The sequence below is a fragment of the Bacillus sp. XB1 genome (assembly GCF_053557995.1).
The window spans coordinates 2,356,266-2,460,118 of the sequence record NZ_JBNRIL010000001.1 but is presented as its reverse complement, the minus strand read 5'-3'; the positions used below and the strand labels follow the sequence as shown (position 1 = coordinate 2,460,118).

At 35.6% G+C, this 103,853-nt stretch carries 103 protein-coding genes, 1 tRNA gene, 3 pseudogenes and 3 other annotated features (1 of these 110 only partly in view); of the genes and pseudogenes, 69 read left to right on the top strand and 38 right to left on the bottom strand.

The window, feature by feature from the left end:
* Positions 1 to 229: 229 nt before the first annotated feature.
* Entirely contained in the window at positions 230 to 1,219 is a 990-nt protein-coding gene (gene trpS / locus ACK1U5_RS12605) for a tryptophan--tRNA ligase (protein WP_000110985.1), read from the bottom strand.
* 76 nt (positions 1,220 to 1,295) lie between these two features.
* Positions 1,296 to 1,512, bottom strand: a binding site (T-box leader).
* Positions 1,513 to 1,617: 105 nt separating this feature from the next.
* Entirely contained in the window at positions 1,618 to 1,998 is a 381-nt protein-coding gene (locus ACK1U5_RS12600; protein WP_001044997.1) for a DUF3899 domain-containing protein, read from the bottom strand.
* Between the two features lie 319 nt (positions 1,999 to 2,317).
* Here ACK1U5_RS12600 and ACK1U5_RS12595 point away from each other — a divergent pair, with 319 nt between their 5' ends.
* The 5 genes from ACK1U5_RS12595 to ACK1U5_RS12575 all read left to right on the top strand — a co-directional run bounded on the left by ACK1U5_RS12595 (position 2,318) and on the right by ACK1U5_RS12575 (position 8,034).
* The gene (locus ACK1U5_RS12595) at positions 2,318 to 3,973 is read left to right on the top strand and encodes a peptide ABC transporter substrate-binding protein (protein WP_000727219.1); all 1,656 of its coding nucleotides are present in this window, start codon (positions 2,318 to 2,320) and stop codon (positions 3,971 to 3,973) included.
* Between the two features lie 128 nt (positions 3,974 to 4,101).
* Complete coding sequence (gene opp3b, locus ACK1U5_RS12590; RefSeq protein ID WP_000534172.1) at positions 4,102 to 5,031, top strand: oligopeptide ABC transporter permease; 930 nt, start codon at positions 4,102 to 4,104, stop codon at positions 5,029 to 5,031.
* Entirely contained in the window at positions 5,028 to 6,044 is a 1,017-nt protein-coding gene (gene opp3C / locus ACK1U5_RS12585; RefSeq protein WP_000974106.1) for an oligopeptide ABC transporter permease, read from the top strand. Before opp3b ends, opp3C begins: the two co-directional genes overlap by 4 nt.
* 18 nt (positions 6,045 to 6,062) lie before the next feature.
* The gene (locus ACK1U5_RS12580) at positions 6,063 to 7,106 is read left to right on the top strand and encodes an ABC transporter ATP-binding protein (RefSeq protein WP_000854346.1); all 1,044 of its coding nucleotides are present in this window, start codon (positions 6,063 to 6,065) and stop codon (positions 7,104 to 7,106) included.
* Positions 7,099 to 8,034: an ABC transporter ATP-binding protein gene (locus tag ACK1U5_RS12575; RefSeq protein ID WP_000166348.1), complete on the top strand. Its 936-nt coding sequence runs from the start codon at positions 7,099 to 7,101 to the stop codon at positions 8,032 to 8,034. The genes ACK1U5_RS12580 and ACK1U5_RS12575 overlap by 8 nt, the downstream gene beginning before the upstream one ends.
* A 143-nt stretch (positions 8,035 to 8,177) precedes the next feature.
* Here the strand turns inward: ACK1U5_RS12575 and ACK1U5_RS12570 are convergent, their stop codons facing one another.
* Positions 8,178 to 9,623, bottom strand: coding sequence for an MATE family efflux transporter (locus ACK1U5_RS12570; RefSeq protein WP_009327244.1), 1,446 nt, complete (start codon positions 9,621 to 9,623; stop codon positions 8,178 to 8,180).
* A 352-nt stretch (positions 9,624 to 9,975) separates the two neighbouring features.
* On the opposite strand from ACK1U5_RS12570, the gene ACK1U5_RS12565 reads away from it, so the two are divergent.
* Complete coding sequence (locus ACK1U5_RS12565) at positions 9,976 to 11,622, top strand: peptide ABC transporter substrate-binding protein (protein ID WP_000727250.1); 1,647 nt, start codon at positions 9,976 to 9,978, stop codon at positions 11,620 to 11,622.
* A 29-nt stretch (positions 11,623 to 11,651) separates the two neighbouring features.
* On the opposite strand, the gene ACK1U5_RS12560 is transcribed toward ACK1U5_RS12565, so the two are convergent.
* Positions 11,652 to 11,855: a hypothetical protein gene (locus tag ACK1U5_RS12560; RefSeq protein WP_000559971.1), complete on the bottom strand. Its 204-nt coding sequence runs from the start codon at positions 11,853 to 11,855 to the stop codon at positions 11,652 to 11,654.
* Between the two features lie 593 nt (positions 11,856 to 12,448).
* On the opposite strand from ACK1U5_RS12560, the gene spx reads away from it, so the two are divergent.
* The gene (gene spx / locus ACK1U5_RS12555; RefSeq protein ID WP_000258267.1) at positions 12,449 to 12,844 is read left to right on the top strand and encodes a transcriptional regulator Spx; all 396 of its coding nucleotides are present in this window, start codon (positions 12,449 to 12,451) and stop codon (positions 12,842 to 12,844) included.
* Positions 12,845 to 12,893: 49 nt separating this feature from the next.
* On the opposite strand, the gene ACK1U5_RS12550 is transcribed toward spx, so the two are convergent.
* Positions 12,894 to 13,568 (bottom strand): TerC family protein, encoded by a 675-nt coding sequence (locus ACK1U5_RS12550; RefSeq protein ID WP_000362615.1) that lies wholly within the window; start codon positions 13,566 to 13,568, stop codon positions 12,894 to 12,896.
* A 345-nt stretch (positions 13,569 to 13,913) separates the two neighbouring features.
* Between ACK1U5_RS12550 and mecA the strand changes: the two genes are divergently transcribed.
* The 4 genes from mecA (at position 13,914) to pepF (ending at position 19,417) form a co-directional block, all read left to right on the top strand.
* Positions 13,914 to 14,597: an adaptor protein MecA gene (mecA, locus tag ACK1U5_RS12545; protein WP_000350708.1), complete on the top strand. Its 684-nt coding sequence runs from the start codon at positions 13,914 to 13,916 to the stop codon at positions 14,595 to 14,597.
* Positions 14,598 to 14,669: 72 nt separating this feature from the next.
* A complete protein-coding gene (locus ACK1U5_RS12540) occupies positions 14,670 to 16,214 on the top strand; it encodes a cardiolipin synthase (RefSeq protein ID WP_000799188.1) in 1,545 nt (514 codons plus the stop codon).
* 80 nt (positions 16,215 to 16,294) lie between these two features.
* Positions 16,295 to 17,539, top strand: a complete 1,245-nt coding sequence (locus ACK1U5_RS12535) for a competence protein CoiA (RefSeq protein WP_000628327.1) — start codon at positions 16,295 to 16,297, stop codon at positions 17,537 to 17,539.
* Positions 17,540 to 17,590: 51 nt separating this feature from the next.
* On the top strand, positions 17,591 to 19,417 hold the full coding sequence (gene pepF, locus ACK1U5_RS12530) for an oligoendopeptidase F (protein WP_000003348.1): 1,827 nt from the start codon (positions 17,591 to 17,593) through the stop codon (positions 19,415 to 19,417).
* A 131-nt stretch (positions 19,418 to 19,548) separates the two neighbouring features.
* On the opposite strand, the gene ACK1U5_RS12525 is transcribed toward pepF, so the two are convergent.
* The 4 genes from ACK1U5_RS12525 to ACK1U5_RS12510 all read right to left on the bottom strand — a co-directional run bounded on the left by ACK1U5_RS12525 (position 19,549) and on the right by ACK1U5_RS12510 (position 21,990).
* Positions 19,549 to 19,722, bottom strand: coding sequence for a hypothetical protein (locus ACK1U5_RS12525; protein WP_000750355.1), 174 nt, complete (start codon positions 19,720 to 19,722; stop codon positions 19,549 to 19,551).
* Positions 19,723 to 19,951: 229 nt separating this feature from the next.
* Complete coding sequence (locus ACK1U5_RS12520; RefSeq protein ID WP_000360656.1) at positions 19,952 to 20,845, bottom strand: ClpXP adapter SpxH family protein; 894 nt, start codon at positions 20,843 to 20,845, stop codon at positions 19,952 to 19,954.
* Positions 20,845 to 21,243, bottom strand: a complete 399-nt coding sequence (locus tag ACK1U5_RS12515; RefSeq protein WP_000043386.1) for a globin domain-containing protein — start codon at positions 21,241 to 21,243, stop codon at positions 20,845 to 20,847. Before ACK1U5_RS12515 ends, ACK1U5_RS12520 begins: the two co-directional genes overlap by 1 nt.
* Positions 21,244 to 21,411: 168 nt before the next feature.
* Positions 21,412 to 21,990 (bottom strand): CYTH domain-containing protein, encoded by a 579-nt coding sequence (locus ACK1U5_RS12510; RefSeq protein ID WP_000191123.1) that lies wholly within the window; start codon positions 21,988 to 21,990, stop codon positions 21,412 to 21,414.
* A gap of 144 nt (positions 21,991 to 22,134) precedes the next feature.
* Here ACK1U5_RS12510 and ACK1U5_RS12505 point away from each other — a divergent pair, with 144 nt between their 5' ends.
* From ACK1U5_RS12505 to ACK1U5_RS12490, 4 genes are read left to right on the top strand one after another with little or no spacing between them, the layout of a single operon-like run.
* Positions 22,135 to 22,506, top strand: coding sequence for a UPF0738 family protein (locus tag ACK1U5_RS12505; protein ID WP_001180004.1), 372 nt, complete (start codon positions 22,135 to 22,137; stop codon positions 22,504 to 22,506).
* Positions 22,507 to 22,536: 30 nt separating this feature from the next.
* Entirely contained in the window at positions 22,537 to 23,175 is a 639-nt protein-coding gene (locus ACK1U5_RS12500; RefSeq protein ID WP_001081490.1) for a GTP pyrophosphokinase, read from the top strand.
* Between the two features lie 18 nt (positions 23,176 to 23,193).
* Positions 23,194 to 23,991 (top strand): NAD kinase, encoded by a 798-nt coding sequence (locus ACK1U5_RS12495; RefSeq protein WP_000673182.1) that lies wholly within the window; start codon positions 23,194 to 23,196, stop codon positions 23,989 to 23,991.
* A gap of 14 nt (positions 23,992 to 24,005) precedes the next feature.
* Positions 24,006 to 24,899, top strand: coding sequence for an RluA family pseudouridine synthase (locus ACK1U5_RS12490; RefSeq protein WP_001079138.1), 894 nt, complete (start codon positions 24,006 to 24,008; stop codon positions 24,897 to 24,899).
* 48 nt (positions 24,900 to 24,947) lie between these two features.
* Here the strand turns inward: ACK1U5_RS12490 and ACK1U5_RS12485 are convergent, their stop codons facing one another.
* The 7 genes from ACK1U5_RS12485 to ACK1U5_RS12455 form a co-directional block, all read right to left on the bottom strand.
* Positions 24,948 to 26,336, bottom strand: coding sequence for a peptidase G2 autoproteolytic cleavage domain-containing protein (locus ACK1U5_RS12485; protein ID WP_000730515.1), 1,389 nt, complete (start codon positions 26,334 to 26,336; stop codon positions 24,948 to 24,950).
* Between the two features lie 123 nt (positions 26,337 to 26,459).
* Positions 26,460 to 27,200 (bottom strand): bis(5'-nucleosyl)-tetraphosphatase PrpE, encoded by a 741-nt coding sequence (prpE, locus tag ACK1U5_RS12480; protein WP_069604909.1) that lies wholly within the window; start codon positions 27,198 to 27,200, stop codon positions 26,460 to 26,462.
* A gap of 76 nt (positions 27,201 to 27,276) precedes the next feature.
* Positions 27,277 to 28,437 (bottom strand): FtsW/RodA/SpoVE family cell cycle protein, encoded by a 1,161-nt coding sequence (locus ACK1U5_RS12475; protein ID WP_000654704.1) that lies wholly within the window; start codon positions 28,435 to 28,437, stop codon positions 27,277 to 27,279.
* 238 nt (positions 28,438 to 28,675) lie between these two features.
* On the bottom strand, positions 28,676 to 29,602 hold the full coding sequence (locus tag ACK1U5_RS12470) for a glycosyltransferase family 2 protein (protein WP_069604911.1): 927 nt from the start codon (positions 29,600 to 29,602) through the stop codon (positions 28,676 to 28,678).
* A gap of 13 nt (positions 29,603 to 29,615) precedes the next feature.
* Positions 29,616 to 30,368 carry a class I SAM-dependent methyltransferase gene (locus ACK1U5_RS12465; protein ID WP_069604910.1) on the bottom strand — a complete coding sequence of 251 codons (753 nt, stop codon included), beginning with the start codon at positions 30,366 to 30,368 and terminating at the stop codon, positions 29,616 to 29,618.
* A 183-nt stretch (positions 30,369 to 30,551) separates the two neighbouring features.
* Complete coding sequence (locus tag ACK1U5_RS12460; RefSeq protein WP_000444386.1) at positions 30,552 to 31,397, bottom strand: TylF/MycF family methyltransferase; 846 nt, start codon at positions 31,395 to 31,397, stop codon at positions 30,552 to 30,554.
* A 122-nt stretch (positions 31,398 to 31,519) separates the two neighbouring features.
* Positions 31,520 to 32,335, bottom strand: coding sequence for a BclA C-terminal domain-containing protein (locus tag ACK1U5_RS12455; RefSeq protein WP_242259169.1), 816 nt, complete (start codon positions 32,333 to 32,335; stop codon positions 31,520 to 31,522).
* A gap of 165 nt (positions 32,336 to 32,500) precedes the next feature.
* Between ACK1U5_RS12455 and ACK1U5_RS12450 the strand changes: the two genes are divergently transcribed.
* The 10 genes from ACK1U5_RS12450 (at position 32,501) to ACK1U5_RS12405 (ending at position 40,600) form a co-directional block, all read left to right on the top strand.
* On the top strand, positions 32,501 to 33,598 hold the full coding sequence (locus ACK1U5_RS12450; RefSeq protein ID WP_069604979.1) for a glycosyltransferase: 1,098 nt from the start codon (positions 32,501 to 32,503) through the stop codon (positions 33,596 to 33,598).
* Positions 33,599 to 33,809: 211 nt separating this feature from the next.
* Positions 33,810 to 34,499 (top strand): class I SAM-dependent methyltransferase, encoded by a 690-nt coding sequence (locus ACK1U5_RS12445; RefSeq protein ID WP_001078432.1) that lies wholly within the window; start codon positions 33,810 to 33,812, stop codon positions 34,497 to 34,499.
* A complete protein-coding gene (locus tag ACK1U5_RS12440) occupies positions 34,496 to 35,182 on the top strand; it encodes a glycosyltransferase family protein (RefSeq protein ID WP_001271191.1) in 687 nt (228 codons plus the stop codon). The genes ACK1U5_RS12445 and ACK1U5_RS12440 overlap by 4 nt, the downstream gene beginning before the upstream one ends.
* A gap of 14 nt (positions 35,183 to 35,196) precedes the next feature.
* Positions 35,197 to 35,877, top strand: coding sequence for a glycosyltransferase family protein (locus ACK1U5_RS12435; RefSeq protein WP_069604978.1), 681 nt, complete (start codon positions 35,197 to 35,199; stop codon positions 35,875 to 35,877).
* A 14-nt stretch (positions 35,878 to 35,891) separates the two neighbouring features.
* Positions 35,892 to 36,629 carry a sugar phosphate nucleotidyltransferase gene (locus ACK1U5_RS12430; protein ID WP_000676160.1) on the top strand — a complete coding sequence of 246 codons (738 nt, stop codon included), beginning with the start codon at positions 35,892 to 35,894 and terminating at the stop codon, positions 36,627 to 36,629.
* An 8-nt stretch (positions 36,630 to 36,637) separates the two neighbouring features.
* Positions 36,638 to 37,183 (top strand): dTDP-4-dehydrorhamnose 3,5-epimerase, encoded by a 546-nt coding sequence (gene rfbC / locus ACK1U5_RS12425; protein ID WP_000869413.1) that lies wholly within the window; start codon positions 36,638 to 36,640, stop codon positions 37,181 to 37,183.
* 15 nt (positions 37,184 to 37,198) lie between these two features.
* Positions 37,199 to 38,167: a dTDP-glucose 4,6-dehydratase gene (gene rfbB / locus ACK1U5_RS12420; protein WP_001024170.1), complete on the top strand. Its 969-nt coding sequence runs from the start codon at positions 37,199 to 37,201 to the stop codon at positions 38,165 to 38,167.
* Between the two features lie 15 nt (positions 38,168 to 38,182).
* Positions 38,183 to 39,037, top strand: a complete 855-nt coding sequence (gene rfbD / locus ACK1U5_RS12415; protein WP_000664649.1) for a dTDP-4-dehydrorhamnose reductase — start codon at positions 38,183 to 38,185, stop codon at positions 39,035 to 39,037.
* Between the two features lie 108 nt (positions 39,038 to 39,145).
* A complete protein-coding gene (gene fabI / locus ACK1U5_RS12410) occupies positions 39,146 to 39,916 on the top strand; it encodes an enoyl-ACP reductase FabI (RefSeq protein ID WP_000421886.1) in 771 nt (256 codons plus the stop codon).
* A 141-nt stretch (positions 39,917 to 40,057) separates the two neighbouring features.
* A complete protein-coding gene (locus ACK1U5_RS12405) occupies positions 40,058 to 40,600 on the top strand; it encodes a spore coat CotO family protein (RefSeq protein WP_002196304.1) in 543 nt (180 codons plus the stop codon).
* A 48-nt stretch (positions 40,601 to 40,648) separates the two neighbouring features.
* Here ACK1U5_RS12405 and exsY read toward each other — a convergent pair whose 3' ends face one another.
* Positions 40,649 to 41,113 (bottom strand): exosporium assembly protein ExsY, encoded by a 465-nt coding sequence (gene exsY, locus ACK1U5_RS12400; RefSeq protein WP_001277743.1) that lies wholly within the window; start codon positions 41,111 to 41,113, stop codon positions 40,649 to 40,651.
* A gap of 125 nt (positions 41,114 to 41,238) precedes the next feature.
* Between exsY and ACK1U5_RS12395 the strand changes: the two genes are divergently transcribed.
* Together ACK1U5_RS12395 and ACK1U5_RS12390 are read left to right on the top strand one after the other, a co-directional pair.
* Positions 41,239 to 41,598 carry a DUF1360 domain-containing protein gene (locus ACK1U5_RS12395; RefSeq protein WP_000899664.1) on the top strand — a complete coding sequence of 120 codons (360 nt, stop codon included), beginning with the start codon at positions 41,239 to 41,241 and terminating at the stop codon, positions 41,596 to 41,598.
* A gap of 101 nt (positions 41,599 to 41,699) precedes the next feature.
* The gene (locus ACK1U5_RS12390) at positions 41,700 to 41,885 is read left to right on the top strand and encodes a hypothetical protein (protein ID WP_029948404.1); all 186 of its coding nucleotides are present in this window, start codon (positions 41,700 to 41,702) and stop codon (positions 41,883 to 41,885) included.
* 75 nt (positions 41,886 to 41,960) lie between these two features.
* On the opposite strand, the gene exsF is transcribed toward ACK1U5_RS12390, so the two are convergent.
* The 6 genes from exsF to ACK1U5_RS12360 form a co-directional block, all read right to left on the bottom strand.
* Positions 41,961 to 42,464 carry an exosporium protein ExsF gene (gene exsF, locus ACK1U5_RS12385; protein ID WP_000492942.1) on the bottom strand — a complete coding sequence of 168 codons (504 nt, stop codon included), beginning with the start codon at positions 42,462 to 42,464 and terminating at the stop codon, positions 41,961 to 41,963.
* Between the two features lie 167 nt (positions 42,465 to 42,631).
* Positions 42,632 to 43,099 (bottom strand): spore coat protein CotY, encoded by a 468-nt coding sequence (gene cotY / locus ACK1U5_RS12380; RefSeq protein ID WP_001277719.1) that lies wholly within the window; start codon positions 43,097 to 43,099, stop codon positions 42,632 to 42,634.
* 142 nt (positions 43,100 to 43,241) lie between these two features.
* Positions 43,242 to 45,308, bottom strand: a complete 2,067-nt coding sequence (locus tag ACK1U5_RS12375; RefSeq protein ID WP_000191204.1) for an ATP-dependent helicase — start codon at positions 45,306 to 45,308, stop codon at positions 43,242 to 43,244.
* A 100-nt stretch (positions 45,309 to 45,408) separates the two neighbouring features.
* The gene (locus ACK1U5_RS12370) at positions 45,409 to 45,831 is read right to left on the bottom strand and encodes a GNAT family N-acetyltransferase (RefSeq protein ID WP_000543307.1); all 423 of its coding nucleotides are present in this window, start codon (positions 45,829 to 45,831) and stop codon (positions 45,409 to 45,411) included.
* 1 nt (position 45,832) lies between these two features.
* Positions 45,833 to 46,351, bottom strand: a complete 519-nt coding sequence (locus ACK1U5_RS12365; RefSeq protein WP_000765863.1) for a YjcG family protein — start codon at positions 46,349 to 46,351, stop codon at positions 45,833 to 45,835.
* Between the two features lie 93 nt (positions 46,352 to 46,444).
* Positions 46,445 to 47,176, bottom strand: a complete 732-nt coding sequence (locus ACK1U5_RS12360; protein ID WP_000084013.1) for an alpha/beta hydrolase — start codon at positions 47,174 to 47,176, stop codon at positions 46,445 to 46,447.
* Positions 47,177 to 47,379: 203 nt separating this feature from the next.
* Here ACK1U5_RS12360 and ACK1U5_RS12355 point away from each other — a divergent pair, with 203 nt between their 5' ends.
* Positions 47,380 to 48,291: a DMT family transporter gene (locus ACK1U5_RS12355; protein WP_000806935.1), complete on the top strand. Its 912-nt coding sequence runs from the start codon at positions 47,380 to 47,382 to the stop codon at positions 48,289 to 48,291.
* A 76-nt stretch (positions 48,292 to 48,367) separates the two neighbouring features.
* Positions 48,368 to 48,640 (top strand): annotated as a pseudogene (locus ACK1U5_RS12350) (Crp/Fnr family transcriptional regulator); the annotation flags it as partial.
* Between the two features lie 78 nt (positions 48,641 to 48,718).
* Here the strand turns inward: ACK1U5_RS12350 and ACK1U5_RS12345 are convergent.
* Together ACK1U5_RS12345 and putP are read right to left on the bottom strand one after the other, a co-directional pair.
* Positions 48,719 to 49,117, bottom strand: coding sequence for an Ig-like domain-containing protein (locus tag ACK1U5_RS12345; protein WP_000878734.1), 399 nt, complete (start codon positions 49,115 to 49,117; stop codon positions 48,719 to 48,721).
* A gap of 155 nt (positions 49,118 to 49,272) precedes the next feature.
* Positions 49,273 to 50,751 (bottom strand): sodium/proline symporter PutP, encoded by a 1,479-nt coding sequence (putP, locus tag ACK1U5_RS12340; RefSeq protein ID WP_000107188.1) that lies wholly within the window; start codon positions 50,749 to 50,751, stop codon positions 49,273 to 49,275.
* A 456-nt stretch (positions 50,752 to 51,207) separates the two neighbouring features.
* Positions 51,208 to 51,445, top strand: a binding site (T-box leader).
* A 42-nt stretch (positions 51,446 to 51,487) separates the two neighbouring features.
* Positions 51,488 to 51,731 (top strand) — a binding site (T-box leader).
* A gap of 52 nt (positions 51,732 to 51,783) precedes the next feature.
* Between putP and trpE the strand changes: the two genes are divergently transcribed.
* The 10 genes from trpE to ACK1U5_RS12290 all read left to right on the top strand — a co-directional run bounded on the left by trpE (position 51,784) and on the right by ACK1U5_RS12290 (position 60,973).
* Entirely contained in the window at positions 51,784 to 53,202 is a 1,419-nt protein-coding gene (trpE, locus tag ACK1U5_RS12335; protein ID WP_033685687.1) for an anthranilate synthase component I, read from the top strand.
* The gene (locus ACK1U5_RS12330) at positions 53,199 to 53,786 is read left to right on the top strand and encodes an aminodeoxychorismate/anthranilate synthase component II (RefSeq protein WP_000636317.1); all 588 of its coding nucleotides are present in this window, start codon (positions 53,199 to 53,201) and stop codon (positions 53,784 to 53,786) included. The genes trpE and ACK1U5_RS12330 overlap by 4 nt, the downstream gene beginning before the upstream one ends.
* A complete protein-coding gene (gene trpD / locus ACK1U5_RS12325; RefSeq protein WP_030024037.1) occupies positions 53,783 to 54,808 on the top strand; it encodes an anthranilate phosphoribosyltransferase in 1,026 nt (341 codons plus the stop codon). The genes ACK1U5_RS12330 and trpD overlap by 4 nt, the downstream gene beginning before the upstream one ends.
* Position 54,809: 1 nt before the next feature.
* Positions 54,810 to 55,571: an indole-3-glycerol phosphate synthase TrpC gene (trpC, locus tag ACK1U5_RS12320; RefSeq protein ID WP_069605419.1), complete on the top strand. Its 762-nt coding sequence runs from the start codon at positions 54,810 to 54,812 to the stop codon at positions 55,569 to 55,571.
* Positions 55,568 to 56,182 (top strand): phosphoribosylanthranilate isomerase, encoded by a 615-nt coding sequence (locus ACK1U5_RS12315; RefSeq protein WP_069605420.1) that lies wholly within the window; start codon positions 55,568 to 55,570, stop codon positions 56,180 to 56,182. The genes trpC and ACK1U5_RS12315 overlap by 4 nt, the downstream gene beginning before the upstream one ends.
* Positions 56,179 to 57,372 (top strand): tryptophan synthase subunit beta, encoded by a 1,194-nt coding sequence (gene trpB, locus ACK1U5_RS12310; protein ID WP_061139692.1) that lies wholly within the window; start codon positions 56,179 to 56,181, stop codon positions 57,370 to 57,372. Before ACK1U5_RS12315 ends, trpB begins: the two co-directional genes overlap by 4 nt.
* Before the next feature lie 3 nt (positions 57,373 to 57,375).
* A complete protein-coding gene (gene trpA, locus ACK1U5_RS12305) occupies positions 57,376 to 58,152 on the top strand; it encodes a tryptophan synthase subunit alpha (RefSeq protein ID WP_069605421.1) in 777 nt (258 codons plus the stop codon).
* Between the two features lie 73 nt (positions 58,153 to 58,225).
* Positions 58,226 to 58,585, top strand: coding sequence for a DUF4029 domain-containing protein (locus ACK1U5_RS12300; protein WP_030024045.1), 360 nt, complete (start codon positions 58,226 to 58,228; stop codon positions 58,583 to 58,585).
* 114 nt (positions 58,586 to 58,699) lie between these two features.
* Positions 58,700 to 60,199: an L-lactate permease gene (locus ACK1U5_RS12295; RefSeq protein ID WP_069605422.1), complete on the top strand. Its 1,500-nt coding sequence runs from the start codon at positions 58,700 to 58,702 to the stop codon at positions 60,197 to 60,199.
* A gap of 90 nt (positions 60,200 to 60,289) precedes the next feature.
* Complete coding sequence (locus tag ACK1U5_RS12290; RefSeq protein ID WP_001128614.1) at positions 60,290 to 60,973, top strand: DUF2278 family protein; 684 nt, start codon at positions 60,290 to 60,292, stop codon at positions 60,971 to 60,973.
* 14 nt (positions 60,974 to 60,987) lie between these two features.
* On the opposite strand, the gene ACK1U5_RS12285 is transcribed toward ACK1U5_RS12290, so the two are convergent.
* Positions 60,988 to 61,821, bottom strand: a complete 834-nt coding sequence (locus tag ACK1U5_RS12285) for a hypothetical protein (protein ID WP_069605424.1) — start codon at positions 61,819 to 61,821, stop codon at positions 60,988 to 60,990.
* 195 nt (positions 61,822 to 62,016) lie between these two features.
* Between ACK1U5_RS12285 and ACK1U5_RS12280 the strand changes: the two genes are divergently transcribed.
* Complete coding sequence (locus tag ACK1U5_RS12280) at positions 62,017 to 62,802, top strand: zinc ribbon domain-containing protein (protein WP_000650097.1); 786 nt, start codon at positions 62,017 to 62,019, stop codon at positions 62,800 to 62,802.
* Positions 62,803 to 62,821: 19 nt separating this feature from the next.
* Positions 62,822 to 64,057: a TcaA 3rd/4th domain-containing protein gene (locus ACK1U5_RS12275; RefSeq protein WP_069605425.1), complete on the top strand. Its 1,236-nt coding sequence runs from the start codon at positions 62,822 to 62,824 to the stop codon at positions 64,055 to 64,057.
* A 39-nt stretch (positions 64,058 to 64,096) separates the two neighbouring features.
* Here ACK1U5_RS12275 and ACK1U5_RS12270 read toward each other — a convergent pair whose 3' ends face one another.
* Positions 64,097 to 64,525: a hypothetical protein gene (locus ACK1U5_RS12270; protein ID WP_000332398.1), complete on the bottom strand. Its 429-nt coding sequence runs from the start codon at positions 64,523 to 64,525 to the stop codon at positions 64,097 to 64,099.
* A 200-nt stretch (positions 64,526 to 64,725) separates the two neighbouring features.
* Here ACK1U5_RS12270 and ACK1U5_RS12265 point away from each other — a divergent pair, with 200 nt between their 5' ends.
* Both ACK1U5_RS12265 and ACK1U5_RS12260 read left to right on the top strand, forming a co-directional pair.
* Positions 64,726 to 66,060 (top strand): FAD-dependent oxidoreductase, encoded by a 1,335-nt coding sequence (locus ACK1U5_RS12265; RefSeq protein WP_069605426.1) that lies wholly within the window; start codon positions 64,726 to 64,728, stop codon positions 66,058 to 66,060.
* A gap of 160 nt (positions 66,061 to 66,220) precedes the next feature.
* Positions 66,221 to 66,631 carry a DUF3908 family protein gene (locus tag ACK1U5_RS12260; RefSeq protein ID WP_000996781.1) on the top strand — a complete coding sequence of 137 codons (411 nt, stop codon included), beginning with the start codon at positions 66,221 to 66,223 and terminating at the stop codon, positions 66,629 to 66,631.
* Between the two features lie 30 nt (positions 66,632 to 66,661).
* Here the strand turns inward: ACK1U5_RS12260 and ACK1U5_RS12255 are convergent, their stop codons facing one another.
* The 5 genes from ACK1U5_RS12255 to odhA all read right to left on the bottom strand — a co-directional run bounded on the left by ACK1U5_RS12255 (position 66,662) and on the right by odhA (position 76,469).
* Positions 66,662 to 68,203, bottom strand: a complete 1,542-nt coding sequence (locus tag ACK1U5_RS12255; RefSeq protein WP_069605427.1) for a SagB family peptide dehydrogenase — start codon at positions 68,201 to 68,203, stop codon at positions 66,662 to 66,664.
* A 15-nt stretch (positions 68,204 to 68,218) separates the two neighbouring features.
* Positions 68,219 to 70,168 (bottom strand): TOMM precursor leader peptide-binding protein, encoded by a 1,950-nt coding sequence (locus tag ACK1U5_RS12250; RefSeq protein WP_113710736.1) that lies wholly within the window; start codon positions 70,166 to 70,168, stop codon positions 68,219 to 68,221.
* The gene (locus ACK1U5_RS12245) at positions 70,165 to 72,084 is read right to left on the bottom strand and encodes a putative thiazole-containing bacteriocin maturation protein (RefSeq protein ID WP_069605428.1); all 1,920 of its coding nucleotides are present in this window, start codon (positions 72,082 to 72,084) and stop codon (positions 70,165 to 70,167) included. The genes ACK1U5_RS12250 and ACK1U5_RS12245 overlap by 4 nt, the downstream gene beginning before the upstream one ends.
* A 124-nt stretch (positions 72,085 to 72,208) precedes the next feature.
* Positions 72,209 to 73,468: a 2-oxoglutarate dehydrogenase complex dihydrolipoyllysine-residue succinyltransferase gene (odhB, locus tag ACK1U5_RS12240; protein ID WP_000569926.1), complete on the bottom strand. Its 1,260-nt coding sequence runs from the start codon at positions 73,466 to 73,468 to the stop codon at positions 72,209 to 72,211.
* A 133-nt stretch (positions 73,469 to 73,601) separates the two neighbouring features.
* Positions 73,602 to 76,469, bottom strand: a complete 2,868-nt coding sequence (gene odhA, locus ACK1U5_RS12235) for a 2-oxoglutarate dehydrogenase E1 component (protein WP_044795471.1) — start codon at positions 76,467 to 76,469, stop codon at positions 73,602 to 73,604.
* Between the two features lie 725 nt (positions 76,470 to 77,194).
* Here odhA and ACK1U5_RS12230 point away from each other — a divergent pair.
* The 5 genes and pseudogenes from ACK1U5_RS12230 to ACK1U5_RS12210 all read left to right on the top strand — a co-directional run.
* A pseudogene (locus tag ACK1U5_RS12230) lies at positions 77,195 to 77,269 on the top strand (permease); the annotation flags it as partial.
* Positions 77,270 to 77,297: 28 nt separating this feature from the next.
* Positions 77,298 to 77,480, top strand: coding sequence for a DUF3976 domain-containing protein (locus ACK1U5_RS12225; protein ID WP_001178294.1), 183 nt, complete (start codon positions 77,298 to 77,300; stop codon positions 77,478 to 77,480).
* A 132-nt stretch (positions 77,481 to 77,612) separates the two neighbouring features.
* A complete protein-coding gene (locus ACK1U5_RS12220) occupies positions 77,613 to 77,975 on the top strand; it encodes a hypothetical protein (RefSeq protein WP_001036574.1) in 363 nt (120 codons plus the stop codon).
* 16 nt (positions 77,976 to 77,991) lie between these two features.
* Positions 77,992 to 78,245 (top strand): annotated as a pseudogene (locus ACK1U5_RS12215) (hypothetical protein).
* Positions 78,246 to 78,356: 111 nt separating this feature from the next.
* Entirely contained in the window at positions 78,357 to 78,812 is a 456-nt protein-coding gene (locus ACK1U5_RS12210; RefSeq protein ID WP_223277262.1) for a hypothetical protein, read from the top strand.
* Positions 78,813 to 79,180: 368 nt separating this feature from the next.
* Here ACK1U5_RS12210 and ACK1U5_RS12205 read toward each other — a convergent pair whose 3' ends face one another.
* Positions 79,181 to 79,501 (bottom strand): PadR family transcriptional regulator, encoded by a 321-nt coding sequence (locus ACK1U5_RS12205; RefSeq protein ID WP_030024068.1) that lies wholly within the window; start codon positions 79,499 to 79,501, stop codon positions 79,181 to 79,183.
* A 647-nt stretch (positions 79,502 to 80,148) separates the two neighbouring features.
* Here ACK1U5_RS12205 and ACK1U5_RS12200 point away from each other — a divergent pair.
* From ACK1U5_RS12200 to ACK1U5_RS12155, 10 genes are all read left to right on the top strand, one after another.
* Positions 80,149 to 80,277 carry a hypothetical protein gene (locus ACK1U5_RS12200; RefSeq protein WP_255309924.1) on the top strand — a complete coding sequence of 43 codons (129 nt, stop codon included), beginning with the start codon at positions 80,149 to 80,151 and terminating at the stop codon, positions 80,275 to 80,277.
* Between the two features lie 702 nt (positions 80,278 to 80,979).
* Complete coding sequence (locus tag ACK1U5_RS12195; RefSeq protein WP_175423935.1) at positions 80,980 to 81,117, top strand: hypothetical protein; 138 nt, start codon at positions 80,980 to 80,982, stop codon at positions 81,115 to 81,117.
* Between the two features lie 524 nt (positions 81,118 to 81,641).
* Positions 81,642 to 81,782, top strand: coding sequence for a hypothetical protein (locus tag ACK1U5_RS12190; protein ID WP_166669619.1), 141 nt, complete (start codon positions 81,642 to 81,644; stop codon positions 81,780 to 81,782).
* A gap of 666 nt (positions 81,783 to 82,448) precedes the next feature.
* Positions 82,449 to 83,681 carry a hypothetical protein gene (locus tag ACK1U5_RS12185; protein WP_069605295.1) on the top strand — a complete coding sequence of 411 codons (1,233 nt, stop codon included), beginning with the start codon at positions 82,449 to 82,451 and terminating at the stop codon, positions 83,679 to 83,681.
* On the top strand, positions 83,674 to 84,423 hold the full coding sequence (locus ACK1U5_RS12180) for a hypothetical protein (protein WP_048655959.1): 750 nt from the start codon (positions 83,674 to 83,676) through the stop codon (positions 84,421 to 84,423). The genes ACK1U5_RS12185 and ACK1U5_RS12180 overlap by 8 nt, the downstream gene beginning before the upstream one ends.
* Positions 84,413 to 85,648 (top strand): aminotransferase class III-fold pyridoxal phosphate-dependent enzyme, encoded by a 1,236-nt coding sequence (locus ACK1U5_RS12175; RefSeq protein ID WP_063224549.1) that lies wholly within the window; start codon positions 84,413 to 84,415, stop codon positions 85,646 to 85,648. Before ACK1U5_RS12180 ends, ACK1U5_RS12175 begins: the two co-directional genes overlap by 11 nt.
* Positions 85,645 to 86,574, top strand: coding sequence for a M50 family metallopeptidase (locus ACK1U5_RS12170; protein WP_069605294.1), 930 nt, complete (start codon positions 85,645 to 85,647; stop codon positions 86,572 to 86,574). The genes ACK1U5_RS12175 and ACK1U5_RS12170 overlap by 4 nt, the downstream gene beginning before the upstream one ends.
* Positions 86,571 to 87,287 carry an SDR family oxidoreductase gene (locus ACK1U5_RS12165; protein ID WP_030024085.1) on the top strand — a complete coding sequence of 239 codons (717 nt, stop codon included), beginning with the start codon at positions 86,571 to 86,573 and terminating at the stop codon, positions 87,285 to 87,287. Before ACK1U5_RS12170 ends, ACK1U5_RS12165 begins: the two co-directional genes overlap by 4 nt.
* A gap of 32 nt (positions 87,288 to 87,319) precedes the next feature.
* Positions 87,320 to 88,219: an ABC transporter ATP-binding protein gene (locus tag ACK1U5_RS12160; protein WP_000054722.1), complete on the top strand. Its 900-nt coding sequence runs from the start codon at positions 87,320 to 87,322 to the stop codon at positions 88,217 to 88,219.
* Positions 88,212 to 89,453 (top strand): ABC transporter permease, encoded by a 1,242-nt coding sequence (locus ACK1U5_RS12155; RefSeq protein ID WP_069605293.1) that lies wholly within the window; start codon positions 88,212 to 88,214, stop codon positions 89,451 to 89,453. The genes ACK1U5_RS12160 and ACK1U5_RS12155 overlap by 8 nt, the downstream gene beginning before the upstream one ends.
* Positions 89,454 to 89,766: 313 nt before the next feature.
* On the opposite strand, the gene ACK1U5_RS12150 is transcribed toward ACK1U5_RS12155, so the two are convergent.
* From ACK1U5_RS12150 to ACK1U5_RS12140, 3 genes are all read right to left on the bottom strand, one after another.
* Positions 89,767 to 89,839: transfer RNA gene (locus ACK1U5_RS12150), tRNA-Val, on the bottom strand.
* Positions 89,840 to 90,109: 270 nt separating this feature from the next.
* The gene (locus ACK1U5_RS12145; RefSeq protein WP_000846655.1) at positions 90,110 to 90,574 is read right to left on the bottom strand and encodes a hypothetical protein; all 465 of its coding nucleotides are present in this window, start codon (positions 90,572 to 90,574) and stop codon (positions 90,110 to 90,112) included.
* Between the two features lie 589 nt (positions 90,575 to 91,163).
* On the bottom strand, positions 91,164 to 91,385 hold the full coding sequence (locus ACK1U5_RS12140; RefSeq protein ID WP_000196290.1) for a hypothetical protein: 222 nt from the start codon (positions 91,383 to 91,385) through the stop codon (positions 91,164 to 91,166).
* Between the two features lie 407 nt (positions 91,386 to 91,792).
* On the opposite strand from ACK1U5_RS12140, the gene ACK1U5_RS12135 reads away from it, so the two are divergent.
* The 6 genes from ACK1U5_RS12135 (at position 91,793) to calY (ending at position 96,717) form a co-directional block, all read left to right on the top strand.
* Positions 91,793 to 92,020, top strand: a complete 228-nt coding sequence (locus ACK1U5_RS12135) for a hypothetical protein (RefSeq protein WP_000251856.1) — start codon at positions 91,793 to 91,795, stop codon at positions 92,018 to 92,020.
* Between the two features lie 151 nt (positions 92,021 to 92,171).
* Complete coding sequence (locus ACK1U5_RS12130; protein ID WP_000247029.1) at positions 92,172 to 93,458, top strand: D-alanyl-D-alanine carboxypeptidase family protein; 1,287 nt, start codon at positions 92,172 to 92,174, stop codon at positions 93,456 to 93,458.
* 190 nt (positions 93,459 to 93,648) lie between these two features.
* Positions 93,649 to 94,218 (top strand): signal peptidase I SipW, encoded by a 570-nt coding sequence (sipW, locus tag ACK1U5_RS12125; protein WP_000767792.1) that lies wholly within the window; start codon positions 93,649 to 93,651, stop codon positions 94,216 to 94,218.
* Between the two features lie 60 nt (positions 94,219 to 94,278).
* Positions 94,279 to 94,866 carry a CalY family protein gene (locus ACK1U5_RS12120; protein WP_000172854.1) on the top strand — a complete coding sequence of 196 codons (588 nt, stop codon included), beginning with the start codon at positions 94,279 to 94,281 and terminating at the stop codon, positions 94,864 to 94,866.
* A gap of 119 nt (positions 94,867 to 94,985) precedes the next feature.
* Complete coding sequence (locus ACK1U5_RS12115; RefSeq protein WP_252671766.1) at positions 94,986 to 95,735, top strand: DUF4047 domain-containing protein; 750 nt, start codon at positions 94,986 to 94,988, stop codon at positions 95,733 to 95,735.
* 388 nt (positions 95,736 to 96,123) lie between these two features.
* Positions 96,124 to 96,717 (top strand): biofilm matrix protein CalY, encoded by a 594-nt coding sequence (calY, locus tag ACK1U5_RS12110; RefSeq protein WP_000053713.1) that lies wholly within the window; start codon positions 96,124 to 96,126, stop codon positions 96,715 to 96,717.
* Positions 96,718 to 96,789: 72 nt separating this feature from the next.
* On the opposite strand, the gene ACK1U5_RS12105 is transcribed toward calY, so the two are convergent.
* Together ACK1U5_RS12105 and ACK1U5_RS12100 are read right to left on the bottom strand one after the other, a co-directional pair.
* Positions 96,790 to 97,113: a helix-turn-helix domain-containing protein gene (locus ACK1U5_RS12105; RefSeq protein ID WP_000578885.1), complete on the bottom strand. Its 324-nt coding sequence runs from the start codon at positions 97,111 to 97,113 to the stop codon at positions 96,790 to 96,792.
* 79 nt (positions 97,114 to 97,192) lie between these two features.
* Positions 97,193 to 97,327, bottom strand: a complete 135-nt coding sequence (locus ACK1U5_RS12100) for an anti-repressor SinI family protein (protein ID WP_000276219.1) — start codon at positions 97,325 to 97,327, stop codon at positions 97,193 to 97,195.
* Between the two features lie 342 nt (positions 97,328 to 97,669).
* Here ACK1U5_RS12100 and inhA1 point away from each other — a divergent pair, with 342 nt between their 5' ends.
* The 5 genes from inhA1 to potC form a co-directional block, all read left to right on the top strand.
* Complete coding sequence (inhA1, locus tag ACK1U5_RS12095) at positions 97,670 to 100,060, top strand: M6 family metalloprotease immune inhibitor InhA1 (protein ID WP_001035944.1); 2,391 nt, start codon at positions 97,670 to 97,672, stop codon at positions 100,058 to 100,060.
* 171 nt (positions 100,061 to 100,231) lie between these two features.
* Positions 100,232 to 101,599 carry an aldehyde dehydrogenase gene (locus ACK1U5_RS12090; protein ID WP_000028381.1) on the top strand — a complete coding sequence of 456 codons (1,368 nt, stop codon included), beginning with the start codon at positions 100,232 to 100,234 and terminating at the stop codon, positions 101,597 to 101,599.
* A 239-nt stretch (positions 101,600 to 101,838) separates the two neighbouring features.
* Positions 101,839 to 102,822, top strand: coding sequence for a spermidine/putrescine ABC transporter ATP-binding protein PotA (potA, locus tag ACK1U5_RS12085; RefSeq protein WP_000720318.1), 984 nt, complete (start codon positions 101,839 to 101,841; stop codon positions 102,820 to 102,822).
* The gene (potB, locus tag ACK1U5_RS12080; RefSeq protein WP_000715500.1) at positions 102,819 to 103,667 is read left to right on the top strand and encodes a spermidine/putrescine ABC transporter permease PotB; all 849 of its coding nucleotides are present in this window, start codon (positions 102,819 to 102,821) and stop codon (positions 103,665 to 103,667) included. The genes potA and potB overlap by 4 nt, the downstream gene beginning before the upstream one ends.
* A gap of 6 nt (positions 103,668 to 103,673) precedes the next feature.
* Positions 103,674 to 103,853: the 5' end (the start) of a spermidine/putrescine ABC transporter permease PotC gene (potC, locus tag ACK1U5_RS12075; protein WP_000714192.1), read on the top strand. It continues 621 nt past the right edge of the window; only the first 180 of its 801 coding nucleotides appear in the window; the start codon lies at positions 103,674 to 103,676; its stop codon lies beyond the right edge, outside the window.

Below are 103,853 nucleotides of genomic sequence, written 5' to 3'. Positions count from 1 at the left end.
AGCAAGAATGTTCGGTGGCTTCGCGCCTTCCTGTGAGGCAAAAAGCGCCTCTGCGTCAGGAGCTCCATCCCCCTCACATTCTGAACGAGCCGCTTCCACTTTATATGAAATCCAGCTCCAGCGGCAAGAATGTTCGGTGGCTTCGCGCCTTCCTGTGAGGCAAAAAGCGCCTCTGCGTCAGGAGCTCCATCCCCCTCACATTCTAAACGAGCCGCTTCCACCTTATATGTTACCTACGTTTTCTGCTTAGTCCCATTGCGTTTTCTACTTTGCGTAGTTGTTTGAATGCAACGCGGTTTGCTTTTTCTGCACCTTTGTCTAGAATTTCGTCTAGTTCTGGTGAGTTGATTAGTTCGTTATATTTGTCTTGGATTGGACGAATTGCTTCTACGACTACTTGCGCTAGGTCGCCTTTGAAGTCGCCGTATCCTTTTCCTTCGTACATTGCTTCAATTTCTTCAACTGTTTTTCCAGAGAATGAAGAGTAGATTGTTAATAAGTTAGAGATACCAGGTTTGTTTTCTTTATCAAATTTCACAATACCTTCAGAGTCAGTAACAGCACTCTTAATTTTCTTTTCAATTGTTTTTGGTTCATCAAGCATACTGATCATTGATTTTGGATTCGGATCAGATTTACTCATTTTCTTCGTAGGTTCTGTTAATGACATAACGCGAGCGCCTACTTTTGGAATACGAATTTCAGGAATTGTGAACACTTCACGGAAGCGTTTGTTGAAACGCTCTGCTAGGTCGCGTGTTAATTCCATATGTTGCTTTTGGTCATCACCAACTGGTACGATTTCAGTGTTGTAAAGTAAAATATCAGCAGCCATTAATGGTGGATACGTAAGTAATCCAGCTGGAACTGAATCTCTACCCGAAGCTTTATCTTTATATTGCGTCATACGTTCTAATTCTCCAACGTAAGCAACAGATTGCATGATCCATCCTAATTGAGCGTGTGCTGGTACTTCTGATTGTACAAATAAAGTAGCTTTTTCAGGATCGATGCCGCATGCTACATAAAGTGCAGCAAGACTGCGGATGTTTTTACGAAGTCCGACGGGATCTTGAGGTACTGTAATCGCATGTTGGTTTACAATACAGAAATAACAGTCGTGTTCATTTTGAAGCTCTGTAAACTGCTTCATTGCGCCTAAATAGTTTCCAAGTGTAATCGTTCCACTTGGCTGAATACCAGAAAAGATAACTGACATAAGTAATTCCTCCTAAAATTGAATGCGTGATGGGGGGGAGAGAAGGCAAACAAAAAAGCCCATTCATCCCAAAAACTATAGGGACGAATGGACCGCGGTACCACCCTAATTATTTCACTACTGTGAAATCTCTCTAATCCATAATAACGTTAGGATATAACGCCAAAGCCTACTACTTTCGGTTCGGTTTGGTGCTCAAAAGCCCATTCCATACTGTACAATTACTTGTTCACACCAACCACAAGCTCTCTGAAATTGCCTCAATATGTACTCTTCTTTATCATCGCATACATATAAATTTATTTATTGTTACTTGAGCTCTTTTAATATGAAAGAACTAAAGTTTTATAACAAAATGTTTTGCTGATTATTATATCATATGGGATAGTGTTTGCAAACTACATCAAAATAGTAAAGCTAATAAGGGTCGAGAACAACCCAAGGAAGATACCTGTAATACAAATTGGATATGTCCATTTGAATGAATATGTTTTATAAATACGTTCTTTCTTATCTGTAGGTTCCTCGACTTCTTCAATTAAAGAGTCAATCTTTTTGTTCGTACCAAATACTCTTTGGAATGCGTAAATGGTTACATTGAAAAAACCATTTTGAAATATGTATAAAAAACCGCCGATAAGAATAAAAAACAGTGCAATATAAAACAAAATGTTGACAAAGTTCAACAAAAATTGAGATGAAATGAGGAATGCACCAATACTAGAAGCAATCATCGCTATAAAAATTAGTATACAAGTATGAAAAAAAACTTTATTCAAAATATTCCCCTCCGTCAAAATATTACTAGAATTATTATACTATAAAAGCTATAATAAGTACTAGGATTAATTTTTTGAAAATTATACGCAATTAAAGGTCTGATTTTAAGATGATGGTAGCAATGTTAATGTATCCCTTTACGAAAAATTAAAAATATAAATATTTTATTAAAAATTTTAACAAAAAAACAAAAAACTATATTCACAATTGTTATATTATATGTATAATGAAAATTGTAGAAACTTGGAGATTATTCTTTCAATTCTACTTTTTAACAAGTGAGGGTACAGGAAGTGCAATTAGGGGAGGCAACACAACATGAAGAAAAAGATACCGTTATTACTTGCATCAACTTTAACTGCAAGTATGTTGCTTAGCGCGTGTAGCTACCAAAAAGATGACGCAAAAGCAAAAGGGAAAGAGAACGCTACGAGTAGTAGTAACGGAAAACAGATTCTTAATTTAACAGAGTTATCTGAAATTCCGTCAATGGATGCATCATTAGCATCTGATTCTTCATCTTCTACAGCATTAAATAATACGATGGAAGGTTTATATCGTATTGGCAAAGATCAAAAGAGAATGCCTGGAGTTGCAGAAGATGTCGAAAAGCTAGATGATGGGAAGAAATACATATTTAAATTAAGAAGAGATGCGAAATGGTCGAATGGGGAACCTGTAACAGCTAAAGACTTTGTGTATTCATGGAAAAGAGCAGTAAATCCAGATACAAAAGCAACGTATTCATACATTATGTTCGATATTAAAAATGCAGAGAAAATTCATAAAAAAGAATTACCTGCTGACCAATTAGGTGTAAAAGCGATTGATGATTATACATTAGAAGTAGAATTAGACAATCCCGTTCCTTACTTTATCGATTTAACAGTTTATCCAGTATTTTACCCACTAAATGAAAACTTTGTAAAAGCACAAGGTGATAAATTTGGTTTAGAGGCAAATACAACATTATATAACGGTCCATTCGTTATGAGTGATTGGAAACATGAACAAAGTTTCCAATTCAAGAAGAATCCTTCATATTGGGATAATAAAACGGTTAAAATCGAAGAAATCAACTTTAATATTGTAAAAAATACAGCAACTGATGTAAATTTATATGAGACAAACGCGATTGATCGGGCGGCTTTAACGTCTGAATTTGTTGATAAGTTTAGAAAAAGCCCAGAGTTCCAAACAAGAAAAGAGGCAGGGGTTGCTTACTTAAGATTTAATCAAAGTAATCAGTACTTAAGTAATAAAAACTTAAGAAAAGCAATTTCAATGTCCTTTGACCGTGATAACATTGCAAAAGTTATTTTAAATAACGGCGCAATTGGAGCTTACGGATTTGTTGGAAAAGATTTCGCTGAAGGTCCAAATAAAAAAGATTTCCGAGCTGAAAATGGAAAGCTAGTTGAAACAAATCCAAAAGAAGCAAAAAAGCTTTGGGAAACAGCGAAGAAAGAGCTTGGAACTGATAAAATCGAACTAGAATTCTTAAACTTTGATAATGAAGATGCTAAAAAAGTTGGGGAATTCTTAAAAGGTGAGATGGAAAAGAACTTACCAGGTTTATCAATTAAAATTAAACAGCAACCATTCGCACAAAAAAATAAATTAGAAGATTCTCAGCAATATGATATTGCGTTTGGTATTTGGGGACCAGATTTCCCAGATCCAATCTCATATTTAGATATGTTTGTTACGAATGGTTCTCAAAATAAAACAGGGTATTCTAATCAGAAATATGATGAGTTAATCCTAAAAGCTAAAACAGATACAAAAGATTTACAAGCTCGCTGGGACAACCTTCTAGAAGTAGAGAAGATGTTAATTAAAGAGGATGCAGTTATCACTCCAATCTTCCAAAAAGGTTCAGCGTATGTAGTAAAAGGTGCCGTAAAAGATATTATCCCAATTAACTATGGTGGTAAATTAACTTACAAATGGGCATCTGTTGAACAAAAATAATCTTTTTTTTCCATCGTTTACAAGGGTATATGCCTATGATGGGCATATGCTCTTATTTTAAAAAAATAAAAGTAAGAATATTTTAAACTATCTTATTGCTTTTGAGAAAAACGGGGAGGTGCTTGACTATGGGACGTTATGTATTAAAACGTTTCGTGTACATGGCTTTGACATTATTTTTAATTACTACAATGACTTTCTTTTTGATGAAATTACTTCCGGGTTCTCCGCTTAAAAACCAGGAGAAGCTATCACCGGCACAAAAAGAAATCATTCTTGAAAAATACGGATTGAATGATCCGGTACCAGTTCAATATGCACGTTACTTAGGTAACTTAGCAAAAGGTGATTTAGGGGTATCATTCCAATATGATAACCGCCCAGTAACAGACATGATTGTGGATCGTATTGGACCATCAGCCCAATTAGGTTTACAAGCGATTATATTAGGAACATTTATCGGTTTAATTTTAGGTATTGTTGCCGCACTTCGTAATAATACGTGGGTAGATTATAGTGCAACAGTTATTTCGGTACTCGGAATGTCGGTACCATCATTCGTATTCGCCGCATTACTGCAATATTTCGTAGGGGTAAAACTAGGCTGGTTCCCAGTAGCATTCTGGAAAGGACCAGAGTTTACTGTAATGCCTACAATTGCATTATCGATGGGAGTTATCGCGACAATCGCACGTTTCTCTCGTGCAGAATTAATTGAAGTTATGCAAGCCGATTACATTTTAACAGCGAAAGCGAAAGGAATTAGCCAAGGCGTTATCATTGTCAAACATGCACTTCGTAACGCGTTAATTCCAGTTGTAACAATTTTAGGACCAATGGTTGCGGCATTAATTACAGGAACACTTGTTATCGAGCAAATTTATGCTGTACCAGGACTTGGGGAACAATTCGTTAAATCGATTACTTTAAATGACTATACAGTTATTATGGGAACTACGATTTTCTATAGTGCGATCTTCATTTTAGTTATTTTCATTGTCGATATTTTATACGGAATTATTGATCCTCGTATTCGTTTAGCGGGAGGGAAAAAATGATGAAAGATGTACAAAAATTATCTCCAGATTTATTTCAACAAGCCAATCAAAATAATGTTGATAATGAAGTCATTGCCCGTCCAAGCTTAACGTTTTGGCAAGATGTAAGAAGACGTTTATTCCAACATAAAGGTGCGATGCTTGGCCTTGTATTGTTAGTTATCATTGCGCTATTAGCGATTTTTGGACCGATGGTAAGTAAACACTCGTATAAAGAGCAAGATTTAGGTCGTGCGAAATTACCACCAAAAATTCCAGTTATTGAAAATGTTCATTGGTTACCATTTGACGGTACAGATCAATATGGTGTTGACCAATATGAAAAACGTGATATTAAAGAGTACTTCTGGTTTGGTACAGATGACCTTGGCCGTGACTTATGGACAAGAACATGGGAAGGTACACGCGTATCATTATATATCGCTCTTTTAGCGGCAGCAATTGACTTAGTAATTGGGGTTGCATACGGAGGTATTTCAGCATTCTACGGCGGTAGAGTAGATAACATTATGCAACGTATTATGGAGATTATTAACGGTATTCCATACTTAATCATCGTTATTTTAATGGTAATCATTATGGGATCTGGTATTTGGTCAATTACACTTGCGATGGCGATTACAGGTTGGATAGGGATGTCGCGTATTGTTCGTGGACAAATCTTAAAATTAAAAAACCAAGAATATGTATTAGCATCTCGTACATTAGGCGCAACAAATACACAATTAATTGTGAAACATTTAATTCCAAACGTAATGGGACCTATTATCGTAATGACGATGTTTACAATTCCATCAGCGGTGTTTGGTGAAGCGTTCTTAAGTTTCATCGGTTTAGGAATTCAGCCACCATTTGCGTCACTAGGTTCTCTTGTAAATGATGGTTATAAATCTATTCAAACGTATCCGCATATGATGTTCATCCCTGCGGTTGTCATCAGTATATTAATTTTAGCGTTTAACTTAATGGCAGACGGATTACGCGACGCGTTAGATCCAAAAATGCGTAAGTAAAAGAGGGGAGAGGCAAAGATGAAAACATTGTTAGAGGTAAAAGATTTACAAGTCTCCTTTGATACACATGCAGGTGAAGTACAAGCTGTACGCGGCGTTACTTTTGATTTGAAAAAAGGAGAAACATTGGCGATTGTAGGAGAATCTGGTTCAGGGAAATCAGTTACTTCTAAAGCGTTAATGGGATTAATTCCGAATCCTCCTGGACGCATTAAAAATGGTGAAATCGTATTTGAAGGTCGTGACTTAACAAAATTAACAGAAAAAGAAATGCAGCAAGTACGCGGTAAAGATATTGCGATGATTTTCCAAGATCCAATGACATCATTAAACCCAACGATGACAATTGGAAATCAAATTATGGAAGGTCTAATTAAACACCAAGGGATGAGTAAAGCAGATGCACGTAAAGTTGCTTTAGAGTTAATTGACCTTGTAGGTATTCCAAATCCAGAAGCTCGTTTAAAACAATATCCTCACCAATTCTCAGGTGGTATGAGACAGCGTGTAGTTATTGCGATGGCGTTAGCTTGTAACCCAAAATTATTAATTGCCGATGAGCCGACAACAGCGCTAGACGTTACGATTCAGGCGCAAATTTTAGAACTTATGAAAGACATTCAGCAAAAAACAGAAGCAGCAATCATTTTCATTACGCATGACTTAGGTGTAGTAGCAAACGTTGCGGACCGAGTGGCAGTTATGTACGCTGGTAAAGTTGTTGAAATTGGAACTGTAGATGAAATTTTCTACAATCCGAAACATCCATATACTTGGGGTTTAATCGCATCTATGCCAAGTTTAGATGGTTCAGAAGAAGAGTTATATGCAATCCCTGGAACACCTCCAGATTTATTGAAGCCGCCAAAGGGAGATGCTTTTGCACCACGTAACCCACAGGCACTGAAAATTGATTTTGAAATGGACCCACCTTTATTTAAAGTAAGTGATACGCACTATGCGGCAACTTGGTTACTTCACGAGCAAGCTCCAGAAGTAAAACCGCCGGCAGTCGTTGAAAAACGCATTCTTCAAATGAAAGCAGGTGAACAACATGACTAAACAACGTGAGAAATTAATTGAAGTAAAAAATGTAAAGCAGCACTTCGACGTGAGTGGTGGTGTTGTCAAAGCGGTTAATGATATTTCATTTGATATTTACCGCGGAGAAACATTTGGTCTTGTAGGAGAATCAGGTTGTGGTAAATCGACAACTGGAAGAACGATTATTCGTTTATATGATGCAACTGCTGGTGAAGTGTTATTCGATGGTGAAAATGTACATGGTAAAAAATCACGCGCAGAGCTGAAGAAATTCAACCGTAAAATGCAAATGATTTTCCAAGATCCATATGCATCATTAAACCCTCGTATGACAGTAGGGGATATTATTGCAGAAGGTATCGATATTCACGGACTAGCGAAAAGTAAAAAAGAGCGCATGGACCGTGTTCATGAACTATTAAACACAGTTGGTTTAAATAAAGAGCACGCAAACCGTTTCCCACACGAATTCTCAGGTGGACAACGTCAGCGTATCGGTATCGCTCGAGCGCTTGCTGTAGACCCAGAATTTATCATTGCCGATGAGCCGATCTCAGCACTTGACGTATCGATTCAGGCGCAAGTTGTAAACTTACTGAAAAAGTTACAAAAAGAAAAAGGTTTAACATACTTATTCATCGCCCATGATTTATCAATGGTAAAATACATTAGTGACCGTATTGGTGTAATGTACCGTGGCCAAATCGTTGAGTTAACAACAAGTGATGAATTATATGCGAATCCAATTCATCCATATACGAAATCACTATTATCAGCGATTCCACTTCCAGATCCAGATTATGAGCGCAATCGTAAACGTATCGTATATGATCCATCACAGCATAATTATGGTAGTGAAGCACCAACAATGCGTGAAATTCGCCCAGGACATTTCGTACTATGTTCGGAAGCGGAGTACAAGAAATATAAAGAGATTTATCAATAAGAAAAAGAGCCATTCTTCTGTTATGGAAGGATGGCTCTTTTTCTACTATATAAAAGAATTGTATACATTTGTCGGTCAGTCGATATATTTAAAGAATCGCCGATATAAATCTCATGTATCATTAGTGATATCCATATGCAAAATTACTGAACTTGAACAGAAACATTCTCCTCTTGTTCTTCAGGTTTAACAAGCGCATAACGCTCCCATGCTCTACTTTTCCAGCGGAAGAACATAATAATGGCACGTGTCCATTCGTCGATGGCGATTGCTAGCCAAATACCAACGAGCCCCATATCTAAATGAAAGGCGAAAAAGTAACCTAGTGGTAAACTCATTAACACCATAGAGAATGCACCGATTAAAACAGGATATTTTGCATCACCAGCTGCACGAAGCGAATTAATGATGACGATGTTCATCGTACGTCCCGTTTCAAGTAGTACACTTAGTAAAAGAACACTTGCGCCTAACCCGATAATGTGCGGATTATCTGTAAACAGTCCCATTAATTGTGTACGGAATGTAATAACGAGAGCGACCATACATAAAGTTACACCAATTGCCCATTTTACACTTTTCCACAAGCGTTCGTATGCTTCATCTTTTTCGCCACCACCAACGAGGCGGCCAATAATAATGGCTGTTCCCATACCAATTGCAATTGCAAATAAATAAGTGAACATGGAAATGTTAGTAGCGTATTGTCTAGCAGCTAATGATTCCGTTCCTAAGTACGTTGCGTAATAAAGGAAGACGATTTGACAAGCTTGATACATCACTTGTTCAAATGCAGATGGAATGCCAATTTTTAAAATTTTCCCAATGTATTCTTTGGATAAAGTGAAGTAATATTGTAATTTCACACGATATTCCATAACGCGGTATAGTAACCAGAAGAAAACAATAAGTGCGATCAATCGACTGATAGCGGAAGAAATTGCAGCCCCTTGTACACCGAGCTCAGGGAAACCAAATTTCCCGAAAATGAGTACGTAGTTTCCAGCGATATGAATCATATTCATTCCGAGTGAAATAAACATCGCTTGCTTTGTAAAACCGTGTACACGGATAATTGCGGCTAATGAGTTAATAATAGCTTGTAGGAAGATGGCTCCTCCGACGATAGATAAGTAGTTTTGCGCATACGTTAGTACATCGCCTTGTAAGTTCATTGCGAGCATCATATGTTTCGAAAATAAAAGAAAACCAGCGCTTATAACGAGCCCAACTATTAAATTTAATGTGACGGCTAATGCTGATATTTTAGATGCTTCCATAAAGCGTTTGGAACCGAGGTATTGAGATACAACGATAGCAGCGCCGTTCCCGATGACTTCTAATACCAAAATCGCAATATGAAGATATTGATTCGCTGCACCAACCCCAGATACAGCATCGTCTGATAATGCACTTAACATGAAAGTATCAGCGATCCCCATTAACATAAAAAGAAAAACTTCTAGAAAAATAGGCCATGTTAATAAGAATAAACTTAATTTCTCAGTAGGCCCGTTTTTTGCCTGAATTGCTGCCATGTCCGTCCCCTCTTTACCGATATCTATTTTTAGCAAAATGTATCGTAACATACTTTCTTAACCTTTGCACTCATTTTAGCCTACATATTTTTATTATGAAGAGAGTGCTATTTTATGATAAAAACAAAAGGATAATTATACATAAAATATTATGAGATATAAAATTCATTTTTCTCTGATAATTTAGAAAAGTATAAAAAATATTATTTTTAACACTTTAGTATGAATAATCAGCAATATGAAACGTTTACAAAGGTATATTTTTTAACGAAAAATTTTAATGAAATAGAAATATAAATATACAAAAAATATATTTGTGTGTATAATATGAATTATTAGAACATATATATATTTCTTTTTGTTTGAAAATGAAAGGGTTAACATTTTTTTGGAGGGTGGAAGTATGAAAAAAAAGATACCAGTTTTTGTAGCATCAACAGTAGCGATGAGCATGATGTTAGGGGCATGTAGCTATCAAAAAGATGAATCGCAAGCAAACGCTAAAGGGGATAGCGGAAAAAGCGGCGCGAAGCAAGTTATTAACTTAATTGAAACACAAGAAATTCCAACGATGGATCCAGCGTTATCAGCTGATGCAGTTTCTTCAAGAGTAATGACTAATACGATGGAAGGCTTATACAGTTTAGGAAAAGATGATAAGCTAGTTCCTGGTGTAGCGAAGGAATTCAAAAAATCAGAAGATGGTAAAAAATATACATTTAAATTACGTGAAGACGCAAAATGGTCAAATGGTGAGCCTGTGACGGCAAAAGATTTCGTATATGCATGGCAAAGAGCGATTAACCCAGATACAGCTGCGAAATCAGCGTACATTATGTATGATATAAAAAATGCAGAGAAAATTAATAAAAAAGAGATGAGTCCGGATCAATTAGGGGTAAAGGCGATTGATGATTATACATTAGAAGTGGAATTAGATAATTCAATTCCATACCTTGTAGATTTAATGGTATATCCAATCTTCTATCCTGTGAATGAAAAGTTTGTGAAAGAGCAAGGTACGAAGTTTGGTTTGGAAGCGAATACAACGCTTTATAACGGGCCATTTACATTAAGTGATTGGCAACATGAACGTAGCTTTAAAATGACAAAGAGCGCGTCATATTGGGACAATAAAGAAGTGAAGATTGAAGAAGTAAACTTTAATATTGTAAAAGATACATCTACGCCAATTAACTTATATGAAACAAATGCAATTGATCGAGCGTCGTTATTAGCGGAGTTTATTGATAAATATAAAGGAAAACCAGATTTCCAAACAGTAGAAGATACATCTGTATTCTTCCTTCGTTTAAATCAAAAAGATCCAGCTTTAGCAAATAAAAATATTCGTAAAGCAATTTCACTTGCTTTTGACCGTAAGCCATTCGTGGATACATTATTAAATAACGGTTCTAAGCCAGCGACAGGATTAATTCCTGATAACTTCATTAAAGGACCAGATAAAAAAGATTTCCGTGCTGTAAACGGGGATATTGTAAAACCAAACGTGAAAGAAGCGAAGAAATATTGGGAAGCTGGTAAAAAAGAACTTGGTAAAAATGAAATCGAATTAGAATTATTAAATGAAGATGTAGAGTTATCAAAGAAAACTGGTGAATATTTAAAAGGTGAATTAGAAAAGAATTTACCAGGTTTAACAGTAAAAATTAAACAACAACCATTCGCACAAAAACTAAAATTAGAAGATGCGGGCGATTATGTCATGTCATTCTCTGGATGGAGTGCGGACTTCCCAGATCCAATTACATATCTTGATATGTTTGTAACAGATGGGTCACAAAATAAGATGAAGTACTCTAATCCAAAATACGATGAAATCATTATGAAGGCGAAAAAAGATGGAAGCGATGTAAATGCTCGTTGGAAGAACTTATTAGAAGCAGAAAAAATGTTACTTGATGATGCTGCGATCGTTCCAGTATATCAACGTGGTAGAGCATATTTACAAAGAGATTCAATTAAAAATATGTATAACCATAAATATGGCGGCGATTTAAGCTTTAAATGGGCGTCAGTAGAGAAATAAGAAAAAAAGCAGGTGATCACCTGCTTTTTTTAATACGTTCGTTTCTTATAAATGCCTTTTCCGCCAACTTGGTTCCAGCCAGATTGTACATCCAAACTTTTGTTAACAAACTTCATTTTTTCTTTTCCACCAAAGAGCTTTTCGCCGATGCTATTTGTAATGACACCAATCAATGCTGTTATTCCGATGATGAGGGCAGCAACCGTAATAAAATCAATAAAAAAAGCAATCATTTGAAAACTCCCCCTTTGCCTGTCTGTATGTTTATTGTATGAGATAAAAAATGAAAAAGAAAGAAATGTCAGAAAAATATTTAATTTACTTTAGAAATCATGTAGACAGGAGGGAGGATATTTGTTAAAATAAGAACAAATGTTCCTTTTTATTCTCATTTGTATAGTCTTACATTTCTTAATTGATTTATCAAGAAAAAGTAAGAAAACGTTCTCTTTTTCATAGGGAAGATTATAGATAAATAACTATATATTATATGAAAAATCTATGGGAAGTGAGTAGTAAAAGGGTTGAAAGTTATTGTTAAAGTACAGCTGAAATGAGCGTAATCATGTTACATAGCAGTGAAATACACGGGAGAGTTTTCTCAACTAGCAGGAAATTTACTGTATATTTCTTGCAAAATCTATTGTATAATGATTATAGAAGTTACTTATTAAAAGTAATTGTTGTTTATTATAAGTTGTTGCTTACATGAAATGTGATTTTTGTACTTTTCAATAAGACAAGTTATCACGAAAAATTGCTGAAGTTAGAAATTAAAACTGTATTTAGTACAGAATTTGTACTCTTTAAGGAGAGTGAGCTTTGTATGGTAACATTATATAGTTCTCCAAGCTGTACGTCTTGTAGAAAGGCGAAATTATGGCTAGAGGAAAATCATATTCCCTATACAGAACGTAATATTTTCTCAGATCCATTAACGATTGAGGAAATTAAAGAGATTTTACGTATGACAGAAAGCGGAACGGATGAGATTATTTCTACTCGTTCGAAAGTTTTCCAAGAATTGAATGTAAACTTAGAGTCTTTACCACTTCAAGATTTATATAAGATGATTCGTGACTATCCAGGGATTTTACGTCGTCCAATTATGATTGACGAGAAACGCCTTCAAGTTGGTTACAACGAAGACGAAATTCGTCGTTTCTTACCACGTACAGTAAGAACGTTCCAATTACGTGAAGCACAACGTCTTGTAAATTAATTATAATAATATGAAAACCTTCTACCTATTATATAGTAGAAGGTTTTTTTTAATGTTTCACATTGCGTAATCGAACTTGTTGTACAATAAAGCCGATGCATAAAATAGTGAAAATGAACAAATAAGGAATGCTTGCAGTGAAACTTGGATTGTTATGAAAAAAGGTTGCAAGTCTGTCTTCATGTGTAACCATTTTTCCTGCAGTATAGGCAAGAATCGCTGCACCGCAATAAATGAGGAATGGAAATCGCTCCATAAGTATTAAAATAAGTTTGCTGCCCCAAATAATAATCGGGATAGAAATGAGTAAGCCGATTATGACGAGTAAAAATCTCCCGTGAGCTGCACCTGCAATGGCAATAACATTATCAAACCCCATAACGAGATCCGCGAAAACAATTGTCCGCACAGCTTGAAATAAAGTTGTTTTTCCTTGAATAGAAGAAAGATCGTTGCTATTATCGGTTAATAAATTGACTGCAATTAATGTAAGTAAAACCCCGCCAATCAATTGTAGAAATGGAATGTCGAGTAAATAGACAGCTAGTATAGTAAGGACAATTCTTAGTACAATCGCTAAAAGAGTACCGATCAAAATAGCCTTATTTCGTTTCGATTCAGGTAAATTTCGGCTAGCTAGTGCGATGACGATTGCATTGTCACCACCTAATACAACATCGATACCGACAATCATTAGTACGGATGTTAAAAACTCTAAGTCCATTCGTCTGCCTCCATTTATGATGTTTTAATAAGCGAACTATATGTATGTGATGAAGAAAGTTGTTGTTAAATAATCTCTTCTAATAGAAGTTTCACTTTATTACAGTGTACGGGGGAATGTGGAAATGTATGTCCAAATTTTTTGTAAGTAAGAAATCGCTATAATAATATATTTATGTAGTTTATCGAGTAAAGATAGGCATATAACTATTTTTGTAAAATAAATCGATTTTATTTCCATTCTGGAGAATCTTATCATAAAATGAGAGTACAAGAATCTATTGATTTGTCATATGAGTGGGGAATCCCTTCATAACAATTCTAAGCAGGAAGGGAGAGTTGTATTTTGGATATTGAAAGAATTAATGATCATACGATGAAATTTTTTATTACGTACATTGATATAGAGGATAGAGGATTTAATCGTGAAGAGATTTGGTATGATCGCGAACGAAGTGAAGAGCTCTTTTGGGAGATGATGGACGAAGCTCGTGATCATGACGATTTCTTTATTGATGGGCCGTTATGGATTCAAGTGCAAGCAGTCGATAAAGGGATTGAAGTACTTGTCACGAAAGCAGAGCTTTCAAAGGACGGGCAAAAGCTGGAACTACCGATAGGGGTAGACAAAATTATAGATATTCCTCTAGATGAAGGCATCGAATCATTATTCCAGCAAGAATTAATCGAAGAGGTAGAAGAACAAACAGGAACAAACTTTAATGAAGATGGTACGTTTGGCTTTTTAATTAAGTTTAATGATTTTGAAGATGTCATTTCATTAAGTCATCGTCTTATCTTTGAAGATATAAAAGATGAGCTGTATTCATTTGAGAACCGCTATTATGTATATGTGGAATTCGATGAAGTGCTACATGATGAAGAAGAAATCGATCGTATTTTAAGTATTATTTTAGAATATGGAGAAGAATCAACTTTAACAATTCATCGTGTAAGTGAGTATGGAAAACAAATTGTGAAAGAGCATGCGCTTGAAACGATTCGCAATAATTTTCCTGCTAAAACGTAGGCCGATTTCTGTAGTATGAAATCGGCTTTTTATATGAAGAATAGGAAAGCTTTCTTAGTTAGGAGGTAAGAGATGAAAAATACGTTAAAGCTGATTTTCTTTATACTGCTATTGTTCGCATTATTTGTTTCGTTACGTATGTTTATTGATGTAGCATTTTATTCAGATGTGATTGGGATAAAAGATGTTTCGATTTTAGGTATTATTAGTATTTTATTTACAGTATCTGCGTTTTTAATTGGTTGCGTTATTTTCTTAGAGAACCGTCATCCGTCAAAAACACTTACATGGCTCATTGTGTTAGGTATTTTTCCGGTATTTGGATTCTTCGCTTATTTATTATTCGGACAGAACTTTCGGAGGAAGAGAATGTTCCAAAAGAAGGCGTTGCTCGATGAACAAGCGTTTTTACAATATAAGGGGCATGAAGATTACGAAGAACGGATTTTACGCAATCATAAGCATCAAGAGCTGTTATTTCGTTTAGCGGATCGCTTAGGCGCTTTAAATATTTCATTTCAAACTGAAACGAGAACATTAACAAATGGAGATGAAACGTTTCAGGCCATTTTAGATGGATTAAAACGAGCGAAACATCACATTCATATGGAATATTACATTGTGCGTGATGATAAGCTTGGAACGGAAATTAAAGATATTTTAATACAAAAATCAAAAGAGGGCGTAGTCGTTCGTTTTTTGTATGATGCGGTTGGAAGTTTTAAATTATCAAAATCGTATATTGAAGAATTAAACGATGCAGGAGTCGAAATGATTCCGTTCTTCCCTGTACGCTTTCCGATTTTAAACGATAAAATTAATTATCGAAATCATCGAAAAATCGTTATTATTGATGGAAATGAAGGCTTTGTAGGTGGATTAAATATTGGTGATGAATATTTAGGGAAGGATAAGTACTTCGGCTTTTGGCGAGACACACATTTATATTTGCGTGGTGAAGCTGTACAAAGTTTGCAGCTTATTTTCCTTCAAGATTGGTTTTATATGACTGGTGAGGCTGTGCTAGCCCCTGAATATTTACAAGCGAAAGCAGTTGAGGGGGAGCATTGGGGAGGCGTGCAGCTTGTTGCAGGTGGGCCTGATAATAAATGGGAAACGATTAAGCATTTATATTTTGCCATGATTGCTTCTGCTCGGAAATCCATTTGGATTGCAACGCCGTATTTTATTCCGGATGATGATATTTTATCCGCATTAAAGGTTGCTGCACTTGCTGGTATTGATGTTCGTTTATTAATGCCGAGTAAACCGGATAAGCGTACTGTCTTTTACGCATCGAGATCTTACTTCCCAGAGCTTTTAGATGCAGGTGTAAAGATATATGAATATGAAAAAGGTTTTCTTCATAGTAAAGTTGTCATCGTCGATTCTGATTTAGCTTCAATTGGGACAGCTAATATGGATATGAGAAGTTTTCATTTGAATTTTGAAGTAAATGCCTTTTTATATGATACAGATAGCATTCGAAAACTTGTTCAAGACTTTAAAGATGATTTAGAAGAATCAAGTGAAATTCATGTTGATCATTTTCATAAAAGACGTCTTCATAGACGAATTGTTGAATCAACATACCGCTTATTATCACCTTTATTATAAAAAGAGATGTCCGAAATTGGGACATCTCTTTTTTAAAAGGAATTTGTAACAAATTGTAGAATATAAGGAGCTGAAAGGGTGTGATTACGATATTTATCGCTAAAAGAGAAAACGGAGAGAAAATTCATTTACTCTATAATTGTAATGAAAAGCTTTTGCGCCGTATGCGTCAACAAGAACGATTCTTTTGTGTAGCTTGTGGAAAGGAAGTGCAAATGAAATTAGGGAAACAAAAAAGTTGGCATTTTGCTCATAAAAAAGTGGATTCATGTCTTGCCTTTTATGAAGCGGAATCAACGTATCATATGCACGGTAAAGAATTGTTATATAGATGGTTCAAGCGTCAAAACTTTCAGGTGGATATAGAGTACTACCTTCCAGAAATTAAGCAACGACCAGATGTTTTTGTAGAGAGGGCGGGCAGAAAAATTGCAATTGAATACCAATGTGCAAACCTCGCTATAGAGCAGCTGTACAAAAGAACATATTCGTATTGGCAAGCTGGTATACAGGTCATTTGGATCGTTGGTGGAAATCAATTGAAAAAGCAATCTGCATATTGGATGAAATTTTCCTCACTTATGGCTTTCTCCTTACAATCTTATCCTCAGCCACTTCTTATTTTCTTCTGTCCGAAACAAAAATCATTTATGAAATGTGCATTTGTCACTCCCTTTTCTACAAATGTCTTTTTCTCACATACTATATATTTACCAACTGATACGACTACTTTTGAAATGCTTTTTTCTCTCGTTCCTTTCGGGAAAGAAAGATTGGGTGAAGAGTGGAAGAAGAGAAAGAACTACTTCCGCAAAAATGCCCTGCCGATTTGGAATTATAATTATAAGTCATTATTACGCCTCTTATATCAATTTAAATGTACCCCAGCGAGCTTTCCTTCTGAAATTGGTGTTCCACTCCCTTCTGGATTTGCTTTTCAAACAAACCCATTTATATGGCAAGCTTTTCTCTATATGAAGTGTATAGGGGAGCTTGCAGTGGGAGAGTGTATTTCTCTTCAATACGTGTGTAGTTATGTAAAAAGGTATACGAAAAGGCGGATACTTCCGTACTTTTCAAAGCATATATGGAAAGTGGCAGTTACTGAATATATGACATTTTTATGCTATATAGGTGTTTTGCGTAAAGTGGGAACTTATACGTACCGGAAAATAAGGGATGTCATGATGTTAAAAACAGAGGAGGAGATTATGAAACATGATGAGATTTGCTTAATACATGCGCTATCTTTATTTGAGGCAAATTTTAACATGAGAGGAGGAAAAGGGGATATAATAAAGAATGATTGTGAAGGAATTACATAAGAAAAAAACGAATTGTACTTAAGTAGAGATATTTAAAGGAGGGCTTAAAGAATGTCTGAACAAAACAAAGCGAAAGCATTACCAGATCGCAACGAGATTGAAGAAGCAAGTACGTGGCGATTAGAAGATATTTTCCAAACGGATGCAGAATGGGAAAAAGAATTTCAAGCTATTAAAGAGCTATTGCCGAAGTTAACTGAATTTAAAGGGAAACTTGGTGACTCTGCGGACAATTTACTTGAGGCATTGCAATATGAAGATGAAATATCAATGCGATTAGGTAAGTTATATACATATGCTCATATGCGTTACGATCAAGATACAACAAACTCTGTATATCAAGCATTAAATGATCGCGCAACAAATTTATATTCACAAGTATCTAGTAGCACAGCGTATATTGTTCCTGAAATTTTATCGATTTCAGAAGATACACTGCAAACATTCTTGAAGGAAAATAGAGATTTAAGTGTATATGAACATGCATTAGAAGAAATTACACGTCAACGCCCGCACGTATTATCAGAAGCTGAGGAAGCTTTATTAGCGGAAGCGTCTGAAGTAATGAGTTCATCAAGCAATACATTCGGTATGTTGAATAACGCGGATTTAAAATTCCCATCTATTAAAGGGGAAGACGGAGAAGAAATAGAAATTACACATGGCCGTTACATTCAGTTTTTAGAAAGTGATGATCCTCGTGTTCGCAAAGATGCATTTAAAGCTGTATATGAAACGTACGGAAAATTTAAAAACACATTCGCAAGTACGTTAAGTGGAGCAGTAAAACGTAATAATTTCAATGCGCGTGTTCGTAAATATGATTCTGCTCGCCAAGCTGCATTGAGCAATAATAATATTCCGGAAGCAGTATACGATCAACTCGTTGAAACAGTAAATGACAACTTACATTTATTACACCGTTACATCGATATTCGTAAGCGTGCACTAGGACTTGATGAGCTTCATATGTATGATTTATATACACCACTTGTACCAGAAGTGAAAATGAATGTGAAATACGAAGAAGCGCAAGACCTTTTATTAAAATCTTTAAACGTACTTGGTGATGAATATGTTGACATTTTGAAAGAGGCATATGAAAATCGCTGGGTAGATGTGTATGAGAATAAAGGAAAACGAAGCGGGGCATATTCATCTGGTGCATATGGAACAAATCCGTATATTTTAATGAACTGGCATGATAATGTAAATAATTTATTTACACTTGCTCATGAGTTTGGTCATTCGGTGCATAGTTACTATACAAGAAAAACACAACCGCACGTATATGGTGATTATTCCATCTTCGTAGCAGAAGTGGCATCTACTTGTAATGAAGCGCTTTTAAATGATTATTTATTAAAAACGACAGAAGATAAGAAAGAGCGTCTATATTTATTAAATCATTATTTAGAAGGGTTCCGTGGTACTGTATTCCGTCAAACGATGTTTGCAGAGTTTGAACATATTATTCATAAGAAAGTACAAGAAGGACATGCTGTCACGCCAGACATGCTAACGGAAATTTACTACGATTTAAATAAGAAATATTTCGGTGACGCTTTAGTAATCGACGAAGAGATTGGTTTAGAATGGTCTCGTATTCCACACTTCTACTACAACTATTACGTATATCAATACGCAACAGGATTTAGTGCAGCGACAGCTCTGTCTAAACAGATTTTAGAAGAAGGACAACCAGCAGTAGAACGTTATATTAACGAGTTCTTAAAAGCAGGAAGCTCTGATTATCCAATTGAAGTGCTGAAAAAAGCAGGAGTAGATATGGCATCTCCTGAACCAGTAAAAGAGGCGCTACAAGTATTTGAAGAGAAATTAAATGAATTAGAAGCATTATTATTTGAAGAAAAGTAATGAAAAAAGACGAGGGATTGTATCCTCGTCTTTTTTGTTGAATAGATTTAATGTCGATATTTGTTGAAGAGAAAGGTGGATTTGTTTGTTTTTTCTAACTGAAAGGATAGCTTTACGGCTGATTTTTGAAATTAAAACCCTTTGAATCGTTTTTTATAATTGAAATAAGAGAGTGTGATAACGATGATTCCGAATAAAAGAGGTAAGGCAATAATTTTAGGAAAAGCTTGTAGTAGAGAGAGGATGTACAAGAAAAAAGAAACGATGACAGCTAGAAAGAGAAGAGCAATATAAGATTTTTTCATAAATAAACCCCCTAAATGACCTTTTTTATAGCTTATTCAAAAATGAAAACGTTTAGAATGTGACAAAAGTGTGAAATTCGACAAAAGGGGTTGTCATCTGACGTCGAATCTTGTAATATAATAAGCGTGAACGAATTCACATACAAACATATACCCCTTTGTTTGAACGTGAAAATTTCTCCCATCCCCTTTAATATTTTTATAAGCCGTAAAGAAGAAGACCTGGTGTTTACACCAGGTCTTTTTCTTTTGCTATCCATTTCCAATAACGTTCGCATTTTACTTCTATCATTTGTACTTTTCGTTTCAGTTGTAATTTTTTTAGTTCGCGTTCAATTTCTTGTTGCGGACAGTCATAAATAAATGCTACTTCTTTTGAAGATATAAATTGTGTTGCTTCTAGTAGCACTTCTAAAGGTGGTAATGGTTCTGGCTCAATTTCACATTTTACAAGTTCTTTCAATAATTGTACGTATACATCGTAGGAATAATTTCCAGCGATTTTAATACCTTCTTCATCTGAGTTCGCATGAAAAAAGACGAGGGAAGGTATTTCTGTAATATGCATTTCATTCGTGAATTTCAAGTCACATTGGAAAGCTTTTTTTGCACTAGCAGAATGTAGATCTTTTTTAAATTCTTCTACATCAATATTGCTATCTCTCGCACATGCAAGTAATAGTTCGCAATCAGGGTTTGATACATTTTCAAGGAAAATGTATTCTTGGAGTTTTCGCAAAAACTTCGAACCTGCTTTTCGGCCTTGCAACTCCGCTGCCTTAATTGCCATCGAAACTAAATATGGTGTTGACGATGCTTCTTGCATATGTACCTTTCCATCACATGAAAAACCTTGTAAACTGGTTGTCTTTTCCCACACAAATCGAATATTAGCAGGTTTATTCCATTTGTGTGAGGAAGCGTTCGTTCCATCCACTTTCCCTGTTACGATATGACGAATAGAGAAGTATTTCCCGTATTCAAGCCATAGTTTAATAATAAAAGGCTCAATTTCCCAGCAATCTTTACAAAGTGGATCAATAAATAAATATGCTTCTACAGACTTATGCTCGCATGCGGAAGGAGATGGCATATTTATATGCTTTGCTTCCTGCTTATCCATTACACTTCACCTGTTTCGTTTGGAGTATTAACCATATGCTGAGCGGTTAATGCTAAACGTTCAAAAACAAACTCTCTTATATGACCATGCACTCCAGTATCATCCATTGCTTGCTCCATACATGATAGCCAAGCCTCTGCTCGTTTTGGGGTAATCTCAAACGGGAGATGGCGTGCTCTTAACATAGGATGACCATGTTCTTCAGTGTACAAATTAGGACCACCTAAATATTGGGTTAAAAATTGCTTCTGCTTCCTAGCGGTTTCTGTTAAATCTTCCGGGAAGATGGGAGATAAGTCAGGGTGTTTACTGACATAGGAATAAAATGTATCTACTAATATTGCAATGCATTGTTCACCGCCAATTGCTTCAAATGGTGTCATCGGTTGCTTGCTCATCCTTTATAAACTCCTTTTTCCATGAAATGTATATCTATTGTAGCAATGGAATGTTCGAGAGGGCAAATAAACAGCCTTCTCAAAGATTCTTTGCTTATTCTACGGGTGTAACCTTTTTTAGTGAGATGTATCCACTAGTGAAACATATTCACTAGTGGAATTTTCACTTTAGCGTGCTTTGTTTTGTTTGGCAAGGAAAAAGCGTTTTACTTTGTTATTTGTATGGCGAACAGGTATGTTATGTTGCGTTAATAAATCAATAAATGTAGCTTTTCCTGTTTCTTCATCTTGCACTTCAAATTCAATTTCATAATCATCGTGATTGTAATAGAAACTATGATCAAAGACAAGCGTTCCGCCTTTAAATAATGTTTCTGCTCTTTCTGTTGTTAAACTACCCATATATGTTAAAGCAGAAACAGGAATTTGTAATTTGTGTAATTGATCTACTACTGCTCCTTGAATGATTGTGTTTGTTTCCATCATCATTTTTGCTTCATCTTCTGTTACGACTTGATGCGTTTCTAATAAACCGATTTCTGCAGGTTGTTTCAACGTTAACGTATAAGTTTCTCCTTTATGACGAATACGAAGTGCAGAGCCAGCTTCTTTTAACGAGAAGTCAGGTGTTTCAAAGTAGTGATTCACTTGTTTTGTAAATGCTTCAATAGAAAACGATTTACATAATGTATCGAATTCTTCTTTTGTAACGATATTTTTGAATTCAATTTCAATTTCTTGTGTCATTGTATAATCTCCTTTTGAAAAATAATTCTTTACACATTATCGCTTTTTCATAAATTTGGTTCAATGTTTTATTTGTTTGCGTCCATGTTATGATACAATAATACTGTTAAGTAAGACAGGAAGTTGAGATGGAGGAGTTAGAGCATGCAAAATAAAATCCAAGTTAAGAGCGTAGAAAAGAGAGAGAATGCTCTTATTTTTTGTGCGGAAAATAGTGAAATAGAGGTAAAGGAGTTAAGTGCACGTAATCATGTACTTGTAGACTCAGACAATTTATCATTTTTATATATCTTAGAAAACGAATCATCTTTCATTTATGTAAGTATTCCGCACACATGCTGGGAAGCAATGCATGAAGCGATGAATAACGATGTGGTTATGTTCGTTCGTGTGAATGAAATTGAAATGGAATTAGAAGGATTAAAAGAAGAAGTAGAATATTTAGTTGAAAATATTGAAGGTAATGCAAATTACGGAGAAGAACTAGTAACTGCTGTAGAAAAAGTATTTCTATAAGCAAATGGATTGATTTTGGTGGTGGTTGAAATGAATCGAAATTGGGAAGAATTTTTAGCACCTTACTACCAAGCGGTGGCAGAGCTGAAAGTGAAACTAAAAGGAATGCGTACTCAATTTACAATGTTAACAGAGCATTCTCCAATTGAGTTTGTAACAGGAAGGGTAAAGTCGGTTCCAAGTATTATTGATAAAGCGGAGAAGAGAAATGTACCGCTGAACCGGCTGAGAGAAGATATGCAAGATATCGCGGGCCTTCGAATGATGTGTCAATTTGTTGATGAGATTAAGCCTGTTGTAGAATATCTTCGCAAACGAAATGACTTTGAAATCGTGGAAGAACGTGATTATGTCACGCAGAAGAAAGATAGCGGTTATCGTTCTTATCACGTTGTCATTAGTTACCCAGTCCAAACGATTCAGGGTGAACAAAAAGTATTGGTAGAAATCCAAATACGCACGCTAGCAATGAATTTTTGGGCAACAATTGAGCATTCTTTAAATTATAAATATAGTGGACGTTTTCCTGAAGATATTAAAATACGCTTGCAACGCGCAGCAGAAGCAGCATTTTTATTAGATGAAGAAATGTCTTCTATCCGTCTTGAAATTCAAGAAGCGCAGAAAGCTTTTTCAAGAAAGCAAGAAACGAAAGATTCCGAATCATAAACTAAAGGGTGTTGTGCGATGAAATTTACAATTATGTCAAAGGGAGATCAATCATCAGATGCACTGGCAAGCACGATGAAAGAATACTTGCTAGATTTCGGATTTATAATGGATGAAAAGGAACCCGATATTGTAATTTCTGTTGGGGGAGATGGAACGCTTTTATATGCATTTCATCGTTATTATGATCGATTGGCTGAAACGGCATTTGTTGGTGTACATACAGGACATCTAGGTTTCTATGCAGATTGGTTACCGACAGAAGTAGAGAAATTAGTAATTGCAATTGCGAAAACACCATTCCAAGTGGTGGAATATCCGCTTTTAGAAGTTATTATTCGCTATGTGAATGGAAGTAAAGAGTCACAGTATTTAGCGATGAATGAGGCGACTGTAAAAAGTGCAGAAGGTACATTAGTAACAGAAGTAGAAATACGCGGAGAATATTTTGAAACATTCCGCGGAGACGGCCTTTGTATCTCTACTCCTTCAGGAAGTACCGCGTATAATAAAGCGCTTGGCGGAGCGATTATTCACCCATCTATTGAAGCGATACAAATTGCAGAAATGGCGTCCATTAACAATCGTGTATTTCGTACTGTAGGATCGCCGCTCGTATTGCCGAAGCATCATACATGTGTGTTAAAGCCAGCTGCAGGAATGAACTTACAAATTACAGTGGATCATTTAACGATGGTTCATCAAGATGTGAAATCAATCCAGTATCGCGTCGCAAACGAGAAAGTACGATTTGTTCGTTTCCGTCCATTCCCGTTCTGGAAACGAGTTCGTGACTCGTTTGTTGCAGATAAATAGAAAGGGTTATATATTTGAACAGATTTACATTGAAATGGGATATAGGGCCGGCTGAAGAGGGAACTTTAGTTAGGGAATTTTTGAAAACGAAAGGCATTTCTAAAGCCGCTTTAACGGATATAAAGTTTCACGGCGGGGCAATTGAAGTAAATGGTCAACATGCGAGTGTTCGTCATCAGTTGCGTGCTGGTGAAGAATTACGTGTCTTTTTTCCAGTTGAGGAAAGAAGTGAAGGGATGATGGCAGAAGATATCCCTTTAAGCATTGTATATGAAGATGACGCGGTTCTTATCATTAATAAAGAGGCGAACATGTCAACGATTCCGTCTAGAGAACATCCGACAAGGAGTGTTGCCAATGCGCTTTTATCTCATTATGATAAGCAGCACCTTGCAAGTACAGTGCACATCGTAACACGTTTAGATCGTGATACTTCGGGGCTTATGCTTATTGCAAAAAATCGTTTCGTGCATCATCTTTTATCGAAGCAGCATCAACAAAAAGCTGTGAAACGAACGTATGAAGCAATTGTTCACGGAAAGATTGTAGAACGAGAAGGAATGATTGATGCACCAATTGGTCGAAAATCTGATAGCATTATTGAGCGAACGGTTTGTGAGGATGGACAAAGGGCAGTTACTCATTTTAAGGTAATTGATAGTACATATCATAAGACACATGTAGCGCTTGAGCTTGAGACAGGAAGAACGCATCAAATTCGTGTGCATATGGCTCATATAGGACATCCGTTACTTGGTGATAGCTTATATGGAGGGAGAAGGGATGAAATGAAACGGCAAGCACTTCATAGTAAATCTTTGACGTTTTATCATCCTATTTTAGAGAAAGAGATGTCTTTCACTATAAAGCTTCCAAGCGATATGCAAGAAGTGTTGTGGCATACTTAAAAAGGGAACAAAATTCTTATATTATAAAGAATTTTGTTCCCTTTTTTCTTAGCGGAATAATATTAAAATTTGGTTTTCACCCGTACGCTTTATAACGAAAAATCCACTTTCGGCTTTTGTAGCAATGCCATTGTCATTTGGACGACAATATCCATGTGCTTCGCAAGTGCCGTCATCACGTACTAACATTTGTCCAATTAATCCGACAGGAAGCCACTCGGCGCGATCTTTTCTTGCTACATATTTGCAAGTTGGATCCCATTCTGTATTTAAAAGAGGTTGTATTTCTTCGGCTTCCGTCCATACATATTGGCGTTTTCCAAAGTTATCTGTTTTATAACGTTTTTGCCAACTTAAAGCCCCGCTATTTCCTATAAGGGCAGGGGTTGCACTAGATATTCCTAAAATGAACGAATCGCGTGAAGTAGCTATCCGAATTTTTTCTTCGTTACTAAATGTAACGAAATAACCGACATCAATAGGTTTATAACCTTCGGTTTCAAACATTTGTGCAAAATCCGTTCCGCTTGCATTGTAAGACGCGCCCTCAATGTACATTTCTCCATTATGAGCAAGCCATTTAGCCCCGATATTATGGTCGGTGTCGCTTACACCATTTGCAATAAACCAAGAATAAGCTTCTTCTGCAGTGCCGAAGCGCCCCATAATATGGCTACCTGCAAAATGAGCTGTTGATGTATGATGACCTTCCGCATGAGAAGAGGATCCGTTAGCGATAGTTGCGTTTCCTTCTGCGTGTGCTGCTTCGCCTAAAGCAATTGTCTGTTTACCCTCCGCATGAGAATAAGCCCCGCCTGCTGTCGTTTCACTTCCCTCACTATGCGAACTATGTCCAGTTGCTTTTGAGTTTGATCCTTCTGCATGAGAGAAAGAACCTTTTGCGTGTGTTAATAAGCCTTCCGCATGTGCTGCCATGCCCTCCGCATGAGAGTGAAGCCCCTCTGCATATGCATATCGGCCGCCCCTTTTAACTTTTGTATTTTCAGATGTAGGTGTCTCAATTATGAGGGGTTTTTCAGGTTGTATATCATTCGATGAAGCCAATGCCTCTTTTATTTTTTTTACTTTGTTTATAATAGCAGCTGGAATTTCTGGTTCCACTTTTTTATTTATTGCTACAGAAATATTTTCTTCCGTCTTTTCTTCTGCTTGATTAGAATGTATTACCTGTTCATCTTGATTTGAAAGCTGTTTATTTTTTTGTTGCATCTTTATTTTTCTGCGATCGATTATGCGGCTCATCACAGCATTTTCTAAAGAGACATATGTTGGTTTTACTTTGCTTTTTTTTGATGACTCTTGTTCTTCCAGTTCTTCTATCGCTGCAGCCCGAATACTACACCAGTTGTTAATTCCGTACATGGGCAGATATAAAGGGGGAAATTTTCTTTTTTGTTTAGAAGATTTTTTCTTCATTCTGTCACCTCCTGCGACATTATATGTAGTGTAATTAAAAAAAGATGCACTTTATTGCATCTTTTTTTAATTACTTTACCTAGTTTTATATGAGATCTGCCTAAATAATGCTAAGTAAGGTAGTTATGAAATTGGACGGAATTTCTCAGCGACAAAAGGTAAAGAAGAAGGGACAGAGATAGTCTCCATTTCAGGATAACGTAATCCGGTTAATTTGCCACCAAATACAGCACCAGTATCAATATTGACTGTCTGATTGACGAATCGAGGTTCTGCTACTGGTGTATGTCCATATACAATCCAAGCTTGCCCCTTGTATTCTTGCGCCCAATCGCGACGGACAGGTGAGCCATCGGCATGCTTTTCTCCTGTAATATCGCCATATAATACAAAGGTTTGTACTTTTTTATCTCGTCTTCCTATATAATCTTGCCGAATCCCAGCGTGACATACGATTATTCTTTTTTCATCTAGTATGTGGTAGAGCGGTGATTGTTCATAAAGAGTGATAAACTTTTCTTTTATAATGTTTTGCTTATTAGGAGGAAGTGCCTCATATTCAGCAACAGTTGTTTCAAGTCCGTGAGCGACTGTTACATTACGCCCAAGGAAAAATCGATATAGTTTATTACAGTGATTTCCAGGAGCGTAATAAGCTTCTTTTTTATGTATGACAAGTTCCCATACAATTTCAATCATACGTAATGAATGAGGACCACGGTCTGTAATATCGCCAACGAATGCAAGTTTACGTTGGTCAGGGTGAACCGGTAGACCGCTACTCCAGTTATATCCTAGCTTCTCTGTTAAATTTTGAAACTCTTGGAAGCATCCATGAATATCTCCTATAATGTCATATTTCATATTTAAACCTCCATCGTATTTTTCATTAGTATATCTAAAAAAGGATAGAGATAAAAATATAGCGTTTTTGTGTTGTTCATTTAAACATAAAGATTTTCGTTCTTGAGCGAACATTTAAAATGAATCCAATCGCAATCATGTATGTAAGCAGTGAACTTCCTCCGTAGCTCATAAGAGGTAATGTTATCCCTGTAATGGGAAGTAATCCGATTGTCATCCCGATATTTTGGAATACTTGGAAAGTAAACATTCCGATTGTACCAGCGCAAATGTAACTACCGAAAGGGTCATTACTTTCTAAAGCAATATGAATCATTCGAAAAATGAGTAAGAAAAAAAGAGAAATAATGACACTTGCGCCTAGAAATCCAAATTGTTCAGCGACATTAGTGAAAATAAAATCTGTATGTGGTTCTGGAAAATATACTTGTCCATTTTCCCACCCTTTTCCTTGCATTTCTCCGGATCCAGTCGCTAAGAATGCTTGTCTTAATTGATAGCCTTGTGCATCATATTTGTAAGGTGCTAACCATCCGTAGAAGCGATTTAATTGATATTCTTTTAAAATGTGTGCTTTAAAGAAATCTGTGTGAGTAAAAAAAATATATATTAATGTAGTTCCAGCAACGAAAGTAGCTGAAACTAATCCGAAAATAAAACGCCATCGTATGCCAGAAACTAGTATCATTGCTGCAAGCATCGCTGAAATGACCATTGTATTTCCTAAATCTGGTTCCTTTGCGATGAGTAGTAGTGGTGGCAAACTTGTTGCAAATATTTTTCCAAGTAGTAAAAAATCGTCATGTATTGTTTGGGAAAAATATTTCTCATTATGGTTTGCTATAATTCGTCCAATGACGATAATTAAAAATAATTTCATAATTTCAGAAGGCTGAAAATTTCCGATGCCTGGGAGCCTGTACCAAGCGGTAGCGCCTTTAATTGTAACGGCACCTGGTACTTGAAGTTCTAGTCCAATAAGTAGTACCATTGCAAAGCTGTACAAATACCAAGCAATTTTTTGATAACGATCGAAGTCGAGAATCATAATAACACCAATGGCTATAAATCCAATGAAATACCATTGGATTTGCTTTAGTACAAAATTGACGTTTTGTAAAAATGGCGGTAAAGAGGCTTGCGCACTTGCAATAGCACAACAACTAACAATCCCAATGGCAAATAAAATAAATAGTAATACGTAGTCTATTTGATATTGAGAATTTGGATCTTTCAATGTAGGTATTCCTTTCTACTGCTCTTTATAGTAATGGATTTTATCCCGCATTAATGGGCAGTAAGACCCCTACCTCAAAATTCAGCGAAAGCGAAGAAGTTAGGTGGGGGATCAACTGCCCGTAAAAGCCCGATTGGTGAGAGCTGATTAAAGTTTCACTTTATAGTATGAGAAAGAATGTATGAACTATACGAATGATTCACATATAGTCCATACACTTTTAATTTTGCAGAGTAGTTTAATTGTTTAACTCTTTAATAATTATATCCAAACAATGGGAAAGACGTACATGTGCGTCAGGAAAAATATCTAGTTGATGAAGATAGTATTTTAAGGAACTTTTACACCATTGGTAAGCACTAAGTAGAGCTGCTCTATAGTCTGTAGTATTTTGTAAAAAGCCATATTCTTTTGCTGTTATAACGAGGTGTGTGAAATCTTCACAACCTTGAAGGAGCTTATTGTGTATTTGTTGTCCAGCATGGTAGCGAAATTGACTTAAAGGCTCAGAAATGTATATTGCATTTCCTTTAGAAAGTAAAGAAATCCATGAGGCCATATCAACACTACAAGAATATTGTCGCTCTTTAAGGGTGCCAAAAGGTTCAGTGAGCAATTCCTTTCGGAACAAGGTAGTTGTAGGCTCACCGATAATGTTGTGTCCACCCTTTAACATCCAATTACCTAAAAATATCCCGTTTAATGGGGTGTCTTCACTATATAACCTTTGTGTTGGATGGGAATCACCTATTAGATTTCCATGATCATCAATGCGTACTCGATAAGAAGTAACAAGAGCAAGATTTTTATTGGGATCTTGCTCAAAATAGGTCATCATTTTTTGTATTTTATGCTTATAAAACACGTCATCGTCCATTAAAAAATTTATATACTCACCATTTGATTTTTCTATGAGCATAAGGTCATTGTGAAATTGTCCTAGAGTAGGGATATTTCGAATGTATGTTATATTTTTATAATTTGGTAAGTATTGTTCGCGTATTAAAGTTGCTGTTTCATCATTTGTACTATCATCTCCGATGATGATTTCAATATTAGAATAAGTTTGTGCCAATGCACTTTCTAGAGCAATTTTGAAATAATGAGGCCGATTATAAGTAGGAATAAGGATGGAAACGAGAGGTAGATTTTTTTCATTCATCATACATAACTTCCTTTCAGAAGCTTTTTTTTGTAAGAACAATATCTTGGTAACTTGTATATTCATGTCTGCCGCACCATAAACCGTAATGCGGCTTATTGATTATTTCTAGGCCGTACTTATTCAATAGATTGCAAATATCTGTCTCAGGATAAGCAACTGCGAAATTCGGAATATCTTTATTTACAACGTAGCAATTTTCGATTCGATGATAAAAACCTAATGTACTTTGTCCTGCATTTAAATAATAGGACGATTCAGGATTTATAAGAAAGAATGTAATGAAACATCTCCCGTCTTTTTTTAATACACGTACAATTTCAGATACGTAATGTTCTAATTCTTTTGGAAGAAGATGCGTAAATACAGAAGTTAAAAAGATAAAATCGAATGTCCCGTCTTCATAGGGAAAACGATATTGAGAGGCATCTTCTTTTCCTTCTGGATTATAGAATTGATTGTATATGTCAACATGTTCAAAGTGAAAATTATTACGCATAGTTGAAATGTTATTTTGACACCAAGCAATTCCATCTTTAAACAAATCAAATCCATAATACGCTCCATCATCATGTAAGTAATTCAATAATGGTACAGCCATTCGGCCGACGCCGCAGCCTACATCTAATACTTTTTCATTTGGTTTTAAAGCGCCAATTTGAATAAAATGCTTTAGGAACTCTTTTCCAACTTTTTTGAAGTCGCCACCTACATATTGGACGAGTTCAGGAGGGGGGAGTAAAGTCATTTCTTTGTTAAGTTCGCTCATGAGTATACCCCTTTCTTGTATGAGAAGATGCAGTAAATCTATTAATAAAATTTTCAATTTGTAGTGAGAGAACACAGGAAAACAATTGTTATATGTAGGGAGATTCCGAAAAAGAATACTTAATTGGATTAGAAGTAAGAGAAGAATGAGTGAAAATGGAATCTCCTATAGATTAAATCTTTTTTATTCTTTTCTCCAATAAACGCCAAATACATCAATTTTAGTAATAGGGGCTTTTAAATTTCGTTGGTTTCTAAAGTCTGTCACAGCCTCAGCGCATGGCGGTAGCCCGTAGTCATCGATAATTATATAGCCACCTTTAGAAACTTTATCATATAAGTTCACGAGACCATCCATTGTGGATTCGTACATATCACCATCAAGCCGTGCAATTGCAATTTTTTCAATTGGTGCTGTTGGTAAAGTATCTTTAAACCAGCCTTTTAAAAATTTCACTTGATCATTTAGTAAATCATATTTTTTGAAATTCTCTTGTACTTGTTCTAAAGAGACGCGTAAGTAATCGAATGTGTGTAAATAATCACCGTAATCTTTTGGATATTGTTCTAGATTCGGTGCTGGCAAACCTTCAAATGAATCTGCAACCCACACATTACGATTCGTAATGTTGTTTGCTTGTAAAAAACCATTCATAAAAATGCATGATCCTCCGCGCCATACACCTGTTTCAATAAAATCTCCTTCTATATTTTCACGAACAACGGTTTCCATCGCTTCTTGTAATTGGTTCATACGTTCTCGACCAATCATACTATGTGCTGCTCTTGGCCAATCCATTCCATCATGGCGTTCACTTTTTGAAACATTTGGTTTTACAATTTTTAAGTTATGGTTTTCAGCATATTGCTTAATGAATAAAGGGAGAGGGACTGTAACTGGCTCGAATTCTAGTTCTTTTGAAATATGTAGAGATGCGGGTAAGTATGCCTCATATTCTAACCATATTTCAAATAAAATGGTCTTCTTTAGCAATTCGAGATAAAGCTGAACAGCAGATTTACTTTCCATATTTGTGCCTCCTGCAAAATGTCATACAACAATATGATTATGTAGATAGCGAATGTTTCATGATTGAATTTGAAATTGAAAAAGCAGTAAAACTGATATCAGTTTTACTGCTAAGTAAAAAATTAAGCGATTTTTTCAATAATAATAGATGCATTTGTACCAAGAGCTAATGATAGCCCAAGTCCTGTAACGATTACTTCAACTAATGATGGAGTTGTCGTAATTTGCGTAATTGCTTGAACAACGATAGGTGCTCCAACTGAGATTAAAGTAGCCCCAGTACCTGGTACAGATACCCCATTTACTTGGATTGTAAGCCCCCCTAATACACTTATTGCCGCAGTATATACGATAACAGTGATTTTATAGAATCCAGTTTCAGCAATAACGAAAGTATCAGCATCTAATTGAGAAATTGCTGTACCAAACTGAGATCCAACAGTATTAAATGGTACTGGAGCATTTAGTCCAAGATCTAAAGAAATTCCAGCGGAGTTAAATGCATACAATCCTGCTGGAAGTCCTAGTCCGGATGGTCCAGTCGGTCCAGTCGGTCCAGTCGGTCCAGTCGGTCCAGTAGCTCCAGTGTCACCAGTCGGCCCCGTAGGTCCAGTAGCCCCAGTGTCACCAGTCGGCCCCGTAGGTCCAGTAGCCCCAGTGTCACCAGTCGGCCCCGTAGGTCCAGTCGGCCCAGTGCCACCAGTCGGTCCAGTCGGTCCAGTCGGTCCCGTAGGCCCAGTCGGTCCAGTCGGTCCAGTTGGCCCGGTAGGTACAGTCGGCCCCGTAGGTCCAGTCGGTCCAGTCGGCCCGGTCGGCCCAGTCGGAAGGGTAAACGGTGGTATCGGTGGTAATGTAGGTCCTACAAGATTAGGGTCAAATGCACTAGCTGATAAAGATTCATCGGGATTTAATCCATTTGAATAATTATTATTTGACATAAATTCACCTCCATAAAGCGTTCATTATATAGTAGATGCAAAACCGAAAGAAAATGACACGGACATTTGAATTATTGAAAAGAAATCTTAAACTACTTGAACAATTTAAAAAAATGGAAAGTTTAGTATATGTATAACATATGATTGATTTGGAAGAGGGTGATTATGTTGAACAAGCAAGGAATTACAATTAGTTTATGTATGATTGTTCGAGATGAGGAGGAGACAATAGCCCGTTGTTTAGAAACAGTTGAAAAAATTGTGGATGAAATTATAGTAGTTGATACAGGTTCCGTCGATCGAACGAAAGAAATCGTAGAGAAATACACTTCTAACATATATGATTTCCAGTGGATTGATGATTTTGCAGCAGCAAGAAATTTTTCTTTTTCAAAAGCGACGCAAGAGTATATATTGTGGCTAGATGCAGATGACGTCTTATTAGAAGATGCTCAAGAAGCATTGAAACTTTTAAAAAGAGAATTAGATCCTAAAATTGATGCTGTTTCGATGCCTTATCATCTTGCAATGGATTCTAACGGGAAACCTTTATATTGTACAAAAAGAAATCGACTTGTAAAGCGTGAAAAACAATTTCAATGGTTTGGAAAGGTTCATGAGTATTTAGCTATTTCTGGTGAGGTTTTTAGTAGTAATGTTGCTATTACACATAAAAAAGAAAAAAAAGTAACAAATCGTAATTTGAAAATTTTTCAAAATACTGTAGCGGCAGGTGAAGAATTAAGTCCGAGAGATTTATTTTATTACGCAAATGAATCTACGGATAACCAAAAATATGATGATGCAGTTCTTCTATATGAAACATTTCTTAATCAAGACGAAGGATGGTATGAAGAGAAAATTTATGCATGTGGTAAGTTAGGAGATTGCTATGCAAAGCTAGGAATGTGGGAGAAGGCAATGGAATCTTGTGTGAAGTCGTTTCGGTATGACGTCCCTAGAGGAGAGAATTGTACAAGAATAGGATATATATATATGGAACAAGAAAAATATAATGAAGCGATATTTTGGTTTAAACTTGCCACGGAAGTACCAATGGCAACGGAAAGTCCTTTCCATAGTCCAGCTAGCTACACATGGCTACCCTATTTACAAATGTGTATTTGTTATAGCAGGTTAGGGGAGCAGGATAAAGCGTATTATTACAATGAATTAGCAGCTTCTTATGTTCCGAATAATGCTGCAATTGAATATAACCGTAAATATTTTCGGGGAGTTTTTGATAAACCATATAAAGTGTAATAGGTTTCGTTTTTTAGAAATGATTTATCGCTATTCTAACTCTAATAGATTGGTTATATATTAGAGTATCAGTAACGTAACCAATATAAATAAAAGATTTTATACTGCTATTTGCGGGCTAATAATTATTGGGGGATGAACAAAAACTGCACTTTATAGAATTCATATGAGATTTATATTTCTAATTCAATTTGCATAAGGAGTGTGTGAAATGAATCGCGAAAAAAGTTCTTTATATGAAGAAAAATCCGAGCATTATTATAATGCAGCGAATCCGAATTTATTAAAGCATATAAAAAAGGAATGGAAAGAAGTTCTTGATATTGGTTGCTCGAGCGGTGCATTGGGAGCAGCTATTAAAGAAAACGGTACACGTGTATCAGGAATAGAGGCATTTCCAGAGGCGGCAGAAAAAGCGAAGGAAAGACTAGATCATGTTATTTTAGGGGATATAGAAAAAATAGATCTTCCTTATGAGGAGGGGCAATTTGATTGCGTCCTATTTGGGGATGTATTAGAGCATTTATTTGATCCGTGGGCTGTGATTGAAAAGGTTAAGCCATATATAAAGCAAAATGGTGTGATTTTAGCAAGTATACCAAACGTTGCTCATATTTCAGTATTAGCTCCCTTACTTGCTGGAAATTGGACGTATACAGAATATGGTTTATTAGATAAAACACATATTCGTTTCTTTACATTTAATGAAATGCTAAGAATGTTTTTAAAAGCAGGATATTCAATTAGTAAAGTAGATCGTGTATATGTTGATCATAAAATGTATGAGCCGCTTATTGAGGAGTTATATGGAATTTGTAAAAAATATCGTCTTGGAAGTGGCTTCATGGCTGAGACAGTTGTATTTCAGTATATTATTGAAGCTGAAAAATCACAATTATGAGTGCTGCAGACAAAACAATATTATTTGTTACATGCATAAATGATCGGAAATTGTATGCAAACTGCGTGCGACATATATTGCAATTGTTAGTACCGCCAGGGTATATTGTTCAATTTATGCCGATTCGAAATGCGAAAAGTATGACGAGTGGATACAATCAAGCCGTTTCGCATCCAGCGAAGTATAAAGTGTATTTACATCAAGATGTTTTTATTATAAATAGGGCTTTTTTATACGGATTACTTCAATTATTTGAGGAACATGAAAACCTTGGGATGATTGGGATGGTTGGAGCGCAATATGTTCCTCCGACTGGCGTATGGAACGAAGGGCGTGGAATTGTAGGAAAAGTCATTGGTTATATGAATGATTTGTTTTATATGGCAAGTTTAGAACAACCGTATCATGAATCAAAAACATTTATTCCTGTAGAATGTATTGATGGTTTATTAATGGCGACACAATATGATGTTCCGTGGCGAGAAGACTTATTTGACGGATTTGATTTTTATGATGTATCCCAATCATTTGAATTTAAAAAAGCAGGATATACAGTCGGTGTACCTGTACAGCGCGATGCTTGGTGTATCCATTATCATTTTGATGTGAATATGACGAACTATGAAAAGTATCGGAAAATATTTGTGGAACACTATATGTCAGATGTAAATAAGGAAGAATAAAAGGGGGGACAAAAATGAAAGATCATACAATATTAGTCGTTGTTTGTGTAAATAATGAGGAGCTTTTCAAACAATGTGAGAGCCAAATAAGAAACATTTTTGTTCCCCCAGGTTACACAGTACAAATTTTTCCGATACGAGATGCACAAAGTATGGCAAGTGCTTACAACCGAGCCCTTTTATATCCAGCGAAATACAAAGTGTATATACATCAAGATACATATCTTATTAATCGAGACATGTTTTCTACACTTATATCTCTGTTTAAAGAAAATGAAAAGCTTGGTTTAATAGGAGTCGCTGGGGCTCAGTTTTTACCGAATAACGGGATATGGTGGGAAGGGAAAAATTTAGTAGGGAAAGTGATTGAGTATAGAAGACGGAATTATCAATTATTAAATTTAGATCAGGTTTTTTATGGTAATCAACCATTTTTGTCAGTTCAGGCAATTGATGGTTTATTCATGGCAACGCAGTATGATATTCCGTGGCGAGAAGATTTGTTTCAAGGGTTTCACTTTTATGATGTGTCACAGTCTTTAGAGTTTCAAAGGGCTGGTTATTTAATCGGTATCCCAAATCAAGCAAATTTATGGTGTATTCACTACAACGGGGATGAGTTTGATGCGGATACATATGAGAAGTACCGGAAAGTGTTTGTAGAACATTACAAAGATATATTATCTCCATCATAAAGGAGAGATGCAAAGTGAAAGGAATTATTTTAGCAGGTGGTACTGGATCAAGATTATATCCAATAACGAAAGTAACGAATAAACATTTACTTCCTGTTGGTCGGTATCCGATGATTTATCATGCGGTATATAAGCTAAAACAATGCGATATTACAGATATTATGATTATTACAGGTAAAGAGCATATGGGGGATGTTGTTAGCTTTTTAGGGAGTGGTCATGAATTTGGAGTGTCCTTTACGTATCGTGTGCAAGATAAAGCGGGCGGGATCGCACAGGCGTTAGGACTTTGTGAAGATTTCGTCGGGAATGATCGTATGGTAGTTATATTAGGGGATAATATTTTTTCAGATGATATTCTTCCGTATGTTGAAGAGTTTGCAAACCAAAAAGAAGGTGCGAAAGTGCTATTGCAATCTGTAGAAGATCCCGAAAGATTTGGCGTAGCACATATTCAAAACCGAAAAATAGTTGAAATTGAAGAAAAGCCGAAAGAGCCGAAAAGTTCTTATGCGGTTACGGGAATTTATTTGTATGATTCGAAAGTCTTTTCTTATATTAAAGAATTAAAACCTTCTGCACGGGGAGAACTTGAAATTACAGATATAAATAATTGGTATTTAAAGCGAGGGGTACTTACTTATAATGAAATGAGCGGCTGGTGGACTGATGCGGGAACTCATGCTTCGCTTCAAAAGGCGAATACGTTAGCACGGGATATTAATTTTGGGAAACAGTTTAACGGAGAATAGGTGAGAATATGAAAGTTGTAGAAACAAATTTTACCGATGCAAAATTGTTAGAACCGAGGTTGTTTGGAGACGATCGTGGCTTTTTTTCAGAGAGCTATAATAAGCAGGTGCTAGAAACATTAGGGATAACGTATTCATTTGTACAGGATAACGTATCTTATTCGGCTAAGGCAGGAACGATTCGGGGACTACACTTTCAAAAAAATCCGAAAGCACAAACGAAACTCATTCAAGTTATGCAAGGGGCAATTTATGATGTTATCGTTGATTTACGAAAAAAATCACCGACATTTAAACAATGGAAAGGATATATTTTAAGTGCAGATAATCATCGGCAATTACTAGTGCCAAAAGGGTTTGCACATGGATTTTGCACGCTTGTCCCGCATACTATCGTTATGTATAAAGTAGATGAATATTATAGCGCAGAGCATGACTCAGGATTACTTTGGGAAGATAAAGATTTAGCAATTCCTTGGCCAGTAACCGATCCTATATTGTCCGATAAGGATCAGATATTACCATTACTAGAGGAATATGAAGATAGTTTTTAAGTAGGAGAGTTGTTTATGAATATATTAGTAACAGGTGGGGCTGGATTTATTGGAAGTAATTTCGTTCATTACATGCTACAAAGTTATGAAACATATAAAATTATTAATTACGATGCATTAACATATAGTGGGAATTTAAATAACGTAAAATCTCTTCAGGATCACCCGAATTACTCTTTTGTAAAAGGAGAAATTCAAAATGGAGAGCTATTAGAACACGTTATAAAAGAGCGAGACGTACAAGTGATTGTAAATTTTGCAGCTGAATCACATGTGGACCGTAGTATTGAAAATCCGATTCCTTTTTATGATACAAATGTAATTGGAACGGTCACTTTATTAGAACTAGTTAAAAAATATTCGCATATAAAACTTGTGCAAGTGTCAACGGATGAAGTGTATGGCTCTTTAGGAAAAACAGGGAAGTTTACAGAGAAAACACCGTTAGCTCCAAATAGTCCATATTCTTCAAGTAAGGCGAGCGCGGACATGATAGCTCTATCTTACTATAAAACATATCAATTACCGGTTATAGTAACGCGTTGTTCTAACAATTATGGACCGTACCAGTATCCTGAAAAATTAATTCCATTAATGGTTACGAATGCACTAGAAGGAAAAAAACTACCGCTATATGGTGATGGTTTAAATGTAAGAGATTGGTTACATGTAACGGATCATTGCAGTGCGATTGATGTTGTTCTGCATAAGGGACGTGTAGGAGAAGTATATAATATAGGTGGAAATAATGAAAAAACAAATGTAGAAGTTGTGGAACAAATTATTACTCTTTTAGGAAAAACAAAAAAAGACATTGAATATGTTACAGATCGTTTAGGGCACGATCGTCGTTATGCGATTGATGCAGAGAAAATGAAGAATGAATTTGATTGGGAACCGAAATACACGTTTGAACAAGGATTACAAGAGACGGTGAAATGGTATGAAAAGAATAAGGAATGGTGGAAACCACTAAAAGATTAGTAAGGGGTATGTTAAATGAAAGAGAGGGTTATCATAACAGGAGCAAACGGTCAATTAGGAAAGCAACTATTTGAAGAGTTAGACTCTGAAGAATATGATATATATCCATTTGATAAAAAGTTATTAGATGTGACAAATATATCCCGAATACAACAAGTGGTACAAGAAATAAAACCACATATAATTATTCATTGTGCTGCCTATACGAAAGTAGATCATGCGGAGAAAGAACAGGATTTTGCGTATAGAATAAATGCAATCGGAGCTCGAAATGTAGCGGTTGCTTCACAATTAGTAGGGGCGAAGCTAGTTTATATTAGTACTGATTATGTATTTCAAGGTGCCAGACCAGATGGATACGACGAATTTCATAGTCCAGCGCCGATAAATATATATGGGGCCTCTAAGTATGCGGGGGAGCAGTTCGTCAAAGGGTTACATAATAAATATTTTATCGTTCGCACATCGTGGCTATATGGTAAATATGGAAATAATTTCGTGAAAACGATGATGCGATTAGGAAAAGAAAGAGATGAAATATCCGTTGTAGCGGATCAAGTTGGCTCTCCTACGTATGTGGCGGATTTAAATATGGTTATTAATAAGCTCATTCATACTTCTTTATACGGTACATACCACGTATCAAACAGTGGTTCATGCTCTTGGTTTGAATTTGCACAAAAGATATTTTCGTACGCCAATATGAAAGTGAATGTATTACCTGTTTCAACGGAAGAATTCGGGGCTGCAGCTGCGAGACCCAAATATTCTGTTTTTCAACATAACATGCTACGATTAAATGGTTTTTCACAAATGCCGTCTTGGGAAGAAGGATTAGAGCGGTTTTTTATAGAAACCAAAAGTCATTAACAAATTTCTGTTAATGACTTTTTTGTTTGCCTTTAAGCGGTTTTATGGTACTATAATTATAGTATCAGGTACTAATAACAAGTATAAGTATTTCTGGGAGGATATATCATGGAACTATTACAAGGGAAAACATTTGTTGTTATGGGCGTTGCGAACCAAAGAAGTATTGCATGGGGAATTGCTCGCTCTTTGCATAATGCAGGTGCAAAATTAATATTCACATATGCAGGAGAACGTTTAGAAAGAAACGTTCGTGAATTAGCGGACACATTAGAAGGACAAGAATCACTTGTATTACCTTGTGATGTAACGAATGATGAGGAACTTACAGCTTGCTTTGAAACAATTAAACAAGAAGTAGGTACTATTCACGGTGTAGCACATTGTATTGCTTTTGCAAATCGCGATGACTTAAAAGGTGAGTTTGTAGATACTTCTCGCGATGGATTTTTACTTGCACAAAATATTAGTGCATTCTCTTTAACAGCTGTAGCAAGAGAAGCAAAAAAAGTAATGACAGAAGGCGGAAATATTTTAACGTTAACATACCTTGGCGGCGAGCGCGTTGTGAAAAATTATAACGTTATGGGTGTTGCGAAAGCTTCATTAGAAGCGAGCGTGAAATATTTAGCGAACGATTTAGGTCAACACGGTATTCGTGTTAACGCTATTTCTGCAGGACCAATTCGTACGTTATCTGCAAAAGGTGTAGGCGATTTTAACTCAATCTTAAGAGAAATTGAGGAGCGCGCACCACTTCGTCGTACAACAACGCAAGAAGAAGTTGGCGATACAGCAGTATTCCTATTCAGTGATTTAGCACGCGGTGTAACAGGAGAAAACATTCACGTTGATTCAGGGTATCATATCCTAGGATAAATATAATATTAATTTTTAAAGGACAATCTCTAAATGCTGAGATTGTCCTTTTTATTTGTTCTTAGAAAGAACGATTTTTAACGAAAGTTCTTACCACGTGATGAATATAACTATAATAGTACACGATTTATTTAGCTACGTATGGAAGTGGGAGGGACGAGTGTGAAGAATAAAAATAAAAGTTCAACAGTTGGAAAACCGTTGTTATATATCACGCAAGTAAGTTTAGAACTTGCTGCACCGAAAATAAAAAGGATTATCCTGACAAACTTTGAAAATGAAGATCAAAAAGAGAAAAGTAATAGACAAGAAAATATTGTAAGAAGTGCTGTGGAAGAGGTAATAGAACAAGAACAACAAGAAGAGCAGCAAGTGGAAGAAAAAATAGAAGAAGAAAAAGAAGAACACATAGAACAAGAAGAGCAAGAACCAGAACCAGTAAGAACTGTCCCGTATAATAAATCATTTAAGGATATGAATAATGATGAAAAAATTCATTTTTTACTAAACCGCCCTCATTACATTCCGAAAGTAAGATGCAGAATAAAAACAGCTACAGTCTCATATGTTGGATCGATCATATCGTATCGTCATGGCATTGTATCTATTATGCCGCAAAATAGTATGAGAGATATTAGGTTGTCTATAGATGATATCCAATCGATTAGTATGGCCGGTTTTTAAATATGTAAAGGTGGTAGAAAGCTTCTACCACCCCAATAGTTTTTTAGTTTACTTTACGATAGAAACGTCGCGTAAGCATTGAATCGCACAGAAACAGCTTAAATCAACAGTAATGCAAGTAGTTGTAGATATTAATCTTGCATTTGGTACAGCTAAAAACGTACAAATTGGATCGTCACCAGGTGGTACCGGAGTACCGTCACCTAATACTACAGTTAATACACGTAGCACAGCACAGCTATCATCATCTACACTTTCCACACGGAAAATTGGAGATCGGCAGCTAGTAAGGCTTGAAGATGGTGCAAATGCTTCAAAAGGTTCTCCAGTTTTTGTGTATAAAATAAAAGGGCGTGTATTTGCTACTGATGCAGTATTGTGTGCACCTAAAAATGGGATTTCACAACCAGATCCACATGTTGTTGTAGAACAATCTTGTAATTCATTGATGAATTTTACAACGTCAACTACACAATGAGAAGAGCCATGGTGTTTATTTTCGTTACAACTCATTAATGTCACTCCTTATCTTCTTGTTTGTATTTACATTAATAAGATATTGGAGTCGAGGAGATTTGGTCACAATCTCAAGACCTTTTTTTTTAAATAGGCGAAAGAGGATAAGGGTAGGTGGAATTATGCTGTTTACAAGCTGGCTTTTATTTTTTATTTTTGCGTTAGCTGCTTTTAGGCTCACTCGTTTAATTGTTTATGATAAAATTACAGCCTTTTTGCGAAGACCATTTATTGATGAATTAGAGATTACGGAGCCGGATGGAAGTGTATCAACGTTTACAAAAGTGAAAGGTAATGGATTAAGAAAGTGGATTGGCGAATTATTAAGCTGTTATTGGTGTACAGGTGTATGGGTTAGTGCTTTTTTATTAGTCTTATATAATTGGATCCCTATCGTTGCGGAACCGTTACTTGCATTATTAGCTATTGCAGGAGCAGCAGCCATCATTGAAACAATTACAGGATATTTTATGGGAGAATAATATATTTTCATAATACGAGAAAAAGCGGAGTTTAAAAGAATGAGGGAACGGAAATAAAGAGTTGTTCATATAGTAAATAGACAGAATTGACAGTAGAGGAGATGTTTGCTGTGAGCAATAATCCAAGGCAGAATTCATATGACCTGCAGCAGTGGTATCATATACAGCAACAACACCAAGCACAACAACAGGCATATCAAGAACAATTACAACAACAAGGATTTGTGAAGAAAAAGGGATGCAATTGCGGGAAAAAGAAGAACACAATAAAACAATATGAAGAATGAAACACTCATGCTACTGTGAGTGTTTTTTATTATGTATAAAAAGCGGTATTTCTGTATTAGAAATACCGCTTTTTACTAGCTAATTTGTGCAACTGTTAATGCTGCCGCACGGATGTCTACAGTTCCAATTAACTCAACTGGCACAATTTGAATTAAGTCACCAGGATTTAAGTTAATAAGAATAACACCACTGGATACATCTACTTCACCAGTACCAATAACGTTAGAACGAACTGCTGTACCTGATCCAGGAATAATGTTAGCTGGTGTATTTAATGATAAGAAGAAACGACCAGCTTCTGGTGCAGTAGGTACGTTATCAAGACTAATTGTTAATGTATAACTAATTTGATAAATACCAGCTCGTAGAATTCGAATGCCATCTCCGACACTTACTGTATCGTTGATTACAGGAACAGTAATATTTGGGTTTGGACTTACACTAGGTAATAGTAGTGGTGTAAATAGTGAAGCGAACTGAGGTGCAGAAGCATTGAAAGCAAAACCAAAGGCAGGTAGTGTACTAGCTGGTTTTGCCTCGCAATCGATTTTAGTAAATTCGCAATCAGAAGAGAACATGTTTTTCACTCCTTTATCTGTTTCTACTTTCAGTTAATGAAAAGGACAGGTTCTATGTTCTAGACAAGTTCCCAATTTTAAGAAATTTACATAAGAATACTCTTTAAGCATGGATTGGGTGGCAGAATTATCTGCCACCCAATCCATGCTTAACTCATTATTTAGTTTTAAATAGAAACATCACGTAAGCATTGAATAGCGCAGAAGCAACTTAAATCAACAGTAATGCAAGTGGAGGTTGATATTAGTCTTGCATTTGGTACAGCTAAAAACGTACAGATTGGGTCGTCACCAGGTGGTACAGCGGTACCATCACCTAAAACTACAGTTAATACACGCAATACAGCACAGTCATCATCATCTATACTTTCTACGCGGAAAATGGGAGAACGGCAACTAGTAAGGCTTGAAGATGGTGCAAATGCTTCAAAAGGTTCTCCAGTTTTTGTGTATAAAATAAAAGGACGTGTATTCGCTACTGATGCATTGTTATGTGCACCTAAAAATGGAACTTCGCAACCAGATCCACATGTTGTCGTTGCACATTCTTGTAGTTCATGTATAAAACGAACGACATTCGATACACAGTTGAAATCACACTCATGTTGATGATCTTCATTACAATTGCAGCTCATTATGTTCACTCCTTCTCGTGAGTTCTGACATACACTATTACAATATGAGTGGGATATGGCTGATATTACGTTAATTCTTACGATAAAAACAAGGAATTTATATAGGAGGGATGTACATAGCGTGATATAAAAAAAGACATCCTTATTTAGTGGATGTCTTTTCAGGTAAATCTTTTCGCACAGTATATAAAAAACGAGATATATCTAATTTCTTTCCTCTGAAAAATTGCGGAGAAGAAATGTAAAGTTCTTCTTTCGCACGTGTAATGGCGACATACAGTAACCGGCGTTCTTCTTCTAACGCTTCAGAAGTTTCCGTAACACGATCATTTGCATCTTTTAAAGAAGAAGTATGGGGCAGGATTCCATCACTCGCTCCAAGTAAAAAGACACATGGAAATTCAAGGCCTTTTGCGTTATGAATTGACATAAGTGAAACGGCATCTTTTTGCGGCATTGTTTTTAATGCTTCCATTTCTTTTTGACCTTGAATCGCCTCGTCGATAAATTGTAAATAAGCTGGAATATCGGTGAAACGAGTGGCAGACTCCATTAATTCTTCCAACATTTCTTCTTGTATGTCTTTATGCATTGTAAAGGAAGAACGATCGTTACTTTGCAAGTACTCTAAATATTTTCCTTTACCATGAATGATTTCTTTTAATGCTTTTTTCGGTTCTAATTCTTTTATAAATTTAATAAAATCGATGCGCTCATTTACCTTTTTCACTTGAAAAGGTTTTAAGCTTGGATTTAATAGTAAGAAATGAAGAAGAGAAGGGAAGCGCCCCTCACCATATTTCCATTGTTCACGTTCAATAAATGAAATACAATCATCACGTCCGATATACATCGTCGGTAATATGTTTGAAAGTGATTCTAGTCGAAACGGCTCAATCACAAGTCGTAGATGATCTAATACAGGCTTAATTAAAGAATGTTCATAAAATGATTGGCTCGCTCCGTGTTTAATAAACGGGATTTTATGGATGGTAAGCTGATCAAGTAACGAACGACTTACAGAATGTGTGCGATACAGTAAACAAAAATCTTTAAAGTTACGTTCACCACTCTCTACTTTTTCTTGAATAAGCTGCAAAATTTGATTTGCTTCATCAAGAGTCGTAGCAGGTCTTGCATAAAAAGGTTGTACACCTTCCTCACGAACAGAGTATAGCTCTTTATCAAAACGTTCTTGATTTAATTTTATAACTTCATTTCCAAGCCCGACGATAAAGGGATTGGATCGATAATTCGTATTTAGTGCAATGATTGTTGTGTTATCAAATTCTTTTGGAAAAGATAAAATAATTTGGTGACTTGCTCCTCGCCAGCCGTATATCGCCTGGTCGTCATCACCTGCGATAAATAAATTATTTCTTGGCGTGGCTAACAATTTTACAATTTCATATTGTGCATAGGATGTATCTTGAAACTCATCTACTTCAATGTAGTGAAAACGTTGTTGTAATTGAGTTAGTAAAGGAGCATTATTTTCTAACATATAATATGTTTCCAATAAGATGTCATCGAAATCAATATAATTGTATCTTTGTTTTACCTCTTCAAAACGTTCGTATACTTCTTTAAATTCTTGTTCGACTGGTGTTTTCGCTTTTACATCTTTCGGACGATTTAATTTGTTTTTCTCAAGTGAAATCATCGCGAGCATCGTTTCCGCATCGTAATCGTCTTTTAAACGCAATTCTTTTAAAATTTTTTTTATCATAATTTGTTTATGTTTTTCATTTGCTAAAATTTGCTGATTATACCCTTGGCTACGAAGCAATTTTAAGAAAACAGAGTGGAATGTACCAGCAACAACGTAACTACTTGCTGCATGATTCATACCCGGTAACTTCGCAACACGACTTCGTATTTCTTCAGCTGCTTTTTGTGTAAATGTAAGTAATAAAATATTTCGTGGATGAACTTGTTTTACATTTACTAAATAACCTACGCGAGTTGTTAAAACAGATGTTTTTCCGCTTCCGGCACCAGCTAGTGTAAGAACAGGACCTTCTGTTGTACGCACGGCTTCTAATTGTTTTTCGTTTAAAAAAACATTTTGTTGTTCGAGAGCGCGGAAATAAGCCGCATCTACATCTTCTTCCATGATTAAATGGGTAGATGTTTTCGGAATATGATATGTCGCACGCGGAATATCAGCGTGTGTTAACGATTTTTGTGAAAATTTTTCTTGTGTCATATGTTCACCTTCAAAACTATAGCATCAACATTTAACTTTAGCGGAAGAAAAAGAAAATAGCAATGTAAAAAAACAGGAGGGATCACCTCCTGCTTTCAAATTACAATTCTTTTATCATTACGACGTGCGGGATATTAGCTTCCATAAATACATCAGAACTCGTTACATATCCAAGTTTTTTATAGAAATCTTCAGCATGTGTTTGAGCGTGAAGTTTCAATTTCGGTAGCGAATTTTCTTTTGCATACGCTTCAAGCGAATCCATAACAATTTTTCCGATGCCTTTTTTACGATGGGAATTTAGCACGCAAATGCGTTCCATTTTTCCTATACCATCAAGGGTGCGAAAACGTCCAGCACCAACTGGAACATCATTGTCATATATAACAACGTGTGTTGAAGTTTCTTCAAACTCATCGTACTCTTCTTCAGCAGAGACACGTTGTTCATTTACAAACACTTGTTTACGTACAGAGAATGCATCTCTTAGTTGTTCGTCCGTTTGTACAATCTGTGCGTGCAAATTAGTTGTTCCCCTTTCCAAGACGGAATGTTTCGTGTACAGTCCATGTTCCATTTTCTAATTGATATAAAAGATGGAAACGATCAATTGGTTGTTCGTAATAGAAATCTTTCATACGTAATCGGCCCAACACATCAGCATGCTCTGCATCTGATAAGCCTTGTCCGATTGTTAAATGAGGTACGAAAGCATATTCGCGTTCTTGCGTGAATAACCCGCTATGCATTTCTTCATTTAAGAAAGTAAGTTCAGGTGTTTTTTCTACTTTAAAGTAAAGGACGTTATTAACAGGTGCGAATGAACCAACTTTCCCAACATGAAGGGTGAAAGGGTTCGTTTTACTTGCGATTGTATGTAACTCGTTTACAATCGACTCTAATTGTTCATCTTGCGCCTCAAAGGGTGTTTTCAATGTAATATGTGGCGGAACTAATGCGTAGTGCGGGTCATAACGTTTACGCAATCCGTTCGCTTTATCTTGAATCATTTTAGATGGAAAAATTACAATGCCTAATTTCATGTTCCAATTCCTCCCTTTGTAAGTCTAGTTAGATTTTGAGATAAATAAATCTCTTTATCTATTATATCAAATTATTCTGAATACTGCTCTCTATTATTTCATTGATAGAATATGAGAGAAGGCTTTCGGTAAATCAGTCTGCCAATATTTCCAAGTATGATTGCCTTCAAATTCCTCATAATGCGTGATGAAGTTTCTATCTGTAAGAAGCGTATTTAACTCACGGTTCGGCCCTACGAAATCAGATACTTGTCCATCAGTACGCTTTACAGCCGTTTCTTCTGTACCGATGACGTGATACAGTTCTAACGCCTGTGGATCTTTGAATTCTTTTGCTAAGTTCATCACTGTCTCATCCACAAATGGTGATTGCATAACGACTTTACCGAATGTATGCGGATACATAAGTGCAGTCATAAAGGAAACTGTTCCGCCAAGAGAATCACCAATTAAAACACGACCTTTTCCCATTTGGTACGTTGGATAATTTTCATCAATATATGGTGCAAGTTCATGAGCAAGGAAACGAATATATGCAGCATTTTTTACTTCATTTGGGAAATATTTTTCTTTACGATCATGTACATTTTTATATGGAATACCGACAATAATTGTACGGTCAATTTCTTCGGTTTCACGAAGGCGCTCAATTACACGGTGCGCTTTACCAAGCTGAAAATAATCTCTACCATCTTGTGCAATTACAACTGTATGTTTGTGCAGTGGTGTGTAATTTACTGGTAAATAAACGAGAAGTGTAACATCTTCTTGAAGTGATGCGCTATAAAATGAAATTTCTTCAATTCTCCCTATTGTTTGACTCATGTAGATCCCCCTAAATAAAAATTTACTGTAACGATTGTAAGAGCGACGCTTGTAGTGAAAAGGAAAGAAATATTCACTAATTGGTGCCTTAATTTCTATTTTACCATAATGGTACGAAGAATCTAAAAAATTAGTATTTAAGTTGCGAAAGAAAACGGATATAATGAAGTGGGATTTTTGACAGGTGAGAGGGGAGACAGGATTTGAAACAAGAAAAATCAATCGCACTACCATTAGCAATTTCTATAATTGCCATTTCCTTTGCAGCAGTTTTTGTAAAGATGTCCTCAGCACCATCTTCAATATTAAGTATGTACCGCTTATGGATTATCGTACTTATTATGCTGCCTATCGTATGGAAAAAAAGAGAGGAATTTAATAAGATTCAAATGAAAGATTGGGGCTTTTTAATTGGATCTGGTTTCTTTTTAGCACTTCATTTTCTTTTATGGTTTGAATCTTTAAAGCATACAACAGTTGCTAGTTCAACAATTATTTTGGCACTTCAACCGATCGTATCTTTAGTTGGAGGTTTTTTTCTATTTAAAGAAAGAACAACATATTCAGCCATTGCAACGATGGGAATCGCTATTTTAGGAGTAATGTGCATTGGTTGGGGAGATTTAGGTTTAAGTAAGCAAGCAATTTATGGTGACATATTATCCTTTCTAAGTGTAATAGCGGTTGTCGGTTATTTATTTATCGGGCAAACGACAGTGAAGAAAGTATCGCACTGGATTTATAGCTTTACAGTCTTTGCGTTCGCAGGTCTTTTTATGGGGATTTATAATGTTATATTACAAGTACCCTTTACAGGTTATACGAAGTGGGATTGGACTGTTTTTCTTTTACTTGCGGTTGTGCCGACAGTGTCACATGTAATTAATAACTGGCTATTAAATTATGTAAATGCAACGACAATTTCAATGAGTATTTTAGGAGAACCTGTTGGAGCATCTATACTTGCGTTCTTCTTACTTGGAGAAAAATTAAATGCAATGCAAATGATCGGTAGCATGCTTGTATTGTTTGGTGTATCTGTTTTCTTAATGCAGCAACAAAAGCGAACAGCAAAAAATGTCGTAAACGAGCCGGTGTATACACAGGAATTATAATGTTAGAGAAGAAAAGAGAAGTTATGATACTTCTCTTTTTGTTTTATAGAAATGCGGGCGTAGAAGGGGGAGGAAAATGGAAGAGATATTAAAGAAGTATATGAATAGATTTACAACACTAAGTGAAGAAGAGCAGCAAATGATCCTCAGTGAATTACAAATTGAAGAATATAAAAAAGGAACAGTGCTCCTAAGACAAGGAAATGTTCCATTAAAATGTTATTTTGTATTAAAAGGATGCGTTAGGCAACATAGTATAGATGAAGCAGGGAAAGAAGTTACATCAAATTTTTATACAGAAGAACAGGCAATTTCGAATTTCAACCATCATAAACAAGATAAATCTTCATCTTTTTTTATTAACCTTGTAAAAAGTAAAAACTAAAATATTGAAATCAAGTAAAAGAGTGGCTACGAAGCCACTCTTTTACTTTGGATTTGTCATATAAGGTTGTACATGAATGACACATAGGTCACGAAATTTGCCTTCAGCAGTTGTGACAATTACGACTGCTTTACCTGCACTTTTTCCAGTAATCGTCACGGTGTCACCTTTTGGATATATGGTGATGATATCAGAATTCATATTTGACCAAATAAGCTCTTTATTCGTTGCTTGTATTGGCAAAATGGAAGCTGATAACACAATGTTTTGTCCCGTTTTTATTTTTAATTTATGTTTTTCCATGTGAACACCGATGACTGAAATAACAGAAGGAGCAATTGAAATTTTAGGCGGGTTAGGTTGCATGTTTAAACAAGACGCAGAAGTATTTGTGATAGGTGAAAATTTTCGTGTTTGTTGTTGCTGGAAAGCTGCTAACATGTTGGAGTCCCCTTTCTGTATAAGTGCTGATACTCATACTATAAAGGAGTAGTGTTATGTTAAATTTAACGAAACATAAAGAATTTGTTAAATTTGATAAGAAGATTGTCGAACTGTAAAAAATCTCTGCTGTTACGATAACAGCAGAGATTTTTTTATAAATTATGACGATGTTGTTTTTCGAAATCCTCAAATTGCTCTTCAACTTCTTTTGAAGGTTGTGTTAGTAAACTAACAATTACGATGGCTAGTAAACTAATAGCGAAACCTGGAATCATTTCATATAAGAAATCTTTTAAGAATTTGAATTGAGTCCATATAATAACAGTAGCGGCACCAGAAATCATACCAGCAAGCGCGCCCCATTTCGTCATACGTTTCCAATATAAGCTTAATAAAATAGCAGGTCCGAATGAAGAACCAAACCCAGCCCAAGCGTATCCAACAAGAGCTAAAATCGTATCATTTTGTTTAAGCGCTAATGCACATCCAATTAAAGCGATAACAAGAACAGCCATACGACCGACAAATACAAGTTCTTTATCAGAAGCATCACGCTTAAAGAATGTTCTATATAAGTCTTCTGTTACTGCACTCGAAGTAACGAGAAGTTGAGAAGAAATTGTACTCATAATAGCTGCTAAAATAGCTGCTAATAAAAATCCAGTAATAAGTGGATGGAATAAAATAGTGCCAAGTTCAACGAAAATCGTTTCTGGATCAGAAAGTTTTAAACCTGCTTTTGAATAGTATGCAATACCGATAAGGCCAGTAAACATAGCTCCAGCAACAGAGAAAATCATCCAGCTCATACCAATACGTCGTGCACTTTTAATTTCTTTTACAGAAGAAATCGCCATAAAGCGTACAATAATATGTGGTTGTCCAACATAACCAAGTCCCCATGCGAATAATGAAATAATTCCTAATACAGAAGTACCTTTAAAAATATCTAATAATGCCGGATCGATAGATTTAATTGTTTCAAATGCTGGACCAAGTCCATTTACGTGCATAATTGTTACGACTGGAACAAGAATAAGAGCGACTACCATAATGATTCCTTGCACGAAGTCTGTCCAACTTACAGCTAAAAATCCACCAAATAATGTGTAAGCTACGACAACTCCACCAACGATAAGAAGACCAACATGGTAATTGAGTCCAAATGAATTTTCGAATAATACAGCACCAGAGACAAATCCTGAAGCTACATAAAACGTGAAAAATATCATAATAACAAGTCCAGATACTAAACGTAGCATATGGGATTTGTCGTGGAAACGGTGTTCCAAAAATTCTGGGATAGTAATAGAGTTATTTGCAATTTCAGAGTAGGTACGTAAGCGAGGAGCGACATAGATCCAGTTTGCATATGCGCCTAATGTTAGGCCAATCGCAATCCAGCTACTACTTAATCCAACGCTAAACATTGCACCGGGTAAGCCCATTAAAAGCCAACCACTCATATCAGCTGCTCCAGCACTTAATGCTGTTACTGCGGGGCCTAGTGTACGCCCGCCAAGCATATAATCTGTTAAGTTGGATGTTTGCTTATAAGCGAAATAGCCGATAATTAGCATCCCGAGCATGTAAATAGAGATAGAAGTTAAAATTAACATCTGCGTACTCATGTAGTTCCCCTTTCTTTTGTCATGTCTTTTGATGCGTTATGCATATTTATCCCGCATGAACGGGCAGTAAAACTCCCACCTTAAAATTGGATGGGCAAGGAAGTTAGGTGGGAGATCAACTGCCCGTAAATGCCCGATTAGTTCAACTAATAATAAGTGGGGGATGAACAAAACCCCTACTGATTAAAGTTTCACTTTATAATCTATCATGATTATTCTGAAAAATCCATATAGAAATATGAATTTTCAGAAATGTAAGCGTTTTTCGATGTCATTTTACTTTTTTAATATATAATATTCATACAAAAAACCTTATTTTTAATAGAGTATTTATTATATTTACATAAAAAGAGGTTGTTTTGTCAATATAATATTGAAAGGAAAGAAAAATAAAATTTTTAAAAAAGTATTGACTTGTGAAAAAAGTCAGGTCTATAATGAGTGCAACTTAAAAAAATGCAAGCGTTGATGAAGAAGAGTACACATGATGAACATGTCAGAGAGCTGATGGTTGGTGCGAATCAGTATGGAATTGATGTGGAATGGGCTTCGGAGCTTCCAAACCGAAACGAAAGAAGTAGGCTTTGGCGACATGATCTCATCGATACAAGAGACACGTATTGTTTTTGATACGGTAAAGTGCGTTACATTTGTAACGAATTAAGGTGGCACCACGGGAGTACCCGTCCTTTCTATAGGATGAGTACTCCCTTTTTGTGTATAAAAAATTAAATAAATGAAATCGTTTAAGTAAGAAGAGTACGTATATTGGAGACGTTACAGAGAGCCGGGAATAGGTGGGAGCCCGGTACGGTGCCATATACGGAATGGGCTTACGAGAGGTATGCTGAACAATTTTTTCAGTAGGCAACCCGGGTTCCGCCGTTACAAGGATAAGGTATAAATTTTGTACCTGAACAAAGCGGGATGCTTTTGCATCCAACACGAGGTGGTACCGCGGTATATTTATCGTCCTCTACATATTTTCGATATGTAGAGGACTTTTTTATTTTTCAGGGCGAGGTGAAGGACATGATGACGAAAGAAGAATTTATAAAACAAAAAAGAGAGAGAAAGACATTTTTAGTAATCACTGAAGAAGAAGGAGATAGCATTACGCCAATTTCTTTATATAGACGTATGAAAGGGAAGAAGAAATTCTTATTAGAAAGTTCACAGCTTCATCAAGATAAAGGGCGTTATTCTTACTTAGGATGTAATCCTTATGGAGAAGTGAAAAGCGTTTGTACGGAAGTGGAACGAACGATTTACGGCCGGGCAGAAAAGTTACAAGGTAACGTACTACAAGTGTTAGAAGAAGTAATCGCACCATCACAAGTAGACAGTCCATTTCCATTTTGCGGAGGAGCAGTTGGTTATATTGGGTATGATGTCATTCGGCAGTATGAAAACATTGGAACGGATTTACACGACCCATTAAATATTCCAGAAGTACACCTTTTACTATATCGTGAGTTTATCGTTTACGATCATTTACGCCAAAAGTTGTCGTTTGTATATGTATGCAGGGGAGATGATTCAGCAGATTATGAGGAAGTATACGAAAGGATGCGAGTATACAAAGAGGAAGTGCTACAAGGAGAAGTAGCCGAAGTAAATGCAATACAATCCACATTATCATTTACTTCTTCTATAACGGAAAAAGAGTTTTGTGAGATGGTAGAAATTGCGAAAGAATATATAAGAGCGGGAGACATATTCCAAGTCGTACTATCACAGCGTTTACAAAGTGAATGTATTGGGGATCCATTCGCGTTATACCGAAAACTTCGAATTGCAAATCCATCACCATATATGTTCTATATCGATTTTCAAGATTATGTTGTACTCGGTTCTTCGCCGGAAAGTTTACTATCAGTAAGGGAGGATAAAGTGATGACGAATCCAATTGCTGGTACAAGGCCGAGGGGGAAAACGAAGAGGGAAGACGAGGAAATCGCAAAAGAACTGTTAGGCAATGAGAAAGAGCGAGCAGAGCATATGATGCTTGTAGATCTTGGGCGAAACGATATTGGTAGAGTGAGCGAAATCGGCTCGGTTACGATAGATAAATATATGAAAGTAGAAAAATACTCTCACGTTATGCACATTGTATCTGAAGTTTACGGAACATTGCGAAAACAGATGGGCGGATTTGATGCGTTAGCGTATTGCTTACCAGCAGGGACGGTTTCTGGAGCTCCGAAAATTAGAGCGATGGAAATTATAAATGAACTAGAGAATGAAAAAAGAAATGTATACGCTGGTGCAGTTGGATACGTTAGTTTTTCAGGAAATCTTGATATGGCGCTCGCCATTCGAACGATGGTCGTAAAGGATGAAAAAGCATACGTTCAAGCAGGAGCAGGAGTCGTTTACGATTCAGATCCAGTAGCTGAATATGAAGAAACATTAAATAAAGCGAGAGCGCTTTTGGAGGTAATGAAATGATTGTACTTATCGATAATTACGATTCGTTCACATATAACTTGTATCAACTGTTAGGCGAACATGAAGAAGAAATTGTAGTTGTAAGAAATGATGAAATAACGATAGAACAGTTAGAAGAGATGAATCCAAGAGGAATTGTACTTTCACCAGGACCAGGAAAACCAGAGGATGCTGGCATTTGTATCGACGTCATCCGTCATTTTTATAAGAACGTTCCCATATTAGGGATTTGTCTTGGCCACCAAGCGATCATAGCTGCATTTGGAGGAGACATTGTTAGAGCAGAACGTATTAAACATGGAAAAACATCGCGTGTGAAACATAACGGAATGTCAATCTTTTCATACGCTACACAGCCGTTAACGGCAATGCGCTATCATTCCCTTGTTGCAGAGCAAACGAGCTTGCCAGAGTGTTTTGACATATTAGCGACAGCGATGGACGACGGAGAAATAATGGCAGTCCGTCACAATTATTATCCGCTCTTCGGATTACAGTTTCATCCGGAATCAATCGCAACAGAAGAAGGCGGAAAGTTAATACGTGCCTTTTTAACAGAAGTAAAAGAGGAGGAAAGAGTATGAATAACTATCTTCGTAAATTAGTTGAGGGTCAACATTTAACAGAAGAGGAAATGTATAAAGCAGGATTACTTTTATTAAGTGAAAACATATTAGAAAGTGAAATTGCAGCTTTCTTAGTCTTACTGAAAGCGAAAGGTGAAACTGCAGAAGAAATATACGGTCTCGTTCGAGCTCTTCGCGAAAAGGCATTGCCGTTTTCGAACCATATACAAGGAGCAATGGATAATTGCGGGACGGGTGGCGATGGTGCTCAAACGTTTAATATTAGCACAACATCAGCATTCGTACTGGCAGGAGCAGGTGTAAAGGTTGCAAAACATGGTAATCGTGCTGTTTCTAGTAAAACAGGAAGTGCAGACTTATTAGAAGAACTCGGTGTAAATATTAGCAGTACGCCAAGCGAAATTGATTATTTACTAGAGCATGTAGGTATTGCATTTTTATTTGCACCAGCGATGCATCCAGCACTAAGGCGCATTATGAAAATAAGAAAAGAATTAAACGTACCGACGATCTTTAACTTAATTGGCCCTTTAACAAATCCAGTGAATTTAGAAACACAATTTGTCGGTATTTATAAACGAGATATGTTATTACCAGTTGCACAAGTATTACAAAAGTTAGGCCGGAAACAAGCGCTTGTCGTAAATGGAAGTGGTTTTTTAGATGAAGCATCATTACAAGGGGAAAATCACGTTGTCATTTTAAAAGATAATGAAATAGTTGAAACGAGTATTGAACCTGAGAAATACGGTTTCTCAATAGTGAACAATGAAGAGATTAGAGGCGGGGATTCGAAAGAAAATGCAAAGATTACAGTCGGCGTATTGAGCGGAGAAAAGAGTGTTTACCGCGATACCGTTTTATTAAATGCAGGTCTAGCTCTTTTCGCAAATGGAAAAACGGAAACGATTGAAGAAGGAATTAAACTCGCGGCACATAGCATCGATTCTGGAAAAGCATTAACCAAATTAAACTTATTAATTGCAGCAAGCAACGAAAAATTAGAAAGGGTGAACTAAAGTGGGGACGATTTTAGATAAAATTGTAGAACAGAAGAAAAAGGAAGTTACGGAGTTATATGAAATATATACACCAGTAAAAGCAAAAAGAAAGACACATTCACTTGTAGAAGCGTTACAGCAGTTTACTGTCATTGCAGAAGTAAAGCGAGCATCACCATCAAAAGGAGATATCAATTTACACGTTGACGTACGAAGACAAGTGGAAACATATGAGAAATGTGGTGCAGGAGCAGTCTCTGTTTTAACAGATGGTCAATTTTTTAAAGGATCGTTTCACGATTTACAAACAGCAAGAGAAGAAAGTAACATTCCGCTTTTATGCAAAGATTTCATAATCGATAAGATTCAAATCGATAGAGCGTATGAAGCGGGAGCAGATATTATTTTACTAATTGTAGCAGCGTTAACGAAAGAGAAGTTAAAAGAGTTGTATAGCTACGTGTTAGAAAAAGGATTGGAAGCGATTGTTGAAGTTCATGATGAACAGGAATTAGAAACTGCGATTGTATTAAATCCGCACGTTATTGGCATTAATAATCGTAATTTAAAAACGTTCGAAGTAGATTTAAGCCAAACTGAAAAGCTTGGAAAAAGATTGAATGAGGAGAAACTACTTTGGATTAGTGAAAGTGGCATTCATTCAAAAGAAGATATTATTCGTGTTAAAAGAGCTGGAGCAAAAAGTGTATTAGTTGGAGAGGCGCTTATGACATCATCTTCTATTAGTAGTTTTTTTGAAGATTGTAAGGTGAATATATGAAAGTGAAAATTTGCGGCATCACTGATATGGAAACAGCGAAAAGTGCGTGCGAATACGGCGCAGATGCACTCGGATTTGTTTTTGCAGAAAGTAAACGGAAAATCACTCCAAAGAGAGCGAAAGAAATCATTCAGGGGCTTCCAGCCAACGTGTTAAAAATCGGTGTTTTCGTAAATGAATCAGTAGAAGTGATCCAGAAAATTGCAGATGAGTGCGGGTTAACACATGTACAACTACATGGAGATGAAGATAATTATCAAATCAGAAGATTGAATATTCCGTCTATAAAATCACTAGGAGTAACTTCAGAGAGTGATATGAAAAACGCTCAAGGGTATGAAACGGATTATATATTATTTGATAGCCCGAAAGAAAAGTTTCATGGAGGAAATGGAAAGACATTTTCATGGGAACTACTTGGGCATATGCCAAAAGAATTGCGAAAGAAAACGATATTAGCTGGTGGATTAAACGCTCTTAATATAGAAGAAGCAATTCGAACTGTTCGGCCTTATATGGTCGATGTGAGCAGCGGAGTAGAGACAGAAGGAAAGAAAGATGTAGAGAAAATAAAACAATTTATTATAAAAGCGAAGGAGTGTTCCAAATGAACTACGCATATCCAGATGAAAAAGGACATTACGGTATATACGGAGGACGATACGTTCCAGAAACGTTAATGCAATCTGTACTAGAACTAGAAGAAGCATATAAAGAAGCGATGCAAGATGAAGCATTTCAAAAGGAATTAAATCATTATTTAAAAACGTACGTCGGAAGAGAAACACCGCTATATTATGCTGAAAATATGACGAAGTATTGCGGTGGTGCAAAGATTTATTTAAAACGTGAAGATTTGAACCATACAGGAGCTCATAAAATTAACAATACAATCGGTCAGGCACTACTTGCAGTGCGAATGGGCAAGAAAAAAGTTGTCGCTGAAACAGGAGCTGGACAACACGGAGTTGCAACAGCTACTGTATGTGCTCTTCTCGGATTAGAATGCGTCATTTTTATGGGAGAAGAAGATGTAAGACGTCAAAAATTAAATGTGTTCCGAATGGAATTACTCGGAGCGAAAGTAGAAAGTGTAGCGGCAGGTAGCGGTACATTAAAAGATGCGGTAAACGAGGCGCTTCGTTACTGGGTTTCACATGTGCATGATACGCACTACATTATGGGATCTGTTCTCGGACCACATCCATTCCCGCAAATTGTACGTGATTTCCAAAGTGTAATTGGGAATGAGACGAAGAAACAATATGAAGAATTAGAGGGGAAATTACCAGAAGCAGTTGTTGCTTGCATTGGTGGTGGGAGTAACGCGATGGGAATGTTTTATCCATTTGTACATGATGAAGAAGTTGCTCTTTACGGCGTAGAAGCAGCTGGAAAAGGCGTTCATACAGAAAAGCATGCAGCAACTTTAACGAAAGGAAGCGTTGGTGTCCTGCACGGATCAATGATGTATCTTCTGCAAAATGAAGAAGGGCAAATTCAAGAAGCACACTCTATTTCAGCAGGACTTGATTATCCAGGTGTTGGTCCAGAACATAGTTTGCTAAAAGATATTGGCCGCGTTTCTTATCAGTCGATAACAGACGAAGAAGCATTAGAAGCATTTCAATTATTAACGAAAAAAGAAGGCATTATCCCGGCGTTAGAAAGTTCACATGCTGTCGCATACGCATTAAAATTAGCGCCGCAAATGAAGACAGACGAAGGGCTTGTCATTTGTTTATCAGGCCGCGGGGATAAAGATGTAGAGAGTATAAAACGTTATATGGAAGAGGTGTAAAAAATGGGAGTAGAAAAAATTAAAGCAGCGTTTGAAAATGGCAAGAAAGCATTTATTCCGTATGTAATGGGCGGAGATGGCGGCCTTGAAAAATTAAAAGAAAGAATTCGTTTTTTAGATGAAGCTGGAGCAAGCATCGTTGAAATTGGTATTCCGTTTTCAGATCCAGTCGCGGATGGCCCAACGATTCAAAGAGCAGGAAAGCGAGCGCTAGATAGCGGCGTAACATTAAAAGGCATTTTTCAAGCGTTAGCAGAGGTAAGGAAAGAAGTGCAAATTCCGTTTGTACTCATGACATATTTAAATCCAGTACTTGCATTCGGAAAAGAACGATTTGTAGAGAAGTGCTTAGAGGCCGGTGTGGATGGTATTATTGTTCCAGACTTACCGTATGAAGAACAAAATATTATTGCGCCGTTACTTCGAGAGGCAAACATTGCGCTCATTCCACTCGTTACCGTAACGAGTCCTATTGAAAGAATTGAAAAAATTACGAGTGAATCAGAAGGGTTCGTTTATGCTGTTACAGTAGCGGGCGTAACGGGAGTACGTCAAAACTTTAAAGAGGAGATTCATAGTTACTTAGAAAAAGTAAAATCACACGTCAACTTACCAGTAGTCGCAGGATTTGGTATTTCAACAAAGGAACATGTAGAAGAAATAATTACAATATGCGACGGAGTTGTCGTTGGAAGTAAGATCATTGAGCTTTTAGAAAATGAAAAGCAAGAAGAAATATGTGAATTAATATATGCAACAAAACAAAAAGAAGAGGCGTAGTCTCTTCTTTTTGTTTTGCGTAATAAATGTTAAAATATACAGAAAATACATATAATTCAGAGGGTGAGAAGGCATGCTAAGACGTAAACTACTATATCTATTTTTAACTGTACCGCTATACGCTTGGCTCATTAGCATGACGAAAATAGAGTTAATGGCTCTATTTTTAGGGTATGTATTCATCTTTTCCAATTTAAATCGCATTCAAGAACAGTCTATTTTAGAAATATGTCTATTTTCGATTAGTATAGAATTATTTAGTATCGTTTCGATTGTATTATTAAACGAATTATTTCTATGGATTCATTCATTTGCATTAATGAAATTTTGGAATATTATATTGCAAGCAATATGTACTTACATTGTGTTTGTTGTGTTGAAAGAAATAGTCGGAAAGCAGACAGTTTTTCAGGATAATAGAAAATGGGAGTGAATAAAAAGGAGCCGTTTGGTTCCTTTTTTGAATCTGTTGTAAAAACAATTGAAAATTATGTCATCTGTTATATAATAGTTAAAAATTGTATTTTTAATGAAAAGAGATGATAACATGGCCATATTGTTGGCACTTATCCCAATTATGATGATTTTCATTTGTTTATTTTTATTTAAACAAACGTCATTAAGGTCCTCGTTAATTTCTTATGCTGTGTCTGTTGGAATTGTTTTACTCTCGCCAATGTTTCAATTAGGGATAAGTGAAACTGTGCACGCAACGATTAAAGGATGGTTAATTTGTTTTATTGTCGGGTACGTTTTATTTTTCGGTATTTTTTTATTTCACCTCATGAACAAAATGGGGTACATCGATCAAGTAGCACTTTTTCTAGAAGCAGTTACTCAGGATCGCTTATTACAAATGCTGCTTATGTGTTTTGGCATTTGCCCGCTTATTGAATCAGTAAGTGGATTCGGTATTGGCTTTATGGTTGCAGCACCTATTTTTCTTTCACTAGGATATAAACCATTTCAAGCTGTACTACTCTCATTCATCGGCTTACTAGCTAGTTCATGGGGCGCAATGGCAACTGGTACGATTATCGGTTCGCAGCTAATAAATATGCCTCTTACAACACTTGGCACAAATACAGCGCTATTAAGTATTCCGATGTTTGCTTACTTCGTTATTCTTTCTTTACACGTTGTTGGCGGCTGGCAAGCGGTTATAGAAAAGTGGAAAGAAGGAGTAGGGTTCTTTCTATTATTTTCTCTCGGAATCTATCTTTCTAATGCGTACGTAAGTGTTGAACTAGCCGGGATATTAAGTTCTATCGTTACGATTACCTTTGGCTTTTTTATCATTAAATTAAAAGGAAAAAGTGGGCAAAATCTTATAACAGAACATGCGGCTGCAACGGAGAGAGAAGTATCCATTATAAAAATTATTAGCCCTTATATATTTCTAACAGTTTGTATTTTACTTTCTCGCCTCGTTCCAGCATTACATGATTTGTTCAAATCATATGCGGTTCTTGATTTGAAATCATACTCTTACAAACTAGAGTTACTATATTCACCAGGATTTTGGCTCGGTATGACTTGCTTATTTACTATTATTTTCTTCCGCATCCCGTCTAATATTATTAAACAATCACTCTCACAAACGATTAAACAATGGATTCCATTTGCTATTACGACGACAATGTTTATCGCCATTTCAGAACTAATGGGTGCATCAGGCATGCATTCATTACTCGCAAAGACAGCTGGTGAAACATTTGGAACCTTTTTCGTTTTCGTTGCTCCGTTTATTGGCGCTATTGGTGGATTTTTAACAGGTAGTAACGCAGGATCAAATGCAATGTTTATAAAACTACAAATGCAAACCGCACAAAACGTAACACTCCCGTGGCAATATGTCACAACACTTCAAAACACCGCATCATCAGTAGCGACAATCGCTTGTCCATCACGGATTACACTAGGTGCTTACTTATGTAATATCCCTTACCGTGAAAATGAACTATTAAAGAAGACGACGTTAATGATCTTTGGTGCGGTTTTGCTTGTAGTGGTAGAAGTTATTGTTTGGTATATGTTGAGAAATTAAAAATCCTCCTAACATAGGAGGATTTTTTTTATGAGTGGATAATGATTTAAATATGAATAGCTTCTACTAGATGAATAGGAGATGAAATGTATGCCCCTAAAAAACTACGGTGTGTTAAAAGGTACAGTTATACAATCAAAGATTGGAAAAGGGAAAACACCTCATTATCAAGTTCATTTACAGGGCGAGACAGGAGTAAATTATCGTATTGCAATTAACGTAAAATCGCAAAGCTATCCGTCAGAAGTTTTATATTTTGCGAGTAACAATATTAAGTCAGAGGCGATTCATATTTTACCGACATTACCATTCGGTTTTACAGAAATAAAAAACAATGAACCGAAAGTAGCTTTAGATTATGTAAGAGGAAATCTATTTGACTCAAATCAAATGATTCCTTTGCCTCCCGAAAAAGCAGGAGCAGATAATGATTTAAATGAAAAAATAGAACGTTATATAAAACGAGCAATAGAAGAAAAAGCAATTATTTACGCGTTTGGTGAAAGATGGGGACCAGAAGAAAATACACCAGATTCCTATTTTCGTTTCAAACCAGGAAACGGTATACATGATATTCATATGAATCAAGGGAATGTAGAAAAATGGCAAGGTGATGATGGCATATGGCAAGACGGAGGAATACTCATTCACTTTGAAAAGGAAGAAGAATGGATTGGTATCTTTCTTGCATTCCAATCACAGTCATGGTGTACCGATGAAGAAGGGCATGCTCGCGTTCCTGTTGAGCATTGTGATTATAAGGGGAATAATTAATAAGAAGAGGGCGTTTAAAAAGAACGCCCTCTTCTTATTTTATAAAACGAAAAACTAACAAGTGTAGAAATACAAGAGAAAAGCAGTGCTACACTAGAAAACGCAATGAGATACATATTATATTTCATAACCTGTCCAATTAGCTGGTTACTGTCGTATTGAAACAGTCCCGCGATGATGTTGAATAAAAATAAAACGATAAACATGACGATAACACCGTCTATTGATCCTTTAATGTCTGGTTTACTTAAAGCGATATGTGCGGAAATGCAAATGGCGATAAATAAAAATAACCAAAAGGAAGGATTCAATAAATTGCCGATTGTAAATAAGCTTTTCAATAATACAAACGTCGACAAGAGCATGTTTTGGATCATTTCTACATTAATAGAAGTAGAAGCAATCGTTTTTTCGAGAGTTGTATTAAATAAAAAATATGATTCTGGTACGAAATAGCGCATTAAAAGGATTAGTGCAGTAATACCAGAAATAATAGGCCCAATGCCGATGAAGAAATTCCCAATCCGTTGATACACACTTTTTTGATTGTATTGATGTTGTACGTAACCTAAAGCCCCTTGGCTTGTATCTGTCGGGAAGAACTGCGTTGCTACAATCTTATGACGGAACAGCACGCACATAATGGCATGTCCAAGTTCGTGAATAGGAACACCAATCCAAGCCATTAATAGGAATCCTTTTCTTCCAAAAGCTCTCGACCAATACATGCGTGTGAGAGATTCTAAATAGCCTAATAGAAATCCAATTACAATGATAACGCCAATTAAAGATAATAATTGGATTACGCTTGTAAGGAGTATTTGAAAAATTGAGTTTACCAATTCCATTGCCAGTCATCCAATCTGTTAAAAATATTATTTATTCTGTTTCATAATAGCATTTTTTTCAAGATTACTAGCACATATATTTTCTTTCGGAAGAAGGATTTCAGAATCTTTTTCTTGTAGTCATGTTTTATGTACAAATTCATATATTGAATTTGTAACACCCTATATGGTATATGCTTAAGGAGGGATAAGAGAATGAAATGTCCGTCATGTCATACAGAAAATGCAGCGGAGGCAAAATTTTGCGGGAATTGTGGACATTCGTTAACGGAAGAAGTAGTGGCAAGTAGTGGCCAAGAAGAAGGGCCGGAACAAGCACGTGCGACACAAGCAAAGGAAACTCGGCCAAATGAAACGGTAGAGCAAGCGAAGCGGTTTGCGAGCGGCTATTTTCAATTTTTTAAACATGCATTACAAGCACCGACAGCAATTATGCAAAGCGGCGCTATTGAAGTACGAAATGGAATTGTAAGTCTTGTTCTTATTTGTTTTTTAGGAGCATGTATTTTTTATAGAATGATGAGTGCAGCATCAGCAGTTACGAGAACATTTGCACCAGATATATCTACTCCCACGTTTTTTGGAGAATCTATAACGGTCTTTTTCTTTTTATTAATTTTAACTTTATTTGTCGGATTTATTATTTTTGTAAGTGGTAAGATGATGAAATCATCTTTTTCGTTTCTTGAAGTATTCGGTATATGGGGAACGATAGCGACGCCGGCTATTGTCATATTAGTCCTTTCTTTTCTTTTTAGTTTCTTATTAATTTTTTTCTTACCGATATTATTATCGGTAGCTGCAACTTATATAGGGATTAGTATAACTGTAGCCGTATTAAAGCTAGACAATGGCGGATTAGATCTCGTTTACACACTTATTATTGCAAATGTTTTAATTGGAATTGCAACATTCATTGTACTTTGGTCTTACATTAGCACGATAATTCAAGCCTTAACACAGGGAATAACTGGCTTCTAATGAAAAGGTGGTTGACTGGATGAATGTATGTACAAAGTGCGGAATTCAGTTTGAAGATGGTGTGCAATTTTGTCAAAACTGCGGGACGAAGAGGAGACGTTCTGTAGTAAAGAAGAACATGAGCGGTGGTGCAAAAGTTGGCATTACACTGTTAGCGCTATTTGTTATAGCAATTATTGGATTGTATTTGTACGGATCGTCGTATTATACGCAGGTGGCACAAGTAGACCGAATAATTACGATTTTACAAGAGAGGGACGGAGAGAAATTAGCTGAGATCGTTACGGCAGATGATCCATCGGTTATGATAACGAGAGAGAGTGTAACGCCTCTATTTTCATATATAAAAGAAAATCCATCTTACGTGAATGAATTAAAACAATATTTGAGACAAGGTGAAAAACAACGGGACGGAATAGAAAAAGCTGATTTTTCATTAACGAAAGACGGAAAGTATTTCTTTATATTTGATCGATATAAATTGAAAGCAAAGACGTACTATACAACTTTGCTTACAAATGAAAAAGACGTATCGTTAAAAATGAACGGAAAAGAAATTGATAAGACAGATGACAAAAAGTTTGAGAAGCAATATGGGCCATTTCTTCCGGGAAATCAAGTGTTTCAATCAGAGTATAAAAATGACTACGTAAAATTATCTCGTGAGGAAAAGGTTGTACTTATGAAACAAAGCCAAAATAACGTAACGATAGATTTAACGTTGCAAGGTCAATATATTACAGTTCAAACGAACGCGCCTGGTGCAACATTGTACGTAAATCAAAAACCGGTTACAGCGCTGATAGGAGAAGAAATTACATGGGGGCCTGTAGCGACTGATGGAAGTGCGACGATTTATTTAGAACGAAATGGAGAAAGCGGACGAGAAACGACACAAGTAGAGACGGTAACGGCACTTTCGTCTTATAATCTTCCATTCCAAACCAAAAGTACAGAAAAAACAGTTGTTTATAATGTTATCCCGCCACCTACGACTGGGTATGTATATAATGGTTTCATCTTTCCTGATAGTGATATTCGAAAATTAACGAGCGCAGATTTAACATATTTATCGAAAGAGCAGTTAAAAATTGCTAGAAATGAAATATATGCAAGGCATGGACATATTTTTCAAACGAAAGATATGCAAGCGTATTTTGCAAAACAGTCTTGGTATAGAGAAAACCCTTATTTTACAGGAACGTTAACAGATATCGAAACTTATAATATTGAACTGATTAAATCAAGAGAATAGAACACATGGAAAAAGGTACAGTGCATAACTGTACCTTTTTTATGGTTTTTTATCTGAACCAGGATCCCTTGAGAAAAAGATATGAAAGAGGAATGTGACTTTACTTGCTCCTCCTGATGTACTTGCTTGCACGTCAGATAATGCGTTAGATGTTAAAACACCTTCAGAATGAGGGGGTACGACTATTTTGAGAGTATCATCTGATTCTGATGATGCAGTAACTGTTATTGTATCATCAGATAAGTTCAAAATTTTTACAGTACCGATTGGTAAGATGGACTTGCCAGCGTGTGATGCTGAAGCAAAGTGAGAGCCTTTCCAAATCGTTTGTGGAAAAGTTTCATCATTAGATAACCAAGCACGAGCACTATAAATGGTTGCGTTAATAGAAAATTCTTGATCAAGCGACAAGGCGGGTTTTGGTTCTTTCGGTTCCTCTGGAAACTGAGCGAGAAGACCAGCGCACATGTATATTTCACCTACTTTCAATTGGTTACTGTTATAGCATATTAAACATGTTGTTTATAAGACACGACAGTTACCTATTCATACATAAGTTTGTGCACCAAATTTGAAGATGAAATTCTCTTTCTTTACAATGGAAGTAGGTGTTATTTCTATAAAATATGGAAAACGTAAAGAGTATGTAAAAAAGAAGGAGTGGTAAAGTGAACTATGTCATTATTGGCGGAGATGCAGCTGGTATGAGTGCAGCGATGCAAATTGTTAGAAACGATGAAAATGCAAATGTTGTAACTTTAGAAAAAGGTGAGATTTATTCGTATGCTCAGTGTGGATTACCGTATGTCATTAGTGGTGCTATCGCTTCAACTGAAAAGTTAATCGCGCGCAACGTGAAGACGTTTCGTGAGAAATATGGAATTGATGCGAAAGTGCGTCATGAAGTAACGAAAGTAGATACGGAAAAGAAAATGGTGTACGCAGAGCATACAAAGACGAAAGATGTCTTTGAATTTCCGTACGATCGATTATTAATTGCGACCGGGGTACGTCCTGTTATGCCGGAATGGGAAGGACGGGAATTACAAGGCGTTCATCTTTTAAAAACAATTCCAGATGCTGAGCGCATATTAAAAACGCTAGAAACGAATAAAGTTGAAGATGTAACCATTATTGGCGGCGGTGCAATTGGACTTGAGATGGCAGAAACTTTCGTCGAACTTGGTAAGAAAGTAAGAATGATTGAGAGAAATGATCATATCGGTACAATTTATGATGCAGATATGGCAGAGTACATACATAAAGAAGCAGATAAGCATCATATTGAAATTTTAACGAATGAAAATGTAAAAGCGTTTAAAGGGAATGAACGAGTAGAAGCAATTGAAACGGATAAAGGTACGTATAAAGCAGATCTTGTTTTAGTGTCGGTTGGAGTGAAGCCAAATACTGATTTTCTTGAAGGGACAAATATACGTAAGAATCATAAAGGAGCAATCGAAGTAAATGCATATATGCAAACGAATGTGCAAGACGTATATGCAGCCGGTGATTGCGCAACACATTACCACGTTATAAAGGAAATTTATGATCATATCCCGCTCGGAACGACTGCCAATAAACAAGGGCGACTTGCTGGACTGAATATGCTGGATAAACGAAGAGCATTTAAAGGTACGTTAGGTACAGGCATTATTAAATTTATGGATTTGACACTCGCAAGAACAGGATTAAATGAAAAAGAAGCGAAAGGGCTACACATCCCGTATAAAACAGTCAAAGTAGATTCTACAAATATGGCGGGCTATTATCCAAATGCAAAACCACTTTACTTGAAATTACTATATCGCTCCGATACGAAACAATTATTGGGCGGGCAAGTAATTGGAGAAGAAGGGGTAGATAAACGGATTGATGTGATCGCAATGGCGCTTTTCAATAAAATGAGTATTCACGATTTAGAAGATGTCGACTTAAGTTATGCACCACCATATAACAGCGTGTGGGACCCAATTCAACAAGCGGCAAGGAGAGCGGAATAGCACTTTTTAAAGTGCTATTTTTTTTACAATGAGGGAGTAAATAAAGTTTCACTTTATTTTGAATATACCGTTCCCCCTTGAAAACATATTACGTATCGCTTATATTTTCATATAGTATTTATTTTTTAAACGAAGCAATGAACGAACCAGGGGGCGCAGTATGGCAATTAACATGAAAACAATCGAAGAATGGATTGCTGAATCAAATGCAAGACATGAAGAAGACTTTGGACACGTTGTGGAAGAAATGAAAGAAGTATGTGTCGGACTTGATAACGCGACATTAATTTATACGAAAAATGTATTTTGTTTCGGTAAAAAAGTAGAAGTCTTTTTCTTCTTCCAAGACCATGTCGTGATTGGACAAGAAAAAGACGAATATATTGAGATTGAAAAATTAAAGTATGATGACATTACAAATAGTAACTTAAAAACAAATGACAAAAATACTACGTTAGAATTAAAGTTTGCTAACGGACAATCTATCAATTTAGATAGTTTAAATGATAACTACGGTACGAAAAATTGGTTATTTGCTAGACAAATTAAGAGTATTTTTAAGTTAATCTAGTAAAAAAGCACGCCGTCCATCGGCGTGCTTTTAACTATGCAAAGCCCCTTTTAACCAATTCCGCGCCCGATATGCCCCAACTGGAACTTGAATAAGAGATGTTTCATTCCCAGTATCTATTCCGTACAATTGATCACATGCATTTGTATCAAAACTAAGTAAAGGATGCCCGCCCATCCCCATAGCAGTTGCAGCAAAAACGAGTTTATGAACGAGTATACCTGCTTCCATTTGGTGAATACGGTATCCTCTATAGCCTAATGCACGTGTATAGTAATCTTTCTGTCCGACTACATGTAAGCAAAGTGGTACTTGAAAAAGGTTTACGTTATCCATCGTCATACTAGACTGAAGTGGGTAGCGAAGGTCTCCATATCGAATTGGTTGTATGGAATGTGTTTTACTGTTATAAGCGTAAGCCCCATTTTCAATATTTTTCACGCTATAAAAACATCCGTATAAGGAGACGCGTGTATTTTCATTTGTATACTTACCGTCAAGGTCGTTGTAATAGGGGAAGGAGAGACTCGCTTCTTGTAGTAAAGTAGCGAGCTCAGCTGCATCCCATTTCGTTAAAATAAAGTCCGCATCAGGAGAATATCGTTTTTTACAAAGTTGTAGGAAATCATACGATAACCGTTCTACTTTCGGTAGCTGTACAGCGTACGTATTATGTTGATAGTGCTCTTCATGATGTAGCGTTTGGAAGTGTGCTGTCGATTCGATCATAGAAGCTTCATTTATTTTTGTTATCATCGGATATTCACCTACATGTTTTGAGCGAACGAAATGTTCATGTGCGAGCGGCGGAATTTGTTGCAACAACTCATGAGAAGTAACTGTTTTATTTTCACGGTAATCATTGTGAAACCAATTAGTTTCTGGTTCTGTACTTAAAGGAATAACGGCATACACACTTTCTTCACCTTCTGACAATCCGAGTAAATGGTTCAGTGCACGGTCTAGAAATTGAAAGTATACGCTATTCGTATAACCGAACTGTTTTGCACATTCTAGCAATTGTCCAATGAGAACCCCGCTATCTAATCCTTGAAGTCGATATGAAAAGTTATTGTATTTAAAGAAGTTTTTCCAAAACATAGTGGATACGAATGCAGCACCGAAACAATCATGTATATTACAGCGATTACCGAGTGCGTCTGCTAAATAAGAATCGAAATTTCCTTCGCGAAGTAAAATAAGTCGGTGATGCGCGGCGTCATAATGGTAAATGCCGTCTGGATAATCGTCAATCTTTAAATAGATATACAATTCATTCGGGTATAAGGCACCGCCTGAAGGAATGGATCTACGTAATACATTTCTCTCGCTATTTAGCTGACATAATTGTGTTACACCAAATGAATACCAAAGGTAGTGACCAATCTCATCTAAAGTAGGTGTAGTAGAAGAGTTCGATAAAGATAATGGGATTTCTAAGGAGAGCGGGATGGTAGGAACATTTCGATATAATTTATAAGGAAGCGGTGCGTCTTTCCAGTCCACCTCATGATTCGGCATAATTTCGTCAATAGAGAAATGGAGATGATGTAAAAAAGTATCTAGCTGCATGAAATCCCTCCTTTACTATGGAAACGGATGTGGATGTGGATTTAATCTTTCATTCGTTAAAGGTTCGTCTGTATATCCAAGTGTCATCGGTACGGTATATACCCGGTCCAGTCCTGTAACTCGAGTAAGATGGTGACCAAACGTCATCGGTAGCATGCCTGGAATAATAACTTTTACACAATGTAATCCATTCTTTTCTATGAGGGGAACGGTTTGATCTACAACGATTATTTCAAGATTAGATTGATGCAAACGATTTAAAAGTTGGTGGAGATCGGATGTTAAATCCATATCAAATGATTGTGATACATTCATTTCTTGGAACGTTTGCACCGGTGCATCTTCCCGTAAAAGGAAGTGAAGACGTTCTTCCGTTTCTTTCAATCCATACAGCATACTATGGTCTTCCATTTTATTAACAAAATAAGGATCTTGTAAGCATTTTTCGTAGTATTTTCTTTTGTGCTCGAGCTCATCGTCTGTTATAAGTAACATGCCTGCTATTTCTTGAATGGCGCTTTTTAAGGCTCGAATAGGATCTAAATGAGCGCCTCCTGCACAAACAACGTTCATTCCATTTTCACGCGTATTTTTTGCAATTACCCATAAGCTAGGAATGCCGTGTTCCATCGTCGCGTTAAAAGCGTGTAATTCATATCCGGTAATCGTACGTAACCGCTGAATCATTAATTGTAATTCTGTATCATTTGCTGAACTAAGATCAAGGCGGGGAAGAGGTAATTTGGCATACCAAGTGAGTAAGAAGGCATCACGCTCTACAATTTCTAAAATGCCGTGAAAAATCGCTTCTTCTAAACTACCGCCAATTGCACATCCATTTGATGTTTCATACACGAAAGCATCTCGATGACCGAGGCTATAATAAGCAATTGATTCAGGAACTAAAAGCGGTCTGTTTTGTGATAAAGAATATCCCCATACCCAGTTTTGCTCATAATCAGGATCAAACGGTTTAAATGGAAAACCATCACGATTATAATGTTCATTGGTATGTACACCGAGTGTGAGGGGATTTAGTGCATGTTCCTCTAAATCATGAAAACTACCGTGCACATTTGTTTTTTTTCCACGAGGCGACATACCGCAATATCGTTCTAAACCTTCTAAAATGGCAGTTGCTTCACTCACTGCAAATGAATGAGTTCGGCCTGCAACACCTTCATTTCCAAACATTAATGGCATGTTTATAATGACGTCAGCGAATGGTAATAAAGAATGCTGCATTTTGCCGTTCAACATACCGACCCGATAATCTAAATAGTCTCTCGTTAAAAATGTGTTTAATTCATGAATGGAACGGCAGCGATACGTTTCGGTGCTTACTTTTAAACTTGGTTGTAAAGAAACTTCCGCCGCATCCGCAGTATCATCAGGTAAATTACTACATACAGGACAGAGAGGATCTGGAAGAAAAGAATGCCGCGTACATTGTAATGTTTGTAAGTTTAGTAAAATAAGTTCATTTTCTAAAGAAGAATGGTTATGAGTTAATATTTTTTCTGTTTCTGCGCAAATAAGATGACACATTTGCAACATTCCATTTTGGGTGGCACGTACATCACGTCTCGTTACATTATCTGCTTTAAAGGCATATTTCCGCTGTAGTTCCCACATTTCTTTTTGATCAAAGCCAGCGATAAAACGGCGTCCATCAGAACAATGGGAACATCCGGGCGTAAGAGGATGAATGTAAGGACCGATAATACCTTCGCCAAATGAAGTAAAACCACGAAGCCATGGAATATGATTTGACCGAAAAATTAGCTCAGCGTCATGATGAATAGTAGAAGGAGATCCGTCATGTAATACGAGAGCGAGATAAATATTTTCAGGAAGTTCTTCTGTAAGGGTATGCTGACGAATGATGGAATATTGTTTGCATAATTGATCATGTACATAGTCTGCAAGAAGGCCATCTCCTATAAGCAATATATTTTGAATCATAAACCGTCCTCCTTTGCAATTAATACCCCATACACACCGTCTAGGTTTTCTTTCAAAAATGGTTCGATTGCTAAATCGAACACGAAGGGATAAAAATTATGTTCTTCTAAATGCTGTAAGGCAAGCTGTAAAGATTGCACACTTGGAATTTCTTCTTCCGCTTGTATTTCCACTCTAAAAGAATCCGTGTCATATAAAATAATAGAGGATTCAGGCAAGATATTAGCTCTGTAAGGAATTTCTTCATTTTGAACGTGAAAGAGTGATAGTTGTAGTGCGTTTCGTAACGCTAACGTCATATTAATATTAGATGCACCGTACCATCTATCATTTATACCAACCCAAACGACGGGAAAACTGAGAATCTCTTCACTCATTGCGATTTTAGGTGTTTCATGGATTGTAGAGAGAGCATCGTAATAAAATTTACAATGTTTATCTTGAATATCAGTTAAATCAACAGTTGTAAGTTCCTCTAGCATATGTGACTGCCGCTCATACAGTTTATTGTTTAAATGTTGTTGTAGTGCCCGGTAAAATCCTTCTGTCATCGTTTCTCCAGCACCGATACCGATATCGTTATGTTCAGGAATAAGGCGGTGAATGATTTCTGCGACATATGTTTCAATTCCTGTTAAACCAGCTTCTCGGCGTGCTTCATTATGAGTTAATCCACTGCGAGTCATAAGAGGCAGAAGGGGAGCTGGGCCATCTGATAATGGATTGGCTACTTGAATATAGCATTGTGATAACGGTAATTGATATGAATCTTGTTCATCCCATACATGGAATATACCGGTTTCTTTAGAAGTTAATGAGTCGAAAAAGCGGAATATATCAGTTGAAGTATGTTGGCCATACCGATGCTCAAGTTTTTCAGAAAGATTTTCTATCGTATCAATTGTAAAACTTTCATCAGTTGCAAGAGGGTGTTTTATAAAAGGATGCCACGTTCCTTCAAGTGTTTCATAGTTTAATAAAAAGAATTGTGATTCTTTTTCACGATATGAATCATCCGCGACATGTTTAAACAATTCAAAAACGATTACATTTGCTAACATGGCAGATGTAATTGGTGAGAAGGAATCCGATGAATTTTCATTTTGCAAAGTCGTTTCATGTAGCCGATGCCATGCGGATTCCCAGCATTCATCACGATTTTCTGTTACGACAGGTCCAGCTATACCGAGTGTTGATAAACAAATAGCTGGTATGAAATTCTTTTTCGTTTCTCTACAAATAGTGTGAACTGTTTTTAAACCGTCGATGTCTCCGTTTTGAGAAACATATAAAATCCAATCAAAAGGTTCGAATACTTCATGCAAGGGGCGGTCAATTGTAGTATCGATTTCTTGAAGGAGTACACTGTTATCAACTTCATATGCACGTTCTATTAGCTCATGTATTCTGTCATAGTTTGTTTCATCCCGATCTGTAACGAGGTAATGAAATGTAGGTAAACCAGATTCTAATAAAGAAGAAACTAAGGAAGTGAGCATATCCCCAGAACCAAGTACAAGGACATTTGCTCCGCGGTACGTTTCGAATTTTAAAGCACCTGAATGAGAATCAGCTTCTAAAAATTCAATTTGCGAAGCATATCTGTCGAGTAATGTACTGTTTAATTCATGAGGTGCATCTTGATTTGCATCACGAACGAAACCATTTTCATATAAAATCTCTCCAATTTCAAATACACGGTTTTGATAGGGGAGAGGGAGGCCATCGGTTATTTCGGCTAAAGAATAATTCCCGTTAAACATTGGCATTAATTTTTCAATCCAGTCATAAATTCCATCACCGTCCATACGAAATGAACTGGCGTTATTTCGAAAATAGACACCCCCGTTTGAATCGGGGAGGAAGAAAGTATCCTTATTTACTTTAAGTTTTGCATGAATTGGAAGGTTATTCATTTTAATCCTCCTTACGTTTAGGCATACATTATTACCTTATGTCATGAAATTTGTCCCGTATGAACACAATAAAAAAAGGCTGTAGAATGATTCATTCTACAGCCTTTAATAGATTTTTAATCTATCAACCTTCTAATAATAATGACTTTGGATCTTCAAGCATATCTTTAACAGCAACAAGGAAGCTAACTGCTTCTTTACCATCAACAATACGGTGATCGTAAGATAAAGCAATGTACATCATTGGGCGGTTTTCCATACGCTCGTTATCAATTGCAACTGGGCGTACTTGGATTTTATGCATTCCTAAAATACCAACTTGTGGGCTATTTAGGATCGGTGTTGACATTAGAGAACCGAACACACCACCGTTTGTAATTGTAAATGTACCACCTTGTAGTTCTTTTAATGAAAGTTTGTTGTCACGTGCTTTTTTACCTAATTCACGAATTTCACTTTCAATTTCAGCGAAGTTTAATTGGTTAGCATCGCGTACAACTGGAACAACTAATCCATCTGGAGCTGCTACTGCAATACCGATATCATAGAATTTTTTAATGATAAGCTCGTCACCTTGAATTTCAGCATTTAATAATGGGAATTGTTTTAATGCTGCAACAACTGCTTTTGTGAAGAATGACATGAAGCCAAGACGTACATCATGTTTTTTCTCGAAAGCATCTTTGCGTTCTTTACGTAATTCCATGATCGCACTCATATCAACTTCGTTAAATGTTGTTAACATTGCAGATGTTTGTTGAACTTCTACAAGGCGTTTTGCAATTGTTTGACGGCGGCGGGACATTTTCACGCGCTCAACTGGTTTTTCGAATTCAGTTTTTGCAACTGGAGCAGGAGCTGGACTCTTTGGAGCAGCTGGTGCTTCTTTTGGTGCTGCAGCATGAGCTTGTACATCATGTGGTCTCACGCGTCCAAGTGGATCTGTGCTACGTACGTCGTTTAAGTCGATTCCTAATTCACGAGCCATTTTTCTAGCAGCTGGTGATGCGATAGGACGGTTTGTATTTGGTAAACCTTGTAGTGTTGCAGTTTGCTCAGCATTTGGTGCCGCAGCTTTCGGTGCTTCAGTCGTTTCTTGTTTTGGTTGCTCAGCCACTGGTGCAGGTGTACTTACTGCAACTGGTGCTCCATTAGCATCTAAAATTGCGATAGTTGCGCCAACTTCAACTGTATCCCCAGGTTCGCCTAGTAACTTCGATACAATACCTGAATCTTCTGCAATGATTTCTACATTGACTTTATCAGTTTCAAGCTCAACAACGCTGCCACCTTTCTCAACTTTGTCGCCTACGTTGATAAGCCATTGTGAAATAGTTCCTTCAGTAATAGATTCTGCAAGCTCAGGTACTTTAATTTCGATCATTTTAAATGTCCTCCCCTTATTTGCCTAACGGTGTGTTTTTTCTTCTTTTGTCTTCGGTAATCTCCATTTGTTAGCCTGGCCTTGGGCAGAATATCTGCCCAAGGAACAAGCAAGAAAGCTTCATTGTTACTTTTTAGTTGCTGTAAACTTCAATTTCTTGTTTATCTTGACGGAAGTTATACTTTACATCTAAAGCATGTGCAACGATTAGTTCTTGCTCAGCTTTGTGAGCGAATGGATCGCCGCCAGATGGACTAGAGCGATCAGGACGTCCAATGTAGCCTGTTTTCACTTTATCTCCAGCAAGTTCGAACAGAATTGGAGCCATGTAATGCCATGCGCCCATATTACGAGGTTCTTCTTGAACCCAAATGATTTCTTCTAAGTTTTTAAAGCGTTTAATAATAGATTGAACTTTCTCAGCAGGGAATGGGTACAATTGCTCAATACGAACGACATGAACTTCGTCTAAGTTGTACTCATGTTTACCAGACTCGATTTCTGCTGCTAAGTCAATCGCCATTTTACCTGTGCTTAAAACAAGACGTTTTACTTTATTTGGTTTCATGCCAAGGTTTTCTTGTTCTAAAGCAGGTTGGAAACGTCCTTCGCTTAACTGACTAGCAGTTGAAAGCGTAAGTGGGTGACGTAATAAACTCTTCGGCGTCATCAATACTAATGGTCGAACAGCTTCCGTTCCTAAGATAGATGCTTGACGACGCAGGATATGGAAGTATTGAGCTGCACTCGTTAAGTTTGCAACTGTCCAGTTATTCTCAGCAGCTAACTGTAAGAAACGCTCTGGACGTGCACTAGAGTGCTCTGGTCCTTGACCTTCATAACCGTGTGGTAATAGAAGAACTAAGCCAGATTTTTGACCCCATTTTGCTCTTCCTGCTGAAACATATTGATCAAATAATGCTTGCGCAGTATTTGAGAAGTCACCATATTGCGCTTCCCACATAACAAGAGTTTCTGGAGCGAATACGTTATAACCATATTCGTAACCAACAACAGCAGCCTCTGATAACGGACTGTTATGAACAGAGAATGAAGCATTAATGTTTGGTAAGCGATGTAATGGTGAATATGTTTCATTTGTATCAGTATCGTGTAATACGATATGACGGTGTGCGAATGTACCACGCTGTGAATCTTGACCAGTTAAACGAATTGGCGTACCTTCTTGTAAAATAGAAGCGAATGCTAATGATTCAGCAAGTGCCCATTCAATTTTGCCGTTCTCTTCAAGAGCATCTTTACGGCGCTCAAGAATTTTCTTCACTTTCGGATATACGTTAAAGCCTTCTGGCCAAGATAGTAGACCTTCATTAATTGCACGAAGTGAATCAATCTCAACGCCAGTATCAATTGACTGAATACCTTTTGCAACAACATCTGGTACTTTAACGTGAATTGTTGCATCACTCGTATCAGCTGGTGGTACTTGTGCATAGTCAGACTTTAATTGTTCTTGTATAAACTGTGTAATCGTTTCAACCTCATCTGCATTTAGTACACCAGCAGCTTGTAATTGATCTGCATAAATTGCTCTTACAGTTGGATGGTTTTTAATTTTTTTGTACACTTGTGGTTGCGTAACTGCCGGGTCATCCATTTCGTTATGACCGTAGCGGCGGTAACCGATTAAATCGATTAAGAAGTCTTTTTTGAACAACATGCGATATTGAATCGCAAGGTTAGCAGCTGCAAGACAAGCTTCCGGATCATCAGCGTTCACGTGAACAATCGGAATATCGAAACCTTTTGCAAGGTCACTTGAATATTTCGTAGAACGAGAATCATAGCTATCAGTCGTAAAACCAACTGCATTGTTTGCGATAACATGAATCGTTCCGCCTGTTTGGTACGCGTTCAATCTGCTTAAGTTGAGTGTCTCAGATACAATACCTTGACCAGGGAATGCAGCATCACCATGAACTAAAATTACGAATGATTTTGAAGTATCTTGATCTGGAAGACCAGATTTTTTACGATTCTCTTGAGCTGCACGTGCGAAACCTTCTACTACAGGATTCACGAACTCAAGATGACTCGGGTTATTTGCTAATGTAACGCGAGTGCTAACTTCTTCGTTACTAACGACTTGTTCTCTACCTAGGTGGTATTTCACGTCGCCAGTCCAGCCAGAATTAGCCACTGCGCCTTCTATTTTTGCATGTTTGAACTCAGCAAACATGTGGCTATATGGTTTTTCTAATACGTGAGCAAGTACGCTTAGGCGACCGCGGTGAGCCATACCAATCATGACATCCTCTACGCCGTTCTTAGCACCTTCTAGAACAATTTCATCTAAAACAGGTACAAGCATATCAACGCCCTCGATAGAGAAACGTTTTTGCCCAACGAATGTTTTATGCAAGAATTGCTCGAAACCTTCAACAGCTGTTAAACGTTTTAAAAGAGCAGTTCGTTTTTTATTTGATAGTGGTTGACGCAATGAATTTGATTCCACCATTTGATGCAACCACGCGCGTTCTTCACTATCTTGTATATGAGAAAATTCATAAGCTAAAGATTTTGTATAAACGTCTTTTAATCTATGAATTACATCAAGTGCAGTGTGAATACCTTCTGGTGCATCTGGCCATACTGTTTTCGCTGGAATCGCTTTCAAGTCAGCATCGCTCAGTTCGCTCATTGCTTTCTCAAGAAGAGATTGTCCATTTGCAGCATCTTCCATCGGGTTGATGTGAGCCAACGTGTGCCCGAAAGAACGAATCTGCTCAACAAGTTGAACGACTTTAAGAATTTTTTCAATATTACCTGTGTTTTGAGGAGAAAAATGTGTTGCTGTGTTGTCCCCTGTTACGACATCATCTTGAAACGAAGGAGCTCCAAAAATTTCAAAAAGCTCTTGTAATTCCGGATCAACAGAACCTGCTCCAGTTACGTAAAGATCATACTGCTCAATAACATAACCAAGGTTCGGACCGTGGAACTTGGCCCAAGGGTTTGTCGTTGTATTCTTCCTCGTCATTTGTTTAAACCTCCCAATGCATATAATCCTTTTCCATACAAAGGTGCATTTTGCTCTTTTTCAATAAGTAATGAATCAATAATCAATGTAAATGTTTTTCTTTACTCTTATGTTATTACAATAATTTACATAATACCAAACACTATTACTTATCTGTTTTGTAAAAAAACATTCACAATAACTTATCACCCAAGTTAATCTTTCATGTTATAAAGTAATTTTACAGAAAAATGGGGTGGATATATTTGGTATGCCTATACTAATAGCTATAATTGTTGCATTTAAATATAGGTATAATAGTTAGAATGTTTTGATAAAAACAGTTTGAATTATGTATATTGAAATAATAAGCGCTTTCATAGATATTATACAACAATATAACGGAATATAGTATAAAAAATAAAAAATTATGAATTTATCGTAAACTTTATTTAGATAGTGTTAAATATTGAAAGGAAAGTGAAGGATTTCTACAAAAAAAGTTGCTAAACATAAAAAATGCTCCATAAACAGTTAGTTTCTATAAATATGACGAAAAACACCGTAAAACAAATAACGCATTTCGTGAAATAAAGAAATAAATGAAATATTTTAAAAGGATAAAACAAATATGGAGATATTAAATTTTAAAAAAAGAAGTGAGGAGATATAGTAACAGTTATTTACAGTGTTCCGTGTTTCGCTTCAAAATAGACGTGCTGAAATTTAAAAAAGTTTCTTCTATATTATTGAATATACTTATGGCACTTACAATGAGTACCGTCTTTATCTCATTTGTTGTTTTAGCAAAAAGATATTAAGATGGAGGAGAGAAAGGAAGATTAACATATGCAAATGATGTATGCTTTTGGCATTGGGCTTGTATTATTTTTAGCCGTATTCTTATTTATTCGTAAAGACGTTCAAGGCGGGACGTTAACGAAGCGAGGATTTTATAAATTAATCGGCTGTTTAGTTGTTATGCTTATAGCAATTATTGTAATGATCGTATTAATTAATCAGTCACTATAGAATGTAAAAACGGAACCTTACTTTGGTAAGGTTTTTCTTTATTGTTCAACCTAAAAATTACCACCAAATCCATTTTCTGAACATAAATTGTGTTATATAATCCAATGAAATGATAGATAAGGAGTGTAGTATATGAATAAAAAAACTATCTTCTATTTATTAACTTGTATACTACTTGTAGCTAGTACTACTTATATAATATGTAACAAAAGAGAACAAGTGCCACCTATATTAGTATGGGACGAACAAGAATACTATGTTGCGAATGAACCTGCCAAAGTAGAAGAAGTTGGGCAAAAACTTGGCGAAGTAACAAAGAAAATTAAAACAAGTAAAAAACCTACTAAAAATAGAGAATCTAATACATTACAAGAGAAAACAGAAGTATTCATAATGATTGAGGAAGAAAAAAGTGATTACCCGCCTTTAATCATAAAGGAAGCTTATAGTGATGAATATAGGGTAGTGAGGCCGATGTTGAAGCAAGTATTATGATGAAAAGGGGATTCATATGCAGACAGTAACTTTGTATCCGTGGTCGTTAAGAAAAATATTTGTCTTTTTCCTCCTATCGGTGCCGCTTACATTTTGATGAATAGAGGAGCAATACAAAAGAGAGATTACATTTTATATTTATTATTTGCTACTATGAATATATCACTTTGGTTATCGCTTATGATTTTTGATCGGAGTATGTGGATGGTAGCAGGGCATTATATAATTGGAGCAATTGTTATTGTTTTTTCAAATATAAATAAGAGATAATCCAGCAATCTTAAAGTTGCTGGGTTTTATTTTGATATTTATAATTAAGAAACAAATTTTGAATAGAGAGTAGTGGGCGTTATGAGATGAAAAGCAGGAACGTTTGAAAAAATAGAAACGAATGACTCATCTATTGAGAAACTCATACATACATTTAAGGAACAAAACGTAAATGGCGGAACGGTTATAAGCTGTTTTAAGGTACATAACGAAAATTTTTTTAAAGAAATACCATATTGGAAAGATGGACACGAGCACTTCTTTAGAAGAATCTTTAACTCTTTAGATATAATCAATAGCTTAGAAGAGTTAAAAATACATACGTCAGAAAAATATAAGTTGCATTTTAAAGAGCAATGGGCAGTCATGCTTGATGGTAGCATTGCCGCTCAAATTTTGTCGGGCGGAGCATATGAAGGATTTAAGGAGCGACCAGTTATCGCAAAACAATTAGCAGTGAATGTATGTCAATATATGTTCCAAGATCGCTATGAAGATATTAAAGTGTTCGAAAGCTATTGCCCTTGGACAGATTGGTTTTACGATGTTGCATGGGATGCTACTTGAATGGTGTTAGATAGTAGGGAGCGTAAAATGTGGTTCATTTGTGCTACGGATTGATGGGGGGATGGACAAACAATGATATCAGTTGTCATCAAGCAACTATAAGATAGCAACTTGTGAAATTGAATTTAAATAAAGACAAGGAGTGCGACTGTGACATCTTTGGAGAAGCTGTTTGGTTGGAAGTGATTGACTTGTATAAAGAAGAGAAACCATATCACGTAGAAGGTTGATATGGTTTCTCTATTTATGAACCCGGAGAGGCTCGAACTTACGATGTTCTTCATTTTGACACATATATTAAATTACATGGGTATATACGGAGTATCTCGTATCATTATTAATTTTAATTTTTTTGTAAAGCTCCTTTGTTACTCCCCATAAAATAAACTCAAACCATTTTGAACAGAGCGTTGTAATCGTTTAAGTTCAAGTTCTAATACCTCTTTGCCTAAAGGGGTAAGCACGTAACACTTCTTTCTATCTATCGATGCTACCTCATCAATTAGTTCTTCGGTTAATAGCTTTTTAATAATCCCATACAATGTGCCTGGTCCAAGTTTGACTTCTCCATGGGTAAGGTTTTCAACCTCCTGCATAATTCCATAACCATGTATAGGTTTTAGTAATGACAGTAAAATATAGTATTGTGGTTCTGTTAATGGGATGTATTGTTCTACTGCGGTCTTCATTATTACCACCTCCGATATATCGTATATCGATATCTTAAGCCGTTTTTTCAATAAATGCAATCAAGGAAATGGACTTAGATATGTATAGGGAGAAAGTAGAATAGAAGTGTACAATATGTGTAATCAATTTATGAAAAATTGGATTTTTTTTGAAATATGCAGTATTGCATATTTATACTTCGTAATCTTATGGTATCCTGAAATTGTTAGATATGGTATATATTTTATTTTCCTCAATGCCAGTTGAAACGTAGTAAATAATAGTCATATCTAACATCGCTTATTCTGTTTATTTATATAGTATGTATAAGTGATTTTAAAAATAATTGAGTAGACATAATGAAAGGAGATGAAAACATAATGTTAAATTTAAAATTCATGGAAATCGAAAATGAAGAATTAAACTGTGGTTGGTGTATGGCAGGTGGCGCGGTTTTAGGTGGCGGCGCAGCAGTTGGAATTGGTATTCTTTTAACTTAATAAAAGGGGTTTCGTCATATGAAACAGTTATTCTATACAGAAGTTGAATTAGAAGAATTGAACTCAGCAACTAGTTGGGCTCAATCGGTAGCTATGGGCGGCGTTGGAATTTACGTCATTTTAACTTGATAATATAAAAAATATCATTGTTTTAGAAGGTGAAAAGCATGAAAACACTAACTTTTAAAGAAGTACAGTTAGAAGAACTAAACTCAGTACCGTGGAATGTGAAAATTGCGGTAGCGGGTGGCGTCGGTGTAGCATCAGGTGTTGCAGCAGTACTTATTATTACTTGATTTTTGTACAAATAAGCTATTTGTATGAAAAAAAGGAGGTGACAACATGAAAACATTATCTTTTAAAGAGGTTGAATTAGAAGATTTAAACGTATGGGACATGATTGGTTACGGTCTTGGCGCAGGTGCACTAGCAGGTGGAGCAATCCTTGTACTTACATGATTTTAGCTAATAAAATTAGTTTTTTGAAAATGTAATAAGGAGGTGAAAAACATGAAAACATTATCTTTTAAAGAGGTTAAATTAGAAGATTTAAACGTATGGGACATGATTGGTTACGGTCTTGGCGCAGGTGCATTAGCAGGCGGGGCAATCCTTGTACTTACATGATTTTAGCTGTGGAGAATTGTATTTTGAAAATGTAATAAAGAGGTGAAAAAAATGAATACATTATACTTCAAAGAAGTTGAATTAGAAGAAGTAAACTCTTATACAGATGCTGCTGGATTTGCGATTGGATTTGGTATTGGAGTAGGTCTAGTATTAACTTGATCTAAAATAATATTAACGTAAATAATTTAAAAAGGAGGTAAAAAAATGAATACATTATACTTCAAAGAAGTTGAGTTAGAAGAAGTAAACTCTTATACAGATGCTGCTGGATTTGCGATTGGATTTGGTATTGGAGTAGGTCTTGTACTAACTTGATCTAAAATAATGGTGGTAATAAACTAAAAAATTCAAGGAAGGAGGCGAAAAAGATGAAAACATTATTCTTTAAAGAAGTTGCATTAGAAGAATTAAATTCACATGGTACAGATTTCTGGACCGGAGCAGGTATTGGAGCAGCTGTAGTTGGTGCTGGAGCTGCAGTAGCTGGTGCACTAATTGTGACATGATGAATGTTGAGTGTTTAACATCAATTTTGATATTGTAGCTTTCAATTACATGATATTTTTTGTATATTAAGTTATTAAACGAATATGCAACATTGCATATTCGTTTTTCTTCATTTCATGTTATTCTCAAATAGTTATATATGGTATTTAATGGTACCCCGTATTTCTAAGACATAAAAGTTATTAAAACCATCTATAATTTCATTTATTCAGTATTTTTATATCTATATATATAACTATGATTTTTTAGTTGATACCTCTGAAAACTTTATGAAGGGAGATGAAAATAAAATGTTAAATTTAAAATTCTTAGAAATTGAAAATGAAGAATTAAACTGTGGCTGGTGTATGGCAGGTGGCGCGGTTGTAGGTGGCGGCGCAGCAGTTGGGATTGGTTTGATTTTAACTTAATAAGATAGTGAACGATTAATGCTGTAAAGTTAGGCACTACATCATTGATCATACTTACTTGACTATAAATATGATTAAACTTTTTGGAAGATTAAAACAAGGAGGCGGAAAATATGAAAACATTATTCTTTAAAGAAGTTGCATTAGAAGAATTAAATTCACATGGTACAGATTTCTGGACTGGAGTAGGTATTGGTACAGGCGTAGTTGGTGCTGGAGCTGCAGTAGCTGGTGTACTAATTGCTGTGACGTGATGGATATGAATAAAAATCTACTTTTTATTATAATCCCAGTAGTAATAGTGTTTGGTTTAATTGTTCTTGTTAATAGTAGTAATTTATATATGAACATTGCTTTAGCAACTACAATAACGCTAGCTTCTGGCATTTTAGTGGGCAGAGTACTACAATTACGAAAAAATTAAATAGTAACACACTATAACATAAAATCTTCCAAATATTCACTGTGTAATCACTGGTTTAAAGTGCCTGTTTCGTTACTTTAACAAAATTCACATGATTTCACCTGTAAGAATTTTTATATTCAAAACGAGAGGTGAAGAGTATGAAGAAATTGCACTTTAAAGAGGTTGAAGTAGCAGAGTTAAATTCATTCTGGACTGGCGCTGCTGTTGGAGCTTTAATTTCTGGTGGTGGAGTAATTTTACTTACATGATCTCAGCCGTAAAAATAGAATTTTCTTAATGAAAAACGTGAGGTTAAAACATGAACAAACTACACTTTAAAGAAGTTGAATTAGAAGAATTAAATTCAAAAACTGACATCATTTACTGGGCTACAGGAGCAGTTCTTGTTGCGGGTCAAGTAATAATAATAACTTGATTTCTGTAGTTAAATATTGATGATTTATAAAATAATAATTTTCAGAGGTATCAACTAGAAAACCAGGGGGACGAACTAATGATTGGAATTTCGTGCATAATTGAAGAAAACGGTTTATTTAAAAATATCAATGAAGGTAACGCAAAAGAGCTATTTTCTGCTGAAGCCAAAGATATACACTTTGATAAATTTGATTTTGAAAATAACACTTTTATTGATTTTGTTGACTATCTAGACTTTCAAGAATACCAAAAGTATATATTTTTCGTTGGTGGGAGCTTGCAAAGAATATATAAATTAGTTCAATTTTTAGAAACTGAGTTAGAAGAAACAGATTTTTGTATAGTCGATGATAATTTAGAAGTAAAACATGGGGATTTTGAATTAATAGACATGTTACAGCCGTTAAAAGGTATGTTCCAACTAGAGAAAGAAAAGGCTAAGTTGTCTCACATGCAATATTTAAGAAATGGGTTAATGACATTATTTTCAGGCGTATATCCAGCTGTTATTAATAAAAGAACGCTAAAACATCTCTATGTAGAAAATTGTAATGTCATTCAGAATATCGAACCAGATGTGTATTATAACATGGCTGTAAACAGTTCAATTTTTATTGATCAATCTAGTGAAGAAATTGAACTAAATAGCAATGACTTGAAAGACATACCAAACATTATATTATTAAATAATTCTGTTCCGAGTTTTCAAAAAGAAGATTTGACGTCATTAGATGTAGAAGAGTTAGAAGAATTAATAAGCAAGTTTAAAAATTCAGGGGTTATTGATAACAAAGAAAGTAAAAAAGCGATTTTTGATTATGCGACTATGACAAAGACTAGTACAAATAATAGATTGTTTGTCTATTCTGACGGGATTTTCAATGATTACTTGAAAGAATATATAATTTCAAAAAACATTAAGCTAAATTACTTTGATATTGTTTCAAAATATCAAAATAATGAAGAACAAGATAAAGTAGAGGCGATGATTAAGAACATCATTCCGATGATGTATAATTTGGCAGCATCATTTAAAGGTGGGGCAACTACTTTTACTACGCCTTATACAAAGAACAAACTGGACCTAGTAGTAGATTCAATCGTTGAATTCAAATTAATTGGAATTCAAAATAATAGAGGTTGTTTTGTTTATAATATCCGCACTAATAAAGTTTTTGAAACGGATGAAACTTTCCTTGAAATTTTAGAAGCCGATCTTAAAAATAACCAAAGCTACCTAAAAGATCGTTTCAAAGATCAATATGATGCAATTATGAATGAATATAAGGGGTTGGTGGAACATGCATAGTAAGTATATATTTGGCCCCTTTTTACGAAAAGTTAAAAGAGGAAACGTGGAAATTTCGGATGATATTTATTCAGATACCGACTTTGCTGATTTTTATAACCGCTCGATAAATGAAAAATTTGAAATAAATGATTTAGATTTCTATAGAGAGAAAATCAATAATGATGATGTAGTACTAGAAATAGGATCAGGTAATGGTCGGGTATTTAATGTTCTATCTAGAGAAGGTGTCAATATTTACGGGATTGAACCACAATTGGAAATGATTAAATATATCGACACTAGTTACAGGGATAAGATTTTCAATATTGGTATAGAGGACCTGGATACGATTAAAGGTATTAAATTCACAAAAATTATTATACCAGCCACGACTGTTTCTTTATTTTCAGAAGAACAATTTAAAAGTTTTTTAATTAAAACAAAAGATTTATTGGATATTCATGGCTCCATCATTTTTGATTTCCTTAAACCTTCGTGTATAAAAGAAAATTGTGATAAAGTTTTAAATTTTAAAACAGATGATAGTGTGTTTTTTGTAAGTAATGCCATTATAGAAAATAAATATGTTTTAAATATATTTATGGAAGGCAATGGTGTTAAAAAAGTGGGATATTCAGTGAAAAATCTACACACTATTGAATATTTTGAGAAAGTCTCTGAAGAGTTACATTATAAATTAAATATATTATATAGCGGAGAAAATATATATTTCTTGGAGTTGGAAAATTGTGAAGAATAATACCTATGTTGTTCCAATGGGGGATATTACGCAATCCCCTTTTTATAATATGATAATCGAAGAAGCTAAAGATAGTTTTTTACTAGATACAAATGGAAAAAAATATTTAGATCTTAGAAGCGGTTTATGGAATGTTTCATTGGGATACAAGGAAGAGTTATACCAAAGAATTTCATCTCAATTTAATGAGTATTTACAAAAATCATTAACTTTTTTAGATATCCATGCATACAATCATCCTTTGTATAATGATTATAGTAATGCCTTGCTACAGTTTATTAATGAAAAAGATTCTGCGTATACTAAAGTTTTTTTTACAAATAGCGGTTCGGAAGGAACAGAGTTAGCAACAAAGGTTGTAAGACATTTAAACAACAAAGATAAAAAAATTATTACGTATGATAAAAGTTATCATGGTACCTTTTTTGCAGGGGTATCAGCTAGTGGATTAGATGAGAAAATTACGGAAGATTATCAACCAAAACTAGATGGATTCTTAAGTGTAAAAACTCCTCAAAATCGTGATGATGAAGATCATGTGTTGAATTTTATAGAGGAAAATCATCAAAATATATCTGCTTTTTTATTTGAACCTATTATTGGTTCAGGCGGAGTGTATATTTTTAATAAAGAATTTATTAAAAAACTACACAGCACATTAAAAAAATTCAACATACTACTAATTTTTGATGAGGTGGCAACAGGTTTTTATAGAACGGGCAATCGCTTTTTCTTTAAAGAATTAGGGGTGACGCCAGATATTTTAATTTTGAGTAAATCGATTAACAATGGAATTCTCCCATTTGGAGCAGTCGTAATTTCAAAAGAAATTGAAGACGCTCTCAAAGGTAAGCATATCGAGCATTTCTCTACTCAAAACGGAAATCTGCTAGGGGTACTATCAGCAAAGATTACATTAGAATACATTTTAGAAAATGAGACAAGTATTATTAGCAATGTTCGAGAAATCGAAAATATAGTAACAAATACGCTTAAGATGAAAAATATTGGTTACACGGGTGTCGGGGGGATGTATTCGATCCCTGTGAATGATCCAATTAAAACTATGGAAATAGTTAACGGATTAAAAGAACTCGGTATTTTAGTCTATCATTACATGGATAATGATGAAGGTAATGGCATTACACTATTTCCTACCCTTTTAATAGATACGAAGGCATTTTCAAAAGCTATGAAAATAATTGCAAAGAGGGTATTAGTTTGAAAGAAGTAAATAACTTAAATGTTTGCAATGTAAATCTTGAATACCACATAGACGACTATGTTTATATATATAACCCAAAGAATGAGAGAATGATACAAGCAGATCAGAATACACTAGAGTATCTTAGGAGCTATAATACTGAAACTAGCGAAAAAGTAGAAGGTTTAGAAAGATTTTTGCATGGCAAAAAAAAATACAATCTATTAAATTTTAAATTGCTAAAATTAAGTATAAGTACAAAGGGATTTGAAAGGTTATATAAAATCGAAAATATTAAGATTTTTAAGTACTTGTTCGTATGTTTACTTTTATTTTTTGCAATTACATTTCCTGTTGTAGTGAAAAAGGGTTATACGATCTTCAATAGTGGTGCAATGAACTTTAATGTATACCATTTGATATACATATATGTAGCACAGTTATTTATCGTTTCGTTCCATGAATTTTCGCATTATTATACTTACAGGAAATATATTAGATCTGATAAAATGCGTTTTGGAATAATAATTCGATATTTCTTTTTATTATTATTCTTTACAAATGTTAACTATATGAGGACGCTCGATAAGAGGAAAAAAATAGCAATCATGTTATCAGGTGTTATGGGACAAATGATCTTAGGAAGTCTATTGGCAATCATGTATCTTTTGTCAAGTTCTGACGTGATATTATACATATATATTACTAATTGTATAATTATATTTACTAATATGATGCCATTTTTAAAGTTAGATGGTTATTGGATTATAAATCAAATGATAGGTTCAGAAGATTATATGAATAGTTTCAAACAATTTATATTCAAACGACAAAAGATAAAATCTTCTGAGTTACTACTCGGACTAGTAAATTGTATTCTCATAGCCACAGTTATTTTAAGTGGTGTTTATTGGGTATTCGATGTTGTAAGGAGAGGAATAATTTGAGTGGTAATATACTGATACTAGGCGCAGATGGATATATTGGTAAAGACTTACAAACGGTAATAGATGATGCAAAAAATATATACTGTATCGATAAAACGTATAAAGAAAAAGTAATGAAAGATACCAATAAAGTCTATTTCAATTTAGATATTAGCCAAGAAGAAGATACTAGATTTTTATCTGATTACTTAGAAGAGAACAATGTAACAATAGATGGTGTTATCAACCTAATCGGGGTTAATACTTTATCTAATTTTTATAATGTGACAAATGAAGCGTGGGATAAAACATTTGATATAAACATTAAGAGTTTTGTATTTTTACTCAAGTCCATCTATAGCTCACTTTCACACCGCGTTTCAATTGTAAGTGTAGCTTCACAAAATGGTATAGTGGCACATGAGGATAGAATTGCTTATGGTACTTCAAAAGCAGCGCTAATTCACTTAACAAAAAATTTAAGCATTGATTTTTTGAAAGATCAACAGAGAGATATTAAGGTGAATTGTGTGTCGCCGTCCTATATTATCAACGATAATAACGAAAGTTATTTGAAGTCCTTTGAAGGAAATAAGTTATTGAAAAAAATTCCATATAGAAAATTTGTTGAAATTTCAGATGTAACAAATGTCATTTTATTTTTAATGTCTGATAAAAGCGATGCCATTAGAGGGCAAAATATTGTGGTTGACTATGGATATACAATTGTATAAATAAATCATCTTGGGAATTAAGGGTGTGGATAATGAGTTTACTAATTAAAGATTTAACAAAGAAATTTGACGAGCATGTTGCAGTGAATAATTTGAATATCGAGATACCAAAAGGTGAAATATTTGGATTCTTGGGCGGGAATGGAGCAGGTAAAACGACTACATTTCGAATGATACTTGGACTTTTATCGAAATCAAGTGGGACCATTTCATGGAATGGTAAACCTATAAATTATGGTGTTACAGATAAAATTGGGTATTTACCAGAAGAACGTGGTCTTTATGCGAAAATGACTGTCAAAGAACAAGTTAACTTTTTTGCAAAACTAAAGAACATGAAAAGTAAAGATGCAGAAAAAGAACTTCACTATTGGCTGGAGCGTTTTAATATTACTGAGCATCTGAACAAAAAGGTAGGAGAACTTTCTAAAGGCAATCAGCAAAAAATCCAGCTGATAACAGCGATTATACATAAGCCTGAACTCTTAATTTTAGATGAACCATTTAGTGGTTTAGACCCAGTAAATGTTGAAATGTTAAAAGACGCTGTTCTTGATATGCAAAAACAAGGGTCGTCAATTCTTTTTAGTTCACATCGTATGGAACATGTGGAAGAGTTATGCCAACACATTTGTATTATGCACAAAGGTGTACCTGTTGTTCAGGGTGACATTGCCAAAATTAAAAGTGATTTTGGTAAAAAGAACGTTGTAATCGTTGGCGATCATGACTTTGACCATTTGAAAGAAATAAAAGGTGTAGAAAGTATGAAGAAACGTAAAAATGCAGTTACTCTTAAAATTTCATATGAAGAAGTGTCACATGTTTTATTTAAAGAGATAACAAAATTAGGGTATGTTAAAAAGTTTGCAGTAGAAGAGCCTACATTAAATGATATCTTTATTGCGAAAGTAGGTGCACAAAATGAGTAGTTTCTGGACAATTTTTTTACAAAACTATAAATCTAAAGTGAAATCAAAATCATATTTTGCTATTACAATAATAGTTTCTATGTTAATTATAGGATTGATGAATTTTGACAAGATTTATAACTTGTTTGCAGGTAACGAGGACGATCAAGTTGTTGTTGTTACAGAAAAAGAAGAATTATATTCAACCATTCATCAAGTGTTTAAAAATGTCGATAGTAAGATACAAGTTAAACGTAGCACGGATAAACAAAAAGCAGAATCAGGTGTTAAAAATGGTGATTATACATATGCAATCGTTGTAGAGGAATTGAATAATAAACAATTAAAGGCTACGTATATAACTGAGACGGATGTAAATCAGCAAGATGTTAGCAAGGTTCAAACGATTTTATCTCAAATACAATCTTCTAACTTCGCCCAGCAATTGAATCTATCGCAAGATGAATTAAAGGTGTTAACAACGCCAGTAGAAATTCATACCAAAACGGTTTCAGATAAGGTTAAAGATGGAGAACATACTGAGGGTGTAGGGATTTTAATTAATGTCTTTATCATGCTAAATTATCTAATGATATTAATGTATGCTGCACAATTAGCAACAGATGTTGCAACAGAGAAATCTTCTCGTGTTATGGAGTTAGTTGTTTCAAGTATTTCGCCTACCAAACATTTATATGCGAAGCTATTCTCAACATTATTGGCTGGTATTACGCAAATCATAATTTGGGGCTTGGTCGCAACTGTTGGATATAAAACAGCAATTAATGATTCGAAAAATGATATTTTAAATAGTATTGATTTAAATTCTGTTGCTCCAACTCTAGTGTTTTATGGGATTCTATTCTTCACATTAGGATTCTTATTATATGGCTCATTATCTTGTCTATTTGGCTCTATCATTACGCGTATAGAGGAATCTTCTCAAGCTGTTATGCCGCTGATGTTTATGTTACTTGCTGCTTTGTATATAGCAATTTATGGAATGTCAAACCCAAGCAGCATGGTTGTTACCATTACTAGTTATGTACCTTTCTTCACTCCTATTGTTATGCTTGTACGAATTGGATTCCTCAATATCCCAGTATGGGAGATTGCGCTTGCATTAGCAATTCTAATTGCAACAATATGTATGATGATTGGTTTAACGAGTCGTGTTTACCGCGGTGGCGTATTAATATATGGTAAAGGTGCATTTAGTAATATCAAAAAGGCAATCAAATTAGGGCAAAAATAGGATTCGTCTATTCATTTCTAAACTTAAATTTACAAAGATCTGCATAGTTAAACTGTGTAGATCTTTTTTGTTGAGAAATTTATATAAATAAATATAAAAATTGCTGTATTAGGCTATTTTTCAAAGAGAATTTTAAAAAGCTCCCAAAAGAGAGTAAAGAATCGAGTTCTAGCGAACAACGTAGAGCGATAATTAATATAATTTATGTCTTTCTCCAAAATGGAGAAAAGAAGTAGGGAAAAATTTAGTTTTAATAATAATCATTTATTTGCTACATAAAGAAAACCCCTTGACTATCAAGGGGTTTTTCATATGACCCCGGAGAGGCTCGAACTCACGACCTCCACCCTGTCAAGGTGGCGCTCTCCCTGCTGAGCTACGGGATCCCAACTATAAATGTTACCATCAGCAATGTATTTTCATTTCATTCGTGTAATCGGAGAATTTGTACAATTTGTTGAGTATTGTAACATTTGATGTATTCCTATAATAGCAACAAACTTTAATGGTGTAAAGGTGTAATTTTCTGAATATTCATATTCTAATTTTTGTATAAAAAAATAAGCCCCGAAGAGCTTATTTTAATAATAATATCAACGCAATTATCAATGATATTTTCAAAAATACAATCATAAATAATGGAGCTTGTTCATAAGCTATCGTCCTGTAACTGTCATTCCTGCTGTGTAAATTGTATCAATAGAACCGTCAGCGCCTTTTATTTCGACTTTATAACGATATGTTCCATCCTCATAAATGTCATCGCCATATCCTGTGAAAGTTGCAATTTCATCATTGCTTCCAGCTGGGACCCATTGATTTTGCCAACGGAAGTTGGTTTCAAATTCTCCCCATCTATCGCCATATTTCTTTTCAAGGCTGACATTGTAATGAATTTCTTCAGCTCGGTCATTTGTAATTCTTGCAATTACGCTGTTACCAAAAGTAACTTGTGTAGAGTGTACCTGAACTGTAACACCGTTCACCGTTTCACCAGGACCACAAATGTAATGACAACCATCCCATTCGTCAGCATGTGCTTTTGGTGTTTCAATGTTCATAACCGTTAAACCGCCTAAAGCTAATGCGCCAGTTAATAATACTTTACCAAATGTTTTCACTTGAAATTCCCCCTAAGTATATTCTCAATTCGTTCGATAGATATCACATTAATCTAATGGAACGTTTTTTCCTTAAGTGTATTCGCTATGAATCTTTCATCTTGTAGTAATCTAATCACTACATAAAATTTCATAGTTTTGATTCCATATATGTATCATGATTTACATAGAACAAATCTGTTAATACGCTTTGGTTATTTACTTATTTCACTACTTCTTATTACCTTTTATTGGTAAAACATTGGTTTTATTATATAACATTATTATCTATTTACAAGAGAAAATAATACTGTATGCAAAAATGCATAATAAAAAACACTGCTTGTATTCTAGATTACAGATTAAATGGAGTGTGGGGTTTCAATTAATATTTGAGTGGAACTTAATGCTAATTTTTTATGCTTAACAGTATGCATATATCATCGTTTATTAAAGTCATAATTGATAAACCTTGTTCAGGGGACGCTCTTCCTGCTGAGCTACAGAATCTTCAAAAGGGAAAGTATAAGCGATTATGCTAGTAATGTATGAAGGAATAATGATGAGAAGCGAATTTAGTAGAAAGTAGTCTTTGGATGTAGTGGTTATATTATTTACGATACCAATCCAAAGGACCTTCAGCACTCAAATCAACAAGAAAAGGGAGTAAGAAATGTAAAGGTAAGCTTATAAGTTCTGGCATAGCGTTCACCGTTTTCTTTGATAGATATGGTCTCATAAAACAATACGTACAATCCTTTTCAAATGTCACGAGTATTGCCCATACATCTTTTATTGTCCACTTCGTTTTACAATACGTACAACGCGTCATGAGGTTCCTCCTCATTTTAAGTTTTCTTCTAGTATACTCCATTCCATTGTAAGAAAGTCATTTGTATTTGGTGTGGTAAAATGTAAGTTGTTTTATTTTTATGTGAATCTATTCAGTCATTTATGAACAATTACATATCATTTGATATTTTTGCAGAATGATAGATTTTCAGTTTCAATATACCAATTGGCCAATATATCCTTTTTACAATTTACTGAAAATCATGTATAACAGAGATACATGATTATTTTATCTCGCTATTTGCGGGCAGTAAGATCCCTTACCTCGAAATTCAGCAAAAGTAAAGAAGTTAGGTTCGGGTCGGAATGCCCGTAAAAGTCCGATTCGTGAGGGTTGATGAAAGTTTCACTTTATAAATATTCAGAAGTAGAGGGAGAAAAGTTGTAATGGTAAGAAAAACGTTCAAGATGCGCGTGTCTAAAAATAGAACGATTTCGATTAATGGATCGATTCTTGATGTGGATGTTACACATGATGAATTTTTACAAGAGTTTGTTGAGTGGGTTGATTCTAAAGGTTGGTCGTTTATGGGAATAACAGATGAGATTACGCCCGAGGAAGCTAGTCAAAAGTTAATAGATTCGTTGATTGATGAGAAGGATAAGAAAGAGTAATTCCTTCTTATTTTTATTGTATATTTATGTTCTTTATCGTAAAAGTATGATATAGTAAAAAATAGTGAAAATTCTTCCAATATAATACAAATTACATATGATTGGTAGATTTATTATTTTGTTAAGGAGTAAATGGAAAAGGGAGAGTCATATGGTAAATTTTAAGAAAATTTTGGTTTTTATTACAGTTATTTGTTCGTTTTTTTTGACGCCCATAACATTGCGTGCTGAGACGAATATTGGAGTAAATCCAGAACAAGTTGCACCACCACCTGCGGAAGGACCGAATGTTTTTAGTCAGTTTGCAACGACAATTGATGCAAAAACAGGAGATGTTTTGTATGACAAAAACGCATATCACCGCGCATTTCCTGCTAGTACGACGAAGGTGTTAACAGCGATTTTACTCATGGAGCATACAAAGCCAGAGGATCAATTTACATTTTCACAATTAGCATTAGATCAAGAGAAGAGTAATTATCAAATTGAGTTTCAACCTGGAGAGACAATTAATAGAAATACTGCGCTTATGATTTTAATGGTGCTGAGTGCGAATGATGTGTCGTATGCGATTGCGGAGCGGATTGGCGGGAGTGTTGAGAATTTCGCTAATATGATGAATGAGAAAGCGAAGCAATTAGGGGCGAAAGATAGCCACTTTGTAACACCGAATGGATTGCATGATCCGAACCATTATACGACGCCGTATGATATGGCTATGATTACGAAGGGTGTGCAAAAGTATCCTGAAATTTTACAAGCGATGAATACGAAAAGAACGACAGTTACGACGTCTAGGCAGACGGTGTCTATTTTTAATAAATCTAATTTTTTTGAAAATCCATATAGCATTGGCGGTAAGACAGGGTTTACGAATGAAGCACGTAATACACTTGTTTTATTAAATGAGAAAGATGGAAATCGTATTATAAGCGTAGTAATGGCTTCTCAAAGACCTGAAATTTATGAAGATTTGAAGCAGATGGCGGAATATTCTTTCGGTCAATTTACGAAGCAAATGGTGCTTGATAAACATAATTGGCATCAAAAAACAACATATTTAAATAAAGATGTTAATTCTGAGTTGGAACAAAGTGCGGAGCTTATGCTTAAGAAAGATGAAGGGAAAAATGTGAAAACTATTTTCCGGGCGGCTTCATTAGATAAAGAATCTTTATATCATAAAGGAATACATCGTGGTGAGGTAGTTGGTGCAGTTGATATTACGAAAAATAATCAAACAATTGCGACGGTAAATGTTCTTTCAACAGAAGATGTCACTTTTACGATGCCTAAAAAAGATACAACTATGCCTGAAGTAAAAGACTCAAATGTGAAAGTAATAAGTGTTGGGATAGGTGCGATTATATTATTTGGAGCAATTTTATATGTAGTGTTGCGCCGAAATACAAAAGGAATGAAATCAGAAGGTAAATAAATTACTAATAAAAAGACTGTGTAAAATTTTGGCACAGTCTTTTTTCTATATTTTAAATAACTAATAATTGTAAATTTTCTTATTGCAATAACTTAAAGTTCGTTATATCATTTACTTGTGTTCTTGTTAAAGAACAAAGTGGATATTGCATACTTCAAATAATATAAAACAACGGAGAGGGAGAGAGACGATGAAATTAATATGGAAGATAATTAGCAACGCGATCTCATTTGTTTTATTTGCATTGATGGTTTTTTTAGCTTTTGTAGTTATTTCTTCAAAAGCAAGCGGTGGTGATCCGACAGTGATGGGATATCAATTTAAGAGCGTTCTTTCAGGATCAATGGAGCCGACGTTTTTAACAGGATCAATCATTGCAATAGAACCAAACAAAGATGGTTCTAAATATCAAAAAGGTGATGTTATTACCTTTAAAGAGAAAGATCAAAAAATTATCACTCACCGTATTATCGGTGTGAAAGATACAAATGGAAAAGTAATGTATGAAACAAAAGGGGATAACAACAACGGACCAGATTTAGAGCCAGTACTTGCAGAAAATGTAGTTGGAAAGTATGCAGATATTACAGTTCCGTATGTTGGTTATTTACTGAATTATGCGAATTCAAAAGCGGGAGCAGCATTGCTTCTTATTATTCCAGGAGTCTTTTTACTTGGGTATTCCGCGATTTCTATTTTTGGTGCTATTCGTAGCATTGACGGAGAAAAGAAAGATAAAAAAGTAGAACAATCCGTCTAGTTCGTTTGGTTATACTTTCCGTTTAGGAAGTTAACAAATATATATTAAGGGGATATGGACATGACTTTAAAGAAAAAATTAGGAATGGGTATTACATCAGCAGTATTAGGAGCAGCTTTAGTTGGTGGAGGAACATTTGCATTTTTCAGTGATAAAGAAGTGTCAAATAATACATTTGCGGCTGGAACACTGGATTTAGCATTAAATCCATCAACAGTTGTTAACGTATCGAATTTAAAACCTGGGGATACAATTGAAAAAGAATTTAAACTAGAAAATAAAGGCTCTTTAAATATTAAAAAGGTTCTACTGAAAACAGATTATAATGTAGAAGATGTAAAGAAAGACAATAAAGATGATTTTGGTAAACATATTAAAGTAACATTCTTAAAAAATGTAGATAAGCATGAGACAATTGTGAAACAAACTACTTTAGATAAATTAAAAGGTGACACACTTACAGCTGTAGATAATGATTTATCGGCTTGGTTCTGGGATGAAAAAGGTATTTCAGCAGGTAAATCTGATAAATTCAAAGTGAAATTTGAGTTCGTTGATAATGGAAAAGATCAAAATCAATTCCAAGGCGATAAGTTACAATTAAATTGGACGTTTGATGCACAACAAACAGCAGGTGAAGAAAGATAATAAGAAAAAGGGCTATCACATGGATAGCCCTTTTTCTATTTTTCTAGTATTTGTCTATCAATTTTAATAGTTCTTTACTATAATATAGATAATGTTCTGTATAAAGAACGTAATGTTCGATGGGGGAGATTAAGATGCTGAAAAGACCGCGTAATTTTAAAAAGATGCTTATATTGCCGTGTATGTGTTCTATTACGTTTTATTTAGGATCTCAAATTATGACGCATACAGAAGCGGCGTTCATTCATGAAACGAAAGTAGAAGCGACGCTTTCTACAGCAATTATATTTCCGAAAACAGTTAATACGTTAAAAGAGCAATCTGAGAAACATAAACAGTTTATTGAGCGTGAGTATGGAACGATGAAGGGAAAATCGAAAGCAACTTCTATTGAAGAAATAAAACAGGCGATTTCTGTATGGCAACAAGGGCGTGAGAAAATTGTTGCTGAGAAGGAAGCCCTGCAAAATGTATATACTGAAATAGAAGCTCCTTACAATCAAATACAAGAAGAATTAAAGGTAAATAAAGATGAGTCGATGCAGCAAGTGTCCATATATGTAAATGAAGGCTTCCACAGTATCAAAGAGAAGCGTGACTATATTGAGAAAGAAATTAGCTTGAAAGCTATTGATGAGCAAATTCAGGCTCTTCAGCAACAATTAAACGTTGCAATTGAAGCAGAAGAACAGAAGAAAGCCGAAGAACAGAAGAAAGTAGAAGAACAGAAGAAAGCCGAAGAACAGAAGAAAGTAGAAGAACAGAAGAAAGCCGAAGAACAGAAGAAAGTAGAAGAACAGAAGAAAGCCGAAGAACAGAAGAAAGTAGAAGAACAGAAGAAAGTAGAAGAGCAAAAGAAAGCGGAGTAACTGCTTTAGTGAAACAGCCGGAAAACAAGAATGTGGTGTAAGAGAGAGTGAACGAATAAGCAAGAATAGTAATATTTATACGAGTGTGAGGGAACGTTAGCCCTCACCTCTTTGTTTTTCTTTTTTCTTATAGTATTAAATGATTTGAGTGTGAAAAAAGTTATAAATTATCATTGTTTTTTTTCTGAAAAGTCTAAATGATATTGAGAAATAAAAATAACTGAAAATATTAATAAATATGTGTTGTGTTTATATAGGGTTGTTCGTTATAATGAACATAAGGTTTTTAAAAAAGAACGCATATTAGCTAAGCTAATATAGTTTTCTTTACATCTCTTATTGAAAAATAAGTGATAAAAATATAAAAAAAAGCTAGGGGGAATTGATTGTGAGTCTGAAAAAGAAATTAGGTATGGGAGTTGCATCAGCAGCATTGGGGTTAGCTTTAATTGGTGGAGGAACATTTGCATTCTTTAGCGATAAAGAAGTATCAAACAATACATTTGCAGCTGGGACGTTAGACCTTACATTAAACCCTAAGACGCTTGTAGATATTAAAGATTTAAAACCAGGGGATTCTGTTAAGAAAGAGTTCTTATTACAAAACAGCGGTTCGTTAACTATTAAAGACGTTAAATTAGCAACAAAGTATACTGTTAAAGATGCAAAAGGTGATAATGCTGGTGAAGACTTTGGTAAGCACGTTAAAGTAAAATTCCTTTGGAACTGGGATAAACAAAGTGAGCCTGTATACGAAACAACTTTAGCAGACTTACAAAAAGTTGATCCAGATCTTTTAGCTAAAGATATCTTTGCTCCTGAGTGGGGAGAAAAGGGTGGATTAGCAGCTGGTACAGAGGATTATCTATGGGTACAATTTGAATTTGTAGATGATGGAAAAGATCAAAATATCTTCCAAGGTGATACATTGAATTTAGAATGGACATTCAATGCTAACCAAGAAGCTGGGGAAGAAAAATAATAAAAAAGCGGGTATTCCCGCTTTTTTTTATAAAGAAAAAGAAGTGCTGGTTGTAAGCACTTCTTTCTATTATTATTTTTGATTTTGCTTCCACTTTGTAAATTCAAGAAATTCACGAAATTGTTCTTTGGAGACACCAGAGTTCATTGCATCTTTAACGAGTTGTGTCCATTCGGAGTCTAGGTTAGTTTCCTTTGTTGTTTCATCATGAAGTAAAGTATCAACTGGAATTTGTAGAACTGCTGCGATCTTTTCAAGAAACTGAATGGAAGGGTTTTTTTGTAAATTTCGTTCTATAGAACTAATGTAAGATTTAGCAACGCCAGCTTTTTCGGCAAGTTCAGTTAATGAAATCCCTTTTTGTAAACGAAGGCGTTTTATACGTTCTCCAATCATATTTGCGCACCTTTCTATCAATATGTAGTTGTCTTATGATGTCATTATTATAACATAAACTTCGTTAAAAAGAACAAACCTATTGAGCCTGACTGGATGGCTTCATACGTTGGAAAAATTGCTCGATGTCTTGCATGGCGATACCAGCATCTAGAGCTTCAAGTATTAAATCAATCCATTCTTGATCCAGTGCGTCTGTCTTATCTTTGTACAAATGTAATTCCTCCCTAATTATCGGTCATAATTGCTGCTACAGAATACATGATAATGAAATCCGATTTTGTGTTTTATATAGTGAATTATCAAATATTGTGTAGATGAAACAAAGATAAAATCCCCATTAAACTCCCTCTATGGAAATTATAAATTGTTCGATAAAAACTTTCAATATTTTCAGAAAACATTGTTGAATTGTGATATATTCGTATGCTAACTATGAAATTTTTACAAATATATTAAAAACATTACATAATATGACTAAATATTGAAAAAATATTGAATTTTTAATAAAATTCAATTTGTAATACATATTATTTATTAGGGGAGGAAATAAGGGATGAACAAGAAACCGTTCAAAGTTTTGTCATCAATCGCATTGACAGCTGTATTAGGCCTTTCATTCGGAGCTGGCACTCAATCTGCATATGCTGAAACGCCTGTGAATAAAACAGCTACGAGCCCAGTTGATGATCATTTAATTCCGGAAGAACGTTTAGCAGATGCATTAAAAAAACGTGGGGTAATTGATTCGAAGGCTTCAGAGACAGAAACAAAGAAAGCAGTCGAAAAGTATGTAGAGAACAAAAAGGGTGAAAATCCTGGGAAAGAAGCAGCGAATGGGGACCAACTTACGAAAGATGCATCCGACTTTTTAAAGAAAGTGAAAGATGCGAAAGCAGACACGAAAGAAAAATTAAATCAACCAGCAACAGGCACACCTGCAGCGACAGGCCCAGTTAAAGGCGGTCTAAATGGTAAAGTACCAACTTCTCCAGCGAAACAAAAAGACTATAACGGTGAAGTTCGTAAAGACAAAGTACTCGTTTTACTTGTAGAGTACGCTGACTTTAAACATAATAATATCGACAAAGAGCCTGGATATATGTATTCTAACGATTTTAATAAAGAACATTATGAAAAAATGTTATTCGGCAACGAGCCATTCACATTAGATGATGGAAGTAAAATTGAAACGTTTAAACAATATTACGAAGAACAATCTGGTGGTAGTTACACAGTGGACGGAACAGTTACAAAATGGTTAACGGTTCCTGGTAAGGCGGCTGATTATGGTGCAGATGCTGCTAGCGGCGGCCATGATAATAAAGGACCAAAAGGGCCACGTGATTTAGTAAAAGATGCATTAAAAGCAGCTGTAGATAGTGGTATTGATTTATCAGAGTTCGACCAATTTGATCAATACGATGTAAATGGTGATGGAAATAAAAATCAACCAGACGGTTTAATCGATCACTTAATGATTATTCATGCGGGTGTTGGACAAGAAGCAGGCGGTGGTAAATTAGGCGATGATGCAATTTGGTCGCACCGTTGGACAGTTGGACCAAAGCCATTCCCAATTGAAGGTACACAAGCGAAAGTACCATATTGGGGTGGAAAGATGGCAGCATTCGACTACACAATTGAACCAGAAGATGGAGCGGTTGGTGTATTCGCACATGAATATGGTCACGATTTAGGTCTTCCAGATGAGTACGATACACAATATAGTGGTCAAGGTGAGCCGATTGAAGCTTGGTCTATTATGAGTGGCGGAAGCTGGGCTGGTAAAATCGCTGGAACGACGCCAACGAGTTTCTCACCACAAAATAAAGAGTTTTTCCAAAAAACAATCGGTGGTAACTGGGCAAATATCGTAGAAGTAGATTACGAGAAATTAAATAAAGGTATCGGTCTAGCGACATATTTGGATCAAAGTGTTACGAAATCTAACCGTCCGGGTATGATTCGTGTTAACTTACCAGACAAAGATATAAAAACAATTGAGCCGGCATTTGGAAAACAGTATTACTACAGCACAAAAGGTGATGATCTTCATACGAAGATGGAAACACCACTGTTCGATTTAACAAATGCAACGACTGCAAAATTTGACTTCAAATCATTATATGAAATTGAAGCAGAGTATGATTTCCTTGAAGTACACGCTGTAACGGAAGATGGTCAACAAACGTTAATTGAAAGACTTGGTGAGAAAGCAAATAGTGGAAATGCAGATTCGACAAATGGAAAATGGATTGACAAATCATATGATTTAAGTCAATTCAAAGGCAAGAAAGTAAAATTAACATTTGATTACATTACTGATGGTGGTTTAGCATTAAATGGATTCGCTCTTGATAATGCTTCATTAACAGTAGATGGTAAAGTAGCATTCTCTGATGACGCAGAAGGTACACCACAATTAAAATTAGATGGTTTCGTTGTATCTAACGGAACAGAGAAGAAAAAACATAACTACTATGTTGAGTGGAGAAACTATGCTGGGGCAGATAACGCGTTGAAATTTGCTCGCGGTCCAGTATTTAACACTGGTATGGTTGTATGGTATGCAGATTCAGCTTATACAGATAACTGGGTTGGTGTACATCCAGGACACGGTTTCCTTGGTGTAGTTGATTCTCATCCAGAAGCAATTGTTGGTACTTTAAATGGTAAACCAACAGTTAAGAGTAGTACACGATTCCAAATCGCTGATGCAGCGTTCTCATTCGACAAAACGCCAGCTTGGAAAGTCGTATCTCCAACGCGTGGAACATTTACGTATGATGGTTTAGCAGGCGTACCAAAGTTTGATGATTCTAAAACGTATATTAATCAACAGATTCCAGATGCAGGACGTATTTTACCGAAGCTTGGTTTGAAATTTGAAGTAGTAGGACAAGCTGATGATAATTCTGCAGGTGCTGTTCGTTTATATCGTTAATACAGTAAAACTACCGAGAGATTTTCTTTCGGTAGTTTTTTTGTGAGCAATGAATTTTATATAGCTGAAAAAGTCATATATAATGTAACCTTAAGAATAGAAATTTGTTATATATGAAGTCTATATAAATAATGAAAGAATTGGATAAAAATAGTGGGAGAAGGTGAGTGAATGAGTATTTCCTCTATTGTAAGTAGGCAAAAGGAATATTTTTTAAAAGGGCATACGAGAAGCATCGAAATGAGAAAGAATAATTTGAAGAAGCTTTATGAAGGCATTCAGCGTTTTGAAGAAGAAATATTTCAGGCATTGAAATTAGATTTAAATAAGTCAGTTCACGAGTCGTTTACAACGGAAGTTGGATATGTATTAAAAGAAATTTCCTTTCAATTGAAACATATGTCATCGTGGAGTAAACCGAAACGAGTTCGAACAGCACTCACTCATTTTGGATCAAAAGGAAAAGTAGTGCCAGAACCGTATGGTGTGACGCTTATTATTGCACCGTGGAACTATCCTTTTCAATTAGCAATTGCACCACTTGTAGGAGCACTGGCAGCTGGAAATACAATCGTTTTAAAGCCGTCAGAGTTAACGCCAAGCGTTTCAAAAATGCTTAAGAGAATGTTAGATGAATTATTCCCAGAAGAGCTTGTAGCGGTAGTAGAAGGTGGCGTTGAAGAGAGTACATCTTTGCTGAGGGAACCGTTTGATTATATTTTCTTTACTGGTAGTGTTGGAGTTGGAAAAGTTGTAATGGAAGCAGCAGCGAAACAGTTGACACCGCTCACTTTAGAACTTGGCGGGAAAAGTCCTTGTATTGTACATAAAGATGCAAAGATAGAGATGACAGCAAGAAGAATTGTTTGGGGTAAGTTTTTAAATGCAGGGCAGACGTGTGTAGCGCCTGATTATATGTATGTGCATTCTTCCGTGAAAGAAAAGCTAATTGAGGCACTGCGACATGAAATTACAGAGCAGTATAGTAAAGAACCTTTGCGAAATGAAAATTATGTGCGTATTGTAAGTGAGCGTCATTTTGAACGATTATGTGGATTCTTACAAGATGGTCAAGTCGTAATTGGTGGAAACTATAAGAAAGATACATTACATATTGAACCGACAGTACTAGCGGATATTACATGGAAAGATACTGTTATGGAAGATGAAATTTTTGGTCCGATTTTACCAATCATAGAGTACGACAACATAGAAGATGTAATTGGCACAATCCAGCAACATCCGAAGCCGTTAGCGTTATATGTATTTTCTGAAGATAAAGAAGTACAAAAGAAAGTGACGAGTAATATTTCATATGGTGGAGGCTGTATTAATGATGTTGTCTATCATCTTGCCACGCCATATTTACCTTTTGGGGGTGTTGGAAGTAGTGGATTAGGGGGTTATCATGGGAAAGAAAGTTTTCGGACTTTTTCACATTATAAAAGCATTTTAGCCCAATCTACAGCATTCGACATGAAAATTCGTTACTCTTCTACAAAAAGTGCTTTAAAATTCATACGAAAGTTGTTAAAATGATGATGGTGTTTATCAGTAGGCGTAGCCGTATGATAAAAGCCCCTTCGCAATGGAAGGGGTTTTTCTGTTCGACGTTATGTATCATGCGAAAATGAATCCAACATACTACATAAAGAATAGAAACGAACGCTTGTTAAATAATCATTTTTGTTTGGATCGAAACAAAAAATAGTCTATAGAACATAAATATTTATTCATGAATATAAAAATTAAAAATTTAAGGTAGATAGGACGGGAAAATGAAAAAGATTATTAAAGTTGAAGCAGTTGAAAAACATTTTGGAAATCAAGTGATTATCCCACCTCTTTCTTTAGATATTAAAGAGGGAGAGTTTTTAACAATTTTAGGACCGAGTGGCTGCGGGAAAACGACTTTACTTCGTATGATCGCAGGATTTGAAACTCCAACTAAAGGGAATCTTTTATTAGATGCTGAAAGAATTAACGATTTGCCGCCATATAAGCGTCATATGAACCTAGTGTTCCAACATTACGCACTATTCCCACATATGACAGTAGAGAAGAATATTTGTTTTGGTATGAAAATGCAGAAAGTATCAGCAGCAGAGCAGAAAGAGCGTGCTGAAGAGGCAATGCGTTTAACGCAGTTACTTGAGTTCCGTAATCGTAAACCTGCGAAGCTTTCTGGTGGACAACAGCAGCGTGTTGCAATTGCAAGAGCGATTGTAAATAATCCGCGTGTATTACTATTAGATGAGCCACTTGGAGCGCTTGACTTTAAGTTACGAAAAGACTTGCAACGTGAATTGAAAAACTTACAACGTAATTTAGGAATTACGTTCATATACGTAACGCACGATCAAGAAGAAGCAATGAGCATGAGCGATCGTATTGTAGTTATGAATAAAGGACATATCGAACAAATCGGAACACCGAAAGAAATTTATAATAAGCCGAAAACATTGTTCGTTGCGACATTCATCGGTGAAAATAATATTGTGAAAAACGGGGAAGGCTATGTAGCAATTCGCCCTGAAAATGTAAAAGTACGTTCGGTTGAAGAGTCAATTTTAAAAGAATACCATCTTGGACATATTGAAGATATCGAGTTTGTCGGAAATATGGAGAAGCTTTATGTACGTGATGAGAAAACATCAGAATTACTAATGGCATATCAAACTGCTGAAGAGGCAGCACAGTGGAGCATTGGAGATAATGTATATGTAGGCTGGGAGCAAGAGGACGAGGTGACCTTAAATTGAAAAAAGGGAAATTACTCGCACTACCTACAGTCGCGTGGCTGTTAATTTTCTTCCTAATCCCGCTCGTATTCGTATTAGGATTCGCCTTCATGCAGCGCGGAGCTTACGGGACAGTAGAAATGCAATTTACGCTGGAGAATATATCCCGTGTGTTTGATCCATTATACTTAGGAACGTTATGGGAAACTGTTAAAATTGCAGTTATTACAACAGTAATATGTTTATTAATTGGTTATCCGTTTGCGTATACAATTACAATTGTTGACCGCAAATACCGCTCTATTCTTTTATTATTGGCAACGATCCCGTTTTGGATTAACTTTCTTGTTCGTTCATACGCATGGATTGTTATTTTACGTTCACAAGGTCTTGTGAATACGTTGTTATTAAAGCTTGGCATTATTAGTGAACCGTTAAATTTATTATATAATACTCCTTCTGTAATACTCGGAATGGTCTATTCTTTATTACCATTTATGATTTTACCAGTGTATGCAGCAATTGAGCAGTTGGATAAGCGTAAGCTAGAAGCGGCTTATGATTTAGGAGCAACACCAATAAAGGCATTTTGGAATATAACAGTGCCGATGACGATGTCAGGAATTGCGACTGGTTCTATTTTAGTATTCGTTTCTTCTATCGGAATGTTTGTTGTATCAGACGTGATGGGCGGATCGAAAGTAGCATTAATCGGAAACGTTATTCAAAATCAATTCTTAGGTGCACGTGACTGGCCATTTGGATCTGCGTTATCGATTATCGTTGTTCTATTCTCTGTTCTGTTAATTTACTTATATTATCGTGCAACGAAAGTATATAAATATAATGAGAACGGAGGGGAATAGGCAAAGATGAAGAAGTTTTTAGTTTCTTATTCTTGGTTAATTTTGTTATTCTTGTATTTTCCAATGATGGTTTTAATGGTCTATTCTTTCAACGACTCTCGCATTAATGCGGAGTGGGAAGGTTTTACATTCCATTGGTATACAGATTTATTTCAAAAACAAGATGTTATTGATGCATTTGTAAAT

Excerpts from the sequence above, each read along its gene's own strand:
- ACK1U5_RS12190 (WP_166669619.1), top strand. The coding sequence starts at position 81,642 with ATGAAAACATTATTCTTTAAAGAAGTTGCATTAGAAGAATTAAATTCA.
- exsF (WP_000492942.1), bottom strand. The coding sequence starts at position 42,464 with ATGTTCTCTTCTGATTGCGAATTTACTAAAATCGATTGCGAGGCAAAA.
- ACK1U5_RS12375 (WP_000191204.1), bottom strand. The coding sequence starts at position 45,308 with ATGACACAAGAAAAATTTTCACAAAAATCGTTAACACACGCTGATATT.
- ACK1U5_RS12195 (WP_175423935.1), top strand. The coding sequence starts at position 80,980 with ATGAAAACATTATTCTTTAAAGAAGTTGCATTAGAAGAATTAAATTCA.
- ACK1U5_RS12250 (WP_113710736.1), bottom strand. The coding sequence starts at position 70,168 with ATGATTCAAAATATATTGCTTATAGGAGATGGCCTTCTTGCAGACTAT.
- ACK1U5_RS12450 (WP_069604979.1), top strand. The coding sequence starts at position 32,501 with ATGTTGAACAAGCAAGGAATTACAATTAGTTTATGTATGATTGTTCGA.
- ACK1U5_RS12570 (WP_009327244.1), bottom strand. The coding sequence starts at position 9,623 with ATGTTACGATACATTTTGCTAAAAATAGATATCGGTAAAGAGGGGACG.
- ACK1U5_RS12160 (WP_000054722.1), top strand. The coding sequence starts at position 87,320 with ATGAGTTTACTAATTAAAGATTTAACAAAGAAATTTGACGAGCATGTT.
- ACK1U5_RS12245 (WP_069605428.1), bottom strand. The coding sequence starts at position 72,084 with ATGAATAACCTTCCAATTCATGCAAAACTTAAAGTAAATAAGGATACT.
- ACK1U5_RS12360 (WP_000084013.1), bottom strand. The coding sequence starts at position 47,176 with ATGAGTCAAACAATAGGGAGAATTGAAGAAATTTCATTTTATAGCGCA.
- ACK1U5_RS12130 (WP_000247029.1), top strand. The coding sequence starts at position 92,172 with ATGGTAAATTTTAAGAAAATTTTGGTTTTTATTACAGTTATTTGTTCG.
- ACK1U5_RS12440 (WP_001271191.1), top strand. The coding sequence starts at position 34,496 with ATGAGTGCTGCAGACAAAACAATATTATTTGTTACATGCATAAATGAT.
- ACK1U5_RS12300 (WP_030024045.1), top strand. The coding sequence starts at position 58,226 with ATGCTAAGACGTAAACTACTATATCTATTTTTAACTGTACCGCTATAC.
- ACK1U5_RS12470 (WP_069604911.1), bottom strand. The coding sequence starts at position 29,602 with ATGATGAATGAAAAAAATCTACCTCTCGTTTCCATCCTTATTCCTACT.
- fabI (WP_000421886.1), top strand. The coding sequence starts at position 39,146 with ATGGAACTATTACAAGGGAAAACATTTGTTGTTATGGGCGTTGCGAAC.
- ACK1U5_RS12395 (WP_000899664.1), top strand. The coding sequence starts at position 41,239 with ATGCTGTTTACAAGCTGGCTTTTATTTTTTATTTTTGCGTTAGCTGCT.
- ACK1U5_RS12520 (WP_000360656.1), bottom strand. The coding sequence starts at position 20,845 with ATGGATAAGCAGGAAGCAAAGCATATAAATATGCCATCTCCTTCCGCA.
- cotY (WP_001277719.1), bottom strand. The coding sequence starts at position 43,099 with ATGAGCTGCAATTGTAATGAAGATCATCAACATGAGTGTGATTTCAAC.
- ACK1U5_RS12595 (WP_000727219.1), top strand. The coding sequence starts at position 2,318 with ATGAAGAAAAAGATACCGTTATTACTTGCATCAACTTTAACTGCAAGT.
- ACK1U5_RS12155 (WP_069605293.1), top strand. The coding sequence starts at position 88,212 with ATGAGTAGTTTCTGGACAATTTTTTTACAAAACTATAAATCTAAAGTG.
- ACK1U5_RS12290 (WP_001128614.1), top strand. The coding sequence starts at position 60,290 with ATGCCCCTAAAAAACTACGGTGTGTTAAAAGGTACAGTTATACAATCA.
- ACK1U5_RS12225 (WP_001178294.1), top strand. The coding sequence starts at position 77,298 with ATGCAAATGATGTATGCTTTTGGCATTGGGCTTGTATTATTTTTAGCC.
- ACK1U5_RS12330 (WP_000636317.1), top strand. The coding sequence starts at position 53,199 with ATGATTGTACTTATCGATAATTACGATTCGTTCACATATAACTTGTAT.
- ACK1U5_RS12280 (WP_000650097.1), top strand. The coding sequence starts at position 62,017 with ATGAAATGTCCGTCATGTCATACAGAAAATGCAGCGGAGGCAAAATTT.
- rfbD (WP_000664649.1), top strand. The coding sequence starts at position 38,183 with ATGAAAGAGAGGGTTATCATAACAGGAGCAAACGGTCAATTAGGAAAG.
- ACK1U5_RS12315 (WP_069605420.1), top strand. The coding sequence starts at position 55,568 with ATGAAAGTGAAAATTTGCGGCATCACTGATATGGAAACAGCGAAAAGT.
- odhA (WP_044795471.1), bottom strand. The coding sequence starts at position 76,469 with ATGACGAGGAAGAATACAACGACAAACCCTTGGGCCAAGTTCCACGGT.
- ACK1U5_RS12525 (WP_000750355.1), bottom strand. The coding sequence starts at position 19,722 with ATGAAAAAATCTTATATTGCTCTTCTCTTTCTAGCTGTCATCGTTTCT.
- ACK1U5_RS12445 (WP_001078432.1), top strand. The coding sequence starts at position 33,810 with ATGAATCGCGAAAAAAGTTCTTTATATGAAGAAAAATCCGAGCATTAT.
- ACK1U5_RS12260 (WP_000996781.1), top strand. The coding sequence starts at position 66,221 with ATGGCAATTAACATGAAAACAATCGAAGAATGGATTGCTGAATCAAAT.
- ACK1U5_RS12285 (WP_069605424.1), bottom strand. The coding sequence starts at position 61,821 with ATGGAATTGGTAAACTCAATTTTTCAAATACTCCTTACAAGCGTAATC.
- ACK1U5_RS12295 (WP_069605422.1), top strand. The coding sequence starts at position 58,700 with ATGGCCATATTGTTGGCACTTATCCCAATTATGATGATTTTCATTTGT.
- ACK1U5_RS12565 (WP_000727250.1), top strand. The coding sequence starts at position 9,976 with ATGAAAAAAAAGATACCAGTTTTTGTAGCATCAACAGTAGCGATGAGC.
- ACK1U5_RS12275 (WP_069605425.1), top strand. The coding sequence starts at position 62,822 with ATGAATGTATGTACAAAGTGCGGAATTCAGTTTGAAGATGGTGTGCAA.
- ACK1U5_RS12090 (WP_000028381.1), top strand. The coding sequence starts at position 100,232 with ATGAGTATTTCCTCTATTGTAAGTAGGCAAAAGGAATATTTTTTAAAA.
- ACK1U5_RS12465 (WP_069604910.1), bottom strand. The coding sequence starts at position 30,368 with ATGAGCGAACTTAACAAAGAAATGACTTTACTCCCCCCTCCTGAACTC.
- ACK1U5_RS12435 (WP_069604978.1), top strand. The coding sequence starts at position 35,197 with ATGAAAGATCATACAATATTAGTCGTTGTTTGTGTAAATAATGAGGAG.
- ACK1U5_RS12390 (WP_029948404.1), top strand. The coding sequence starts at position 41,700 with ATGTTTGCTGTGAGCAATAATCCAAGGCAGAATTCATATGACCTGCAG.
- rfbC (WP_000869413.1), top strand. The coding sequence starts at position 36,638 with ATGAAAGTTGTAGAAACAAATTTTACCGATGCAAAATTGTTAGAACCG.
- putP (WP_000107188.1), bottom strand. The coding sequence starts at position 50,751 with ATGAGTACGCAGATGTTAATTTTAACTTCTATCTCTATTTACATGCTC.
- ACK1U5_RS12510 (WP_000191123.1), bottom strand. The coding sequence starts at position 21,990 with ATGACACAAGAAATTGAAATTGAATTCAAAAATATCGTTACAAAAGAA.
- ACK1U5_RS12365 (WP_000765863.1), bottom strand. The coding sequence starts at position 46,351 with ATGAAATTAGGCATTGTAATTTTTCCATCTAAAATGATTCAAGATAAA.
- ACK1U5_RS12140 (WP_000196290.1), bottom strand. The coding sequence starts at position 91,385 with ATGACGCGTTGTACGTATTGTAAAACGAAGTGGACAATAAAAGATGTA.
- ACK1U5_RS12120 (WP_000172854.1), top strand. The coding sequence starts at position 94,279 with ATGACTTTAAAGAAAAAATTAGGAATGGGTATTACATCAGCAGTATTA.
- ACK1U5_RS12575 (WP_000166348.1), top strand. The coding sequence starts at position 7,099 with ATGACTAAACAACGTGAGAAATTAATTGAAGTAAAAAATGTAAAGCAG.
- ACK1U5_RS12560 (WP_000559971.1), bottom strand. The coding sequence starts at position 11,855 with ATGATTGCTTTTTTTATTGATTTTATTACGGTTGCTGCCCTCATCATC.
- ACK1U5_RS12180 (WP_048655959.1), top strand. The coding sequence starts at position 83,674 with ATGCATAGTAAGTATATATTTGGCCCCTTTTTACGAAAAGTTAAAAGA.
- ACK1U5_RS12205 (WP_030024068.1), bottom strand. The coding sequence starts at position 79,501 with ATGAAGACCGCAGTAGAACAATACATCCCATTAACAGAACCACAATAC.
- ACK1U5_RS12345 (WP_000878734.1), bottom strand. The coding sequence starts at position 49,117 with ATGTTAGCAGCTTTCCAGCAACAACAAACACGAAAATTTTCACCTATC.
- prpE (WP_069604909.1), bottom strand. The coding sequence starts at position 27,200 with ATGAAATATGACATTATAGGAGATATTCATGGATGCTTCCAAGAGTTT.
- inhA1 (WP_001035944.1), top strand. The coding sequence starts at position 97,670 with ATGAACAAGAAACCGTTCAAAGTTTTGTCATCAATCGCATTGACAGCT.
- trpA (WP_069605421.1), top strand. The coding sequence starts at position 57,376 with ATGGGAGTAGAAAAAATTAAAGCAGCGTTTGAAAATGGCAAGAAAGCA.
- opp3b (WP_000534172.1), top strand. The coding sequence starts at position 4,102 with ATGGGACGTTATGTATTAAAACGTTTCGTGTACATGGCTTTGACATTA.
- exsY (WP_001277743.1), bottom strand. The coding sequence starts at position 41,113 with ATGAGTTGTAACGAAAATAAACACCATGGCTCTTCTCATTGTGTAGTT.
- ACK1U5_RS12495 (WP_000673182.1), top strand. The coding sequence starts at position 23,194 with ATGAAATTTACAATTATGTCAAAGGGAGATCAATCATCAGATGCACTG.
- ACK1U5_RS12455 (WP_242259169.1), bottom strand. The coding sequence starts at position 32,335 with ATGTCAAATAATAATTATTCAAATGGATTAAATCCCGATGAATCTTTA.
- trpE (WP_033685687.1), top strand. The coding sequence starts at position 51,784 with ATGATGACGAAAGAAGAATTTATAAAACAAAAAAGAGAGAGAAAGACA.
- ACK1U5_RS12460 (WP_000444386.1), bottom strand. The coding sequence starts at position 31,397 with ATGGAAAGTAAATCTGCTGTTCAGCTTTATCTCGAATTGCTAAAGAAG.
- rfbB (WP_001024170.1), top strand. The coding sequence starts at position 37,199 with ATGAATATATTAGTAACAGGTGGGGCTGGATTTATTGGAAGTAATTTC.
- ACK1U5_RS12115 (WP_252671766.1), top strand. The coding sequence starts at position 94,986 with ATGGGGGAGATTAAGATGCTGAAAAGACCGCGTAATTTTAAAAAGATG.
- ACK1U5_RS12405 (WP_002196304.1), top strand. The coding sequence starts at position 40,058 with ATGGAAGTGGGAGGGACGAGTGTGAAGAATAAAAATAAAAGTTCAACA.
- trpS (WP_000110985.1), bottom strand. The coding sequence starts at position 1,219 with ATGTCAGTTATCTTTTCTGGTATTCAGCCAAGTGGAACGATTACACTT.
- ACK1U5_RS12505 (WP_001180004.1), top strand. The coding sequence starts at position 22,135 with ATGCAAAATAAAATCCAAGTTAAGAGCGTAGAAAAGAGAGAGAATGCT.
- ACK1U5_RS12105 (WP_000578885.1), bottom strand. The coding sequence starts at position 97,113 with ATGATTGGAGAACGTATAAAACGCCTTCGTTTACAAAAAGGGATTTCA.
- trpB (WP_061139692.1), top strand. The coding sequence starts at position 56,179 with ATGAACTACGCATATCCAGATGAAAAAGGACATTACGGTATATACGGA.
- trpD (WP_030024037.1), top strand. The coding sequence starts at position 53,783 with ATGAATAACTATCTTCGTAAATTAGTTGAGGGTCAACATTTAACAGAA.
- ACK1U5_RS12485 (WP_000730515.1), bottom strand. The coding sequence starts at position 26,336 with ATGAAGAAAAAATCTTCTAAACAAAAAAGAAAATTTCCCCCTTTATAT.
- ACK1U5_RS12185 (WP_069605295.1), top strand. The coding sequence starts at position 82,449 with ATGATTGGAATTTCGTGCATAATTGAAGAAAACGGTTTATTTAAAAAT.
- ACK1U5_RS12255 (WP_069605427.1), bottom strand. The coding sequence starts at position 68,203 with ATGCAGCTAGATACTTTTTTACATCATCTCCATTTCTCTATTGACGAA.
- opp3C (WP_000974106.1), top strand. The coding sequence starts at position 5,028 with ATGATGAAAGATGTACAAAAATTATCTCCAGATTTATTTCAACAAGCC.
- pepF (WP_000003348.1), top strand. The coding sequence starts at position 17,591 with ATGTCTGAACAAAACAAAGCGAAAGCATTACCAGATCGCAACGAGATT.
- ACK1U5_RS12550 (WP_000362615.1), bottom strand. The coding sequence starts at position 13,568 with ATGGACTTAGAGTTTTTAACATCCGTACTAATGATTGTCGGTATCGAT.
- odhB (WP_000569926.1), bottom strand. The coding sequence starts at position 73,468 with ATGATCGAAATTAAAGTACCTGAGCTTGCAGAATCTATTACTGAAGGA.
- ACK1U5_RS12515 (WP_000043386.1), bottom strand. The coding sequence starts at position 21,243 with ATGAGCAAGCAACCGATGACACCATTTGAAGCAATTGGCGGTGAACAA.
- potA (WP_000720318.1), top strand. The coding sequence starts at position 101,839 with ATGAAAAAGATTATTAAAGTTGAAGCAGTTGAAAAACATTTTGGAAAT.
- ACK1U5_RS12135 (WP_000251856.1), top strand. The coding sequence starts at position 91,793 with ATGGTAAGAAAAACGTTCAAGATGCGCGTGTCTAAAAATAGAACGATT.
- sipW (WP_000767792.1), top strand. The coding sequence starts at position 93,649 with ATGAAATTAATATGGAAGATAATTAGCAACGCGATCTCATTTGTTTTA.
- ACK1U5_RS12220 (WP_001036574.1), top strand. The coding sequence starts at position 77,613 with ATGAATAAAAAAACTATCTTCTATTTATTAACTTGTATACTACTTGTA.
- ACK1U5_RS12580 (WP_000854346.1), top strand. The coding sequence starts at position 6,063 with ATGAAAACATTGTTAGAGGTAAAAGATTTACAAGTCTCCTTTGATACA.
- ACK1U5_RS12500 (WP_001081490.1), top strand. The coding sequence starts at position 22,537 with ATGAATCGAAATTGGGAAGAATTTTTAGCACCTTACTACCAAGCGGTG.
- ACK1U5_RS12270 (WP_000332398.1), bottom strand. The coding sequence starts at position 64,525 with ATGTGCGCTGGTCTTCTCGCTCAGTTTCCAGAGGAACCGAAAGAACCA.
- spx (WP_000258267.1), top strand. The coding sequence starts at position 12,449 with ATGGTAACATTATATAGTTCTCCAAGCTGTACGTCTTGTAGAAAGGCG.
- ACK1U5_RS12200 (WP_255309924.1), top strand. The coding sequence starts at position 80,149 with ATGAAAACACTAACTTTTAAAGAAGTACAGTTAGAAGAACTAAACTCA.
- ACK1U5_RS12540 (WP_000799188.1), top strand. The coding sequence starts at position 14,670 with ATGAAAAATACGTTAAAGCTGATTTTCTTTATACTGCTATTGTTCGCA.